The organism is Mixta intestinalis, from assembly GCF_009914055.1.
GTDB lineage: Bacteria > Pseudomonadota > Gammaproteobacteria > Enterobacterales > Enterobacteriaceae > Mixta > Mixta intestinalis.
This window is the reverse complement of sequence record NZ_CP028271.1, coordinates 4,018,023-4,133,365: the sequence shown is the minus strand read 5'-3', so window position 1 is coordinate 4,133,365 and position 115,343 is coordinate 4,018,023. Positions and strand designations below refer to the sequence as shown.

Genomic DNA, 115,343 nt, shown 5'->3' with positions numbered 1-115,343 from the left:
GCAACACGTATGAGATTTGTCAGTCTTTTAATACGTTATGTCCTACTTCTTCAAATACCGCTCTGCGTAAATCATCCTCCAGCTCTTTAATATTCTGCGGAAGATAAAAGTTCTTCTCACCTACGCATCTTTTCCAGTCAAAAGTAGGTGCATAGTTAATACCAATAAAAGTTATTTTCCCAACAGATTCCTCAGTGGAAATAAGTTCACGAATTCGGTCACACATACCAGCATTAATTAATTTAGGCGTGATTTGTACAGTGTTAGGATCATCAGTGCCATCGGAAACGATAATCATAACTTTGCGCGATTCGGTACCTTCAACCAGATAGGGGGTAGCCATTAGTACACCAGTACTAACCAGCGTACCGCCATCGGCCGTCATGCGCTCAATCTGTTTTATATCATCATAATTGCTGGTAAGGGGTACTTTCCATGAGCTACTGTTGTTTAAACAAGCATCCTCTGAAGCCCTGGCTAACGGGATGTGGATTTGACTCAGCTCAGCCGTATCAGGGATGGAAGCTACCGTTCTGCCTATATCGACATAGGCTTCAAGTTTAGTAAGACCAGAGTTTTGGGCAATAAGATTGACAGGAACTGTGCCGTTAACAATAAAGGGTAAAACACAGTTAGTATTAGTATCATCTTTTGCCCCCCAGCCAAACGGGATAAAGCCTACTTTATTGCTCATATCATAGGCAAACAGCTCCTTAGAAAGCTGTAGTACGATACGCTTCAGCTCCGTCAGCTTAGTGCTACCGCCAAAATTCCCATTCATAGAGTCGGAAAAGTCGGTAACAAACAGAACATCCATATTTGAGCGATATTTACGTGCAGCACCGTTATCACCGATTTTTACTTCTTTATCAAAGCTGGGAAACCATTTTGAGGAAAACCAGGAATCTTGTAGCGTCTGCCCACTGACACGATACTCAACGTATGAAAGATTATGATTGTTCGCTGAGGTTCCCCTCTTCACAATAACGGTAGGCTTAAATACGGATTTATCATGACGCATATAGGCACGAAAATAATCGCTGGATAACGTATAGTTGCGCGCCGCGCCTTCGCCGTTATCCTCTGCGGTCAAGGCTAATGCTGCCTGTTCCATCGCATCAGATAATCTTGCACGTTCAGTGATATAACGCGATCCCTCAAAACCAAAAGCTGCCAGTGCCAGTAAAGAGCTGCCGAGCATAGCGAAACTAATCGCAAATGCTCCGCGCCGATCGGCACAAAAACGCGCTGGCAACGCTAACAATTTTCTACGCACAGACATAACTGTTCCTTTTTCGCGAAAACTATCCTTAAGCGTTCTTTTTCTTCATTGAAGCAAATGAGATATGGTAAAGAATCCGGGCGATAACGAGATACTGCCTGCCCGTTACTATCAAGCTTGTAAATCAGATTGCCGGAAAAAGCGATTCCCCGCGGATTAATATCAAAAAGCTCAACCTGCAATTTTGAACGCAGCGTCGGACTGTAATAGAGCATAAGGTTAAGTTCCTCAGCCAGATTAGCCTGCTCCGCCTGTTCCGAATCAATAAAGACGACTGCTCGAGACTGTGCCGTTGATAACCATGGTGCCAACAACAAAAGAACTAATATAAAAAACTTTATCTTCATTAATCACCGCAGCATAACGATAGCGAATGAGGAAAGGACTGGCTTCTGCTCTGTTGTCGTTAATCGGGTAAACAGACTGTTATTCGGCAAACAAATAGTAACCTGATATAGCGGCACCCAACGTCCATAGCTACCTTTAGGGGTTAACTGCATCATCTGGTTTAATGGCTGTGGAGGCCGACAACTCGTGGCACTGTTACCGCCAACCCAGCTGCGATACAGTTTTACCTGCTTACGTTCATCATTAAGGCTAATCGGATCCTCAAAATGCAACTCTTCTACCTGCATAGCCAGGTTGGATAAATCAATATTGGTATGCATATCTTTTAGCATACGTTCGGCCAGCTCAACGCCCAATTCTACATCCTGTTGATTCAGCGTTTCTCGTGCGTCGAAAAGTTGGATTCGCTCACGCAAAATACCCGAAACAGAATATGAAACCCGATCGAGCTTTCCAATTGTTGCCTGACGGATAATCAAATCTGTTAAAAAAAACGTAAATACAATTAGTGCAATAGAGATCATAACGAACTCTACGGCAACCGCCCCACGTCGATCAGTCCATAAATTTCGAACGTTCATATTCCTGGACAAAGATTACCTCACGATTCAATAATTGATTCGCCCATGCACCGGGGAAAGGGAAAAACATTGGGTGATAGTGATATACCACCTGGTAACGAGCGATGGGACGCATAGCATAGTCTGTTGCATCACCACCATTATCAATCATGTCCCTTATTGAGGCAGCAAAGGCAATATTGATGGAGACAGCATCCTCACGCGTCAAAAAGCTCCAAAATGTGCCTCCCTTCTGTGTTAACAGCCGGGTTTCAAAACGTCCACGATAGCCGCCATTTGTGCCTGCAGGCGCATTCTTCGCTTCTTTTGCCGCTTCAGACACCGCCAAATCAATAACGGATGAAACATAAGCAAGCCGGGCAATTTCTACTACAAAAAGGACCATGCAGATAAAAATGACTACCGTTAAAGCAAATTCAATAGTCGCAATACCCTGCTGATTACGTAAAAATCTGGTTTGACGAGCTGCTTTCCATCGCCGTCCCATCAGCCTATCTCCTTACCGCCGGGTGTGATTTTTGCTAAAGCGTCAATTAACTCATCCGGTCTGTCCGAAAGATTTTCCGTTTCAATAATGGTACGGGCATAACGCCGGTCGCCAACTTTAACTAATGACAATACTAAATTATGAAGCAGACGTTCTTGCTTCCTGCCGCGCAGATATTGTGGCAGCAATAAGCCAACCGCTTCCTGATAACGGCGATCTAACATTGCCACCATAGCCAGGTTATTTAGTGCAACATCATCTGCGATAAATAAAGCACGAGATTTTTCTATCGCCTGCTGTCCTTCATCCAACTTACCGGACAACGCCAGAGCGATACCACGTAAGTTATAGGCTTCTGCGCTCTGAGCCTCGTTTTGAATCATTTTATCTGTCACCCGGATAGCCTGTTTATAATCACCAAGCGCTATCATATTTTTTGCCTGCAAAGTATAAATGCTAATGTCTGGCTTACTGTAAAGCGGTTGTAAAATATAAAGAGAGTTTTTATAATCTCCCGCCTGATAATAATAACCAGCCAATTTCATTCTTACCTTTGGATCTTCTTTCTTTTTAAGCCAGCTACGGTAAAGCGTAATAAGTCCATTATAGTTTTTTGCTTTAAGTAAAATATCTTCCTGATAATTAACTTCTGTAGCATCTTTAGGTGCATGCGCAACACACCCCGTTAATAAGGCAGCGCAAATTGCCAAAATCGTGATTTTTTTAGAAAAGTCCATTTTTAATAATCCTTAAAATACCTGGCGCGGCAATCAGTACCGTAATGGGAAACATAATAAACAGAATCAAAGGGACACTCATCTTAGCAGACAGTTTCCCTATTTTTTCTTCAGAATCAAGTAGTTGAAGCTCTCTGATATCTTTAGACAACTCCATCAAATTGTCATAAAGCGAAGTACCGTAATGCACACTCTGTTGTAAAGTACCGCAAAACATACGCATTTCAGTAATATTCATTGAATGGTATATTTCCGTCAACGCATCTTCCAGACCACTAACCTCAGCACGTTTGATAAGATAACGCATCAAAGTGGCCAGATTTTTATCAAGGTCATCAGAACGTTCAGCGACGAATTTCACAGCACTTTCAACCGTCATCCCTGCCTGGATGCATACCGCTGTCAAATCAACAAAGTAAGGCAAAGCATCCATCATTTTTTTGATACAGTTTGTTATGCCCGGACGGATCAACAATCCCGGTAAAACGATAACAACAACCAGAGCCAGCAATATACACATCGCCAGCCCTTTCATCTCCATTTCGATAAACCCTAACCATTTCCCGAGTAATAATAGCAAACCTATACTGCCGCAAATTCGAAATTTTAACGACAGGCTCTCATCCATGCGTTTCAAAAAGCTTAGCCAACTACTGTTTGCAATGATCAATGCCTCATAATCCAGTAGCGCTTTAGAGAGAAGCTTGCGCTCTTCATTCTCAGGATCGATAATTTTACGTTTCTGTGCCCATTGCTGCTGCTGACGTACAGCCAAATAGGCCAAAATCACGCCTGTAAATAATAAAATTATGAAAAATGATGTCATTATGTTGCCTTCCGCATAAGCAGCCAGATAATACCTATGCCCAAGGCTTCACTGGCAATAACATAGTATAAAATTATTCGCCCCATCGGGTCTTCAATAATGAAATCAAAATTCTCTGGGCTAAAATATTTCATTCCACAAAAGAAAAGCAACGGGATAGCAGCAACAATCTTGGCCGACATACGGGCCTCAGACGTCATTGCAGCCTTTCGACGCGCCATGTTCTTACTATTGGTGATAACTCTCGACAAACGACTTATCAACGCGCGTAATTGTCCACCACGTTGTAAGCTCACTAACATAACCATTACAAAGAAATAAAATTCACGATAGCGATATTCCTGCCACGCATCATTAAAAACACGTTCCGGTTCTTCACCCAGCGTAAGACGACGATCGACACGGTGAAAAAGTAAGCCCAGCTCGCCATCAATCCCTTCACCGCAACGGTGCAATGCCTGCTGTATGCCGTTACCAGCAGAGACAGCCGCGTTAACTACTGATAAAACTTCAGGAAAACGGTTTTCAAATTCACGCCGACGCAACGTTCTTCCAATTCGGATTTGTATAATTGCTGCGGAGATCAGTACTACCGGGATGAAAACTAAGTTATCAAAGTTGAGCCAGTTAGCATTCAATAAGAGAAGCAATACGATCGCAACTAACGCTATCAGTAAACCTTTCATGGCTTTCCATGAACCATCACCAAGAGCATAACGTTTCCATTCCTGCCATAAGGAAAACAGACCGGACAACCGGGAAGATCGTTGACGTGGCAGTGCACTATGCTCCACCGCCCGCATCAACTTTCTCCAGCGAAAAGCGTTAACAATCAATACAGCAACCCCAAAAAGCAGGATAAAATAGGGCATCGCTTACTCCATGCTAAATATCTGTTTTAGCTCGTCACTCAGGTTAAACATGATGGCATTTTGCATAACAGCAGAACGCACCAGCAGACCATGGTTGACAAATTCACCCACTATTTTCCCATTTTCATCCCTTTCAGAATGAGACTGAAAAGTAAAAATATCCTGGAGAACAACGCGGTCGCCTTCAATACCCATAACCTCACTAATGTTCATTATTTTTCGAGAACCATCATTTAATCTTGATACCTGGATAACGATGTTTATCGCGGAGGCAATATTCCTTCTGATAGATTCAATAGGAATATGCATCCCCGCCATCATTACCATGTTCTCCAAACGCGAAACGGCATCACGTGGGTTATTAGCATGGAGCGTTGACATTGAGCCATCATGACCAGTGTTCATCGCCTGAAGCATTTCAAAAGATTCTTCGCCACGACACTCGCCGACGATGATTCTGTCTGGCCTCATCCTGAGGGAGTTTATCAGCAAAGCGCGCATCGTAATTTGTCCGGTATTTTCTACCCCGGCCAGACGGGTTTCCATACGCAGAACATGCGGCTGCATCAGTCTGAGTTCGGCAGCATCTTCCATAGTGATAATACGTTCACTGGGATCGATATATTTTGACAACGCATTCAATAGCGTTGTTTTTCCCGAACCGGTACCACCAGAAATGATGATATTCAGACGGCAGCGGGCAGCAATGATCAGAAAATTAGCCATTTGCCCGCTCATTGCTCCCAGACGAATAAGGTCCGATAGCTCAATATTGCTTTTCCCAAATTTACGGATAGAGATTGAAGTCCCATCTAACGCGATTGGTGGGATAGCAACGTTCAGACGGCTCCCGTCGGGTAAACGCGCATCAACTAAAGGCCTCCCTTCATCTAAACGACGCCCTACGCGCTGTACCAGACGCTTGGCAATATCTGTTAGCTGAGCATTATTAATAAAGCGGCAATCTGTTAATTCTAATTTACCAAAACGTTCAACATAAATCTGGCTGGGTCCGTTTACCAAAATATCACTGACCGTATCATCTTCCAGTAGTGGGCGCAGTGGACCAAAACCAATGATCTCATCGGCCATCATTTCAGCCATACGCTGCTGCGCCTGACTATTAAGATAAATGTTTTGCTGTTCAATAACTCGTTCAAGTAGCCGATTCATCTCGACTAATAATAAGGTGCGATCGTTTAAAAGATGCTCAATCTTATTAATTTCTATATTTTTTAGGACGCCGTCGCGCAGCGTCTCCTGAATTTCAATACTAATATCCATTTAGCGCTTCCCTTTCCTGCTCCCTAACTGGCGCAACAGAGGATTTTTTACCGGCTCAGACTCACCTAACACCTTCAATGTTAAACTTTCAATAGGTGATTTTTCACGCCGTAGAAAAGGTAATGATGATAATAAACCTTTCTTACGATACGGGAAAAAGATATCAATCGGGCGCCCCAGTAATGACTGGATATCTTCCAGACTAAGCATGTCCATAGTGACGGGACGACTGTCATTGAGACACAAGATCAAACGCTTGGGAACTCGCTGGGATCGTTTAATAGCATCAATAATTTCCATGACGTGCCTTACGATTCGGATAGATGCCATAGAACGATCTATTAATGCAATGAGACAAGAAGACTTTTCAGCAATTTGACGCAATACTTCTTTATCAGCTGAAACAATAGACTCTTCCATAATCAGGAAGTTATATTTATCGAAAAGCTCTCTTTCTACTTCAGGAAAACTTTCCTCTCTCCAGCTCATTGCATCCAGATGTTTATTAACCGGATTAATTTCCTGAACCAACTTACAACCAATTATCAGATCGAGATCCTGCGATCCTCTACCACCCTGAATAAAAAGCGTTGGCATTTTACGTAACTGAGAGATTCGGTTTGCCAGATCCCAGGAGATAGCGGTATTGCCATTCCCGCCTTTACATCCCAGCACGCTGATAGCGATCGCTTTACGCTGTGTTTTTTTTACTACGCCATTCATCGCTGCCTGAATCAAATCTTCGCTTTGTGCGCTCAGGTAGAAATAAAAAAGGCCATGACGGGAAAAAGTTTGCGCAAGAACAATAGAATCACTATCACCTACCAGGCAACACCAGACATTACGCGGTACAATTGCCTGTACCGCAGTGATAATGTCATCCGTTTGCTCCAGATTCTCAATATCAATAATGACACCATAAGCATGTGGTGAAAGCTCAAGATTACTGATTTGCCCGATTCGTTGATGACGTGATTCAACCTGATTGAAACCAGCCAGATGCAGCATCTGGCAGAGACGTTCATTCACATCGGCACGGGCAGAGAGTACATAGAAGGTCTTCTCTGTAAAAGCAGCTTTCTCTTCTTTCTGCGGAAATAACAACATCTGCACCGTTCCTTAAAAATTATAGGGATAAGAACTGATAATGGAAGAATTCAGCGTATTATTCAGCGCGCATCCCTGCTCATCGCGTAGACGAAAGCGATAATTCTGCATAGCATAGGTACATTCAGGTAAACGTAAAGTAAAACGCTGAATTAATACCTGGACACCCATAACATTCTGACTCCGGTAACCGCCGCTTTCCTGCGATAACATAACGCGCTCGGGTGACAATCCTTTGCTAATGAGCATATTCCTTAATTGCTTAGCGGTGGAAGACCAGTTATCACCGGTCCATATCAGGCGAACATAGCCAGAAAAATCAGGCCGAGTTTGACTAATAATTTTCCCAGCCATAATTTCTAACGCTATTTGTCCCTGATCGTTTAAAACAAGCTGCTGCTCATTTATTTTCGGCAGACCATATGTTTCTGCCTGGCTGCTTCCATGAAATCCCAGGAAAAGACAAAACAGGCTGGATAATAAATATTTCGGTAGCGTCATTTGATAAATCCTCCCTGTTCAACAAAATCCTGAGCTAATTTGCGATCGCGACGGTTATTAATGCCGTCAAAGTTCAGGAAGCGAGCCCAGGTGGAAGTGCGCTGAAAATCAGGCAATACCACATCACGCATACCTATCGGTTTCACTAAATTAACTGTTGCTACAACAACCAGTTCGCCACGAGTACGCTCCGTTTTTGCATTACGAAACAATGCTCCTAAAATCGGGACATCACCGATAAAGGGGAGACGGGCTAATTCTTCACGTTCATTATTACTGATCAGCCCACCCAACAGAAAACTTTCGCCATCGGCCAGCTCAACTGTGGTGCGTGCACGTCGTGTCTGAAAGGTAGGAAAACTATCCCCGCCGCTCGTATTAAACGAGCTATCAACGTTACTGACCTCTTCACCCAGCATAATACGAATACGTTTACTGCTATTTACCTTAGCGCCGATATTCAGTTTTATACCAAATTCTTTATATTGTACGCTTACGCCGTTATTAGAACTGGTCACAACAGGTACTTCCCCACCCACCAGGAATTCAGCCGTTTCGCCAGAAAGCACAGACAGGTTAGGCTCTGCCAATACACGCGCAACGGAATCATTGCTAATAGCGTGCACCAGACTGGTCAGCGTATTTGCATCAAACTTAATAAAACGGAAAGTACCTGGCGTCGTCGCCGCCCCGCCTGAGCCAGTTGTCGTCCCCCAGTCAAGACCAACATTGTCAGTAAAGGATTTTGATACTTCAGCAATAGACAGTTTAACGTTAACCTGATTGGTTATCGGTAACTGCAGCTTGTTGAGCACGCCTTCGTAAACATTTTCTTCTAACCAGCTGGTATCATTACTATCACTACTGCTGCTGCCTGAAGTGCTATCAAGCTCGGCAACTTCTTTTTTATACACGGTCCGCTTGGCGCCTACGCCTTCACCTACGATCTGATAGATCATGTCACGTTGTTCTTCAGTGGCAGCCGTTCCGCTAATGATATAGCTCTTACCCATTTTTTGTATTGAAACAACGCTATCAGGCGCTACGCGTGATATTTTTTTCTGCACCGCACCTAAAATTGGGTCGACAATTAGTGAACTTTTCATTATTTGTTCACCGCTTTTATCAAAAACTAACAAATCAGTGTGCCCAGGTTTTTTGGCATACACCATGATGCTGCGATCGCCGATAATTTCATAATCTGCAACTTCAGATGAGGAAATAAAAACGGTGTCGATGTTCCCCTGGACCTGCACAGATTGCGAGTCGCCAGGTTCCATATAGACTTCACGTGCCAGTGAGCTAAAACAAATTAAGACAGCGGTAATAAATATTAAGACCCTTAAAGCGTTAATCTTCTGGCACATCGAAGATATTGCTAGATTTTCACGATAAGTCACTTTCCGCCCCTTAATTCCCTGATTGAGCCAAATTGAGGTAGAACCTCATCCATTCTAAATTTTTCATAGTTTGCTATGCTTTTGTCTGCTGGAAACAATAGAATATCGCCTGCCTTTTCAACCACTCTTAATCTGGCAAGCTGTTTTTGGTTCATGCGTAAAATAATGCTTCCTACCGGCTCATCACGATTATAGCTTTTCCGTTGGTCGTCTTTCTTTTCCTCTTTTCTGATATCAAGGATAGTTAACGGCTCGGTTACCTTGCTGATAGCAAATTTTTTCAACTGTTTCGATGAAGCCGAATTTCCCTCTGAAACCAACCCTACAGCATTTTTCTTATCTCTCTCCACTTCGGTCAGACGAATATAAATTGAAACTTGCTGACCTCTTGACAAAGAGGACAAAAGATAATCTTCCTGTGGCAAAACAGTATAAGCGTAGGTCAGTTCATCACTCCTGAGGCTACGGTAAATAAAATCTTTACTGTTTGGCGACTCCACCATCTCAGGCAAAATGGCACTATCTTTTGACAGATTATTGAGCAACAGGAAACCATCAAGACCATTTGTGCTTACAGAAGAAATGTCCCGAATATCGTGACCGGTGCTGTTTATTTCAACAGACTTTAGCTGATAGTCTTCAGGTCTTAAAATATCATGGGCTTTAAGATCTCTTTTTGCCTCGGCCACAATGATAACTTTACTTTTATTAACTTTCTGTTCCGAAGCCACCGATTGTTTTGTCGGTGTTTGATTCTTTTGCAATACGATACCAGCGATGCCAACGCCAATAACAATTATTGATAGAAAAAAAATCATCCTGTGATTCATGGGTAGTCCTGATAAAGAGAAAAAAATGGAGGGAGAGGATAGACTAATATATAAGCCAGCGATATGGCTACACCATAAGGCACTCCCTGCTCACGAATTTGACGGCGGAAAAAGACCAAACCAGTTAACGTTACTATCCCTCCAAGAAAAGCGATCGTATATAGAAATATTATTACTTCGCGGTGAGGAAGAGAGAGAGAGAGCAGCGAAACAAATTTAACATCACCACCGCCAATCACGTTGACCATAAATAATACAAATCCTACCAAAAGGATCAAGAGGGCTGCGGAAATATTAGGTGTCTGATGTCTTAAGAGTAAAAGAGGGATTAATAAAACCAGAAGGAAAAGGAGATTACGATGGGTAATAGTCCGGCGAATAATGTCTTGCCAGGCAATAACTATTAACAACAAAGAAATAGCAATGAAATTTATGTTTATCAGCCAGACTATAATGTTCACGTCCTGAACCATGGTTAATATAACAGAAAGGCTGCAGGAATAAACTATTCCTGCAGCAATACAAATTTATTTCACTCTGTATTAAATACTTTAATAAATTACTTATCGATAGTCACGCTAGTGATGGCATCGGTGATTTTAGTGAAGGTGTCTTTCAACGCGCCAAGATATCCGCTGTCCTGATCGCCCAGTACGAAGGCCAGCAGAGTAGCCATAGCTACACCAATCAGTGCGTATTCAATAGCAGTAACACCCTTCTCATTTTTGCCAAACTGCGCTAAACGAACCTGAGCTGCTACATATAATTTGGTTAAGCTATTCATCCATTTTTTCCTTAAAATAAGAGAGTAAATTCTGTCTAAAAGCACTCCGGCTTTAGACTGGGCATATTTAAGCAGCGTTGCCCTTAATTGTCCTTACTGAAACCATTTGTAATTATCAATTACTATCAAAAACCGTTGATTATCTAAAGAAATAGAAAAATGCCATTAACAGAGTAGACAACCAACATACGGCGATAACGGCCAGGATAGTAATGAAGAAATTCCAACGTTTAGAGTTATACCATGGAACATCTTTACTTTCTTTTGCCTGCACGTTTTCCTCTGCTGGCGATACCGGCAAGCTTTCTTCCTCTTCTAACCGTATGGCATTGGCTTCCTGACTTTCCTCCAACATACAGGCTTTATCAAGGAGGATAGTTTCTCCGGCTACGGTATTTGATCCCGCTCCCGTATCCGCTGCCTTCTTTTCTACCTTCCCCATATACTTTACGCCTTTACGGGGAATGGTTTTTATTAAGGAGTTAGGTAAACCGACTAAGCTGAACGCCTTTCTGAGCATGTAAATTTGACCATAATAGCTACTGTCGCTAACCGAGCCTCTTTGTTCATGCCAGACCTGTTTAATTATTGCCTGCTTATCCGTTTCGCCATTTAGTATCAGCAATAAAAAGCGATAACTATTTTCCGATAAGCCAATAACTGTGCCTGATTCATTGACGATGCATCTCTCTCCCGGCAGAAATTTAACGCCCTCCCCCAGGTTAAAGACCATCTCATCATTACAAGCCTCATTCATTTGCTGCAAGCTCCATCTATTTTTTATTTCAATAGAAATCTTTCTATCTTTATTTGTTCAGCTTCCATTGAGACCATTTTACATATGTTATGGTTATACATTTTTCTACCCAGTACAACCCTGTCGCCTTGCAACATCGCCTGCTGAAAATGCTTCAGAGAAGCTTACAGAAAATTGAACTATTTTCTTTTAACAAAAGTTCTCATTTTTTCTTTAGTCGAATACATAATAACTTGCAACTACGCTTAGCAAAGCTTCAAAAGTCTCACAGATAACTTTAGAACATCATATTTACTGGTTTAGCTAATCCATTAACGTACCAGGACACTTTATTTACGAAAAGTTAATTGCTTATTTTTACAGCACACTTTTTTCCGTATTTGGTGGATTTAACACCGCTATCCGGATCTTTCTATTAACACCCATAGCCCTGAAAACCAGAACAGCTCTCTGTTAGCTAGCGGCAGGAGTAGGCTGTTTACGCAATATCTGGCAACTCAAGGGAGCGTTAAAATGAGATAATGCACAGGCCGTCAATATATCGTGAAGGCAGGGTAAGTTACAACAGACTCGTCCGGTATTGTTCATCCACTCCAGCCAGGACGAATCTATATCGCATCAACGGCTAAAACGATACCATTTACATTTTATCCAAAAGCAAACATTTAATTGCCTACTAATAAATTAATAATTATTCATGCTATAAGAGCCAACAATTACTCTTAACATTACGAGATGTTTTTAAAAGTTCTTTTGCTTATCTCACCAGGTAGTTTTGATATGTTCCAGGAGTGAAAATCTTATCTGTTGAGTAAGATAAATCTAACGAAAAAATATAATAAATAAACGGAAATAAGATTAACCCTCTGAATTAGCTTTTCCGCTTTCAATTTGCGGACAGGAAAGGTGAACAAGGCTGCCAGCGGTTTATACCGTTAACAGCCCTGCCAGCTACAGGCGAATAGGAGAGATGTTCCAGATTTCGTCAGCGTACTCCTGAATCGTTCGATCCGAAGAGAAATAGCCCATGTTAGCGATGTTTAACGCTGCACGTCGCTGCCATTCCTCCGGCTGACGATAGAGTTCATCCACTTTATCCTGCATATCAACATAGCTACGGTAGTCGGCCAGTAGCTGATAGTGATCGCCCAGCCCTACCAGCGAATCGTAGATATTGCGGTAGCGGCCCGGTTCCTGTGGGCTAAACACACCGGTAGCAATCTGCGTCAGCGCCAGCTGTAGCTCCGCGTCACTTTCATAGTAATCACGCGAGTTGTAACCGTTACGGCGTAGCGCTTCTACCTGGGGCGCAGTGTTGCCAAAGATAAAGATATTCTCTTTGCCAACATGTTCACGCATTTCTACATTAGCGCCATCCAGCGTACCGATAGTAAGCGCGCCGTTAACGGCAAATTTCATATTGCTGGTACCCGATGCCTCAGTACCCGCCAGCGAAATTTGCTCAGAGAGATCGGCTGCCGGAATGATAATCTGCGCCAGGCTCACGCTATAGTTAGGGATGAACACAACCTTCAGGCGATTTTTCACCTGCGGATCGCGGTTAATGACGTCTGCGACATCATTAATCAGATGGATAATATGTTTTGCCATGTAGTAAGCAGAGGCAGCCTTACCGGCAAAAATATTAACCCGAGGTACCCAATCCGCATCAGGCTCGGCTTTAATGCGGTTATAACGCGTAATGACATGCAGCACATTCATCAGCTGGCGTTTGTATTCGTGGATACGCTTGATCTGTACATCAAACAGCGCGTTTGGATCGAGCACTATATCCATGTTCTTCGCCACCCAGCTCGCCAGGCGCTGCTTGTTTGCCAGTTTGGCATCGGCGATCTTTTCGATAAAAGCAGGATAATCAATCTGCGGCTTGATATCTTCCAGCTGACTAAGATCGGTACGCCAGTTGCGTCCGATAACCTCATCCAGTACCGCCGATAACGGCGGATTCGCCAGTGCCAGCCAGCGGCGCGGCGTAATACCGTTGGTTTTATTACAGAAGCGTCCAGGAAACAGGCGGGCAAAATCAGCGAACAGCGACTGCACCATCAGATTGGAGTGCAGTTCAGAAACACCGTTTACCTTATGGCTGACGACAACTGCCAGCCAGGCCATTCGCACCTGACGCCCATTATTTTCATCAATAATGGATATACGAGACAGTAACTCCCAGTCATTGGGGTAGTGATCCTGAATCGTTTTCAGAAAATAGTCATTAATCTCAAAAATGATTTGTAGATGACGTGGCAGTATCTTTCCGATCATACCCACTGGCCAGGTTTCCAGCGCCTCGCTCATCAGCGTATGGTTGGTATAAGAGAAAACCTGACAGACGATCTCAAAAGCATCATCCCAGCTAAATTTATGTTCATCGATCAACAAACGCATCAGTTCCGGGATCGCCAGCACCGGATGTGTATCATTCAAATGGATTGCGATTTTATCGGCGAGGTTGTCAAAGGTTTTGTGCATTTCCCAATGGCGGTTAAGAATATCCTGCACCGTCGCGGATACCAGGAAATATTCCTGCCGCAGCCGTAACTCACGCCCTGAGTAGGTCGAGTCATCGGGATAAAGCACACGCGATACGTTTTCAGAGTGGTTTTTATCCTCTACTGCCGCAAAGTAATCGCCCTGATTAAATTTGCCCAGGTTGATTTCATTACTGGCCTGGGCGCTCCACAGCCGTAGCGTGTTAGTAGCATCGGTATCATAGCCGGGCACGATCTGGTCGTAAGCCATCGCCAGTACCTCTTCGGTTTCCAGCCAGCGCACCTTCGCGCCTTCATGCTGTAACCGTCCACCAAAGCGCACCTTGTAGCGGGTATTAAAGCGTTGGAACTCCCAGGGATTACCATATTCCAGCCAGTAATCAGGCGATTCGGCCTGACGACCGTCAACAATATTCTGCTTGAACATGCCGTAATCGTAGCGGATGCCGTAACCATGGCCCGGCAAGCCCAACGTCGCCAGCGAGTCCAGGAAGCAGGCGGCCAGTCGTCCCAGCCCGCCGTTACCTAAACCGGGATCGTTCTCTTCCTCGATCAGCTCACCCAGATCCAGCCCCATTTCCTCCAGCGCAGTATGCAGATCTTCATAGATCCCCATTGCCAATAGCGCATTAGAGAGGGTGCGCCCCATCAGAAACTCCATCGACAGGTAGTAAACCTGACGCACATCCTGCGAAAGCTGAGCACGGCTGGAGCGCAGCCAGCGCTCTACCATACGATCGCGCACCGCCAGTAGCGAAGCGTTCAGCCACTCATGCTTGTTAGCGCCAGCAGGATCTTTACCCAGCGTAAACATCAGCTTATAGGCAATAGAGTGCTTTAACGCTTCAACCGTCAGCGTAGGTGAGGCATAGATAAAAGGTGCGTTCATAGCAAGTATCCCGAATCAGGTTACAACAACCGTTGATAAAGGTCCCGGTAGGCCTGTGCAGCCACCTGCCAGCTAAAATCCATCGCCATCGCCTGACGCTGTACGTAACGCCATAGTGAAGGACGAGACCACAGAACAAATGAACGCCGAATTGCACGCAGCAGCGACCAGGCGTTACTGTCTTCAAAGCTGAAACCGCTGGCGATGCCGTCCGCCAGGTTTTCCAGCGAGCTGTCGTTTACCGTATCCGCCAGGCCACCGGTGCGTCGTACCAACGGCAGCGTGCCATATTTCAGGCCATACAGCTGCGTCAGGCCACAAGGTTCAAAGCGACTCGGCACCATAATGACATCCGCCCCCCCCATAATGCGGTGGGAGAAGGCTTCGTGATAACCGATCTGAACGCCCACGCTGCCGGGATTTTCCGCCGCTGCCGCAAGGAAACCCTGCTGTAGCACCGCATCGCCAGCGCCCAATAACACCAGCTGTCCGCCCTGTTCCAGCAGGCTGGGCAACGCCTCCAGTACCAGATCGAGCCCCTTCTGCTTCGTCAGACGACTGACCACAGCAAATACCGGCACGCTGTCATCCACTTTCAGTCCCATCGCAATCTGCAACTGGCGCTTGTTCTCCGCCTTGGCATCAAGCGTGTCGCGGTTATAGCGGGCATTGAGCAGCAGGTCATGTGCCGGGTCCCAGATTAAGGGATCGACACCGTTGAGAATGCCGCTCAGTCTTCCTTCGCGCATCCGCTCTGCCAGCAGAGATTCCATGCCGTAGCCATATTCCGGCTGCGTAATTTCCCGCGCATAGGTCGGGCTAACCGCCGTAATATGATCGGCATAGAATAGCCCCGCCTTGAGGTAAGAGATCTGGCCGTAAAACTCCAGCCCGTGCATATCAAAGAAAGACGGCGGCAGCTGGATCTCTTCCATATGGTGCGCGTAGAACAGCCCCTGGTAGGCCAGGTTATGTACAGTAAACACTGATTTCGCCGGACGCCCGCGTGCCGCCAGATAGGCGCACGTCAGACCGGCATGCCAGTCATGGGCGTGTACGATATCCGGACGCCAGGCGGTATCCAGCCCACAGGCCATTTCACACCCTATCCAACCGAGCAGCGCGAAGCGCAGATAGTTGTCTGGATAAGCGAACTGGTTTTCATCGTGATAGGGGCTGCCGGGCCGATCGTACAGATCTTCAGCTTCAATCAGATAAATACCAACCCCATTAAAATGTCCAAAATGTAGCCTCACGGGGCCTGCGAAAGTTTGCAGCTCAGCAACGACTTCCGTGTCGGTAATGCCCTTGCGCAGATCCGGAAACGCAGGGATCAAAACGCGCGTATCCACTCCATCTGCAATCTGTGCTGCCGGTAATGCCCCCACCACATCAGCTAGCCCGCCGGTTTTCAGCAGCGGGAAAAGTTCTGAACAGACATGTAAAACCTGCATTCTCGGCTCCTTTAACGGAAATCTGGCGCGATCCTCGCGCAGATTGCGTGTATTACTGTTTCGTCGGTCACACGGCGGCATCGGCCAGTTTGGCCAACATGTCGCGCGTCACCAGCACGATGCCCTCTTCTGAACGGTAAAAACGGCGACTGTCTTCGTCAGGGTTCTCGCCGATCACCATTCCTTCCGGAATAACGCAGGCGCGATCGATAACGCAGCGGCGCAGACGACAGGATCGTCCAACGACCACATCAGGCAGCAGCACGGCAGAATCTATATTGCAAAACGAATTCACGCGGACGCGTGAAAACAGAACGGAGTGCGCCACAACCGAGCCGGAGATAATGCAGCCGCCGGAAACCAGCGAATTCATTGTCATCCCGTGGCTGCCGGAACGATCCTGCACAAATTTCGCAGGCGGCAGCGGCTCCATATGGGTATGGATAGGCCATTCATGGTCATACATATCCAGCTCCGGCATCACCGAAGCGAGATCAAGATTAGCGCGCCAGTAAGCTTCCAGCGTGCCGACATCACGCCAATAGGGAGGCATGCTGTCATCGCTCTGTACACAGGAAAGCGTAAAGGAGTGCGCCAGCGCTTCGCCGCTGGCCACAATTTTCGGCAGCAGATCCTTGCCAAAATCGTGGCTGGAGCCGGAGATATCTAAATCTTCTTCCAGCAGCTGATAGAGATAATCGGCGTTAAATACGTAGACGCCCATGCTGGCCAACGCCTTGCTCTCATCGCCCGGCATAGCGGGCGGCTGGGCCGGTTTTTCAACGAAATCAATAACCCGATTATGTTCATTAACCGCCATCACGCCGAACGCCGTCGCCTCCTGAATCGGCACCGGCAGGCAGGCGATAGTACAGCGCGCATCGTTATCAACGTGGTCCAACAGCATGCGCGAGTAGTCCATCTTATAGATGTGGTCCCCCGCGAGAATTACGATATATTGCGCGTCGTAGCGGCGAATAATATCCAGGTTCTGGGTTACCGCATCGGCAGTGCCGCGATACCAGTGCTCGGTGGTAAAACGCTGCTGGGCTGGTAGCAGATCGACAAACTCATTCATCTCTTCATTAAGAAACGACCAGCCGCGCTGAATGTGCTGCACCAGCGAATGCGACTGATACTGGGTAATTACCCCAATGCGGCGAATGCCGGAATTAAGGCAGTTCGACAGTGCAAAATCGATGATGCGGAACTTGCCGCCAAAGTGAACGGCAGGCTTGGCGCGCGTGGCGGTCAGATCTTTCAGGCGCGTGCCGCGTCCACCTGCAAGAATCAAGGCGACCGTTTGCCCAGGGAGCTGTCTTGCCAGCATCAGATGTTCGGTACGTTCTAACTTGACCATGTCTGACTCCTTATAGTTGCTTTTGGAACACACACACGCCGTGCGCGGGTCCATGCCAGACAGTTGACAGGATCGGATTATCTTCCCCGGCAAATGGAGGAACAGCGCGCCATTCTCCGTCTGGTAGAGATAGTTCGCTCACGTCTTGCGTGGCATTTATCGTTATTAGCCAGCTTCCGGACAGCAGGATTTGCAATTGATGCTTGCCCTGCTCCCACTCCTGCGCGCTCAGCGGTCGTCCTTCATGGTTGAGCCACTGAACATTTCCATCGCCTTCCTCCCACCAGCGGTCTTGCGTCAACGCAGGAATTTTCTGACGCAACTGCACCAGCGCGGCGGTAAAGGCGTACAACCCCTCATCCCGGTTTTTCCAGTCAAACCAGGTCAGTTCGTTATCCTGACAATAGGCATTGTTGTTGCCGTACTGGCTATGCCCCTGTTCATCACCGGCCAGCAGCATTGGCGTACCCTGCGCCAGCAGTAGCGAAGTAAGAAGCGCATGGACAGAGCGACGACGGCGCTCCAGCACGTTAAGCGATACCGTTAAGCCTTCGCTGCCGTGGTTATGGCTGTAGTTATTGTTGTGCCCGTCACGATTATCTTCCCCATTCGCTTCATTATGCTTACGCGCAAAACTCACCAGATCGCGCAGAGTGAAGCCGTCGTGCGCGGTAATCAGGTTTACCGTTGATGACGGCAGGCGATCGTTATGACGGAAACAGTCGCTGGACGCGGCAAAGCGGCGTGCAAAATCGCCGTTAGACAGCTCGCCGTGTAACCAGTAACGGCGCATAGCATCGCGGAAACGATCGTTCCAGTCGGCAAAAGGCGAAGGAAAACGTCCCAACTGATAGCCGTCCGGCCCGATATCCCACGGTTCGGCGATCAGCTTGACCTGAGAAAGAATCGGGCAGGCTTTTATCGCTGCAAAAAACGGTGCATCGGCGCGAAATTCCGGCGTTCTTCCCAACACCGGTGCCAGATCGAAGCGAAAACCATCGACATGACATACCGTGACCCAATAGCGCAGGCAGTCGAGCGCCCAGCGCATCACCTGGGGATGGCTGAGATTGAGCGTATTGCCGCAGCCGGTCCAGTTGTGATAGCGCCCATCCTTGCTGAGTCGGTAATAGCTGGCGTTATCCACACCACGCAGGCAGAGCGTAGGACCAATCTCTTCCAGCTCGGCGGTGTGGTTCAGCACGATATCCAACACCACTTCAATTCCGGCGCGATGCAACGTTTTTACCGCCTGCTGAAACTCCTGTAGCGGGCTGCACCCATCCTTACCGGAGGCGTAGCGCGGCTCAACCGCCCAGAGCGCATAAGGGTTATAGCCCCAGTAATTACGCAGCCCCAGCTGTTGCAGGCGAGGCTCATCGGCAAACTGCGCAATCGGCTGTAGCTCCAGGGTGGTAATCCCCAGCTGTTGAAGGTAGTTGACGATAGCTGCATGACCCAACGCCGCATAAGTACCACGCTGCATTTCCGGAATTTCCGGATGTCGCTGCGTCAGTCCACGTACGTGCGCTTCATAAATCACCGTCTTGCCCCAGGGCACGCGTGGCGCAACATCGTCACCCCAGTTAAAGTCATTCGCTATCACCACACTTTTCGGCGCGACGGCCGCGCTGTCGCTCTCGTCCGGCTGCCATTCGCCACCGTTAAGCAGCGCGCTGTCCGGAACCGCCCCCTCAACGGCACGAGCACAGGGATCAATCAGTAGCTTCGCGGGATTAAAGCGGTGCCCCTGTTCGGGTGCCCAGGGACCATGAACGCGATAGCCGTAACGCTGTCCAGGAGCGAGCTCAGGAAAATAGCCGTGCCAGATATCATCTGTACGCATCGGCAGGTCATAGCGGCTTTCCTCGCCTTTTTCATCAAAAAGGCAGAGTTCCACGCGCTGAGCATGCTGCGAAAAAAGCGTAAAGTTGACGCCTTTCCCATCCCAGGTTGCGCCCAGGGGGGCAGGTTTACCGGCACTCAGGTAACTCATTCCACCTCCCTGACCAACCAAATCGTTGCCAGCGGCGGTATGGTCAGCGTCAGCGAATGCTCGCGGTTATGGCTGGGAACCGGTTCGCTCCAGACGGTGCCGCCATTGCCAGTATTGCTGCCCTTATAGTGATACGAATCGGTATTGATAACTTCGCGCCAGCCGCCCGGCTGACTGATACCAAAGCGATAGTTGTAGCGCGGTACCGGCGTGAAGTTGCTGGCGACAATGATTTCATTGCCTTCCCGATCGCGGCGTACGAAAACAAATACTGAGTTTTCATGGTCATCCACCACCAGCCATTCAAAGCCGCTGGGATCAAAATCGCACTGATGCAACGGCGTATAATGGCGGTAGGTCAGGTTAAGATCGCGCACCAGCCGCTGAACGCCGTGATGCCAGTTGTCTTCACCTTCCAGCAGATGCCAGTCGAGGCTGGTGTCGTGGTTCCACTCCCTGCCCTGGGCAAATTCGCCGCCCATAAACAGCAGCTTTTTACCGGGGAAGGCCCACATCCAGCCGTAATAGGCGCGCAGGTTAGCAAATTTCTGCCAGGCGTCACCGGGCATACGGTCGAGGATAGAACGCTTGCCGTGTACCACTTCATCATGTGAGAGCGGCAGCACGAAATTTTCGGTGTAGTTGTACACCATGCCAAACGTCATCAGATTGTGATGGTAGTTACGATAGACCGGATCGAGTTTCATATAATCCAGCGTGTCGTGCATCCAGCCCAGATTCCACTTGTACCAGAAGCCCAGCCCGCCCGATTCCGGCGGGCGCGATACGCCGTAAAAATCAGTGGACTCTTCGGCAATGGTCACCGTACCCGGCGCGTTATGCCCCAGCATACGGTTGGTGTAGCGGATAAAATCAATCGCTTCGAGGTTCTCACGCCCGCCGAAGTGGTTCGGTACCCATTCCCCTTGCGGGCGGCTATAGTCGCGGTAGATCATTGACGCCACCGCATCCACCCGCAGCCCGTCGATACCAAAACGCTCCAGCCAGTAAAGCGCGTTACCGGCAAGATAGTTACTGACTTCACGGCGTCCGTAGTTATAGATCAGCGTATTCCAGTCCTGGTGGAAACCTTCGCGCGGATCTTCGTGCTCATATAGCGCGGTGCCGTCAAACTGCGCCAAACCAAAATCATCTGAAGGAAAATGGCCCGGCACCCAGTCAAGCAGCACGTTCAGCCCCGCTGCATGCGCGGCGGCGACAAAGTGGCGGAACTCATCACGCGTGCCGAAGCGGCGCGTTGGCGCATACATTCCCACTGGCTGATAGCCCCAGCTGCCGTCAAACGGATGTTCGTTAACCGGCATCAGTTCGATATGGGTGAATCCCATCTCTTTAACATAGGGGATCAGCTGTTCTTCCAGCTCTTTGTAGCTCAGCCAGAAGTTGTTATCGGTGTGCCGTCGCCAGGATCCCAGATGCACTTCATAGATAGAAATCGGCGCGTCAAAAGCGTTCGCCGCCTTACGCTCCGGGCGCATCTCTACTTTCTCCGGCAGCCCGCAAATCATGGAGGCGCTGTCGGGACGCATTTGCGATTCAAAAGCAAAGGGATCGGCTTTCAGCCGCAGCTGGCCTTTGTTATCGATAATTTCATATTTGTAGAGCTGGCCGGTGCGAGCCGCCGGAACAAACAGTTCCCAGACGCCAATCTCACGGCGAAAACGCATCGGATGTCTGCGTCCATCCCAATAGTTAAAGTCGCCGACTACCGAGACACGGCGTGCGTTAGGCGCCCAGACGGAAAAGCGTGTCCCGCTGATGCCGTCAATAACATCCGCGTGCGCGCCCAGCGTTTCATAAGGGCGCAGGTGGGTGCCTTCGGCCAGCAGCCAGCTATCCAGCTCCTGCAACAGCGGGCCAAAACGATAGGCATCATCAATCAGGTTTTGCTCGCCGTGCCAGGTGACGGCCAGCTGGTAGCGAAACGGGTTCTTACGACGCGGGATAACGCCGTGAAAAAAGCCGCGCGAATCAAGGCACTTCAGCTGCGCGCATTTGCGCCCGGTGCTGGTTTCGATTACCCACACTTCAGACGCATCAGGCAGCAGGGCGCGAACCTCAAGGCCGCTACTGGTCTGGTGCATTCCCAACAGTGAAAAGGGGTCAGCGTAATGACCTTCAATAATCGCATTGATCGCGTGGCGATCCGGGAGCTCTGACATGACTTTCTTCCTGTGATTTATGGCAGCCGAAACCATAACGTTAACAAGCACGTTAGCCTGACTACTCTTCAATGAGCCATGTACGCGCCGACAGTGCCGCAACCTTTCCATGGGAAAAAGCGTTGCCGCGCGCATCAACTATTAATATTCGAAACGGAAAAACGAAACAGTCATGCTAAGCATAGACAAGGCGTACAATAAGCCTGCGAACTTTGCATAAAATAATTTTAGTAATAGCAAAAAGAGGAGGCAGATCACCCGTCGGCGGCTATTCCGTCAGGTGATTGAAAAAGCAGGGAATGCGAAAAAGTGTGGGATAACGCCCCATTCCACAGGCAGAACGGGGCTGAAACAGATTAATCTACCAGCAAACGCAGCATACGGCGCAGCGGCTCGGCGGCCCCCCACAGAAGCTGATCGCCAACGGTAAAGGCGGAAAGGTAATCCGGTCCCATATTCAGCTTACGCAGACGCCCTACCGGCGTGCTCAGCGTACCGGTGACGGCGGCAGGCGACAGCTCGCGCATCGTCAGCTCGCGATCGTTCGGCACTACTTTCACCCACTCGTTGTGCGCGGCCAGTATCTGCTCGATTTCTGCCAGCGGCACATCTTTCTTCAGCTTCAACGTGAAGGCCTGACTGTGGCAGCGCAGCGCGCCGATACGTACGCAGAGGCCATCAACCGGGATCGTCTGCTGCGTGCCGAGAATCTTGTTGGTTTCCGCCTGACCTTTCCACTCTTCGCGGCTCTGGCCGTTTTCCAGCTGTTTATCAATCCACGGGATCAGGCTGCCCGCCAGCGGAACACCGAAGTTATCGGTCGGTAGCGTGCCGGAACGGGTCAGTTCCGTCACCTTACGTTCAATGTCCAGAATCGCCGACGCCGGGTTTTGCAGCTCTTGCGCCACGTGGTTATGCAACATGCCCATCTGCGTCAGCAGTTCACGCATGTGACGCGCGCCGCCGCCGGAAGCGGCCTGATAGGTGGCAACCGACGCCCACTCCACCAGATCGTGCGCAAACAGACCACCGAGCGACATCAGCATCAGGCTGACGGTGCAGTTGCCGCCGACAAAGGTCTTAATGCCTTTATCCAGCCCCTGACGAATCACCTGATGGTTAACCGGATCGAGAATGATAATCGCATCATCTTTCATACGCAGCGTGGAAGCCGCATCAATCCAGTAACCCTGCCAGCCGCTGGCACGCAGCTTCGGGTAGATCTCACTGGTATAGTCGCCGCCCTGACAGGTGATGATAATATCCAGCGCCTTCAGCGCATCAATATCATAAGCATCCTGAAGCGTACCATTCTGACCGCCAACGGTCGGGGCCGCCTGGCCATGCTGAGAAGTAGAGAAAAAAACCGGGCGAATCGCGTCGAAATCGCGCTCTTCGCTCATGCGCTGCATCAGCACCGAGCCGACCATACCGCGCCAACCAATAAGACCTACATTTTTCATTGAGCACCTGCTACGGGCTACCCGCCGCGCTGGTGCGCCGCACAGGCGGCGACCGCAACAAAGGGTAGCGACAGTCTGAAAAGTGAAAACATCGGATCGCCGGAAAGCGAAGCCCGCCAGAGAAAATTTGGTTTACCTGTAACCACCAACTCTACAAAATGCAGCCCTGCTGGCAAGTGAATTAATTCGATTGGATTAATCTTTTCAATAGCATTGCTAATAACAGCGCTGCCCGTTTAAAGATGAAGAGCAAAATAAATGACTGAAATGATCTCTGCGACCATATTATTGTTGTTGATAATGGACCCGCTAGGCAATTTGCCGATTTTTATGTCGGTTTTAAAGCATCTGGAACCGAAACGCCGCCGCATGGTGCTGATGCGCGAAATGTTGATCGCGCTGGGTATTATGCTGCTGTTTTTATTCGCCGGGGAGAAAATTCTCGCCTTCCTCAACCTGCGTACCGAAACGGTTTCGATCTCCGGCGGCGTCATCCTGTTTCTGATTGCGATTAAAATGATTTTTCCTTCCGCCGAGAGCAACAGCAGCGGCCTGCCGGTGGGTGAAGAACCTTTTTTGGTGCCGCTTGCTATTCCGTTAGTCGCCGGGCCTTCACTGCTTGCCACCCTGATGCTGCTTTCCCATCAGTATCCTAACCATATGGGTTATCTGGTGGGCGCGCTGCTCTGTGCCTGGGGCATTACGGTAGTGATTTTGCTGCTTTCCGGCCTGTTTCTGCGGCTGCTGGGCGATAAAGGCGTGAATGCGCTGGAGCGCCTGATGGGATTGATTCTGATTATGCTGGCAACGCAGATGTTCCTCGACGGTATCCGCGCCTATCTGAAAATTTAATTGATGGGAAAGGCGGGCGAATGGCGTTTTTGCCTCCGCCCGCCACGATCAGGAAAGCAGCTCGAAAGCGATCATACCGATAATCGCCCCGACGGTGCCCAGAATCGTCTCCATCAGCGTCCAGGTTTTCAGCGTCTGCGCTTCGGTAGCGCCGGTAAAACGCCCAAACAGCCAGAAACCGGCGTCATTAACATGGCTGACCACAATCGAACCGCCAGCGATACAGATCGACAGCGCCGCCATTTGCGCACCGTTATAGTGCAGCGGCTCAATCACCGGCATCACCAGCCCGACCGCCGTTAAACAGGCAACCGTCGCCGATCCCTGAATAATGCGCACCGCAGCGGCGAGGATAAAGCAGGCCAGCGCAATTGGCAGACCTGCGCCGGTAAGCGCGTTACCGAGCGCCGGACCAACGCCGGAATCCACCAGCACTTGCTTAAACACGCCGCCTGCACCGATCACCAGCAGAATGATGCCCGCAGGCTGTAACGCGCTGCCGCACACCTGCATTACCTTTTCTTTATCCATTCCCTGACGCCAGGCCAGACCGTAAATTGCCAGCAGCAGCGCCAGCAGAATGGCGGTAAAGGGATGTCCAATAAACTCCAGCCATTCATAGAGCCGCGAGCCTTCGGCGGTGAAGCGTGCACCAATCGTTTTCAGCCCCACCAGCACCAGCGGAAAGAGGATCAGCGACAGGCTGAAGGCGAACGACGGCATCTTATGCTGTTCAACATCCGGCTGCGATGTCTCTTCCGGCACGTTAAAACTCACGTGACGGCTGATAACGTTGCCGAACAGCGGCCCGGCGATCAGCATACCGGGCAGCGCAGCGCAGAGGCCGAGCAGGATCATCCAGCCGAAATCGACGTGCATCTGCGATGCCAGCAGCATCGGTGCCGGACCCGGCAGCAGAAACGCCGCTGCCGCCGCGACCCCGGCAAACAGCGGGATCACCAGCTTCACCAGGTTATCGCCGGTACGTCGCGCCACGGCGAAGGCAATGCTGATCAGCAGCACCACCGCCACCTCGAAGAACAGCGGCAGCGCGCAGATTAATCCGGCGATGCCCATCGCGTAATGTGCACGACGTTCGCCGAACGATTTCAGCATGCGGATAGCGATTTGATCGACCGCGCCGGTTTCATGCAGGATTTTGCCGAACATCGCGCCCAGCGCCACCACCACTGCGAGGAAGCCAAGCGTGCCGCCCATGCCTTTCTGCATGGTTTCAGCGATTTTATTCAGCGGCATTCCGGAGAACAGGCCAGCGCCGAACGAGACTAATATCAGAGCGACGAAAGCATGCATACGCGCTTTCATTACCAGGAACAGCAGCAGGAGAACGGAACCTGCCGCGGTTAACACCAGGGTTGCGGTACTCATAAGAAACAACTAATCCTTTTTGATCGCACCCTCAATGGTGGCGATGGTAGCGGCAACGACGTCCGGCAGGGGATGATTGATATCGACGACCAGTACATCACTCTCATCAGCGGCGGGCTCTTCCAGCGTTTCGAACTGGGAAACCAGCATCTGCGGCTTAAAGAAGTGACCTTTACGCGCCTTCAGACGGCTCTCGATAGTTTCAAACTCGCCTTTCAGATAGATAAAAGAGAGATTGTCGTTACCCCGACGCAGAATATCGCGGTAGCTTTTTTTCAGTGCGGAGCAAACGATAATCGAAACGGCCTGGGTGCGCTGCATGGCAAAAGCCGCATCGTTGACTGCCCGTAGCCAGGGCTGACGATCGCTGTCGTTTAGCGGATGGCCGTGGGCCATTTTTTCGATATTGGCACGCGGATGGAGAAAATCGCCGTCAAGAAACGCGGTTTTCAGCTGGTGCGAGACTTCATAAGCAACGGCGGATTTACCGCTGCCCGATACGCCCATCAGGATAAAAACATGATGTGACGGCGACTGAGTTTGCATTGTAGTTGGCTCCGGCAGATGAAAATGCAAATGTTACCGATAACATTGGCGTATCCATTCTCAGTACGTGCGCTTCTCAGCGCAACCCGTCGGGCAGGAAAAGCCTGGAATTGTGAGCAGGTTCAAAAAAACATCCGATTCAGATGCTCTCCCCTTCCTCAATTTCAAAGCCTACGTCGATGGGCTGATGCACGCTGTTATCGCCGCCGATGCGTGCCAGCAGAAGCGTCGCCGCCTCACGTCCCATGCGCTCACGCGGGGTGAATACCGTCGCCAGTCTTGGCGTCACCACGTGGGCAATATCGTGTCCGTGAAAACCGGCAATCGCCATCTGCTCCGGTACGCGTAATCCCTGGCGCTGACATTCAAACATAGCACCGATTGCCAAATCGTCATTGGTACAGAACAGGCTATCGGTCTGCGGATAGCGTCGCCGCGCCTCGCACAGCAGCATCGCGCCCGCGCTAAACGAGGAGGCTTCCTCCATCATGACGCTGCGCGGCTCCAGCCCCACCTCGCGCATCGCCAGCGCGTAGCCCTGCTCTTTTTGCAGCGTACGCTCATCCAGCCGCGCGCCGAGATAAACGGTATGGCGATGCCCTTTCGCCAGAATCGCGTGCGTCATCTGACGCGCCGCCTCAACGTTATCGAAGCCAACCGCCATATCCAGACAGGGGGAAACGCTGTCCATCATCTCAATCACCGGAATTCCGGCAGTTTCAATCATACGCAGGCTGGCGGGCGTATGGGTGCGTTCAGTGAGGATCAGGCCATCGATATTCCAGCCCAGCAGAGAGCGCAGCTGTAATTCTTCTTTTTCCGCGTTATAGCCGAAGTGGCCCACCAGCGTCTGATAACCCGCGCCATCGGTAACAGCTTCAATCCCGCGCAGCACGTCGGCGAATACCTGGTTGGTCAACGAGGGCAGCAGCACGCCGATAGCGCGGCTGGTGGCGTTTGATAACATATCGGGCGCGCGGTTGGGAATGTAGCCCAACTCATCCAGCACGACGGCAATTTTCGCCCCCAACGCGGCAGAGACCTGTTGCGGATTACGCAGATAGCGGCTGACGGTCATTTTCGTCACGCCGACGCGATCGGCAACATCCTGTAGCACGGGTCTTTTTTTCTTCATGATGGATTCGCTGGGCAGAGAGAGATGGGGCTGAGTTTACAAAAAAAAGCCAGCCGTCACGAGCGGGGAAAACGTGACGATGGTTGCAGCTGCGCCAAAGCGAATGTCGGCGGTCTTATTTCATCACAATGAAAAAAGCCGCCGGACAGAATGAGCGGCGGCTTAAAGCACGTTAACGTTTTATGATTACACCGGCGGCAGATCGAACAGCAGGATTTCCGCATCGCTGCTCGCCTTCAGCGTCAGCGTACTTTCATCCCAAATTGCCAGCGCATCGCTGGTAGTTACCGATTGATCGTTTACCTGCACATCGCCCTTCACCACCTGAATCCAGATGCGGCGCGATGCATCCAGCGCAACGCTATCGCTTTCGCCCGCTTTCAGCACCCAGCGCGACAGCGTCATATCCTGATAAACCTTCAGCGAACCTTCACGCGCATCGGGTGACAAAATCAGCTGGCGACCCTGTACGTCGGCAAAGCGGCGCTGCTCGTAACGCGGCTCAATGCCGGTTTTTTCCGGGATAATCCAGATCTGATACAGATGCAGCGGTTCGCTGCTGCTGGCGTTATATTCAGAGTGCCGCACGCCGGTACCGGCGCTCATAATCTGAAACTCACCTGCCGGAATCTGCTCTTTGTTGCCCATGCTATCCTGATGCTCGACGGTGCCGGAGAGCACGTAGGTCAGAATTTCCATATCTTTATGCGGATGCGTACCAAAACCCTGACCCGCATCGATCACATCTTCATTAATCACCCGCAGCGCGGAGAAGCCCATAAAGTTGGCATCGTAGTAGTTGGCAAAGGAAAATGTATGCCAGCTATCCAGCCAGCCGTGACTGGCATGACCGCGTTCTTCAGCTTTGCGTAAGTAAATCATGTTCAATGCTCCTCAACGTTTTTTTATAGTCTGGGCCTGGAGCAGAGCAAATGATAGCTGAAAAACTTCACCTCTCTGTTCAAAAAAAATGAATGGTTTTCCCGCTGCCCGATAAAGAGGGGACAAGCAGATTGATGAAGCATGGAGGAAACGGCAACGGGGAAAATGCCCAGACCGACGGGCAAAAAAAAAGCCAGCACCCGGCTGGCTAAGATAATACTGGAAGCAATGTGAGCAATGTCGTGCCTTCGCAGTGAGCCTTAACAAGTCTCGCCGGAGTGCATGGCAATAATAATCATTATCATTCGCGTCTGTAAACCCCTTTCTGGTAATTTTCTTGTTTATTTCTCCGCTTAAGCGACTTCATCAACGGTAAGACCTCGTTGAATGGAGGTTTTGGTTTATTAATATCCCGCCGTCAGATCGTCTGGCGTGCGCGGATCGGAAGCGCCGTACAGCCTGCCGTCCGGCCCGATCATAATGCTTTGCGTGCTGCCCATCGCCGGCAGCAGTTGAACGTTCTGCCCTTTCGCGCTCAGCAGCTTCAGCGTATCCGGGCTAAAACCTTTCTCAACCCGTAGCTGATCCGGCAGCCACTGATGATGAAAACGCGGCGCATTGGTCGCTTCCGCCACATTCATTCCGAAATCGATGCTGTTGACCACCATTTGCAGCACGGTAGTGATAATGCGGCTACCGCCGGGGCTGCCGGTAACCAGCCAGGTTTTGCCATTTTTCACCACAATAGTCGGCGACATAGAAGAGAGCGGGCGTTTGCCGGGTTGAATGGCATTGGCTTCGCCACCGACCAGGCCATAAACATTCGGCGTACCGGGACGAGCGGAGAAATCATCCATCTCGTTGTTCAGCAAAATACCGCTTTTTCCGGCGACAATGCCGCTGCCAAAGTTGGTATTCAACGTGTAAGTCACGGCAACCGCATTGCCTGCTTTATCCACCACGGAAAAATGCGTGGTCTGGTTGCTCTCGTAAGGTGCCAGCTTACCGGGTTTGATCTGTTCCGAGGGGCGCGCTTTGGCGATATCGATCTGTTGCGCCAGCGATTTCGCATAGGCTTTGCTGGTCAGCGCCTGCCACGGCACTTTGACAAAATCGGGATCGCCCAGATATTCCGAACGGTCGGCGTAGGCGTACTTTTCCGCCTCCGCCATTACCTGAATGGCATCGGCGCTGCCAAAGCCCATTTTTGCCAGATCGAAGTTCTCCAGAATATTCAGGATCTGAATAATATGGATACCGCCGGATGAGGGAGGCGGCATCGAAAAGATCTGGTAGCCGCGATAGCTACCGCCGATTGGCTGGCGCTCCAGGGCGCGATAGCTGGCTAAATCCTCCTTGCCGATCAACCCGCCATGCTGTGCCATTTCCGCTGCGATCTCATCGGCGATATCGCCTTTATAAAAGGCATCGGGCCCCTGTTGGGCAATCAGCGACAGGCTGCGCGCAAGGTTCTCCTGTATCAGACGCTCGCCTTTTTGATAAGGCGTCCCGTCCGCCTTGAAAAAGATTGCCCGGCTGTTGTCGTGGCTCAGCAGCACTTCCTTGCCGTAGGTATTCAGATCGTCAGCCAGCGCATCGTTTACCACAATGCCCTTACGCGCCAGATCTATCGCCGGTTGCAGCAGGCGGCTCAGCGGCAGAGTGCCATACTTATCCGCCGCCAGCGCAAAGCCCGCTACCGTACCGGGCGTACCGGAGGCTAACGGCGAGGTCAGCGAGAGTTTGCTGTCGGCATTGCCCTGTTTATCGAGAAACATATCGCGACTGGCACGCGCTGGCGCAATCTCACGGAAATCGATAGCGGTGACATGGCCCGCCGCGGTACGCAACAGCATAAAACCGCCGCCGCCCAGGTTACCCGCCTGTGGATGCGTCACCGCCAGCGCAAAGCCAACGGCAACCGCCGCATCCACCGCGTTACCACCCTGACGAAGAATATCGACTCCAACCTGCGTAGCCAGCGCATCCACCGATGCCACCATCCCCTGCTGCGCCCTGACCGGATGAAAAGTATCTGCCTCGATGCCATATGAAACCGGCGGTGCATTCTGCACCAGCGCCAATGCCGGTGCGCCCCATACTGATGCCAGCAGCGCAGCAGCCAGCCCCCATCCCTTCACTCTTTTTTGCATTGTGTTTACCCTTGTTATTGTTTTTTACATTATGTTTGCTCTTTATAAACATGCACAAACTAAGCCAAAAAAACGAGAGATAACGCAAATTAACCGGAATTAGCAGGCCGATAGCGCAGGGTGAGTTAGACTTAAACAGGTTAACGGGCAATGCCGCCGTTCTGGCTCGCCGCCCCGGAAGGAGGAGATCGTGAAGAAATTACTGTTGATGTTTATCGCGCTGCTGCCGCTGAGCAGTATGGCGGATACGCTGAATAACAACAATAACCCGAATCAGCCTGGCTATAATCCCAGCCAGCAGCGGCTGCAAAACCAGATGCAGTCAAATCAAATTCAGCAACAAAACCGGCTGCGCCAGGATCAACAATGGCAAACGCAGCAAACCCAGCGTCGTCTACAGGAGCAGCGCAACAGCACGCAGCAACGCGTACAGCAATCACAGCCAGGCAACGCAACGCACTATCCGCCGATTAATCAGCAGGATAGCCGCTAAGCGTCAGAAATCGGGGCCGATGATATCGATGCGATCGGTGCAGATCGCATCCACGCCCCATTCCAGCAGTAAACGGGCGCGTGCGGGCTGATTCACGGTATAAACCAGAATGTGCAGACCAGCCTGCCTGATAGCCGCAGTGCGCTCCGCGTCCAGCAGACGATGATTAAGGTGCAGCGATACGCAATCCAGCTGCTGTGCCATATTCAGCCAGTCATCATGCCATTCATCGAGCAGCAAACCGCGCGGCAGCTCCGGGGCCGCCTGCATCGCCGCTTCCAGCGCAGCGAAAGAAAATGAAGAGAGCAGCGGCGGCGTTTCTCCACGCCAGAGTTCACGCGCCGCCAGCGCCACTGCACGTCCGGTTGCAACTTCACAGCCGGTAGTCGGTTTGATTTCAATATTAGCCATCAGCTGATGCTGGCGGCAGCGGGCCGCAACCTGCGTCAGTAAAGGCAGAGGTTCCGCTTCAAACGCGCTGCCGAACCAGCCGCCCGCATCCAGCAATGCCAGCTTTTCCCACGGCAGTTCGCCTGCAATACCCCAGCCGTTGCTGGTGCGATCGAGCGTATCGTCATGCAGCAAAAAGAGCTGCTCGTCACGCGACAGCTTGACGTCAAACTCAATCATGGTGTGACCATAGCGGGCACCCACATCAATCGCTGCCAGGGTATTTTCCGGTGCCAGTTTGCCGCCGCCGCGATGCGCGACAATACGCGGATAAGGCCAGGGATGAGTATTCATTCCAGACGAGCTCCATCATCGGTAGAGAAGAAGTGCAGCGCCTTGTCAGGCAGATGCAGCCACAGCGTGCTGCCCGGCGCGGGACGCTCAATATGCGGCAAGCGTACCACAACTGGCCTGCCACCCCAGCGCCCGTGCGCCAGATTATCGGCACCCAACAGCTCCAGCGTTTCAACGGTTAACGGCACGCCGCCCGCCTGCTGGCGACTCAGGCTGATATGTTCCGGACGAATACCCAGCGTTGCCGTCTGATTCGCCCAGCGCTTTCTCGCCGTCGCCAGCGGCAGAGACATGCCATCTGCCAACGTAAAGGCGGTGCCGTCATGGCTGAAAATGCCCTCAAGCAGGTTCATTGCAGGCGCGCCGATAAAGCTGGCAACGAAGCGCGTGGCGGGCCGCTCGTAAACCTCAACCGGCGTGCCGATCTGCTCAACAATCCCTTTGTTCATCACCATCACGCGCTGCGCCAGCGTCATCGCCTCAACCTGATCGTGGGTAACATAGAGGCTGGTAGTTTGCAGGCGTCGGTGCAACAGCTGTAGCTCCAGGCGCATCTGCACCCGCAGGCGTGCGTCCAGATTAGATAACGGTTCATCGAACAGAAACAGTGCCGGTTCGCGCACGATGGCGCGCCCCATTGCTACCCGCTGGCGCTGGCCGCCGGAAAGCTCGCGTGGATGTCGTTTAAGCAGCGCCTCCAGTTCCAGGCTGCGCGCCGTCTCCATTACCTTTTGGCGGATCTGCTCGCGTCCCATGCCACGAATTTTCAGACCGTATGCCATATTCTCTTCCACCGTCATATGTGGATAGAGCGCATAGTTCTGGAAAACCATGGCGATACCGCGATCTTTTGGCTCCAGCTCGGTAACGCGCCGCCTGTCGATATAGATATCGCCGCTGGTGACGCGCTCCAGCCCCGCCACCATCCGTAGCAGCGTCGATTTACCACAGCCGGATGGCCCGACAATCACCATAAATTCGCCATCATCAATTGCCACGTCCAGCGGCTGAATAATTTGCTGTTTGCCATCCCAGGATTTGGTGACGGCCTGAAGTGTGACTGCTGCCATTGTTTATTTCTCGCTTTCAACCAGACCACGCACAAATGCCCGCTGCATTACCATCACCACCACGATCGGCGGGATCAGCGTCAGCAGCATCGCCGCCATCACCAGATTCCACTGCGTTGTGCCTTCGCCGGAAGAGATCATACTGCGGATCCCGGCTACCGCCGTGCCCATCTGCGCGTCGCTGGTGATCAAAATAGGCCAGAGGTACTGATTCCAGCCGTAGATAAAGGTAATCACGAACAGCGCCGCCAGATTGGTACGCGACAGCGGCAGTACGATATCGCGGAAAAAACGCATCGGCCCCGCGCCGTCAATACGCGCCGCCTCTATCAACTCATCCGGCAGCGAAAGAAAAAACTGACGAAAAAGAAAGGTAGCGGTTGCCGACGCCATCAGCGGCAGCGTTAAGCCGCTGTAGCTGTCGAGCAGCTGAAGATTCGCCACCACCTCTACCGTTGGGAAGATGCGCACCTCTACCGGCAGCATCAGGGTGATAAAAATCATCCAGAACACCAGGTTACGCAGCGGAAAGCGGAACCAGACCAGCGCAAAGGCGGACAGGATCGAGACGATGATTTTGCCGCACGTAATGCCCAGCGCCATCAGCGTACTGTTGATCAACAGCACACTCATTGGCGCGCTGTTGCTGCTGACGCCATGCAGCCAGATTTCACGCAGGTTATGCCATAGCTGGTTGCCGGGGATCAGCGTCATCGGCACCTGAAAAATCTGCTGGTTGTCCAGCGTGGCGGCGACAAACGCCACCCACAGCGGAAACAGGATGGTTAAGATGCCGAGAGTCAGCATCAGGTGGCTGAAAATATCCAGCCCGCGTCGGTTTTCAATCATTGATAACGCACCTTACGTTCGACGTAGCGGAACTGGATCACCGTTAACATGATTACCAGCAACATCAGGACCACCGACTGCGCGGCGGAGGAGGAGAGATCCAGCCCGGCAAACCCTTCGCGATAGATTTTATAAATCAGCGTGGTGGTTGCCTGTACCGGCCCGCCCTGGGTTGCCGCATCGATTACCGGGAAGGTGTCGAAAAAGGCGTAGACCAGATTGACCACCAGCAAAAAGAAGCTCACCGGCGCGATCAGCGGCAACGAGAGATGAAAAAAGCGCCGCAGCGGCCCGGCACCATCAATGGCGGCAGCCTCTACCAGCGAGCGCGGAATTGACTGTAACGCCGCGAAGAAAAACAGAAAGTTATAGCTGATCTGCTGCCAGACCGAAGCCAGCACCACCAGAAACATCGCCTGACCGCTGCTCTGCGCATGGTTCCAGCTGTAGCCCAGCTCATGCAAAAAATGGCTAATCAGGCCGATGCCGGGATTAAACAGGAACATCCACAGCACCGCCGCGATCGCGGGCGCTACCGCATAGGGCAGCAGCAGCAACGTCTGATAGAAGCGGCGCAGGCGCAGCACATAATCCGCCAGCGCGGCGAACAGCAGCGAAATCATCAGCCCGCAGCCGGTCACCAGCGCGCTGAACAGCAGCGTGGTCCAGAAAGAGGCCAGATAATAGCTGTCATCCAGCAGGCGGCGGAAATTCTCCAGGCCAACAAAGGTGCTGGAAAAGCCGAACGGATCGACGCTTTGCACCGAATACCAGAGCGCTTCCCCGGCGGGCCAGATAAAAAAAATCAGCGTAATCAGCAATTGAGGCAGCACCAGCGCCCACGGCAGCCAGCGCGAATGAAAAACGGGACGAGAGCTGGACATGAAGTCATTCCATAGCAGGCTGGTAAAAATCAGCAACGCGCCGGGCCGCTCGCGCCGCCCGACTCAGGGTTATTTCACCTGTTGCTCAAAGCGACGCAGCAGCAGATTGCCGCGCTGTACGGCGCTATCCAGCGCTGCCTGTGGCGTTTTACCGCCGCTCCAGACGCTCTCCAGCTCTTCATCAACGATAGTGCGGATCTGTGGCATATTGCCAAGACGCAGCCCCCTGGTGAACGGCAGCGGCGGCTTGTTCAGCATCTGGCGGGTGGCGATATCCGCGCCGGGATTTTGCGCATAGTAGCCCTGCTGACGCGTCAAATCATAAGCGGCCTTTGTCACTGGCAGATAGCCGGTTTTTTGATGCCATTCGGCGGCAATTTCCGGCTGGGTCAGGAATTGCAGGAACTCCGCGACACCTTTATAGGTGTTGTTATCTTTGCCCTGCATTACCCACAGGCTGGCACCGCCGATGATGGCGTTTTGCGGCGCGTTGGGCACGCTCTCGTCATAAGGCATCATGCCTACGCCGTAACTGAATTTGGCGTGCTGACGAATATCCGCCAGCGAGCCGGAGGAGGCGGTGGTCATCGCACAGTCGCCATTATAAAACTTCTCGGTAGATTCATCCTTACGGCCAAAATAGGTGAAATCCCCTTCCTTGTTCATTGCTTCCAGCATGGCGATATGGCGCACCTGCTCCGGTTTATTAAAAATCAGCTGCGCGCTGGTGCCGCCGAAGCCGTTGTTTTCCGTCGCTACCGGCAGGCCGTGCCAGGCGCTGAAGTTTTCAATCTGAATCCAGCCCTGCCAGCCGCTGGCATAGCCGCACCTGATACCCGCTTTACGCAGCGCTGCGGTATCTTTTGCCAGCTGCTGCCAGGTTTTTGGCGGCTGTTCAGGATCGAGTCCCGCTTTTTTAAACGCGTCTTTGTTGTAATAAAGCACCGGCGTGGAACTGTTAAACGGCTGCGACAGCAGATGACCGCTCTTTGCCTCGGTGTAGTAACCAGCAACCGTTGGCACAAACTGGCTCTCGTCGAACCTGATGCCCGCATCGTTAAACACCTGATAGACCGGCTTGATAGCGCGCGAAGCCATCATGGTGGCGGTACCAACTTCGTAAACCTGTAAAATCGCCGGTGCTTTGCCGGTACGAACCGCAGCGATGCCCGCCGCCAGGCTCTGCTCATAGTTGCCTTTGTAGACCGGAACGATGTGGTAATCGGGATGAGCCTGGTTGAAACGTGCTGCCAGCGAATCCACTTCTTTACCTAATTCGCCTTCCATTGAGTGCCAGAACGGAATGTCCGTCGCGGCCAGGGCGTTGCTGCTCAGAGCCAGCCCCAGCAGCACGCTGAGAGCCGTATGACGAAACGTAAGAGAGGACATATCATTTTCCTGTGACATTGTAGGTCTGTACGAAATCAGGTTTTTTTCAGTTCGCGAAGTAACATGACACGGGAAAATGACGGAAAGATAACCGTTAAATGACGGAGAAATGACAGCCAGATTGCAGAGCCTGGCCTGATGAAATGGCGGCCTGCGCCGCCTGGTATGAAAGATTAAAGCGGCTGCCCGGCACCAACCGGGCAGCCTCTTGTTACGCGCCCAGATAGGCGCTACGCACTGCCTCATTCGCCAACAGCGCATCGCCGCTATCTTCCAGCACCACGCGCCCGTTTTCCAGCACGTAGCCGCGATCGGCCAGCTTCAGCGCCTGGTTAGCGTTCTGCTCTACCAGAAAGATAGTCATGCCTTCCTGACGCAGCTGCTCGATAGTCTCGAAAATTTGCTGAATGATGATTGGTGCCAGACCAAGCGACGGCTCATCCAGCAGCAGCAGGCGCGGCTGGCTCATCAGCGCACGTCCAATAGCCAGCATTTGCTGCTCACCACCGGACATGGTACCGGCACGCTGTACCCGTCGCTCCAGCAGGCGCGGAAAAAGATGGTATACACGTTCGATACGCTGTTGGTATTGCTGGCGGCTGGCAAAGAAGCCGCCCATCGCCAGATTTTCCTCCACCGTCATACGTGAAAACACCCGCCGTCCCTCCGGCACAATGGCGATCGCCTCGCGCATGATACGCGCCGTTTGCCAGTCGGTGATCGCTTTACCGTCAAAGGTGACCGTTCCTTCGGACGCACGCGGTTCGCCGCACAGCGTGCCGAGCAGCGTGGTTTTTCCGGCACCGTTGGCACCAATCAGCGTAACGATTTCTCCCTGCTGAATATGCAGGCTGACCTGATGCAGAGCCTGAATCTTGCCGTAGTGCGCGCTGACGTTGCTGAGCGTTAAAATCGGCGTCGCCATATTATGCCTCCCCTAAATAGGCGCGGATCACATCCGGGTTGTTGCGTATCTCTTCCGGCGTGCCGTTTGCCAGCGGCGTTCCCTGATTAACCACGTAAATCCGATCGGAAATGCCCATCACCAGCTTCATATCATGCTCAATCAGCAATACCGACACCTTGTGCTCGCCGCGTAGCTCGGCAATCAGCGCATCCAGCTCGTGCGTCTCTTTCGGGTTAAGGCCCGCCGCAGGTTCATCCAGCATCAGGATTTCCGGGCGCGTCACCATACAGCGGGCGATCTCCAGCCGTCGCTGTTGTCCATAGGCCAGGTTACCCGCCTGACGGTTCGCCATTTCCAGCAGCCCGACGCGCTGTAGCCAGCCGGCGGCAAAATCGAGCGCCTCGCTTTCGCTGCGGCGGAAGGCTGGCGTTTTCAGCAGGCCGGAAAAAAGACCGCTTTTCAGATGCTGATGCTGCGCCACCAGCAGGTTTTCAATCACCGTCATTTCACGGAACAGGCGCACGTGCTGGAAAGTACGCACGATACCCATACGGGCAATCTGCTGACCCGGCAGCCCGGCAAGCTGGCGATCGCGCAGCATAATGGTGCCGCCGGTCGGCTTATAGAAACCGGTCAGACAGTTAAAGACGGTGGTTTTTCCCGCACCGTTCGGGCCAATCAGTGAAACGATCTCCTGCTGACGCAGCTCAAGCGCCACGTTATTCACCGCCAGCAGGCCGCCAAAGCGCATCATCAGGCCGTTCACGACCAGTAAGGGCTGATTCATGCCTGCTCCCCCGGTTGATTACGCTTCAGCTTCAGGTGCGGGCGCTGCATCGGCAGCAGCCCCTGTGGACGCCAGATCATCATCAGCACCATCAGCGCGCCCAGCACCAGCATGCTGTACTCGTTTAAATCACGCATCAGCTCGCGGGAAACCACCAGCAATATTGCCGCCAGAATGACCGCCAGCTGCGATCCCATACCGCCCAGTACCACAATCGCCAGCACAAACGCCGACTCAGCAAAGGTAAAAGATTCCGGGCTGATAAAGCCCTGACGTGCGGCGAACAGGCTACCGGCGAAACCGGCAAAGGCGGCGCTGATGGTAAAGGCGGTCAGCTTGATGCGCGTTGGGCTAAGTCCCAGCGAACGACAGGCGATTTCATCTTCGCGCAGCGCTTCCCAGGCGCGTCCCAGCGGCATACGCAGCAGCCGATTGATAACAAACAGCGTCAGCACCACCAGCAACAGCGCCACCAGATAGAGGAAAATAATGCGGTCGCTGGGGTCATACTTCAGGCCGAAAAAGTGATGAAAGGTGTCCCAGCCGCCGTCGCGCGGGCTGCGGTTAAACTCCAGACCAAAAAAGGTCGGTTTCGGGATCTGGCTGATACCGTTCGGACCGCCGGTAAAGGCCGTATTATTCAGCAGCAGAATACGCACGATCTCGCCGAAGCCGAGCGTCACAATAGCCAGATAGTCACCGCGCAGGCGCAATACCGGGAAGCCCAGCAGCAGGCCAAACAGTGCCGCGACCAGCCCCGCCAGCGGCAGGCACTGCCAGAAACCGAGGCCGTAGTAGTGATTCAGCAGCGCAAAGGTGTAGGCACCGATGGCATAGAAGCCGCCGTAGCCTAATACCAGCAGGCCGGACAACCCCACTACCACGTTCAGCCCCAGGCCAAGCATCACATAGATCAACGTCAGGGTAGCGATATCCACCGTGCCGCGTGAAACGATAAACGGCCAGATGACCGCCGCAGCGATAAACAGCAGCGCTAGCAGCTTCTGCTTTGCCGTGCTGCCGTCAAAGCTCGGCAGTACAAAGCCTTTCTTGCCGCTACGCTTCAGGCTGCGGGCAAACAGCGGGCGCAGTAGCTGAAAGATAAACACCACGGCGCAGCCGACGGCAATCCAGTTCCAGCGCACGCTGCCCGCGTTTTCTACCACCAGCCGCGTGCCGTCGAGGTTAAGCCGCAGCCCCATAAAGAACGCGGCCAGAATCAGCAGCATCAGCGCTGAAATAATGGCATTCACCAGATGGGCGGGCTTCATACTTTTTCTACCTCCGGGCGACCAAGAATGCCGGTAGGCATCACCAGCAGCACCACAATCAGCAATGCAAAAGAGACCACATCTTTATATTCGGTACTGAGATAGGCAGAGGTCAGCGCTTCGGCGATACCCAATACCAGGCCGCCCAGCATGGCACCGGGAATGCTACCGATGCCGCCCAACACCGCAGCGGTAAAGGCTTTCATACCCGCCATAAAGCCTATATAAGGATTGATCACGCCGTAAAACTGCCCCAGCAGTACGCCCGCCACCGCCGCCATTGCCGCGCCGATAACAAAGGTCAGCGAGATAACACGATCGGTATTAATCCCCAGCAGGCTGGCCATTTTCAGATCTTCAGCACAGGCGCGGCAGGCGCGGCCCATACGCGAGTAACGGATAAACAGCGTCAGCGCCAGCATGGCACAGAACGTTACCAGCCAAATCACCACCTGCATCGTACTGATGGTAGCGGCAAAGCCGTTGCTCTCCCCCAGCGTTAGCTGCCCGCTGACCAGGCCCGGCAGCGCCAGATCGCGCGAGCCCTGCGTCAGACTGACGTAGTTTTGCAGGAAAACGGACATGCCGATGGCGGAGATCAGCGCAATCAGGCGCTTTGATGAACGCACTGGCTTATAGGCGACGCGCTCAATGCTCCAGCCATAAGCGCTGGCAATCACGATGGCGGCGAGAAAACCCACGCCAATTAGCAGCCAGCTGGTATCAATACCGACCATCATCAACGCGGCAATCACGATAAAAGAGACATAGCTGCCGATCATATACACTTCGCCATGCGCGAAGTTAATCATGCCGATAATGCCGTACACCATGGTGTAGCCGATGGCGATCAGCGCGTAGGTGCTGCCTAAGGTCACGCCATTAAGCAACTGCTGTAGAAAATAGAGGAACTGCTCGGACATAATTTAAACCCCAACAAAGCTGAGCGGCATGGCCTACAGCGAGAAAACGTCCGTCTTTATCAAATGCAGGAGCGGCCTGGGGCCAGAAAACTCTGGCCCCGGACTGCTGAATAACGTGCGATCGGTAACGTCAGTTATTTCACTGCGGTGGAGGTGCCGTCGGCGTGCCATTTAAATACGCCGAACTCAAACCCTTTCAAATCGCCCTTCTGATCCCAGCTCAGGTTACCCATAACGGTTGGCACCGGCTGTCCTTCCTTGAGGTTTTTTACGATATCCGCCGGTTCTTCGCTCTTGCTGCGCGTGATACCGGCAGCCAGCGATTGCAGTGCCGCATAGGTGGTCCAGACGAACGGCCCGGTGGCGTCCAGCTTTTTCGCTTTGATAGCATCAACAATCGGCTGGTTAGCGGCAACCTGGTCATAGCGTTTTGGCAGTGTCACCAGCATGCCTTCGGAGGCCGCACCGGCGATATTGGAGAGCGAGGCGTTACCCACACCTTCCGGTCCCATAAACTGGGTCTTCAGGCCAGCCGCGCGAGCCTGACGCACGATCTGTCCCATCTCCGGGTAGTAGCCGCCAAAGTAAACAAAATCGATATTTTCTTTTTTCAGACGCGCCACCAGCGTGGAAAAATCCTTATCGCCAGCGGTGATACCTTCAAACAGGGCGACAGGCGCATTGGCTTTTTTCAGGCTCTCCTGCACCGAGCGAGCCAGGCCTTCGCCATACTGCTGCTTGTCGTGCACGATAGCGATACGCTGAGGTTTAATAACGTCGAGGATATATTTAGCGGCGGTTGGTCCCTGATCGGAATCGAGGCCGGTGGTGCGCATAATCAGCTGATAGCCGCGCGAAGTCAGATCGGCTGCGGTCGCCGCAGGCGTGATCATTAATATGCCTTCATCTTCATAAATATCAGACGCAGGCTGTGTGGAAGAGGAGCAGAGGTGACCAATAACGTAGCGGATACCTTCATTCACCACTTTGTTCGCTACCGCTACCGCCTGCTTGGGATCGCAGGCATCATCATATTTTACCGCCACCAGTTTGTTGCCGTTTACGCCGCCTTTGGCATTGATATCGGCGATGGCCTGCGTCGCGCCGGTGAACTGCATATCGCCATACTGCGCGACCGGGCCAGACATTGCGCCAACAATCGCCACTTTGATCTCTTCCGCCAGCGCTGCATGACTCATTGCCAAAGCCACACATCCTGCCAGCATTACGCGCCCTTTACTGATATTCATCCGACTTCCCCATCTGTTGTGTCTGTTGTGATTTGCTTATGTTTATTTTCGGTGGACTATTAAACAAAATTCTTTTGATGTGAATAAGTTAGCTTTAACACATATCTATTTTGTTAATAACACTTTATTTTTCAGTTCATTAAACAGGAGATTTATTCTGTAAATCAACTGAGGAAGGCAAAATCTAACGGTGATAACAGGACAATCCTCTGGCAGTTACGGTGGCTTTTTCCCCTCTCTGCCAGCGCGTTATGCTGGCAAGTGGCATAGTTATAATTGTTTACGTGGAATATGCAGGTGGCAAAAAACAGATCGCTTTGTTTTTGTACAGAACCGCTTACAGGTTCCTTTTGCCACAGCTTCGCTACAATATGCCTTTTACCAGGCGACGGGTTATCTCATGAAACTGACTATTATCAGGCTGCAAAAGCTCAGCGAGCAGGATTGTATCGATCTCGGCAAAATCTGGCCGGAGGTCATATGTAGCGAGCTGGAAAGGAAACTGGACGAAAACCATCGGCTCTACGCTGCGCGCTTTAACGATCGTCTGCTGGCCGCCGTTGAACTAACCATTCGCGGTACGCAGGGGAGACTGGAGAAGCTGGAAGTACGCGAGGTAACGCGTCGTCGCGGGGTGGGAAGCTATTTGCTGGAAGAGGTGATAGCACAAAATCCGTCGCTGACGCAGCTATGGATTGCCGATGACGGCAAGGCCGATCAGCAGATCATCGCCGCCTTTATGCAGGCCTGCGGCTTCCGTACGCAGGCAGACGGCTGGATTTATACCAGGGAATGAGGACACTGTAGCCAAAGGGGGAGCGGAAGGCGCGCGATAAAAACGCTGCAATGTGCGATCGCTACCTCCATAAGAGGCGGTTTAAGTTTCCCAACAAAAAGGGCGGCTCACTGGCCGCCCTCTGTTACGTTGACGCGTTATGCTTCTATCGCCAGCCGTAATTTTTTCATCGCGTTCTTTTCCAGCTGGCGCACACGCTCAGCGGAAACACCATATTGATCCGCCAGTTCTTGCAGCGTGGTTTTGTTCTCGTCGTCCAGCCAGCGCGCCCGAATAATATGCTGGCTACGCTCATCAAGGCCCTGCAAGGCATCGCTGAGTTTATCAGCCGCATGGTTTTCCCAGTTATCCTCTTCAATGCCATCAGCAAAGTCAGAGGTTTTATCCTGTAGATAAAGCACCGGTGCCATGCTTTTGCCTTCGCCTGACTCATCATCTGAGGTCAGGTCAAAAGTCATATCCTGCGCCGCCATGCGGGATTCCATTTCACGCACGTCTTTGCTGCTTACGCCCAGCTCGCGCGCCACCATCTCCACTTCATCCTGATTAAACCAGCCCAGACGCTGCTTGGTTTTACGCAGGTTAAAGAACAGTTTGCGCTGCGCTTTGGTAGTCGCGACTTTTACGATACGCCAGTTACGCAGCACGTATTCGTGAATTTCAGCTTTAATCCAGTGTACGGCGAAAGAGACCAGACGAACCCCAACTTCCGGGTTAAAGCGACGCACCGCCTTCATCAGGCCGATGTTGCCTTCCTGAATCAAATCCGCCTGCGGCAGGCCATAGCCCGCGTAGTTACGAGCGATATGAACAACAAAGCGGAGGTGAGACAGGATCAGCGTTTTAGCCGCATCCAGATCGCCCTGGTAATGCAGCCGTTCAGCCAGCGCTTTTTCCTCTTCCGCCGTCAGCATCGGCCAGGCATTGGCAGCCCGGATGTAGGACTCCAGATTACCAAGAGGAGCAATAGCTAAAGTGTGCATTTCTTTGGTCATTCAAACCCTCTCATAATTATCATTATTGCCGCACGATTTCCTTTTGCGCTATTCCTCAAAATACAGGAATCCGCCATGAAATCTCAAAGCAATCTGTGCTACTTCATTAGATAGCGAAGTTATCCACAAGTTCAATTTACAGCGTGAATATTTTATACACAAGATAGGACGTCAGACGATGCCGGAAAAGATAAAAGCGGGAAGCTTCCTCTGCGGCACAGACGTCATGCAGCAGAGGAAGATTATACCAAAAAAACGTTACTGTGGCGTAAAACGACGTAAATGTTGTACGGTAGCTAACCAGGCGGCAATCCAGCCAATCATCGCTGACAGCAGCAGTAGCAACAGGCTCTCATCCCATGACAGGCCGCTGATACGGAAGGTGGTACCAAAAACGCTGGCAACCTGCGCCACCACCGACTCAAGGCGTAATACCAGTACTTCCGACAGGATTAGCGACAGTACCGCGCCGCCCAGCCCCAGCAACGCACCGCCGTACAGGAAGGGGCGTAGAATAAAGCCATCGGTAGCGCCGATCAGTTTCTGTACGTTGATAGTATCGCGGCGGGCAAAAATGCTGAGCCGCACGCTATTGCCGATGACCAGAAACACCGCGACTACCATCAGAATGCCAATCAGCGTAGCTACCTGCCCTACCAGCCCGGTCAGCGCCGCCAGACGAGCAAACCAGCTATCGTCCATACGCACGTCATCAACGCCATCGACATGCTGCACACGTTCACGCAGCGTTTGCAGCGTCTTCTCATTCTGAAAATTCAGTTCAGGCGTAATGATTACCACCGCCGGTAATGGATTTTGCTCCAGCATATCCAGCGCGCCGCCAAAGCCGGACCAGTTACGAAACTCGCCCAGCGCCTCTTCACGTGACAGGTAATTGACCTTCGCCACGCCAGACTCTTTCTTCAGCGTTGCCACCACCTTTTCCGCCGCGGTGTCATCCAGCGTTTTCGACAGATAGAGCGTTAGCTGCGGCGTGGGATACCACTGCTCCGCCGCCTGGCTGACGTTTTTCCACACCATATAGCACACGCTCGGCAGCGTCAGTGAGATAGCGATAACCATCACCGTCAGCAGCGTAGCCAGCGGCTGACGCCACATATCGGAGAGCGTGCCGCGCCAGGCGTAGCGCCACTGCTCCTGCCAGCCGCCCTTCAGCGCCTTGCTTTTCGGCTGCTGCGGTTTCGCTTTTGACGCCGGTGCACGTTTATTACGCTTATTAGCCATGTTCGCCTCCGTGCAGTCTTCCCTGGCTGAGCCGCATCACGCGATAGTTACGGCGGGCGATCAGCCCCATATCGTGCGTTGCCATCAGAACGGTTACGCCGACGCGGTTAAACTCTTCAAACAGGCGCAAGATATCTTCCGACAGCGCCTCATCCAGGTTGCCGGTTGGTTCATCAGCCAGCAGCACCGCCGGTTTGTTTACCACCGCACGGGCGATACCGACACGCTGTTGCTCACCGCCTGACAGCTGAATGGGAAAACTTTTCGCTTTGTCGAGGAGGCCCACTTTATCCAGCGCGGCGGAAACGCGGCGACGAATATCTTCCCCGCTGGCACCCGCGATGATCAGCGGGATCGCCACGTTGTCATAGACTGTCCGATCCATCAGCAAGTGGTGATCCTGGAAGATCATCCCTATCTGACGACGCAGAAACGGCACCTCGCTATTTTTCAGTCGGCTGATATCGTGTCCGCTGAACCAAATATGGCCCGCGCTGGGGCGTTCAATGCCGCAAATCAGCTTCAACAGGGTACTTTTCCCTGCGCCGGAATGACCGGTCAGAAACGCCATTTCACCGGGTTGCAGATGAAAATCTACCCCCTGTAGCGCTTGCCGACCGCCGAGATAAGCCTTACTGACCTCTTCAAAGCGAATCATCCTGGTTAATCCTCTCGGGCAAACAATGCCTCAATAAAATCTTCGGCCTTAAATGGCCGTAAATCATCGATGCCTTCTCCGACACCGATAAAGCGAATCGGGATACTAAACTGGTCCGCCACTGAGAAGATCACACCGCCTTTTGCCGTACCATCCAGCTTAGTCAACGTAATCCCGGTCAGGCCTACCGCTTCGTGGAACAGTTTAGTCTGGCTGACAGCGTTCTGGCCGGTGCTGGCATCGATGGTCAGCATCACCTCATGCGGCGCATTCTCATCGAGCTTTTTCATCACGCGGACGATTTTCTTCAGCTCTTCCATCAGATGCGCTTTATTTTGCAGACGTCCGGCGGTATCAGCGATCAACACATCCACGCCACGCGCTTTGGCGGCCTGAATCGCATCGAAAATCACCGAAGCGGAATCGGCACCGGTATGCTGGGCGACAACCGGAATATGGTTACGCTCGCCCCATACCTGCAACTGCTCAACCGCGGCGGCACGGAAGGTGTCACCCGCTGCCAGCATGACCGATTTACCCTGCGCCTGATACTGACGCGCCAGCTTACCGATGGTGGTAGTTTTCCCGACGCCGTTCACGCCAACCATCAGGATGACAAACGGCGTTTTACCATCAACCTCCAGCGGCGCATCAACCTGATGCAGAATACTGGCCATTTCCGCTTTCAGCAGGCCATACAATGCTTCAGCATCACGTAGCTGTTTGCGGTTCGCCTGTTGAGTCAGGCTGTTGATAATGCGCTGTGTGGTTTCAACACCCACATCGGCAATCAGCAGCTGCTCTTCCAGCTCTTCAAACAGTTCATCGTCGATCTTTTTACCGCGGAACAGGCTGACAAAGCCGGAGCCAAGATTCTGGCGCGTTTTTACCAGACTGCGCTTCAGGCGAGCAAAGAAACCCTCTTTGGTCGGGCGTTCCTGCTCAACGGGCGCAGCGACTGGCGTTACCGCTTCTTCTGGCGCTTCTTCCGCTAACGCCAGCGCGGTCAGCTCATCATCAGAAAGCGGCGCTTCTTCTTCCAGCACGGCATCTGGCTGATGCGTATCGGAAAGCGCGACGGCAACGGCAACTTCAGCAGCGATAACCGCATCTTTCTCATCAGCTTTAGCTGACTCGCTCTCTTCTTCAACCGGCGCTATGGCTTCCGCTGGCGCAATCTCTTCCGGCAGAATTTCTTCTTCAACCGGCGCTACGGCTTCCGCTGGCGCACTCTCTTCCGGCAGAATTTCTTCTTCAATCGGCGTGGAACGCGCTTCTTCCTGACGCGCCACCTCTTCCGTTGTCGCAACAATCTCTTCAGCAAGCTGCCCGGCGGATACCGGCGTCGCGGTGGACGCATCGCTTTCCGCAGCGGCTTCCGTTTGCTCCGTTAACGTCTCTTTTTGTTCTTCTGGCTGCGCAGGCGTTTCTTCACGACCGAACCCCAGCCAGGAAAAAAAGCCACGCTTTTTCTCTTTTGCCATTGTGTGACTACACTCCTCGATGGCTTTCATCCGGGCATCTGTCGCGCCGGGCTGAAAAAATAACCTGATAAAGAATTCATTAGTCTAACACTTTCCAGCCAGCGCAACACCAGCACCCTTTTTAACGTTTCCTCAACCGCTTTCGCCCGTTAAACTACGCAACAAATTATGACGAGTTGTGAGCAGCATGAATAAAAAACCCCGCAGCGCCGCCGGTCAAATCCGCATTATCGGCGGCCAGTGGCGTGGACGAAAACTGCCGGTGCCGGACAGTGCCGGACTACGTCCAACGACCGATCGCGTTCGTGAAACGTTATTTAACTGGCTGGCACCTGAAATCCAGCAGGCGCGCTGTCTCGACTGCTTCGCTGGCAGCGGTGCGCTCGGCCTTGAGGCGCTCTCGCGCTACGCCGCATCAGCGACCATGCTGGAACTGGAAAAACCTGTTGCGCAGCAGTTAATGCGGAATCTGCAAACCCTGAAAGCCAGCAATGCGCAGGTAATTCAGACCAACACTCTGAACTGGCTGGCGCAGCAGGGCGATGCTTATCAGATAGTGTTTATCGATCCGCCCTTTCGTAAGGGCCTGTTGGATGAAACGCTACGCCTGCTGGAGAGCAACGGCTGGCTGGCTGACGACGCGCTGATTTATGTCGAAAGCGAAGTAGAAAACGGCACGCCGCCGGTACCGGTTAACTGGCAGCTACACCGCGAAAAAGTGGCGGGCCAGGTGGCATACCGTTTATATCGCCGCACAGGCACAGCACAGGAGCAGAAAGATGTGGCTTAATCTGGGGCGTTTGATGATGGTGTTCGTATGGGCCTTTCTGTTACTGAATCTGGTACAGCCTTTTCCGAAACCGCTGAAATATTTTGTCGATGTTGCGCTGATCTTTATGGTGATTATGCACGGCCTGCAGCTGGTACTGCTACGGGCGACGCAGCCGAAGGATAGCGCGAAGCTGAGCCGCCTCACGCAGATTAAGATCTTTTTCTTCGGCGTCTTTGAACTGCTGGCCTGGCAGAAAAAGCACTATCCAAAACAGTAACGCCTTAAGGTTTTTGCGGCGTAAAAGAGATAAAGCGGGTGCCCTGCACCTTCAGCTCGCCTTTTACGCCTTTATCCATCTGCTGCCAGGCGGCCGGCGACACTTTTAGTGTGATCTCTGCGGCACCGTTAAGCGGCTGAAACCGCGCCTCATAGCGCATCTCTTCTCCGGCAATCACCTCGCGCTGGCGTGAACGCCGATCCGATACCGGCATGTCGCGCTTATCTTTAACCTCTACCGTCAGCGAGCGCACCGGCGACGCGTCGTTTTGCGCCGTCTCGCGTCGCTGCTTAATAAACTGACGTGAGGCCAGCACAGCAATAATGGCTAACACAATTAAAAAAATTAGTGGGGGCTTACTCATTCTGCCAACAGGCTCCGTTTCCGCTCTTTTCCTGTGCACCAAGGATACAACCAGCATGCTGCCGTTGTCACATTGCCCTCCGCTAACCTAAACTCAGTGCAGGATTGCTAATAAAATAGCGGTGTTAGTTAACGCGGTGGCTGTGCTGCAAATACTGGCAACGCCCCTTTTCCAAAAAGGACAACTCCATGATTTGGTCGTTTCTTGCAGTACTTTTTTCCGGCTGGCTGTATGTCGATGCGACTTATCGCGGCCCGCAGTGGCAACGCTGGCTGTTTAAGCCCGTTACCCTGCTGTTGCTGCTGGCGTGGGCCTGGCAGGCACCGACGCTGAATCCCAGCGACTATCTCATCCTGCTGGGACTGCTGGCGACGATGGCGGGCGATGTGCTGACGCTGCTGCCGCGCCAGCGCATGATGTATGCCCTCGGCGCGTTCTTCCTGGCCCATCTGCTTTACACCATCGATTTCGCCAGCCATATGACGATGAGTTTTTTCTGGCCCATTCCATTAACCATGCTGATTATTGGCATCGTCTGGATAGCGATTATCTGGTCGCGGCTGGAGGAGTTGCGCTGGCCGGTCTGCACCTTTATCGGTATGACGCTGGTTATGAACTGGCTGGCCGCCGAGCTCTATTACTTCCGCCCAACCGACTACAGCTTCTCACTGGTTGTGGGTGCAACGCTGCTGACGCTGGCGAATCTGGTCTGGTTTATCAGCCACTTCCGCAAGCGTTTTACGGCGGATAATGCAATTGTCGCCGCCTGCTATTTTGCCGGGCATTTTATGATTGCCCGCTCGCTCTGGCTCTTTTAAGGCTCAGGCCACGCCCTTGCGCAGCAGATAGCGGTAGGGCTTTTCATCGATCGCCTGTGCCACCAGCGTGTGCTCCATAAAACGGCAGAAGCCGGGAATATCGCGCGTGGTGGCCGGATCGTCAGCAATAATCAGTAACGTTTCCCCTTCCTGCATGTGGCGCACCGCTTTGCGCACCATCATCACCGGCTCAGGACAGCGCAGGCCCAGCGCATCCAGGGTTTGATCGGGATTGGCAAATAGATCGCTCATAATTGTCTCAACGGCAGCGGTTCAGGGACTCTATTTTACCCCTGACGGTCAATGGCGCAAGCTGCCCCCCGCCAGGTTAACGTTTGCGTGAAAACTAACCGTTGCAAACAGAGGATAACGCGGTAAGATGCGCCCGCGATAAGACTTTTACCCCAATTATCGTGACAAAAAGCTTTGCTGCCCGCTAACCGTTAGCGCTTAAGCCAGGCTCTGAATAAAGACTGGGTTCCCTCACCCCAACGTAAAAAAGGTACATTATGATCGCTTTGACGCCGCGCCAGCGGAAGCATGCGCTTATCTGGCTCTCTTTGTTTCACCTGCTGATCATCACCTCCAGCAACTATCTGGTACAGCTCCCGATTACTCTGTTTGGTTTCCATACCACCTGGGGCGCTTTTAGCTTTCCGTTTATCTTTCTGGCAACCGATCTCACCGTCCGTATTTTTGGTGCTCCGCTGGCCCGCCGCATTATTTTGGCGGTGATGATGCCCGCGCTGATTATTTCTTACATCATCTCCGCGCTGTTTTATAACGGTGCGTGGCAGGGAATTGAGGCGTTACAACAGCTGAACCTGTTTGTCGCACGCATCGCCTGCGCCAGCTTTATGGCTTACGCGCTGGGTCAGATTCTGGATGTGCATGTCTTTAACCGCCTGCGCCAGCTGCCACAATGGTGGATCGCGCCCGGCTGCGCCATGTTTTTAGGCAATATCAGCGATACGCTGGCCTTTTTCTTTATCGCCTTTTATAAGAGTCCCGATGCGTTTATGGCCCAGCACTGGGTTGAGATCGCGCTGGTAGACTACAGTTTCAAGGTTCTGATCTGCATGATTTTCTTCCTGCCTGCTTACGGCGTACTGCTGAATGCGGCACTGAAGCGTCTGGCAGAGCGTTCACAGCAGCCCGACTATCATTTCAGCTAAACGGCAATAGCGACAATGCGCCAGCGCGTCTAAGATCGTGACTTACGATTGGTTGCTTTTACGCGCTGATTCAGTTTGTATTTGAGTTCTGTATGGTCAGGCAAATAGAGAAAAGGGAACCTGATGCGTCAACTTACGAAATATCTTGGAATAGGTTTACTGGTGGTCGGTCTTGCCGCCTGCGATCAACAATCCGATAAAGCCGCGGCGGATGATAATGGCACCAGCGCCAGTACTTCAGTGCAGACGGTAACCTTAATGGATGGCAAGCTCAGCTTTAATCTGCCTGCGGGTATGTCTGATAAGAGCGGCAAGGTTGGCACCCAGGCGAACAATATGCATGTCTACGCCGATGAAAGCGGGCAGCGCGCGATTATTGTTATTGAAGGTGATGATACGGATGAAGGGCTGGACGTGCTGTCTCAGCGCCTGGAACGGCAGCAGCGCAACCGCGATCCACAGCTACAGGTGGTGACTAACAAGGCAATTACGCTGAAAGGTCAACCAGCACAGCAGCTGGATACGGTCATCTCTGCCAATAATCAGTCCGCGTGGTCTTCGGTAGTGCTGGCTAAGGCAGAAAAAAAACTGGTGACGCTACAAATTACGCTGCCAGCGGATAACCAACAGCAGGCACAAACCGCCGCTGAGAACATCATTAACAGCATTACGCTGAAATAAGCGCCTCGTTTTCGACAGTAATAACGCCGCCAGTCATGGCGGCGTCAGCCTTTAACAAAGGCGCTCGTCTTAGCTCAAAAGCAGACGCAAAAATCGACATTCCTGCCTGCCGAACCCTCTTCTGTCAGGTCAGCGGTTTAAATTCCAGCCGTTTCACGAATATATTTGCGTGCTTTTACCGCATATTCAAAGGGATTTGCCAGCGCCGGATCCTGTTCAGCTTCAACCACCATCCAGCCGCGATAGCCCGCCTCGTCCAACAGTTTAAATACCGGTTTAAAATCGATCACGCCGTCGCCAGGTACGGTAAAAGTGCCGCGTTTTACGCCATCCAGGAAAGAGAGTTTTTGCTGACGCACGGTAGCCACCACCTCATCACGCACATCTTTCAGATGAACGTGGTTGATGCGCGGCAGATATTTTTCCAGCACCGCCAGCATCGCCTGTTGACTGTTCTCTGAATAATAGATGTGACCGGTATCGTACAGCAGGTAGACATCATCGTTGGTCAGGGTCATAAAGCGGTCAATTTCCGCAGGCGTCTGGATGCCGGTGCCCATATGATGATGCAGACAAACCTGCATACCTTTCTGCGCCGCAATTTTCGCCAGTTCGTTATAGCCTTCTGCCGTTAAACGCCACTCTTCATCGGTAAAGATCGGTTTCCGATCGAAAATTGCCAGCGAGGTGCCCTGAATACTCTTGCTCTGCTCAGAACAGCCAATCACCTTTGCGCCCATAGCATGCAGGAAGTTCATATGATTGACGAACTCATCGATGGTTTTGGCCTTTTCGCCGTTGGCGAAGAAAGTGCTAAACCAGGCGTTGCAGATCTGGATGCCGCGAATTTCCAGCATTGGCTTCAATACTGCCGGATCGCGCGGATACTTGCTGCCTACTTCACTCCCGCTGAAGCCCGCCAGCGCCATTTCGCTTACGGTCTGCTGAAAGGTGTTTTCCTTGCCCAGATCGGGCATATCGTCGTTGGTCCAGCCTATCGGCGCAATCGCCAGCTTCACGTAATCTTTATTCATGGTGAACTCTCTGTTCAGTACGGCGGCAGCGCGCCGCCATGCGCAAAGGCTCCAGCCAGCGGAGCCAGCCCTTTTATTTTCCCAGCAGCTCGCGTTCGATCATTTCGCGCGTCTCTACCGCCTGATACTTCATTTTTTCCGGGTAGCCAAACAGCGCCGAGGCAATAATCGCATCGCCACCCACTTTGTAAGTGCGGTTAGCAAAATCCATTTCACGCAGGGTCTTAAACAGGGTGGTGAAATCCACTTCCCCTTCTCCAACGCCGACATGCTGATGAACAGCGGCATCTACGCCCGGTGGATTGACGATATAGCGGCAGTGTTTGGTATGATTCATGGTATCGGCGATCAGCACGTGCGACAGATCCTCGCCCACGTACTCCAGCATGCTTTTCACATCGCCTTTGCCTTTGTCATAAAAGAAGGTGTGCGGCACGCTATAGACATATTTCACGTTTTCACTGCGGAAAGACTTCACGATATCGGCGGTTTCGTTATTCAGTTCGCAGAAATCCCAGGGATGAGACTGAATTTCGATGCGAATCCCCTCACGCTCTACGATCGGCAGCAGCTCCTCCATTGAACGGTAGAACATCTCCTCGCAGATCTCCGGCTCGTTCGGGTTACCGGAAAGCTCGGTGTTAATGACCTGCACACCCATTTCCACCGCAATTTCAATCATGCGTTTCCAGTTCTTCACCGCTGCCTGGCGGCGTAGCTCATCCGGGCCTGACCAGCGGTAAACCACGATAAAGGAGGAAATTTCCACGCCGGTTGCTTTCAGCGCGTTTTTATACTCCGTCATGATCTCCCGGCCAGCTTTCGGGTGCTTATAGAAGGGGTTAATCTGCGGGTGCGGCGACTGTTCAATGTACTTATAGCCCCAGTCAGCGACCTGATGAACCATCTTCGTGATGCCTAAATCTCTGATGACATCCACATCGAAAGCGATCTTCATAACGTTCTCCCTGATTGCTCAGTGCAAGGTGCGCGCTCCTCCCGCCTGCACGGGAGGAGGACGGGAATTAAGCTTTATCGTAGAAAGCCGGACGCGGCGGCAGCTCAACCTGCTCAATCGCGCCGCTGTTCTGCGCTTTCAGGCAGGCATCGGCAGCAACCGAAGCGGCATAGCCATCCCAGGCTGACGGGCCGGTCAGCGAGCCTTTGCTTACGTCATTGATAAAGGCCTGTAGCTCAACGTCATACGCATCGATAAAGCGATCTTTCCAGTCGGTAAGGATGGAGGTAGAAAGCTGCGCGCTGCGGCGCATCTGCACCGCTGAAGGTTCCGGCAGCCTGGCTACCCCTTCCTCACCAACGACTTCACACTGGATGTCATAGCCGTAGGCACAGTTAACAAAGATTTCCACATCAATGCGGATACCCTTCTGCGTTTCAAACAGTACGATCTGCGGATCTTTCAGGCGGGAATGGCTTTTCGACGTGACGCGCGGGAACACCACCTGTACGGTTTTATAATCGTCATTGGTCAGCCAGCGCAGCACGTCCAGCTCATGGATCAGGGTACTGGTGATAGCCATATCGGTGGTATAGCTTTCCGGTACTGCCGGGTTACGATGCGCGCAGTGCAGCATCAGCGGCTCACCGATAGTGCCATCGGTAATGACTTTTTTCAGCGCACGATAGCCGGTATCGTAAGGGCGCATAAAACCGACCTGAACCAGACGCTTACCAAATTTTATTTCCGCATCGACTACGCGGCGGCAGCCTGCTGCCGTCATCGCCAGCGGTTTTTCACAAAATACCGGTTTGCCTGCGGCGATCGCCGCCAGGGTGTACTCTTCATGCGTCGGGTCCCACGAGGTGATCAGCAACGCATCAACGTCAGATGACTTAATCACGTCGTGACCATCGGCATATACTTCTGCCTGCAAGCCCAGGCGCGACAGCGCGGCTCTTGCGCCTTCAACGTTAATATCGGAAACCGCCACAACGGTGGCGCCCTGTAATACTTTAGTGCAGCGACGAATATGTTCCTGCCCGATTGCGCCGGTGCCGATAACGCCAAGTTTCAGAGTCATAATATGTCTCCAGAATTCAGGGTAAGCGCGAACCCGCCAGCACTGCTGACGATGCCCGCTGTCAGGGTAGATGCTTAGATAAAAAATTTAATAATCAGTACTTTCTTGCCCGATCGACATGCTCTTTCAGCATTTTGGCGACGGCATTGATGCGTTCAGAGGTCGAAACCTGAGCGCCACCAACGTGCCACCAGCTGAAATATTTGTGCACCATAGTTTTTGGCAGCACTTTTACATCGATCAGAGTAGATACGGTCTCTTTGCGTGCGGCTTCCAGCGCCTGGCTTAACTCTTCCAGCGTGGTAACACGCCAGGTCTTGCAGCCGTAGCCTGCGGCAATCGCGGCGAAATCAACCGGAATAAAGCCGCCGTCCAGCTTGCCGCTTTCTCCATTGCGGAAACGGAATTCGGTGGTGAAGCTATCCATGCCGTGCTCCAGCTGCAGGTTATTGATGCAGCCGTTGGTCATGTTGTCGAACAGCACGACATTGATCCTGGCGCCTTCCTGGATAGAGGTGATGAGCTCAGAGTGCAGCATCATAAAAGAACCATCGCCGAGCAGTGCATAGACTTCCCGCTGCGGTTCGGCCAGCTTAACGCCAAGCGCGGCGTTGATTTCATAGCCCATGCAGGAGTAGCCATACTCAACGTGATAGCCGCCTGCGGCTTTTGTACGCCAGACGCGCTGTAAATCGCCCGGCAGGCTACCGGCAGCGGCGACGATAATGGCATCCTGCGGCAGCTGTTCGTTTAGCGTACCCAGTACGCTACTTTGCGTCAGAAAGGAGCCGGTCAGCCGATTAAACTCGGCAAACAACGCTTCGCGATCGATACTGTCATCGATTTCTGGTACAAAATTTTCTTCGCTCCAGGCCGCCTGATAAACGCGCTGCGTTTCTTTTAACAGCTTGCTCTGTGCCTGCTCAATTTGCTCGCCCCACTCGCTGTGGAACGTCCGATCTGCCAGGCCTTCGCTCAGGGCGTTCAGCGCTTCGCGCGCATCGGCTACTACCTGAACACCATCCAGCTTGTAAGCATCAAAGCTGCTGACGTTAATATTGAGAAAGCTGACTTCCGGATGCTGGAATATCCATTTCGACGCGGTAGTGAAATCGGTGTAGCGCGTGCCGACGCCAATCACCAGATCGGCCTCTTTCGCCAGCAGGTTAGCGGCCAGACAGCCGGTTTCACCGACGCCGCCAACGTTGAGCGGATGATCGGAAACCAGTGCGCCTTTGCCCGCCTGGGTTTCGGCAAAAGGAATCTGAAAGCGTTCGGCAAACTGTCGCAGCGCCTCAGCAGCCCCGGAATATTTCACTCCGCCGCCACAGATGATAAGCGGCTTGCGTTTACGCACCAGCAGCGCCAGCGCATCCTGTAACTGCGTCTCGGTGGGCAAACGGCGATCCAGACGATGCACGCGTTTCTGGAAGAAATAATCCGGGAAGTCCCACGCCTCCCCCTGCACATCCTGCGGCAGCGACAGCGTTACCGCGCCGGTTTCTGCCGGATCGGTCAGCACGCGCATTGCGCTAATACAGGCGGTCATCAGCTGTTCCGGGCGGTTTATACGATCCCAATATTTACTGACGGCGCGAAACGCATCGTTCGTGCTCAGGCTAAGATCGTGACTCTGTTCAATCTGCTGTAATACCGGATCGGGCTGACGCGTAGCAAAGACGTCGCCCGGCAGCAGTAGTAAGGGAATGCGGTTAGCCGTTGCGGTAGCGGCGGCGGTAATCATATTCGCCGCGCCGGGGCCGACCGAGGAAGTACAGGCGATGATCTCACGACGCAGCTTCTGCTTAGCGTAGCCGATGGCGGCATGTGCCATTCCCTGCTCATTACGTCCCTGATGCACAACCAGATCGCCGCTATCCTGTTCCAGCGCCTGGCCAAGCCCCAGCACGTTACCGTGACCGAAAATAGCGAAGATGCCTTTAACAAATTTCGTTTCAACCCCATCAACGGACAGGTACTGATTATCGAGAAACTTCACCAGCGCCTGCGCCGTGGTTAATCTGATCGTGCCCATTTGTTCATCCTTTACCCGTGGCGTTCCGCTAAAACAGAGCGCACCGCAATCGCCTATGTCGGCGGACAGAGAAGAGCCTTTGCCGACGGTCAGTAAGTGAAACGTGAGGCGATTATAAACAAATAATTTTTTCATAAAACACGATTACAGAAGAAACATTTCATTTTGCGAGAGAGATCAAATAATCGGTTTAACCAGCGTGGAAAGCGGCCTGGCCGCCGGAAGAAGTGGAACAGCGGCGTGGAGAATCGATAAAAACAAATATTCTATTTCATTTTGATTGACGGGCTAACTTCTTCAAAAAGCATAGCAAAAGGTGCCTTCTGTAGTGAGTGCTCTGGTAATCCCCCTGACCCAATCATCGCTAAAAAAGAAATGAGAGTTTTACCCCCCTCACAATTTTGGGTTATTAGTTTCACTCTAAGTTGTTTTTGGAATATTTATTCCTCATACTGCCAACACAGTTGATCCGGTGCGATCGGTTTATCGGGATCTACCCGGAAGATCTCTGGAGACGCTCGACAGTGTCTGCTTATCACAGAAGGAAACAACAGGTATGAGTACACAACAGAAGCGGCTTGATGTGATTTGTATCGGCCGTATTGCCGTTGATCTCTATGGTCAGCAAATCGGTGCGCGTCTGGAAGATACCAGCACCTTTGCCAAATATCTTGGCGGCTCTTCCGGCAATGTCGCTTACGGCACCGCCATTCAGGGACTAAAATCTGCCATGCTGGCACGCGTTGGGGATGAGCATAACGGTCGCTTTCTGCGTGAAGAGCTACAGCGCGTCGGCGTCGATACCCAGTGCCTGATTACCGATAAAAAACGTCTGACGGGCCTGGTGATTCTTGGTATTAAAGATGAAGATACTTTCCCGCTGATCTTCTACCGCGACAACTGCGCGGATATGGGCCTGACGCCGCAGGATATCGACGAAGATTATATCGCTTCGGCCCGTGCGGTGGCGGTCACCGGAACCCACCTCTCTCATCCCGATACGCGCGCGGCGGTACTGAAAGCGTTGGAAATCGCACGTCGCCACGGGCTGCGCACCGCGCTGGATATTGACTACCGTCCGGTGTTGTGGGGCCTGACTTCATTGGGCGACGGCGAAACCCGTTTTATCGAATCCGATCGGGTGACGCAGCAGTTACAGGAAGTGCTGCACTATTTCGACCTGATTGTCGGCACGGAAGAAGAATTCCATATTGCAGGCGGCAGCACCGATACGCTAAGAGCCTTAAAAAGCGTACGCAAGGCAACCAAAGCGACGTTGGTATGCAAACGCGGCCCGTTAGGTTGCGTGGTGTTTGAAGGCGATATCCCGGACAGCTGGGATAAAACCGAGCTGCAAAGCGGCGTGCGCGTCGATGTACTGAATGTGCTTGGCGCTGGCGATGCCTTTATGTCCGGCCTGCTGCGCGGCTGGCTCAATGATGAAGGTTGGCGACAGGCCTGTCGTTACGCCAATGCCTGCGGCGCGCTGGTGGTATCGCGTCACGGCTGCGCTCCGGCGATGCCAACCAAAGCGGAGCTGGATGACTACCTGAGCCGCGATCGCGAAGTACCTCGTCCCGATCGCGACGAGCGGCTTAATCATCTGCATCGCGTGACCACGCGTAAAAAAAGCTGGCGTGAGCTGTGCGTTTTTGCTTTCGACCATCGCAAGCAACTGTTTGATATGGCACAGGAAGCTGGGGCTGACGTTGCCCGCATACCTCAACTGAAAACGCTGCTGCTCCAGGCGGCGGAAGCGGCGGCAAACGAAGCCGGGCTGGTGAACAACAGCGGAATCCTGGCCGACACTACCTACGGTCAGCAAGCGCTGAACGCCATTACTGGCAAAGGCTGGTGGATTGGGCGTCCCATTGAGATGCCCGGCTCACGCCCACTGCGCCTTGAGCATGGCAATATCGGCTCGCAGCTGATCGACTGGCCGCAGGAACATGTGGTGAAATGCCTGGTCTTCTACCACCCACACGACAGCGCGGAACTACGCCAGCAACAGGATGATCTGATCCTCGACGTCTGGCGCGGCTGTAATAAATCCGGGCATGAACTGCTGTTGGAAATCATCCTGCCGGAGGAAAATCCCGATCGTCAGGAATGTTATTACATTGATATCATTAAGCATTTTTACCATCTCGGCGTCCAGCCTGACTGGTGGAAGCTGCCGCCGCTATCGCTGCAAAGCTGGCAGACTATCGGCTCGGTAATTGAGCAACACGATCCCTGGTGTCGCGGCATACTGCTGTTAGGCCTTGATGCACCGGAAGAGAAGCTGAAAGCGGGTTTCCGCGATGCAGCACAGGCACCGTGGGTAAAAGGCTTCGCCGTTGGGCGCACCATCTTTGGTCAGCCATCACGCCAGTGGCTACAGGGTGAATTAAGCGATGACGCGTTGATTCAACAGGTTAAAAATAACTACCTGACGCTGATTAGCTACTGGCGTGAAGCTCGCCCGGTACAGCAGGCCAGCTAGCGCTTTTCCCACTCAAAACGCCGCCGATACCAACGTACCGGCGGCGTTGTCATCTTTTCAGTACGAATTAACTTTATTGTTCCTCATAGTTCTTCTTTTTTTAGCTGGAAAGAAACGGATTAAACACCACGTTTTGTGAGGTAATTCATGTTGCTATGAAATAAACTCTGCTAACAGGGGTTTCAAATGAAATTTTCCATTCATCTGATAGAATATCGCTTAGCAAAATGCCAATCATTTTTAGCAGGCCGAAGTAATGACAACTAATAACCCTACACAGCTTTCTTTACTCCAGGATGACATTCGTCGTCGCTACGATACGCTCAGCAAGCGTCTGAAGCAGGTCGCACGCTATATTCTTGATAACAGTAATAGCATCGCCTTTGATACCGTAGCCTCGATTGCTCAACAGGCTGATGTGCCGCCCTCTACGCTGATCCGTTTCTCAAATGCCTTTGGCTTCAGCGGCTTCAATGAAATGAAACAGGTCTTTCGTCAGCATCTGATGGAAGAAACGGTAAATTATACCGAGCGTGCACGTCTGTTCCGCCAAACCGCAACGGATGAAGCGGCAGCCTCGCCTGAAAACCCCGCCGAAATTCTCAACGTATTCACGATGGTGAATTCTCAGGCTTTGCAGCAGCTGGCGATGCAAACCAATCCAGAACAGCTGAACAAAGCGGTAGAGCTGCTCAGCCAGGCAGAAAATATCTACGTAATCGGCCTGCGCCGCTCTTTCAGCGTTGCCTCCTATCTCACTTACGCTCTGCGCCATCTGGAACGACGTGCTTTCCTGATAGACGGGCTGGGCGGTATGTTCACCGAGCAGCTCAGCATGGTGAATCCGAAAGATGTAGTGATCGCCATTAGCTACTCGCCCTACGCCCGCGAAGGGGTCGAACTGGTTGAAATGGGCGCACGACGCGGGGCACGACAGATTGCGATTACGGACAGCCAGGTTAGCCCACTGGCCGCCTTCAGCGACGTCTGCTTTGTGGTGCGCGAAGCTCAGGTTGATGGCTTTCGCTCCCAGGTTGCCTCGCTGTGCCTGGCGCAAACGCTGGCGGTTTCACTGGCGCTGAATAACGCCAAAGAGTAAAGCGGCACGTTGCACCAGCATTACTTTCGCAACCCAGCTTACGGCGAAGTCACGCTAATCAAAGTAAACACGCTAACCAGAGTAAAAAAGGCAGCCAGCGCTGCCTTTTCTCTGAGCGCCGGGGGGCAAAACGCTATTTATTCCCGGCAGCAGGATGGCTGTCGCTGTTTATCCAGGCATGATCCTTTTCCCAGGTAAATTTCCACTTACGCACCGGTCCCGCCATCACGTTGAGGTAGTAATTGTTGTAACCCGCAATAGTCGCAACCGGATGATAGCCGCGCGGCACCATTACCACGTCATGGTTATAAGGTGCCATGCACTCATCCAGCGAACGATCGTCCGTATAGACCCGCTGCATCGCAAACCCCTGCTCCGGCTGGAAGCGATGGTAGTAAGTCTCTTCCAGATAGGTTTCATCCGGTGAATCTTCCCGATCGTGCTTATGGCTGGGATAAGAGCTGGTGTCACCTTCGTCGGTATACACTTCAACCACCAGCAGACTATCGGCTGGCTTATCATCCGGCAGGATATTATGCACCAGACGCTGGTTACGCCCTTTGCCACGCCGCTCTACGCCGACATCCTGTGGCGCAATCAGTCGCGCCGGTAAGTCGCCGTTTCCTGGCGCGCGGCATACCGCCAGCTCCAGCGCAGAATCAGCGACGACTTCAACGCGATCGTGATGCGGAACATAGACGGAGAAAGGCGGCGTTCGCTCAAAAGGCGACTGGCGCTTGCCGATACCAGGGAACGCTGCATGGCGGGTTTTCACCGAGGCCAGACCGCTTACCAGCACCAGACAGAGTTCTTTATCCGCGCTATCCAGCGTCAGGGTCTGCCCTTTTTGCAACAGGTAGACTTCAAAACCAACAAAACGCCAGCCAGCGCTTTCCGGTGTAATATGCTGGATCTGCCCGTTCGCGGCGGGCTGCTGACGTTTAGCAAGCAAAGACATCCGCTTCTCCTTTCATAAATGAGCCACCGACACGGACACTTCAATGCGCATCCCTTGTATTAACAGGCCTGCCGTACCTGAACGTAAATCCGTATCTGATTTAATATTTCCACCCTATTACATTGAAATTAATTTTTCAAATATCCCGTTTTGGAAAAATCGTTTTTAGCGGGGCTGCTCGCAAATTTTTGTGTCGATTTCAGCACTGTTACAACGCGATAAATGGCGCCAAACGCTGTAACCTCGCCTGAAAGCTGCGTGACCTGCTGCGCTGTTTTCGCTACTTTCAGGCACAGCTAATTGCTTAAAAATGAAATTTTTGCGAGGCAGATCGAAAAACTTAAATTTCACCATTCCGTAATTATGAAATAAATGTTCTCTTTATGCCAGCTGCCGAACGCAACGATGCGGTCGGTTCAATTGATATCTTTGCAGGAGCACATCATGGCCATTGATTCCACCCGTTTCTGTATTAACCGTAAAATCGCCCCCAACCTCGACATCGAAACCTTTTTCAAGCTGGTACAGCGCCTGGGCCTGAATAAGGTGGAGCTGCGTAACGACATGCCCAGCGGCAAAGTCACCGACGATCTGAGCCATGAGCAGGTCAAGGCACTGGCGAAGCGTTACGGCATGGAAATTATTACTATCAATGCGGTTTATCCCTTTAACCGTATGGATGACGAACTGCTGAGCCGGGCGGAAGGGCTGATGAAAGAGGCACAGGCGATCGGCGCACGTGCGTTGGTGCTCTGCCCGCTCAACGATGGTCAGCCGATCTCCGCTGATAAAACCATCGCAGCACTACAGAAACTGGCTCCGCTGTTTAAACGCTACGGCATTGAAGGTCTGGTGGAGCCGCTGGGCTTCCCGCAAAGTTCGCTGCGCTCTGCGGTACAGACGCAGGCGCTGTTGCGCGATGCGCAGGTGCCTTTCAAGGTACTGATTGATACTTTCCATCACCATCTGTATGAAAAAGCCGAACAGGAGTTCCCCAACGGAATTGATATCAACGGGATTGGTCTGGTGCATCTCTCTGGCGTCGAAGATACGCGTCCGAAAGCGCAGCTCACTGATGAAGAGCGCATCATGCTCAGCGAGAAAGATGTACTGGAAAGCGTGGCGCAGGTTCGTCGCCTGGAGAAAATGGGCTATCGCGGTATCTACGCGTTTGAACCTTTCTCATCGGAGCTGGCGAACTGGAGCGAAGCGGATATCGAACGCGAAATCCATCGCAGTATTCAACTGCTACAGGCGTAGCCGACAGCAGCCTCAGGTGTTATCTGTGTTTGTGTCATTGCTTTTTCTGGCCCCGTTTCGGGGCCTTTTTTACGCAACGTTATACGGCAACGCTTAGCTGCTGTCGTCTGCGTCAGGTCAGCAACAGCGCCAGACAAACCAGCAGAGCGCTCAGCAGATAAATACTCGATACGCCCGCACAGGTCATAATAAATCCGGCAACCGGCCCGGTAATTCCCAGTGCAAGATCCATAAAGGCGGTAAAGGTTGCCAGCGCGCTTCCCTGATTCTGTTGCGGCACCGCTTTAACCGCCACAACGCCAAGTGCCGGAAACACCAGAGAGAAGCCCGCTCCGGTTAGCAACGCGCCGAGGTTTGCCATCCAGGGGGAAAAAGAGAGCCACACGATAAACAGGCCGAACGCTTCCACGGCAAAGCAGGCCAGCGCCACTTCCAGGCCGCCGCGACGATTAATACTGCCAGGGAACAGCAATCGCGTACCGACAAAGGCCAGGCTGAACAGCGTCAGGGAAAACGCCGCGCCTGACCAGCCTTTCGCCTGATAAAACAAGGTGATAAAAGTAGCAATCACGCCAAATCCTGCCGATCCCATTGCTAACAGCAGGCCGAACGGCCAGATTTTGCCCAGCACGGCACGAAACGGCAGCGGGCTGCCTTTGCTTCCCTTTACCGCCGGGCGCGGCAGCGCCAGTAAAATAGCGGCAACAGTAATGATTATAATCACCGCAGCTAACAGCATGATGCCGCCGAGATGGTAAATCAGTGCGCCAAGCGGCGCTCCCAATGCCATCGCACCGTAGGTGCAGATGCCGTTCCAGGAGATAACCCGACCAATATGTATCGAACCCACCACGCCCACGCCCCACAGCGTTGAGCCGGTACCGGCAAAGCTTTGTCCAATACCTAACGCCAGGCGCCCAATACAAAGCAACGCCAGGCTCACCAGCGGCCAGCCTGCGCTAACGGCAGCCAGCGCATAGCAAATTCCACTCAGCAGGCAGCCGCCCAGACCAAACACCACCACCTTTTTCGGTCCCCACAGATCGGCATAGCGCCCGGCGTGCGGACGGCTCAGTAGCGTAGAGCAGTATTGCAGGCTGATAACCAGACCCGCCCAAAAGGCGCTATAGCCCATCACGTCATGCACGTAGCCGGGCAGTACCGCAAGGGGTAAACCGATGGTCAGATAGCTGGCAAAATTGAAAACAACAACGGAAAGTATTTTTTGATTCAGGCGAAAGCTGCTTTGCGGCGCTTCCTGGGCAGGCTGTTCAGACATAGCGGGTTCATTACCGATCTTTATTAACAGGCTAAGCGCTTACTATACGCTGATTTTTAACACTGGAAGAAGCAAAGCCTGACGAGCATTCTGTTATGCCGCTTTCCAAAGTCCGGTTCCGCATCAGGAATGTCCAACCTGTTGTACTGTTAAAAGAATTTTCTGTGCTGTCGTTCACAGTTCTGCTCTGTTACTCGTCCAGCCCGCTGGAATCACCTCGTGATAAGAGCGGAGTCACAAATTCGCCCTCTCAGACCCGCAACACTGATTCCAGTATCTCAGACAGGAGTCCAGCATGTTGGAATCAGGCAAAGTTCCGGCGCTAAGTCGGGCAATAGACATTCTCAATTTCATTGCGACAATCGGGCCATGCAGCGCGGCAACGATTATCGACGCCACCGGCATCCCGAAAAGCACCGCCTATCTGCTCCTTGCTGAACTGAAACGGCAGCGTTTTATCACCCTCGATTACCAGGGTAACTACTGCCTGTGGACCAAACTGGTCGAGCTGGCGGGCCATGCGCTGAGCCAGCTTAATCTGCGCGAGCTGGCGCGCCCGCGGCTGACCAGGCTGATGGATGAAACCGGCCTGCTGTGCCATCTCGGCATTATCGATCGCGGCAACGCCTACTACATCCTGAAGGTTGAATCGCCCTCCACCATCAGTGTGCGCTCGCACGAAGGAAAAAGCCTGTCGCTTAACCGCTCCGGCATCGGTAAATGTCTGCTTGCCTGGCAGCCCGCCGCGGTTCGCGAGGAGATCATCAGCCAGCTGGCGTGGGAACAAGCGACACCTACCTCAATTACCGATCCGCAGCGTTTTCAGGATGAGCTAACCCGCATTCGTTTCCAGGGCTGGAGCTACGACAACGGCGAAGATTATTGCGATGTCAGGTGCGTCGCCGCTCCGATATTCAATGCCAGTCACGAGCTGACCGCCGCGATCTCCGTGGTCGGCACGCGTCTGCAAATCAACGAAGAAAACCGTGATTACCTGGCGGGTAAGGCGATCGCCTGTGCCAAAGATATTTCCCGTCTTCTGGGGTGGAAAAGCCCCACTGAACAACAAGCCTCATAATAAGGAGAAGACCATGACCCTACCTAAAATTAAGCATGTTCGCGCCTGGTTTATCGGCGGCGCTTCCGCAGAGAAAGGCGCTGGCGGCGGCGATTATCACGATCAGGGAGCCAACCACTGGATTGACGATCATATCGCCACGCCGATGAGCAAATATGCGCAGTATGAGCAGTCGCGCCAGTCTTTCGGCATTAACGTACTGGGCACGCTAATCGTTGAGGTGGAAGCAGAGAATGGACAAACCGGCTTTGCCGTTTCCACCGCTGGCGAAATGGGCTGCTTTATCGTCGAGAAACACCTCAACCGCTTTATTGAAGGCAAGTGCGTCAGCGATATCAAACTGATTCATGATCAGATGCTCGGCGCGACAATGTTCTACGCCGGTTCCGGCGGGCTGGTGCTGAATACCATCTCCTGCGTCGATCTGGCGCTGTGGGATCTGTTTGGTAAAGTGGTTGGGCTGCCGGTCTATAAGCTGTTGGGCGGCGCGGTACGCGATGAAATTCAGTTCTACGCCACCGGTGCCCGTCCCGATCTGGCAAAAGAGATGGGCTTCATCGGCGGCAAAATGCCTACCCACTGGGGGCCGCACGACGGTGATGCGGGCATCCGTAAAGATGCGGCGATGGTGGCGGAATACCGTGAGAAGTGCGGACCTGATTTCTGGCTGATGCTCGACTGCTGGATGAGCCAGGATGTGAACTACGCCACCCGTCTGGCACACGCCTGCGCACCCTACAATCTGAAATGGATTGAAGAGTGCCTGCCGCCACAGCAGTATGAAGGCTACCGCCAGCTGAAAGGCAGCGTACCGCCGGGAATGATGGTGACCAGCGGCGAACACCACGGCACGCTGCAATCGTTCCGCACCCTCTCTGAAACCGGTATCGACATCATGCAGCCCGATGTTGGCTGGTGTGGCGGGCTGACCACATTGGTAGAGATCGCCGCCATCGCCAAAGCGCGTGGGCAATTGGTGGTGCCGCATGGCTCCTCGGTCTACTCACATCACGCGGTAATTACCTTCACCAATACGCCTTTCAGCGAATTTTTAATGACCAGCCCGGACTGCGCCACGCTGCGTCCGCAGTTCGATCCCATCCTGCTTGACGAGCCGGTGCCGGTAAATGGCCGTATCCATAAATCGGTACTGGATAAACCTGGCTTTGGCGTAGAGCTCAATCGCGACTGCAATTTGCATCGCCCTTACAGCCACTAAGACAGGGCGCTGCGCTGTCGGCGCGGCGCCGCTTTCCCATTGAGGATTTCGCTATGAATAACACCTTGCTTGCAGGCGTGGTGAAGAAAAACCGCGCGCGCTTAATCCCCTTTATGCTGGCGCTCTATGTGCTGGCGTTTCTCGATCGGTCGAATATTGGCTTCGCTAAAGAGGCCTACCAGATCGATACCGGCCTGAGTAACGAAGCCTACGCGCTAGGGGCAGGTATCTTTTTCGTGGTTTACGCCATTCTCGGCGTTCCGGCCAATTTGTTGATGCGTAAACTGGGCGCACGCAACTGGATTGGCGCAACTACGCTGCTATGGGGCTTTCTGTCAGCGGCGATGGCCTGGGCCGATACCGAGGCGAAATTTCTGCTGATCCGTACCCTGCTGGGTGCAGCGGAGGCGGGCTTTTTCCCTGGCATGATCTATTTGACCTCACAGTGGTTTCCCCAGCGCAACCGCGCCAGCATTATGGGGCTGTTCTATATGGGCGCGCCGCTGGCGCTGACGCTGGGTTCACCGCTGTCCGGCGCGCTGCTGGAAATGCACGGTTTTATGGGGCATCCGGGCTGGTTCTGGATGTTTATGATCGAAGGGCTACTGGCGGTAGCAGCCGGTCTGTTTACCTTTTTCTGGCTGGACGATACGCCGGAGCAGGCACGCTTCCTGAGCGCAGAGGAAAAACAGGTGCTTACCGCGCAGCTGGCCAGCGAAGAAGAAACCAAAGTCACCTCGCGCCTGTCGGATGCCCTGCGTAACGGACGCGTCTGGCAGCTGGCCATCATCTATATGACCATTCAGGTGGCGGTCTACGGGTTGATTTTCTTCCTGCCGACGCAGGTTGCGGCGCTGCTGGGTACCAAAGTTGGCTTTACAGCATCGCTGGTTACCGCGATCCCGTGGGTTGCCGCGCTGTTCGGTACCTGGCTGATTCCACGCTATTCCGATAAAACCGGCGATCGGCGTAACGTAGCGGCGCTGACGCTGCTGGCGGCAGGCATTGGTATCGGCCTTTCCGGCCTGGTATCGCCGGTGCTGGCGCTGGCTGCGCTCTGTGTCGCCGCGATCGGTTTTATTGCCGTTCAGCCGGTATTCTGGACTATGCCGACGCAGCTGCTTTCCGGCACTGCGCTGGCCGCCGGGATTGGTTTCGTCAACCTGTTCGGCGCCGTCGGCGGTTTTCTGGCACCCATCGTGCGCGTCAAGGCAGAAAGCCTGTTTAACAGCGATGCCGCAGGTCTGCTGACGCTGGCTGCCGTTGCCGTTATCGGCTCGCTGATCATCTTTACGCTGGGCGTTACCCGTCCGGCAGCCCAATCACCGAATGTCCGCACTCAATAAGGGGACGATAAATGACTACGATGAAAATAGCCGCTAACCCATTTAAGGCCGCCCTGCGTCGTGGCGAAGTACAAATCGGCCTGTGGCTAAGCTCCACTACCGCTTACATGGCGGAAATTGCCGCCACCTCTGGTTACGACTGGCTGTTGATCGATGGCGAACATGCGCCGAACACCATCCAGGATCTTTATCATCAGCTTCAGGCGGTAGCTCCCTATGCGGGTCAGCCGGTGATCCGCCCGGTAGAGGGCAACCGTGCGCTGATCAAACAGGTGCTGGATATCGGCGCACAGACGCTGTTAATCCCGATGATCGACAGCGCACAGCAGGCGAAAGAGATGGTTGCCGCCACGCGCTATCCGCCCGCTGGCGTACGCGGCGTCGGTGCCAGCGTCGCCCGCGCCGCCCGCTGGGGACGTATCGAAAACTATATGGCGCAGGCCAACGACGAGCTCTGTCTGCTAATTCAGATGGAGAGCAAGGCGGCGCTGGATAACCTCGACGCCATACTGGACGTGGAAGGCATCGACGGCGTTTTTATCGGCCCGGCGGATCTCTCCGCATCGCTGGGCTATCCCGATAATGCCGGACACCCTGAGGTGCAGCGTATCATTGAACAGAGCATCAGGCGGATACGCGCAGCGGGCAAGGCGGCAGGTTTTCTGGCGGTGGATCCGGAAATGGCGCGCAAGTGTCTGCAATGGGGCGCTAACTTCGTTGCCGTCGGCGTAGATACCATGCTCTACAGCGAAGCGCTGGATCGACGCCTTGCCCTGTTCAAATCCTCAGCCACCGCGCCCACGCCGAAAAACAGCTATTAAGCTATCGGGCCGCTAACGCATAGATCTATTAACCACAGGTTAATGAAAAATATCAGCGCGTTAGCGGCTGTTAGCAACTACACTTGCTGTGGCAGATTTGTCGTCCGAGGACACTATGATTGCACCACAGCAGGAGAAGATGGGACAGAATATGTTGCTTAAGATGGCAACATTGGTAGTCATTCTGGCAGGTATTCGCGCCGCCTCATCAATTATCGTTCCCTTTCTTCTCGCCATTTTTCTGGCTATCGTTCTCAACCCGCTGGTAAATATTCTGATGCGACGCGGGCTACGGCGCACCTGGGCCATCACGCTGGTAATGGTAGTAGTGCTGCTGGTCATTATTATGCTGGTGGCAATGCTCGCCAGCTCGGTTAACGAATTCTCGCTGGTTTATCCGCAGATACGCACCATCCTGGAACAGAAGCTGACGGTAATTCAGCACTATGCCGGACGGCTGAATATTCCGGTTTCCACGCGTGCACTGGCGGAACAGCTCGATCCCAACGCCATCATGAACGTCGCGACCCTGGTGCTGACGCAATTTTCCGGGGCGATGAGCAATTTTATTCTGCTGATCATGACGGTGATTTTTATGCTGTTTGAAGTGCGCCACCTGCCCTACAAGCTGCGCAACGCGCTGGTCAATCCGCAGATACGTATCGCCGGGCTACACAAGGCGCTAAAAGGCGTAACGCACTACCTGGCGCTTAAGACGCTGATTAGCCTGATTACCGGCATCGCCGTCTGGCTGTCGCTGCTGCTACTGGATGTTAAGTTCGCGCTGTTCTGGGGCGTCGTCGCCTTTGTTCTGAACTTTATTCCCAACATCGGCCCGATTATCGCTGGCGTTCCGCCCTTTATTCAGGCGCTGGTGCTGAATGATTTTTACGACGCGCTGATGGTGGCGGCGCTGTTCAGCGCCATTCATATGGTATTTGGCAATATGCTGGAACCGCGCGTAATGGGGCGCGGGCTGGGCCTATCGACGCTGGTGGTGTTTCTTTCACTGATCTTCTGGGGCTGGCTGCTCGGCCCGGTAGGCATGCTGCTTTCGGTGCCGTTAACCAGCGTCTGTAAAATCCTGATGGAAACCACGCCCGGCGGCAGCAAGCTGGCAATTCTGCTCGGCAACGGGCGTCCTCCGGTCAGGCGTTAGCTCAGGATTCCGGGAACAGGTGGTCATAAACATGCTGTAAGTGCAGTGCCATGCTGTCCCTGGCGAGCGCCGGATTCTGATCGATAATCGCTTCGGCGATCAGCTGGTGGTCGTGGTTCAGCTCGCGTGGAAAATCACGCTCGGCAAAATGGCTCTCCAGCAGGATAAAACGCTGGTTTTTACGCAGGTTCCACAGCCAGGCCATCATGTCACGCAGAACCTCATTGCCGCTCATTTCACTAATAAGCAGGTGAAAACGCTGATCCTGCGCCAGAAACGCGGCGTTATTGACCTCATGCAGCCCCAGCTGTGCGGCGACGTCTTGTAGTTCACGTCTTTGCTCGTCGCTGCCGTAGCGCGCCGCCAGTTCCGCTGTCATCGCCTCAAAATGCTGACGCGCCTTGATTAAATCACGCAGGCTGAAGGTTTCCGTCTGTTCCTGCTGCTGAATCGGCAGCGGATCGGCCACCAGCACGCCGTTGCCGCTACGAATCACTACCCAGCCGGTCACTTCCAGTGCGATCAGCGCTTCTCTTACCGATGAACGGCTAACGTTCAGCTGGCGCGCCAGCTCCCTTTCCGGCGGCAGCGGCGAACCGGGCGCAAATTCGCCGCGCGCTATCGCCGCGCTCAACAGGCCGGAAATTTGCCGATAGAGCCGTTCGGTTTTTACTGCGGGTAGCGTCATAAAGTTTACCTGTCTTCCGTTGCGCCAGCTGACGCGAAGCTGCCTTATTTTGCCGCAGCGCCGTACATTGTGTGGTTATCCATAAAAATATTGTGACTACAATCACCTTTTTTAGGCAAAAACTTCCCTATTCTGGCCCAGCGGCCTGACCAATGGCCGATCTGATTAGCGGGCTGGCCCTGATTCCTTGTTTTCCGCCAGCCCGTAGCAAACCCAATACAGGAGCAGCTATGGAACACACCTGGCGCTGGTATGGCCCTAACGATCCCGTCACGCTGGATGATGCCAGACAGGCTGGCGCAACCGGCATCGTGACGGCTTTACATCACATTCCGAACGGCGAAATCTGGACTATTGAAGAAATTCAGGCGCGTCAGGCGCTGCTGGCGGAAAAAGGGCTTTACTGGTCGGTCGTAGAGAGCGTGCCGGTACACGAGGCGATTAAAACCCAGCGCGGCGACTGGCAGCGCTATATCGCTAACTATCAGCAGTCGCTGCGTAACCTTGCCGCCTGCGGCATTGATACCGTTTGCTACAACTTTATGCCGGTGCTGGACTGGACACGTACCGATCTCGGCTGGCAGCTGCCGAACGGCGCACGCGCGCTGCGTTTTGACGCCGTCGCCTTCGCCGCGTTTGAACTGCATATTCTGCAACGGCCCGGTGCCGAGGCCACCTACAGCGAGGAAGAGCAGCGTCAGGCCGCTGACTACTATGCCGCCATGACGCCGGAAGCGATAGAGACCCTGACGCGCAATATTATCGCCGGTCTGCCGGGCGCGGAGGAAGGCTACACGCTGGAGCAGTTCCAGGCGCAGCTCTCGCAGTATGACGGCATCGATGAGGCGCGCCTGCGTGAACATATGGCCACCTTTTTACGCGCCATCGTACCGGTGGCGGAAGAAGTGGGGATTATGCTGGCGGTGCATCCTGACGATCCGCCGCGTCCGATTCTCGGCCTGCCGCGCATTATCTCTACCCAGCAGGATATGCAGTGGCTGACGGAAACGGTAGACAGCATCCATAACGGCTTTACCTTCTGCACCGGCTCGTATGGCGTGCGCGCTGATAACGATCTGGTGCAGATGGCGGAAACCTACGCCAGCCGCATTCATTTTGTTCACCTGCGCGCGACGCAGCGCGAAGAGAATCCTGCCAGCTTCCACGAGGCGGAGCATCTGGCGGGCGATGTCGATATGGTCGGCGTGATAAAAGCGATTCTGGAAGAGGAGCAGCGTCGTCGTCGTGCCGGTAATCTGCGGGCGATTCCGATGCGCCCGGACCACGGTCACCAGATGCTGGACGATCTGCATAAAAAAACCAATCCCGGCTATTCCGCTATCGGGCGCCTGAAAGGGCTGGCGGAACTGCGTGGCGTCGAGCTGGCGCTGAAACGCTGTTTTTTCAACGATTAATCTGACCCAATCGTAACCAGCGCTGCTGCCCAGGCGGCGCTATTCCCTCCCGCCGCTAACAATAAATTATGCTAAATAAATGGTCAGCTATCTGTTCAGGCTAAGATAAATCTTACTCTTGCTGACTTATCCACATTTTCGCTTTTTAAACCCGTCAGCCAGCGGAAAAGCGTAACGTTTGCTGCTAAATTTTAACAAAAGTCGGCTGTCGATCGTCCCAGCAGAGTATGCTGTCCACGCCGTTTCCCTTTGGCGTTTATTGGCCTTCCCCGGACAGAAATAGCGCAGATATGACATTTTCCTCGTTCAGACGATATACTGTGGAATCAGAAAGTAACTGTTGCGTTATGATACTATTGCAAAACTTTACTAACTGAGCTGGCAAGATGCCGTTAATAAAATTTTCTCAACGCCGCGATCTGGCCCGTTTCAACTTTCGGTTCGCGCCGTTGAGAATATTAAGATTATATAAATCAGAAAACACAGGGCGAATGATATGAAACTACGTAGGAAGCGTGTAAAACCAATTGCGCTCGATGACGTGACCATCATCGATGATGCTCGTTTACGCAAGGCTATCACCGCGGCCTCGTTAGGCAATGCGATGGAATGGTTCGATTTCGGCGTGTATGGCTTTGTCGCCTACGCCTTAGGTAAAATTTTCTTTCCCGGTGCCGATCCCAGCGTCCAGATGGTCGCCGCGCTGGCTACCTTCTCCGTTCCCTTTCTTATCCGTCCGCTGGGCGGCCTTTTCTTCGGTATGCTGGGCGATAAGTACGGGCGTCAGAAGATCCTGTCAATCACCATTATTATCATGTCGATCAGTACCTTCTGTATCGGTCTGATTCCCTCTTACGCCTCAATCGGCATCTGGGCGCCGATTCTGCTGCTGCTGGCAAAAATGGCGCAGGGCTTCTCCGTTGGTGGCGAATATACCGGTGCCTCGATCTTCGTCGCAGAGTATTCTCCCGACCGTAAACGCGGCTTTATGGGTAGCTGGCTCGATTTCGGTTCCATTGCCGGTTTCGTGCTGGGCGCGGGCGTGGTGGTACTGATTTCAACTATCGTCGGCGAGCAGAACTTCCTCTCCTGGGGCTGGCGTCTGCCGTTCTTCCTGGCGCTGCCGCTGGGGATCGTCGGCCTCTACCTGCGTCATGCGCTGGAAGAAACGCCGGCGTTTCAGCAACACGTAGAGAAGCTGGAACAGGGCGATCGCGATGGGCTGCGCGAAGGTCCGAAAGTCTCTTTCCGTGAAATCGCCACTAAACACTGGAAAAGCCTGCTGGCCTGCGTGGGCCTGGTTATCGCCACCAACGTAACCTACTACATGCTGCTCACCTACATGCCAAGCTATCTGTCGCATAACCTGCACTACTCCGAAGATCACGGCGTGCTGATTATTATCGCGATTATGATCGGTATGCTGTTTGTACAGCCGATTATCGGACTGCTGAGCGACCGCATTGGCCGCCGCCCGTTTGTGATTATCGGCAGCACCGCGCTGCTGCTGCTGGCGATCCCGGCCTTTATGCTGATCAACAGCAACGTGCTGGGGCTGATTTTTGCCGGGTTGCTAATCCTGGCGGTAATCCTTAACTCCTTTACCGGCGTGATGGCCTCATCGCTACCGGCGATGTTCCCCACGCATATTCGTTACAGTGCGCTCGCCAGCGCCTTTAATATCTCCGTGCTGATTGCGGGCCTGACGCCGACGCTCGCCGCCTGGCTGGTAGAAACCACTGACGATCTTTATATGCCCGCCTATTACCTGATGGTGATTGCCGTCATTGGCCTGATTACCGGTATTACTATGAAGGAAACGGCCAACAAACCGCTGAAAGGCGCGACGCCTGCCGCTTCGGATATCGAAGAGGCGCGGGAAATTCTCCAGGAACATCACGACAATATCGAACAGAAGATTGACGATATTGCCGAAGAGATTGCGCGTCTGGAGGAGAAGCGCAAACTCCTGATTCAGCAGCATCCGCGTATTAACGAATAGTCTTAAGCCGATGCAAAAATGGTTTACTGCGGCGTAACCCGGCCTGAACGACTATCCCAGCCCCTCAACGAGGGGCTTTTTTTCGCCTTTTTTAACGCGATGCAACGCCCGGCGTGGTATCTGCCGCCTGGCTTGCTGGCCTATTAGCGCCCACACTTACTCTTTAACCTTGAGGAGGAAGGCTATGCGGATACACCACCTGAGCTGTGGTTCGATGTGTCCTTTTGGCGGCGCGCTTTTTGATGGTTTCAGCAAAGGGCTGCACGCTCACCTGGTTTGCCACTGTCTGCTGATTGAAACCGATCGTGACGGGCTGGTACTGGTAGATACCGGTTTTGGTGAGAAAGATATGGGGCGTCATTCGCGTATCGCCACCTTCTTCCGCCGCTTCAATAATATTCAGCGCCGCCCGGAGCTCAGCGCGCTGGCGCAAATTAAGCGCCTCGGCTTTCAGCCACAGGATGTGCGCCATATCATTTTGACCCATCTCGATTTTGACCACGCCGGTGGGCTAACCGACTTTCCCCATGCCCAGGTGCATCTGATGCAGCAGGAGCTGGAAACCATCCGTCACCGCGATAGCTGGCTCCAGCAGCGGCGCTATCGCCCCGCACAATGGCCTGCCCGGACGCACTGGCAGGCTTACCAGCCGCAGGGAGAAAGCTGGCAGGGTTTTGCCGCCGTCAGTGCCTTGCAAGGATTGCCGCCGGAAATTTTACTGATTCCGCTACCGGGCCATACGCCGGGTCACGCGGGCGTGGCGATCCAGCAGCGCGACGGCTGGCTACTACACGGCGGCGACGCCTGGTTTTATCGTGGAGAAATCTATCAGCAAACGCGCCGCTGCACGCCGGGGCTGCGTTTTTATCAGTGGATGATGGCGGTGGATAACGCAGCCAGACGGGAAAACCAGCAGCGGCTGCGCGAGCTGTCTCTCACTCAGCAGGGAAACATCACGCTGTTTTGCAGCCACGATGCGAAAGAGCTGGCAAGAATGCAGGCGCTGAGGCCATAAAAAACCCCGGCGCAGGCCGGGGCAATAACGGTTTTACTGTCAGGCGTTGTGTTCGATCACGCGCTGCTGGCTTTCAATCGCGATTTTGCGTGGTTTCTCGCTTTCAGGGATCTCCTGATAAAGGGCAATTTCCAGCAGGCCATTCTCCAGCCGTGCGCCTTCCACTTTCACATGCTGTGGCAACCCGTAGCTGACGCTGAAGTTGTGACGGCTGATACCACGATGCAGCCAGCCACTTTTTTCCTCTGGCTGACTCTGTTCTTCTGTTCGTTTCCCGCTGACGGTCAGTTGACCGCCGGTAGCGCTAATTTCCAGCTCGTTTTCTTTCCAGCCCGGTACGCTAAGCGTAATCGCATAACGGCTCTCATCAAGGCGTTTGATATCGTAAGCGGGCACGGTAGCCAGGGGTGCATCCCCGGTCAGCTGGCTAAACAGTCGATCGATGCGGTTGAAGCGATCGGAAAACAGGCTATCGGCAACGTCAGGGAACAAAGAGAGGGATTTGAACGCCATGATTAACCTCCTGAAATCTCAATAACTGTGAGCAATCAAAAGTTTAATTTTGCAGGGAAAGCAACCTTTCCGTTACCTTATTTATGTACCGGGTTGACGTTTTCAAGCCCTGTTAAAAATAATGATTTTTCATATTAACAACCGCCTTTGATAGCGCTTTGGCATATTACGCGTTTTGTTGTTAACTGCCTGTTAATACTGCGCAACCGAACGGTCAGCGTGCCGAAAACAGGCGGCGCTGCCAGCACGGGAAGTTTTACCCGTGATGCTAAAAGCGCGTACACTATGCTAACTTTTTCACCTGTACAGCCAATTATTATGTCTGAATTCTCCTTAATTAATCGCCCCAGAAGGCTCCGCAAAAGTGCCGCGCTGCGCGAGATGTTCCAGGAAACTACCCTGAGCCGCAGCGACCTGGCCCTGCCGATCTTCGTTGAAGAAGGCGTGGACGACTACAAAGCCATCGACGCGATGCCGGGCGTTATGCGTATCCCGGAAAAACGTCTGGCCTGGGAAATTGAGCGCATCGCCAAAGCGGGTATCCGCTCGGTAATGACCTTCGGGATTTCTCATCACACCGACGCCACCGGCAGCGATGCCTGGCAGGAGAACGGCTTGGTGGCGCGGATGTCGCGCATCTGTAAAGACGCGGTGCCGGAAATGATCGTCATGTCCGATACCTGCTTCTGTGAATATACCTCGCACGGTCACTGCGGCGTCCTGTGCGATCACGGCGTGGATAATGACGCGACGTTGATTAACCTCGGCAAGCAGGCGGTGGTTGCTGCGCAGGCGGGCGCAGATTTTATCGCGCCTTCCGCCGCTATGGATGGTCAGGTTGCCGCTATTCGCCGCGCGCTGGATGAAGCGGGCTTTACCGATACCGCAATCATGTCCTACTCCACCAAGTTCGCTTCTTCCTTCTACGGCCCGTTCCGCGAAGCCGCAGGCACCGCGTTAAAGGGCGATCGTAAAACCTATCAGATGAACCCGATGAACCGCCGCGAAGCAATTCGCGAATCGTTAATCGATGCTGCCGAAGGCGCGGATTCGCTGATGGTAAAACCGGCGGGTGCCTACCTGGACGTGCTGCGTGATATCCGCGAGCGCACCGAGCTGCCGCTGGCGGCCTATCAGGTGAGCGGCGAGTATGCGATGATCAAGTTTGCCGCTCAGGCAGGCGCGATCAATGAAGATGCGGTGATTCTGGAAAGCCTGGGCGCGATTAAACGCGCAGGTGCAGATGTGATCTTCAGCTACTTCGCGCTCGATCTGGCGGAACGCAACCTGCTGTAATCATTTCGGCGGCCTGCGGGCCGCTTTACAAGCGGCGGCGCGCGTGACGGGTGCCGCGCCCTGCGTCTGCCGCTACGCCCAACAACAGGCGACGTTACCACCTTCAGATCTTCCCTTCAGGTTGTATACCTTCCATTGAGCGACTAAGGTCGATCTTATCGGCCAGACGTCATGCCAGCGGCAGGCAGAGACATTTAATCCTTAAGTTGCGACTTTTCTGACCGATACTGTTACGGCACGACAATAATTATAAGTTTGATAGGCCTTTTTATGAAAACACCAGAAATCCCGGAAAACGAGCCGCAGCGCCTGAACGAGCTTCACGCGCTGAAACTGCTCAATACGCCCGCCGAAGAGCGCTTCGATCGTCTGACGCGCCTGGCGAAGCGGCTGTTTAACGTCTCGGCATCAGTGGTCAGCCTGCTGGACGCCGAGCATCAATGGTTTAAGTCAGGCGACGGCATCAGCGCAACGCAAACCGCACGCGATATCTCTTTTTGCGGTCATGCGATCCTGCAAGATGACGTGATGATTGTTGAAGATGCGCGTCAGGATGAGCGTTTTTACGACAATCCGCTGGTTACCGGAGAGCCACAGATCCGCTTTTATGCCGGCTGCCCGCTGCGAGCGCCCAACGGATCCAAAGTAGGCACGCTGTGTATTCTCGACAGCAAAACGCGTCCTTTCAGCGAAGAGGATATTCACGCCCTGCGCGATCTCGCGTCTATGGCGGAATCAGAGCTGGTGAGCTTTCAGGCGGCGACTTCTGACGAACTGACGCAGATCTCTAACCGGCGCGGTTTTATGACGCTCGGCCAGATGCTGTTACAGGAGTGTGCCCTGCGCCACTGCTTCGCCAGCCTGGCCTTTTTCGATCTCGATCGTTTTAAGCAGATTAATGATGATTTCGGTCATCGTGAAGGCGACCGGGCGCTGATGGACTTTGCCGATGCGCTGAAGATCAGCTTCCGTCAGTCGGCGCTGTTCGCCCGTCTCGGCGGCGATGAGTTTGTGGTGCTGTTTATCGATACCAATCAGCAGCAGGCGGAAGCACGGCTGGCGGAGTTTCGCAGCGAGCTGGATCGCTATATGCAGCCGCTCGATCGGCGCTATCGCCTCGATTTTTCAGTAGGTATGGTGGAGTTCGATCCGGCGCAGCCACAGCCGCTCGCCGCGCTGCTTAACCACAGCGACGGCATCATGTATCAGCATAAAAAAGCGCGTCGTTAATCGCTTTCGGCCACGCAGAGCTGCCAGCCTGCCGCATCGCTCAGCTTACGGTGCCAGGCAAGCAGCGCGTCATTATCAAGCCGCTGTAGCGTCTGCCACGCCAGCGGCGTCGTTAATGGCGCGAAGGCCAGCCTCTGACGCGCACGCGTCAGCGCATCGCCCTGCGGCTGAAGCTGCTGCCAGAGCCGTTCGCGGCTCTGCGCCAGTTCTTCAGCGCTTAACCCGGCGATATCACTCTCACTCTGTACCAGAAAGCGTTCAATATGTTGACGCAGCGCCGCCGCTTTCAGCGAAGGTGACTGAAGCGCAAACAGCACGCCGATACGGTCGGCGGTTTGATGAAAGCGGCAGCTTACTACATAGCCTGTCTGTTGCTCCGTGCGCAAACGCTGGAAAAAACGCGGCTGATAAATTTGTGCCAGCAAACGCCACGCCAGCTGCGCCTCGCTGTCCGGCTGGGCAAGCGGGCAGAACAGCAGCAGTGCGCTATCGCCTTTTACCTGCGTCAGCCGATATTCGCCCCCGGCCAGCGCATCAAAACGCAGCCAGTTTTCAGCCTGCCTGATGCGCATCGGCATCAGACTAAGCAGATGCGACAGCGCCTGAAGCTGCGTCCGATCGCCGCCCGTTAGCGCCGCCTGCCAGACGCTGTGTTGCAGGTCGTTGCAGAGCGGCTGTGTTGCCGTCAGCCAGCGCGGTAGCTGCTTCAACAGGCGACGTATCGCAATCTCTCCCCGCTCCGATGGCAGGATCTTTTGCTCCGGCAGCGATGCCAGTCGTGACGACATCGCCGCCAGCGCCGCCTGCATGAGTGCTGGCTCACCGCTCAGCTGTAGCTGCCAGATATCCTGTTGCCGCTCAACGCTCAGCTGCACACCCTGATGCGCCAGGCTCGCCGCCAGCGCGCGCAGCGCCGCCTGGATCGTATAGCCCAGCGCATCGCTAATGGGCGTTTCCGGGCACGGGCGCAGGGTTAATACGCCAGGCGCGGCGTCGGTAATATGGCTGAGCGGCGCAGCGGTATGCGGCAAACTTTCAGGCAACGCGGGTGCAGGAAAGGGCCAGAAGCGCAGCGCCAGCGGCGGCTGAGCGGTGGATAGCGAAGAGGGAAAAGGGGCGCGGATAAAGGTAAAACCCGCCGACGACTGCGGCTCACCGGTAACCTTCTCTGCCAGCCACAGGCGGCTGACGGCGGCGCTGTGTAGCTGCGTCAGAAACGCCTGCCAGCCATCGGGATCAATCCGTTGCGGCGGCGCGAAACCGAAGGCCGCCTCACGCAGCCGATCGAGCGGGCTGAGCGCGCTAAAACGCTGCTGCGCCAGCTGAAGATAGTGCGTGAGTTGAGTCACGCTTAGCGATTTCAGCCGCTCCAGCCACTGGCGCAGCGCCGCCTCCGGTAACGCTGTCGGCGGATTTACCTGAAGAATATCAAAGCCAACGGTCAGCAGCGCCGCGCCGCCGCCGCGCCAGCACAGCTCCAGATGCGCACCGTCACAGTCGGCATGCGTGCGCAGATGCGCCAGCAGCCCACCTTCCGCCTCATCACACAGCAATATGCGCAGCAGCGCACAGTGCCCGGTAGCGCTCTCCTGCCAGCGGTTTAATGCAAAGGTCAGCCGTAGCTGCGGCACGCCGCTGATATTCATCGCCGCATCGCCCCGTGGCTGTAACATCGCGGACTTGCCATCCGGCTGCGGCTGCGCCATCGGCAGCGCCGCACCATACTGCCGCGCCAGCGTTTCCAGTTCGTTCAACGGCTGCGGTCCCAGCAGCCAGAGCGTCATGTTGCCTGCGTGATAGTGTTGCTGATGAAACTGGCGTAGCGCCTGCCTCAGCGCAGGCAAATCCTCGCCGAAGCTGGTACGATCGCCGACATGGAAACGGTGCAGCGCGGACGGGCCACTAAAGAGATGGCGCTGCGCCACGCCGCTAAGCGTCTGCGCGTCCGTGCACAGCAGACGATACTCTGCGTCAATCACCGCCGTTTCCTGCACCAGCGCCTCAGCGGTCAGCAGCGGAGACGCCAGCATATCAATCAGCCGCGCCAGCCCCGCGCTTAGCGCGGCGGGCGTCAGGGTGAAGAAGAAGGCGGTGCGATCGGCATGGGTGGTGGCGTTAAGCCGTCCGCCCTGCGCAGGCACCCAGTTCATCAGCCGCTGCGCACCGCTAAAACTGCGGCTGCCGGTAAACAGCATATGTTCCAGCAGATGCGCCAGACCGGGCCAGCGCGCCGGTTCGTCGTCGCTGCCGCTGGCAACCTGAATTAGCGCCGCAGCCTCGCTCGCCTGCGCATCACAGCACAACTCTACCCGCAGGCCGTTTTCCAGCTGTAGCGAGACCGCCTGCGACATCAGGCGTTGGCCTTGAAGATCAGCTGTGAGTTAACGCGATTACGGAACTGAAGCTGGCTGATTTGCATCTGCGTGCAGTTGGCCTGCTCACGTGCCGCAAGGATTTTGTCATGATGCGGCGATTTGGCGCAGACCGGATCGGCATTATCGGCATTGCCGGTCAGCATAAAGGCCTGACAGCGGCAGCCGCCAAAATCCTGTTCTTTTTCATCGCAGGAGCGGCAGGGTTCCGGCATCCAGTCAAAGCCGCGATAGCGGTTGAAACCGAAAGAGTCATACCAGATATGTTCCAGGCTGTGCTCCAGCACCGACGGGAACTGTACCGGCAGCTGGCGGGCGCTGTGGCACGGCAGCGCGGTGCCCTCCGGCGTCACGCTGAGGAAAATTGCACCCCAGCCGCCCATGCAGCCTTTCGGACGCTCTTCGTAATAGTCGGGCGTGACGAACAGCAGATTGGTCAGGCTGCCGCTGGCTGCCATACGTTCGCGGTACTGCTTCACCACCGCTTCGGCACGCGCGATCTGCTCACGCGTCGGCAGCAGCCCTTCGCGATTAAGCTGCGCCCAGCCATAGAACTGACAGGTCGCCAGTTCGACGTCGTCTGCTTCCAGCTCGATACAGAGCTCAATGATGCGGTCGATCTGATCGATATTATGGCGATGCAGCACGAAGTTAAGCACCATCGGATAGCCGTGCGCCTTTACCGCCCGCGCCATCGCCAGCTTCTGCCGGAACGCCTTTTCCGATCCCGCCAGCGCAGCGTTCAGCGTTTCGTCACTCGCCTGAAAGCTAATCTGAATATGATCCAGTCCGGCATCGGCAAAGGTTTGCAGCTTTTTCTCGTTCAGCCCGATACCGGAGGTAATCAGGTTAGTGTAAAAGCCGAGGCCGCGAGCGGCAGCAATCAGCTCAGCCAGATCTTTACGCAGCAGCGGCTCACCGCCGGAAAAACCGATCTGCACGCTGCCCATCGCCCGCGCCTGGCGAAAAACCTCAATCCACTGTTCGGTGGTCAGCTCTTTCTCCTGCTGAGCAAAATCAAGCGGGTTAGAGCAATAGGGGCACTGTAACGGACAGCGGTAGGTTAACTCCGCCAGCAACCACAGCGGCGGCTTAACCGCCGGTTTCCGTTCAGTCACGAAAGATGATCCACTTCTGTTCATAGGCTTTGCCAAAAAAATCGATAACGTCGGCGTCCAGATCGGGCACGCCGGGGAAGCGGGCGTTTAGCGCGGCGATAATCTCGCCCAGCGTGCGCTTGCCATCCACCAACAGCAAAATTTCAGCGGCGCTGCCGTTCAGCCGCGCCATGCCCTCCGGGTAGAGAATCACGTGGCAGTTTTGCGCCTCTTCCCACTGTAAGCGAAATCCGCGGCGAAACTGCGGCGTCTGTGAAGAGTGAATATCCATTACACCAGCCTCGTTTTATGCCAGGCGAGCTGCGCTGTTACCGTATGATATGGCGGACGTTTCAGCTCATAGGCCATGGTCATGGCATCCAGCATACTCCACAGAATATCCAGCTTAAATTGCAGAATTTCGAGCATGCGCTGCTGTTTTTCCACCGTGTCGCAATATTCCAGCGCCAGCTGTAAGCCATGCTCAACATCGCGGTTCGCCTGGCTGAGGCGGCTGCGGAAATAGTCATAGCCTTCCGCCTCGATCCAGGGGTAGTGCTGCGGCCAGCTGTCGAGACGCGCCTGGTGGATTTGCGGCGCGAACAGCTCGGTCAGCGAGCTACAGGCCGCTTCCTGCCAGTTGGCACGGCGGGCGAAATTAACATAGGCGTCAACGGCAAAACGGACGCCGGGCAGCACCAGCGCTTCAGATTCCACCACCTCGCGCTTCAGGCCAACCGCCTCACCCAGCCGCAGCCAGGCTTCAATCCCGCCTTCGTTGCCGCCGTAGCCATCATGGTCGAGAATACGCTGTACCCATTTGCGGCGTACCTCCGGGTGCGGGCAGTTCGCCATAATCGCCGCATCCTTCAGCGGAATATTGGTCTGATAATAGAAGCGGTTTGCTACCCAGCCCTGGATCTGTTCGCGCGTCGCTTTGCCGTTGTGCATCGCGATATGGTACGGGTGATGAATATGGTAATAGTTGCCTTTGGCGCGCAGCGCCTGCTCAAAAGCCTGCGGCGAAAGCAGCGATGCCTGAGTCATGGTTATACCTCGATCAACATACCATCCCAGCTGACTTCAATGCCCTGCTGCGTCAGGCTGTGACGCTCGGCAGAATCTTCATCCAGGATGGGATTGGTGTTGTTAATATGAATAAGAATTTTGCGTTCCGCCGGCAAGGAGGCCAGCAGCGCGGCCAGCCCCTGCTCTTCCGCCAGCGCCAGATGGCCCATTTCTTTGCCGCTGTTTTTACCCACGCCGGTCGCCGCCAGCTCGTTGTCACGCCACAGCGTGCCGTCGATCAACAGGCAGCCCGCTTTTTGCAGCCAGGGCATCAGCACTTCGTCCGGCTCGCCCAGACCCGGTGCATAGAGCAGCCCTTTGCCGCTGCGGGTATCCTCCACGAACAGCGCCACGTTATGGCCCGGCAGCGGGCGATCGCGGTATGGCGAGTAAGGCGGCGCGTTGCTCAGCAGAGGAATGGCGGTAAAGCGCAGGCTCTGGCAAACGCTGACGTTAAACGGCTGCTCCGGCACGATGGGATGGTGGATCAGGCCGCCGTTCCAGTGGGAAAGCATGGTAAAGACCGGAAAACCGGTGGTGAGATCCTGATGCACCTCTTCGGTACACCAAACCTGATGCGGACAGCCTTCACGCAAATTGAGTAAGCCCGCGCTGTGATCGATTTGGCTGTCGGTCAGGATAATCGCGCCGATCCCGGTACCGCGCAGCACGTCGGGGTTATTCAATTCAGGCGAAGCGAGCAGCTGATGGCAAATATCGGGAGAGACGTTGCAAAGTACCCAATCTCTGCCGTTGTCGCTGATAGCGATAGAGGATTGCGTGCGCCTTGAGGTTTTCATCGTGCCGTTACGCACGCCCTGGCAGTTTTTACAGTTACAGTTCCATTGCGGGAACCCTCCGCCAGCTGCGGAGCCAAGCACTTTGATCTGCATGTGTTTACCGGGAAAGGAGTGGAACAGGCCCGCGACGGGCGCGGGCGCTGAGATTAACGGTTGGAAATGTACAGCGTCACTTCCAGACCCAGACGTAAATCTTCAAATGCAGGTTTGATCCATGCGGACATAAGCCTCTCCTCTCGGTGGTAAAAATGACGGATTGTCACCATTAATTGCGGCAGGCAACCCGCAAGTTGTCAAATATGAAAATTTGGCAGCGCAGATGTTGCTATAATGTGACATGGATCGCAACTTTTCTATTGACCCCACGTGCGCTTTAGCACGCGCAGCCAGTTGCGCCACGCCAGTTTTTCCAGCAATGGCGCATCAAAACCCGCCGTTTCTAACGTCTTAAATAGCTTTGGCATTCCTGTTACGTCGCCCAGCGCATCCGGTACGCTGATGCCATCAAAATCGGAGCCGAAGCCTACCCGATCTTCTCCCAGCTTATCGATCATCCAACACAGATGTTTAACAATTTCTTCCAGCTCGGTATCGCCGTTACGCTGCCCGTCGGCGCGTAAAAAGGCGTTGCCGAAGTTCACGCCAACGAAGCCGTCGCTGGCGGCAATCGCCGCTAATTGCGCATCGGTCAGGTTGCGCGGCTGGGCGCAGAGCGCATGGGCATTAGAGTGCGTTGCCACCAGCGGCGCATCGCTCAGCTCCGCCGTTTGCCAGAAGGTTTTCTCATTCATATGCGAGAGATCGATCAGCAGCCGTTTCTGGTTACAGGCGCGGATCAGCGCCTTGCCCGCCGCCGTCATGCCGTCGCCGGTATCGGGCGAGCCGGGAAAGCCGCCGTTTACCCCGACGCCGAAGCGGTTGGGCAGATTCCAGAACGGCCCGATGCTGCGTAATCCCAGCTGATAAAAGCGATCCAGCAGCGTCAGTTCCGGATCGAGCATCCCGGCCCCTTCGATATGCATCACCAGCGCCAGCACATCCTGTTGCAGACACTGTTCGATTTCCGCCGCCGTGCGGCACAGCCGCGCCCGCCCTTCTGACGTATCCGCCAGCTGTTGCAGGATAGCGATTTGCGCCTCGGCGATCGCCAGCGCGTCATGCTGCGCCTTGACGCTGGCAAGATCCTGTTTACGTTCGCCAGCCAGCCAGTCGACCGGCGGCACAAAAACGGCAAACAGCCCGCCCGCGAAACCGCCACGCTGCATGCGGGGAAAATCGAGGTGTCCCTGCTCACGCCCGGTGAAAAAGGGCTGTACCGGATTATCGGCATGGCTCACCCACAGGCGCAGCAACAGATCGTTGTGGCCATCAAAAAAAGTGCGTGTTGCGATCATTTTAGCGTCGTTAAATCCTTAATCAGCGCCTGATTAAACATTTCGGGTGCCTCCATTTGCGGCGCATGCCCCATACCGTCAAACTCGACCAGGCGAGCGCCAGGAATACGCGCCGCCGCCGCTTTGCCCAGTACCTTATAGTCGCCGAGGCGCGCTTTGACCTCCGGCGGCGCAATATCGCTGCCGATAGCGGTCGTATCGGCGGTGCCGATAAACAGCGTGGTGGGAACACGCAGGTCCGGCAGCTCATACCAGACCGGCTGGCTGTAAATCATGTCGTAGATCAGCGCCGAATTCCAGGCCACTTTCTGATGCCCTGGCCCGCTGTTCAGCCCGGCCAGCATCTCTACCCACTTATCATATTCCGGCTTCCAGCGGCCCGCGTAGTAGGTCTGCTGCTCATATTTTTTAATCCCCTCCGCCGATAGCTTCAGCTCACGCTGATACCAGTCGTCTACCGAGCGCCAGGGCGCGCCCTTCGCTTTCCAGTCCTCCAGGCCGATGGGATTAACCATCACCAGTTTTTCCGTTTGCTGCGGATACATCAGCGCATAGCGCGTAGCTAACATGCCGCCGGTGGAGTGGCCGACGATCGTTGCCTTCTCTATCTTCAGGCTTTGCAGCAGACGATGGGTATTATCGGCAAGCTGCTGGAAACTGTACTGGTACCAAGCGGGTTTGGTAGAGGTGCAGAAGCCAATCTGATCGGGCGCGATAACCCGATAGCCTTGCTGGCTCAGCGCGCGCAGCGTACTTTCCCAAGTAGCGCCGCAAAAATTCTTGCCGTGCAGCAATACCACCACATGACCGTTAGCCTTGCCGACCGGCTTGACATCCATATAGCCCATGCTGAGCGTTTGCTGCTGAGAGGAAAAGGTAAAGTGCTGTAGTGGATAAGGCATGGGGAAGCCTTCCAGCTGCTCGCCGTAGGAGGCAGCAACCGTATTTCCCGCCGCCAGCATCAGCGCCGCCGCGCCAGCGAGGGAGGTCAGCCTGTTCATGATTATGCTCCTGTTTAACATGAGCCGCCTGACGCGCGCCCATAAAAGTAAGAAATATAGGCGCTGACAGGCGGCTCGGCGGAGCCATCAGAGTAAAAGCAGGTAAAGAAGCCTGCCGATTAGAAGGTAAAGCGATAACCGCCGCTGAACTGGCGCTGGTCAAACTTGTTACCGGTAGAGAGATCGCCTTCCAGATAGATTACGTGCTTGTCGGCAATCTGCGCGCTGACGCCAAGCCCGTTGTTCCACCAGTTACCTTTGAAGCTGTGCCGCTCCTGCGATCCATTCAGCCGATAGCCGGTATCACCTTTAAACTCACGCACGATACCGCTTTTCAGATAGACGTTAAGATCCATATCCGACTGCTGCATCCGGTAGCCCACCAGCCCGCTGGCACGTCCCAGCAGCGAGTTATAGCTTTCCAGATCGATACGCAAGCCGTTAGAGGCGCGGAAGGTATCTGACTGTTGATGGCTCCAGGCCACCTGTAACTGCGGTTCAAGGTAGAAGCCCTGGCCAGACTGGGCCCAGTCAAAGCGTTTGCCGCCTTCCAGCGAGACGCTGTAGTTATCCGCTGCGCCTTCTCCGCTCACCTGCTGGCTCTGCGAGTCTTTCACGTTGAAACTGCTCTTCATGCGCGAATATTTAAACACGCCATCCAGCCATATGCCGTTATCCGCTATTCCGCTGGCGTAGAAACCAGCATGGCTTGATTTTTGATCGCCGCTGCCGGAGGCGTAGTGGGCGTTGCCGTTGGTGACGCCCATAAAGACGCCCAGCGCAATCGGCAGATCGGGACTGATTTGCTTGTCGACGCCAAACTGCAACCCGGAGTAGCTCATGCTAAAGCCGCTCAGCTTCCCGCTGGCAAAATCATCAAAGCGCCCACCGATCCCTCTGATCCAGCCATCACCTACATGATCCGTCTGCCGTAAATCACCGAAGCGTTGCAGCATGGTCTGCATTTCTGCGTAATTGATCAGATAGCTGACGTTAAGGAAGTTAGCCCCGGCGTCGGCCGGATTAGAGATATCCGCATCAGGCCCCGGTGACGGATCGGGATTTGGTACCGGGTCCGGAGTCGGATCGGGGGTTGGCTCAGGCGTCGGGTCTGGATCGGGAGTGGGCTGTGGATCGGGCGGCGGCAGTGGATCCTCCTCTTCCGGCTCAACTGGTGTAGTGCCGCTGGCGTAGAGCTGCCAGTCTCCCCCTGCCTGACGCAGATCGTAAAGATAGCCGCCCAGTTCAACTCTGGATGTATTCGGGGAGAGCGCGAAACGCGCCTGTCCATCCTGCGTTTCTACCAGCGTCAGCACTTCGTTCCCGGTAGTCTGCATATCACCACGGTTTTGTACCCGCAGATAATGATTACCTTCACTGGTGCCGGTAACAACCAGCTTGTCGTTACGCTCTGCAACGATATCGGTTTTCAGCGCAAAGGTGCCGCTTCCTGTAAGATCGCCTACTGTCAGCACCGTACCCAGGTCACCCGATGCGAAATCAATCGTACTGTCGTTTAACGTTAAGCGATCCACCGTCGAGCTGGCGGGCATGTCCCACTGGCTTTGATCCATTTTCATATGCAAATAACCGCCATTGACGCCATCGCTGGCGGTAGCGCCCGTCAGGTGCGAACCGGCAGCCATGTTCATGGTAATCTTACCGCCTGCGGCCTGCACGCTACCGATAATATCCAGCTTGCCATCAAGGTTGATACGGCTGGCCTGATGGTTTTCATCATGCTGCGTACCCACCGCGATTTCTGACGGTGAAGCCATATGAATACGGGTATCGCCGGTTAAATCAATGGCACTATCCATCATGGCATAAGCGCCGATGGTGTTGCTGTTACCCATGACCGACAGGTTATTACCGTTGATTTCCCCACCGTTTAGCGCCCAGATGCCAACCACCTGGTCAGCGTTGCTGGTGACATCAATATCGGTCCAGGAAATATTAATCTGTGACCCGCTGGACTGCGCCGAAATGCCGTAGGTGCCGCCGGAAAAAATCGTGTTACGCTGCGTCTCATTACCATTGAAATTAATCGTAGCCGAGTCACCGCTGGCGACCAGCGCGCCGCTGTTTGCGCTATAGAGCGTACTGCCCGCGCCAATATCAGCCTGCCCCTCACCCTGAACCTTAAGCGCATTGGCGAAATTGCTGCCTTCGGTTCTGATATGCAGCTGCTGTGCTTTCAGGTTACCCAGATTCCAGATACCGATCGCGCTTTCTCCCTGCGTAGTCACGCTGGTCTGGCTACCTAAATCCACTTCAGAGTTAGACTGGATATTTATGCCATACGCCGCCGTACCGGCGGTTTCGATGGTTAGCTGGTTTGCTTTAAGCGTGGCCGCCGGGTCGGTATCACTGGTCGCGCGGCCAAAAATATAAATCCCTGTCGCCTGATTATCCTGAGTACGAATAACGGAGTTGTTACCGAGGTTAGCGTTGGTTCCGGCATCGGTAATATATAGCCCAGTAGCGGACCCCTGAGTATTAATCGTCAGAGCATCCGCTTCCAGTGAAGCGGCGCGCGTCAGATAAATCCCGTTAGAAGCTAAAATGGTTCCGTTTAGATTTATCTGACTGCCGCTACCTAAATTCAGAATGTTATTTGCGCCTTCTGATTTTATACCATAACGTCCTTCAACATTTACTAATAGCTGGTTTGCTTCTAATGAAACCTCCTTACCACTGATCATCATACCGCTGGCAAGCGGACCTTTTACATCGATGCTTACGTTATTCCCCAGCGTCAGCATACTATTATTGGCGGTGACAGGATTACAAATTGCACAGAGATATTTTTCATCTCCAATAACCGTAATTCGATCGCCATCATTCAGAACCACCCTGGCCCCATTATCAACCATGATTGCGTCTAAATCCGCAGCCAGAGCGGCAGCGGGAGCGATAAGAAGCGGTAGCGATAGCGCGCTGGCCAGGGCCATGCGCTGTCGTACAAAAAAACTTAGCGGGTTAATTTTAAATAGAGATATGCTGCAAGCCATGCTTTTCTCCTTAATTGCACTTATTCCTTGCCTGTATAAACAGCAGAAAAAACCCCGCCGCTATGACTTAACAGAAAAACATCTTCTGGTGTTTTCTGTTCGGTAAGCGGGCCGCATCCGTTAACAACACCAGTAAGAAAAATAGCATGCAAAAAAAAAGATATTTTGAATGAGAATTACGCCTTGGTTAACTTTAGGTACATAAGAATTTCAACCTTCCTGAAATAAGAACTTCAGAAAAATACACCTCTAATTTCAACAGATAGCCGTTACAACTGGCTTACTCATTGTCATTTATAAAAGCTCTGATTTATTTATCCCGTACGCTTTATAGCGCGTCTTCTACACTTAACTGATTCAATGAAACAAGGAGAACGATAATGAATGAAAAATTAAGACAGGCTGCCAATGAGCTGGGAGAGCTGCTGACGAGAGCCGACGTGAAGCTGGCAACCGCGGAATCCTGTACCGGCGGTCTGGTCAGTATGGCGATGTGCTCAGCCAGCAGCAGCGCGGATTACTTTAGCAGCGGCTTCGTTACCTATACCAACGAGGCGAAGATGCGTCTGTTAAAGGTTGATTTGCGTACGCTGGAAAAATTTACCGCCGTGAGCCAGCAAACGGCGCGGGAAATGGCCGCAGGTGCGAAAATGCAATCGGGCGAGGCGGTTAGCCTGTCAGTGACCGGCTATGCCGGACCGGATGACGGCCCGGACGGAACCCCAGCGGGTACTATCTGGTTTGGCTGGGGGCTGCCTGACGGCACAATAAAAGCGGAGTTAAAGCATTTCAGCGGCGACAGCGAATCCGTGATTAATCAGGCGGCGCTGTTTGTCCTGACGCGCCTGGCATCGTTGCTGAAAGAAGCCGATCGTTAAAATAGCTGCTAAGGGTTTCAGTCTGCCACTGAAACCCGTAAATGCAGCAATCTGTGCGCTAAGCGTGGCGCTGCGTCTCGGTCAGGCCCGGCACCAGGATGATCTTACGACACTCCTCTTCACGCTTCTCAAAAATTTTGTACGCCTCTTCCGCCCGCTCCAGAGGCATATGGTGCGTAATAATCTCTTCCGGGCGAATCAGCCCCTGTTCAATCAGGTTCAGTAGCTCCGGCAGATAGGCCTGAACGTGTGTCTGCCCCATTTTGAACGTTAGCCCCTTATCAAAGGCATCGCCGAACAGGAAACCGTGAATAAAACCGGCGTAAACGCCCGGCACGCTGACAATACCGCCACGACGTACGGCGGCGATACACTGACGAAGCGCTTTACCGCTGCTGCCTTCCAGCTTCAGGTTTGCCATAACCGTTTCTGTCAGGCTTCCTTTTGCCTCAAAGCCTACCGCATCAATCACCGCATCAACGCCGCGATGGTTGGGAGTGTTTTCGATAATAAAAGCGGCGGGATCGTCATTTTCATCAAAGTTGATGGGGATAACATCGTAGCGCTGTTGGGCAAAGGCGAGACGATAGGGATGATGATCCACCATAAAAATGGTTTCTGCGCCAAGCATACGTGCACAGGCTGCGGTCAACAGACCAACCGGGCCCGCACCAAAAATCGCCAGGCTGCTTCCCTTCGTAACCTGTGCATTCTTAACCGCTTGCCAGGCGGTGGGCAAGATATCAGAGAGAAACAGAACCTGATCGTCTGCCAGCACCGGCGGCACTTTAAAGGGGCCGGTATTCGCTTTCGGCACGCGCACATATTCAGCCTGGCCACCCGGCACGCCGCCATAAAGTTTACTGAAGCCAAACAGAGCCGCCGGAGAAGTAATTTGCTTTTTATTCAGAATGGCACCGCGCCCGGGATTGGTGGTTTCACAAGCGGCGTACTGTTGCAGACGGCAAAAGAAGCAGTCACCGCAGGCAATGACGAAGGGGATAACCACCCTGTCGCCTTTTTGCACCGCCGTAACGCCTGCACCGGCTTCAACCACCTCCCCCATAAATTCATGACCGAAAATATCACCGTGGGATGTGCCGGGGATCTTGCCGCGGTACAGATGCAGATCCGAGCCACAAATGGCCGTCGCGGTTACACGCAAAATAATATCATCCGGCGCTTCAATGCCGGGATCGGGCACGTTATCTACTTTGACACGATGGGGGCCATGATAAGTCAGTGCTTTCATTGCCTTTCTCCATGTTGGGAATAAATGAGATGACCATCTCCTGTCAAGAGAGGCTCAAAAAAAACCCGCGTCAAGCGGGGTGCGCATGTGCGCCAACACCAGGGAATCTATGTATTAAAAGTTAGTATCTCTTGTGGATTCCGCAAGCCCGCACCGACAAAACGCTGCCTGAATGCGACGCAGGTTAAACTATTACGAAAGCGAGACGGAAGTAAGAACGGCTGGCACCATTAGCGTCAGCAGCCTGAAAGTACGAAGAAGAAGTTAAAAAAAAAGGCGGTGCCAAAAAAGGGGCTGTGCACCGCCCTCGTTAGAAACGTTAATGTAAGTTGAAGGTGGCTAACGTTCTCTGTTGCCATAACGGCAGCAGGCGTGATTCACAAATGTTATCTGGCAGCGTAAGGCTACCGGTACTGCGTTACGGCAAATCAATAAACGGCGTGATTAATAAAATGCTGGCTTTTCCTCTGCCGAATATGATCGGAAATCAGCAGCGATTTATAGATAAAGTCGGCAAGGTAGTTCAGCGCCCGCGCGTTCATTTTTTTCAGACCAAAGTTCATCATGACCTTACGTTTATGGGCAGAAACGGTTTTCACTGAGATATTCATAATGCGGGCGATAACGCCAGGCGTTACGCCACGAATCAAATACTGCAAGACCTTGCGCTGCTGAAGCGTCAAAAGGAACTCCAGCGGTCTTGCACCATCTTCGCATTGCTCCAGGCTTTCTAATAATGCCTCAAGGCTAATTTTACGTGGGATAATGCCCTGGAATGGACGGTGAATTTCGTTACCGTCAAAAAGCTCATCACTGATAAAAAATATGCGTAGCGCTCTGCCATGTAGTTTTGAAAAAAGTTGCCTTAGCCGCTTTCTTTCACAGGTATCAACAATAATAACCAGTTCTTCCTGCTGATTATCCGGTAATGATTTTTCCGGTTGATAAAAAAAATCCCAGGTGTCATGCCCTTCCGCTTTCAGTAATGAAGTAATACCCTGCGCGAAAAAAAAGTTATCAGAACACACGATGATTTTCATACTATTTCAACATCCTTTTCTGAAAGATTTATGTGATCGTGATACGTGTTTGCGTTGTTACGTTTTTTGTAATGAAACGGGAAAAATTTTTTCTGGGTCGTTGCTAACTGCTGATAATTTATACTTAGCAGGTGATTATTTTCCGCCAACAGAAAACGAATGATAAGAAATTTTTCCGCTCATTCAGAATGCTTCTTTTAAAGATCAATATCAGCATCAGGCATTACTTCACCTTCTGCACTTCTTACTCCACCGCTTTGGCCGAGTAATTGTATTTAACCTTCGTAACACTATCGATATTAATCAAATCGAAGATACCGACAACGAAAATTAGCTTAAATAAGATTCTTAACTGCGTTTAAGATTTAATTATAGTGAACCTTCCTATAAACTACCCCATTGAAAAACATACAAAAAGTTCTTATATGCGCATTAATCGAACAAATAACATTAAGTTTTCCTTCAGCTACGCTGTAAGAGTCATTTTTTTGTCCAGCGCCGCATTACAGAAATTTTAACGTTTCAGGGTTATTGTTTACACAGTGCAATGTGATACCTTCTCTTATCTAAACAGATAAAATACTTTGTGGGCTAATAATCAACCGCTCATTGAGTAAAAGCGCTGGCAAAAAAAATTTTTATTAATTCCAATATAACGTCTTTTACGTACCCTTTTCTGTCCTTAAAAATTACGTTACCAGCCGTTGCGTGAAATAATATGAAAAATGCTTTCTTATAGCCGCATTGTAGGTAGCAGATATAGGTTAAATGACATGCAATTCCTGCCAAAAGCGTGATAATGTTTTAATAATTAAGAGATATGAAGGTGATTAAGCTAATGGGATGTAGCCATGCAACCGCTCTATTTGATTAACAACGCCATTTACTTTTATCCTGAGGTTAACAAACTGGTCAGCGTCGCCGAGGAAGAAAAGGAAATTATTCTTACTCAGCCAGCGACAAAATGCCTTGAATTACTGCTAAAGACGGATGGTCTGGTTTCGCAGAAAGAGCTTTATGATTACGCATGGGGAGAAAATAGCCAAAACGTTGCGCCCAATACCCTATATCAAAATATATCTATTATTCGCAGGGCGCTAAAACGGCTCTATCCCGACGCTCAGCTTTGGCTTATCACCGTTCCCCGCCAGGGCTTTCGCTTCGAACACAACATTCCTGTCACACTGGTAACAGCAGAAACTGTCTCATCGCTTAGCGTCGTAGCAGAGGAAGAGAATCGTATCTCTTCTGTTATTAGCGCCGATACGCCTATTCGCTTATGGTCGCTAAGATCGATACCGTTGAAGGCCATCGTCATTATTATTGTTATCTGTCTGATTTTTACTCTGGTTGCGCTGGTTTTGCCGGTCAATAACAACTTTCATACGCTGGCGGCAAGCTATTACCGGATTCAGGGCAGTGGAGACTGCAATCTATATCTGCATAAAAATAACCGCATGCCGGAACAACATATTATCGATTTGATCAATAAGCGTGTTAACTGTAAACGTTATCCTTACGTTTATATTATTCATAATGTGTTGTTCGAAAAAATCTCGTTATTTACCTGTCGTAAGCCACTGGGCAGCAATGATTTTGCCTGTGCGTCATGGTCGCTAAGAGAGAGTCAGTGAAATATAAGATTTGTGCGTTAATTGTGCTACTGATAACAGCTTGCTCACTATTTTACGTTTTTTCTTCTTATCGAAATGAACGTTATTTTTCCTGTCTGGCGCAGCATCATGTCCATAACAACAATGTCAGATCGAATATGCTGATGCGCTTTATCTTTAATGGAGACACCGGTATGGTCTCCCTGGATGGCGAATTTATTAATGAAGATGGTTATCACAAAATCATTAGCAGGAAAATCATTTTTGACTTTACCGTTGATAATAAAAACTACCTGTTAAATTCGAAAATGATTATTCCTTCCGCGTTTGATGAGATTGATGAGAGTACCATCCCTCGCCTGCTGGATAATTTTTACACCCATGAACGGCGGCCTGCGGTATATCAAATTCATCGCAACGGTAAAGGAAGATATCTTTTTATGAATGGCAGCGCACCTTATCTTTTATGCGTTAATAACTGACTGTGCGACGTCCCCCTGGCGCTGGCATTGGATATACCTGTGTCGGGAACCATTCAACAGGTTAGCGGATAAAAAGATTTTTTCAGGCTCCGCCACTATTGCGCCTGGCGGGGCCTGTTTTTTATGCCACGTCGCTGCGGTAAGTGTTGCGGTTGGCAGCAACCCATACTCTTTACAGTGCCTGCGCACAGGCCCAGGCGGAACTCCATGCCCACTGGAAATTGTAACCGCCCAGCCAGCCGGTGACATCGACCACTTCCCCAATAAAATAGAGCCCCGGCACCTCGCGCGCCTCCATCGTTTTTGAAGAGAGCTGCGTAGTATCAACGCCACCCAGCGTCACTTCAGCGGTGCGATAGCCTTCAGTACCGTTAGGCTGGATACGCCAGTGATGCAGCGTCTCCGCCAGCTCGCGCTGCTGTTTGCCGTTTAGCTGCTTTAGCGTGACCTCCGGTACGATACCCAGCGCCTGCAAAACCTCTACCAGTCGTTTCGGCAGCGGTTTTGCCAGGGTATTTTTCAGGCTCTGGTTCGGACGTGCCTGACGTTCCTCATCTATAAAGGTGTTCAGATCCTGCTCCGGCGACAGATTGACGGTGATAAACTCGCCCGGCTGCCAGTAGCTGGAGATCTGCAACACCGACGGCCCGGAGAGGCCGCGATGGGTAAACAGCATCGCTTCTTTAAAACGGGTGCCATCAGCCGCTTCAATTACTGTCGGTAGCGACACTCCCGATAAGGTTTGTAACTGTTCCAGCAGCGGCTTATGCAGCGTGAAAGGCACCAGCGCCGCACGCGTAGGATAAACCCGCAGGCCGAACTGCTCCGCCAGACGATAGCCAAAAGGGGATGCGCCCAGGCCCGGCATTGACAGACCGCCGCTGGCAACCACCAGTTTTTCAGCCTGCACCTCTACGCCGTTAAGCTGTACCCGATAGCCGCTTTCATCACGACTCACCGCGATTACTTCGCTACGCAGCCGCAGCGTAACCTGGCCTTTTTCGCACTCCGCCAGCAGCAGATCGACAATCTGCTGCGCCGAATCGTCGCAAAACAGCTGCCCCAGCGTTTTTTCGTGGTAAGCGATACCGTGCTGATTGACCAGAGCGATAAAATCCCACTGCGTATAGCGCGCCAGCGCCGATTTACAGAAATGGGGATTGTGCGACAGATAAGCGCCCGGTTCAGTATAGAGGTTAGTGAAATTACAGCGCCCCCCGCCGGACATCAGGATCTTACGGCCCGGTTTTTTGCCGTTATCAAGCAGCAGTACGCGGCGGCCACGTTGCCCGGCCTGCGCTGCACAGAACAGCCCTGCGGCACCCGCACCGATAATGATAACGTCATACTTTTCCACTGCTCACTCCCGCCACACGGCAAAAGCGCGATTGTAATCGCTTGCTGGAGGACAGACCAGCGTAACAAGACTTTTCTGTCAGAAACATAATGTAACTAATGGATTTATTGGACTTTTTCCTGCCTGATGCCGTTCGTTTTACACTTTTATGGCAAAAAAAGTCTATATTTTGCTTTCCCCAGGCGCGGTTTGTCGCGGATAATGCGCCGCGTTCATGTCCCCGAAAATGGCGTAACGCTTATGCTACATCTATTTGCTGGTCTCGATTTTCATACCGGCCTGTTATTAGTTCTTGCTCTGCTGTTTGTGCTGTTTTATGAAGCCATTAATGGTTTTCACGATACGGCAAACGCAGTTGCCACGGTAATCTATACGCGTGCGATGCGTGCGCAGCTGGCCGTCGTCATGGCTGGTGTCTTTAACTTCTTTGGGGTGTTGTTAGGTGGCCTGAGCGTTGCTTATGCCATTGTTCATCTGCTCCCAACTGACCTGCTGCTGAATGTCGGTTCAGCGCACGGGCTGGCTATGGTCTTCTCCATGCTGCTCGCCGCAATTATCTGGAACCTGGGCACCTGGTATTTTGGTTTGCCTGCGTCCAGCTCCCATACGTTGATTGGTGCCATTATCGGTATCGGTCTGACCAATGCCCTGGTTACCGGTACGTCGGTAGTCGACGCGCTCAACATCCCGAAAATGATCGATATTTTCGCCTCGCTGATTCTGTCACCGATTATCGGTTTGGTAGTGGCGGGCGGATTGATCTTCCTGCTGCGCCGTTACTGGAGTGGCACCAAGAAACGCCGTCGTATTCATATGACGCCAGCGGATCGTGAAAAAGAAGACGGCAAGAAAAAGCCGCCGTTCTGGACGCGTATCGCGCTGATCGTTTCCGCGATTGGCGTCAGCTATTCGCACGGTGCAAATGACGGACAGAAAGGCATCGGCCTGATTATGCTGGTGCTGATCGGCGTGGCACCTGCGGGCTTCGTTATCAATATGAATGCCTCTGGCTACGACATCACCCGTACCCGCGATGCGGTAAACCATCTGGAGCAGTACTACCAGCAGCACGGCGATACGCTGCAACATATTATCCAGATGGTGCCGCCTGCATTGCCGACGCCGGAAGAGACTCCAGGCGAACCGCATGAGTTCCATTGCGACAGTTCACGTGCGCTGATTGCGATTAATCGTTCTCAGCAGATCCTGAATAATCTGTCCGGCTACGATGCGCTTAGCGTGGAAGAGCGAGGCCATCTGCGTCGTCTGCTGCTATGCATTTCCGATACGGCAGAAAAAGCGGCGAAGATGCCGAATACCAGCGCAGAAGATAAACGCTTCCTCGGCAAGCTGAAGAGCGATTTGCTGAATACCGTTGAGTATGCGCCGGTCTGGATTATCGTGGCGGTGGCGCTGGCGTTATCACTCGGTACGATGGTGGGCTGGCGTCGCGTGGCAACAACCATCGGTGAGAAGATCGGTAAGAAAGGAATGACCTACGGTCAGGGTATGGCGGCTCAGGTTACTGCGGCGGTTTCGATTGGCGTTGCCAGCTATACCGGGATGCCGGTTTCCACCACCCATATTCTTTCTTCATCCGTAGCCGGTACTATGCTGGTGGATGGCGGAGGCGTGCAGAGCCGCACGATAAAGAGTATCGCGCTGGCGTGGGTGTTTACGCTGCCGATTTCCATTCTGCTTTCTGGCTGCCTTTACTGGGTAGCGCTACAGCTTATTTAGCAATTCAGCGGGCCGGTTTACCGGCCCGTTTTATTTTCCCTTTCTTCGCCGTCTTAGTGCCATATCGCCAGCCCAATCAGGCTGATGATAACCATGCCGCACAGCGCGCTGGTTAATACGAACTGTCCACGTACTCGTTCGCAGCGCCGAATAAATTCCTCATCATGATGGTCAAGGTAATAGCGCTTCCAGATGTATCTGACCAGCCGTACCTGTTTACCAGGCTGACCGCGCGCAGTGAAGAATCCTCCGCCATCAACGTATTGATAAAGCAGAGGATCGCATCCGCGCAGTACTACCAGTAGCGCACGCAGCGAAGAAAAGTAGCGCGCCATGTTTACCAAACAGACGACGCATAAAGCCCAGAAAAGCGCGACGGTGCTAATCATGTTCCCCCTCCCGGCTTAAGACCGCAGAAACGGGCACAGCGGGTAAACGCTGAACACGTCCCACAATAACTCGCCTGGTACCATTGAACCGGCCTGAACTGTTTATGAACTGACAAAGAGAAGTGCGGCATCATACCGGAGCATGATGGTTATCATTCAGTTTAGGAGATGTAATGAAAAATTTTCCAGCCACTATTTTCATTCCCTTTGAAAAGCAGGTAAAACACATCATGATCCGAGTCGCAAAGCGGGCGTACCGGAGGAACATTTGTTAACTGCTGGCGCTATACTGGCATTATGTGACACATGGAAGGAGAACCGTCATGGCTTATAAACACATTTTGATTGCTGTTGATCTTTCACCGGAAAGTAAAGTGCTGGTGGAAAAAGCGGTTTCCCTGGCACGTCCTTATGATGCCAGGATTTCCCTGATTCATGTCGATGTAAATTATTCCGATCTTTATACCGGCCTGATTGATGTGAATCTTGGCGATATGCAGAAGCGGATTTCTGAGGAGACGCATCATGCGTTGACGGAGCTGTCGCAGGGTGCCGGTTATCCGGTGAGCGAGACGTTGAGCGGCAGCGGCGATTTAGCACAGGTGCTGGTGGAAGCGATTAAGAAGTACGATGTGGATTTAGTGGTTTGCGGGCACCACCAGGATTTCTGGAGCAAGCTGATGTCGTCAGCGCGTCAGCTGATTAATACGGTGCATATCGATATGTTGATTGTGCCGTTGCGCGATGAGGATGAAGAGTAATCTGTGACGCAGGGTTAGATATGGAAGGGGCGATTTATCGCGCCTTCCATGGCGCGGAACGCTTTACTCTTCCGTCCGGGCTTTCAGTGCTGTTGGCTTCTGCGTCGTTGATAAGTAAAAGCGTAAACAACAACGCTTTAGTAGCGTGCGATTACTGTCATCAAAAAAGTCACGCCTGTTGCTAATCAGATACCAGCGGCGGATAGATATCAAAGCGGTGGCTTTTGGTGGTGACGGCCGATTGTGTCTCAACGCCCGCCAGCGGCGGTGCATAGTCGGGACGTTTTACCACAACACGCTTCTTCGCCAGCCGTCGCGCTGGCATCAGCAGGCCATCGGCATCCATATCAGCGCCGACCAGTGACTGAAATACCCGCATTTCTTTTTTCACCAGCGCGCTTTTTTGTCGGTGCGGATACATCGGATCGAGATAGACCACATCGGGTGCCGGTGCGATATCTTCCAGCGCCGTCAGGCTGGAGGCGTACAGTAGCGACAGACGATCGCGCAGCCAGCCGCCGATTTCCGCATCCTGATAGCCGCGCTGCAAGCCATCTTCCAGCAGCGCCGCGACAACCGGGTGACGCTCAAGCATCCGTACGCGGCAGCCGATCGCCGCCAGTACAAAGGCGTCTCGTCCCAGCCCGGCGGTAGCATCCACCACCTCCGGCAGATAATCACCTTTGATGCCAACCGCTTTCGCCACCGCTTCACCGCGCCCGCCGCCGAAACGTCGCCGATGCGCCATTGCCCCGCCAACGAAATCCACCCAGATGCCGCCGAGTTTCGCTTCGTCACGCTTGCGTAATTCCAGATGGTCCGGCGTCATGACCAGCGCCATTACCGCCTGCTCATCCTGCTCCAGCCCCCAGCGGGCGGCTAAAACAGATAAGGCACCGTCGCCGGTGCCTGATTCATCAACTAAGCCAATTTTCACGCCAGGCGTTATCCTTTAATGCCGTAATGTTCCAGCATCGCATCCAGCTGCGGCTCACGCCCGCGGAAGCGTTTGAACAGTTCCATCGGCTCTTCTGAACCGCCTCGGGTCAGAATGTTATCGAGGAAAGACTGACCGGTTTCACGGTTGAAGATGCCTTCTTCTTCAAAGCGAGAGTAAGCATCTGCCGCCAGTACATCTGCCCACAGATAGCTGTAGTAGCCTGCCGCGTAGCCGCCAGCGAAAATATGGCTGAACGCATGCGGGAAACGGCCCCAGGACGGGCTTGGCACTACCGCTACCAGTTTTTTGACCTCAGCCAGGGTTTCCAGAATACGCGCGCCCTTAGCCGGATCGAACTCGGTATGCAGGCGGAAATCGAACAGGCCGAACTCCAGCTGACGCAGGATAAACAGCGCCGCCTGATAGTTCTTCGCCGCCAGCATTTTATCCAGCAGTTCCTGTGGCAGCGGTTCGCCGGTCTCAAAGTGACCGGAAATGAACGCCAGCGCTTCCGGCTCCCAGCACCAGTTTTCCATAAACTGGCTCGGCAGCTCGACCGCATCCCACGGCACCCCACTGATTCCGGATACGCCGGGAACATCAACACGCGTCAGCATATGGTGCAGGCCATGCCCGAACTCATGGAACAGCGTGGTGACTTCATCATGGGTAAACAGCGCCGGTTTGCCATTCACCGGACGGTTAAAGTTACAGGTCAGGTAGGCGACCGGCTTTTGCAGGCTGCCATCGGCTTTACGCATCATGCCGACGCAATCATCCATCCATGCCCCGCCGCGTTTGTTTTCACGGGCGTAGAGGTCGAGATAGAAGCTGCCGCGCAGCTCGCCGCTTTCATCAAACAGATCGAAGAAGCGCACATCGGGATGCCAGACGTCAACATCTTTACGTTCCTGAGCGCTGATGCCGTAAATGCGTTTTACGACTTCAAACAGACCGTTAACCGCACGCTCTTCCGGGAAGTAAGGGCGCAGCTGTTCATCGCTGATGGAATAGAGATGCTGTTTCTGTTTTTCACCGTAGTAGGTGAGATCCCACGGCTGTAGCTCTTCAACACCATATTCTTTTTTCGCAAAGGCGCGCAGACGCTCCAGCTCTTTTTCTGCCTGCGGGCGCGCGCGCTGGGCCAGATCGGTCAGGAAGTCGAGCACCTGCGTTGGGCTTTGCGCCATTTTGGTCGCCAGCGACTTATGGGCGTAAGAGTCGAAGCCCAGCAGCTGCGCCAGTTCGTGACGCAGCGCCAGTTCTTCCGCCATAATCGGGCCGTTATCCCATTTTCCGGCATTTGGCCCCTGATCGGAGGCGCGAGTCGAGTAGGCGCGATACATCTCTTCACGTAATGCCGAATTATCGCAGTAGGTCATGACCGGCAGATAGCTGGGAATGTCCAGCGTCAACAGCCAGCCCTGTTGCCCTTTCGCTTCCGCCTGGGCTTTCGCCGCCGCCAGCGCGCTTTCCGGCATGCCAGCCAGTTCGCTTTCGTCGGTAATCAGTTTGCTCCAGCCCATGGTGGCATCAAGTACGTTGTTGCTGTAGGTCGAACCGAGTTCAGAAAGACGCGCGGCGATTTCGCCATAGCGCTGCTGTTTCTCTTTCGGCAGGCCAATCCCGGACAGTTCGAAATCGCGCAGTGAGTTATCCACCGCTTTTTTCTGCGCCAGGCTCAGCTGGGCATAATGTTCACCTTCTTTCAGGCTACGGTAAGCCTGGTACAACCCTTCATGCTGGCCAACCCAGGTGCTGTACTCCGACAGCAGCGGCAGCGTCTGCTCGTAGGCCTGACGCAGTTCCGGGCTGTTTTTCACCGAATTCAGATGGCTGACCGGTGAAAAAATGCGTCCCAGACGATCGTCAGCTTCCGCCAGCGGCTGGCAGAGATTGTCCCAGGTATAGGGCGCGCCCTGAGCCACCACTTTTTCTACCGCAGCGCGGCACGTTTCCAGCGCCTGCTCAACGGCAGGTACTACGTGTTCCGGCTGAATGGCGGAGAAAGGGGGAAGTGTAAACGAGGTTAATAATGGATTGGTCATCGCGCAGTCCTTTAAGTTTGATGTGGGCGCGCAGAGGCGCAATCTCTCTAACATGCGGTTAAGCTGAGCGAAAATCAATGGTAGAACTGCGGCATGCGTCGCTTTCCTCGTACTGATTTAGCCCTGGCGGTTTGTTATAGTCCTTACCCTGCTGATTTGTAGGGTTTTGAGGAAGGTTACATCATGTGGTATTTACTGGCGGCGGCGTTACTGGCGCTGCTTTTTTTCCGTCCGGCAATGAAACCATTATTGCTGGCGACACTGGCGCTGGCGTACTGGCAACAGGTACTGTCATGGCCGGGTTTGCTGCTGCTGGCGGGGCTGGCGCTGACGGCGCAGATGCGTAAACACTACGCGCATCATCAGCGATGGATGCCGGTGCTGGAAGCGATACTGGTTGCGGGTGCGATAGCGCTGACGCTTCATGTCGTGCCGGGATTCCACAATCCGCCGGTAATTGTTAATACACAGGCTGGCCCGCTTAGCGCGCCGATGACCTTCTATTATAATCTGGATAAGGCACTGGTGCCTTTCGTGCTGTTGGCCTGTTTGCCGAGCCTGGTTGTTACGCCTGCCACGCCGCCACGCTGGCGTTTCGCCTGGCCTGCACTGATCGCCGCTATTCCGGCGCTGCTGCTGTTAGCAACCCTCGCGGGCGGATTGCGTTTTGAACCGCATTTTCCTGCCTGGCTGGGCGCTTTTGTGCTGGCTAATCTGTTTTTTGTTTCGCTGGCGGAAGAGGCGCTGTTTCGCGCCTGGTTACAGCAGCGTTTGGGGCAGTGGCTGGGCCCGATTCCCGCGTTGTTGATTGCCGCGCTAGTGTTTGGCCTGGCACACTTTGCCGGTGGCCCACTGCTGATTTTTTTCGCTACGCTGGCCGGGCTGTTGTATGGGCTGGCCTGGCTGTGGAGCGGCAGGTTATGGGTAGCGACGCTGGTGCATTTCGGCTTTAATCTGACCCATCTTCTGTTGTTTACCTGGCCTGTTCTGCAACGTTAGCCGTAAGGATCCGGGTAATTTAATCGGCGTACGGTTATACTAGCCGCCGTTTCCGCCGGAGCCTTTCTGCCCGGCCTCCTTTCATCAGGCATCACCGGATATATTGTAGATATGCTTAGTTACCGTCACAGTTTTCACGCTGGCAACCACGCCGATGTGCTGAAGCACACCGTGCAGAGCCTGATCATTACCGCGCTGAAAGAGAAGGAGAAGCCTTTCCTTTATCTGGATACGCATGCTGGTGCAGGGCGTTATCAGCTTAGCGGCGAGCATGCGGAGCGCACCGGTGAGTATCTGGAAGGCATCGCCCGCGTCTGGCAGCAGAGCGATTTGCCGGAGGAGCTGGCACCCTATATTCGCTGTGTGAAAGCGCTTAATCATGGGCCGACGCTGCGTTATTACCCTGGTTCGCCGTTGATTGCTCGTGAGCTGTTGCGCGAGGAGGATAAGCTGGAGTTGACGGAGCTGCATCCCAGCGATTTTCCGCTGTTGCGCAGTGAGTTCCAGAAGGATAGTCGCGCCCGTTTAGCACGCGCCGATGGTTTTCAGCAGTTGAAGGCGAAGCTTCCACCGCCTTCACGTCGTGGTTTGATTTTGATCGATCCGCCTTATGAGATGAAGAGTGATTATCAGGCGGTGGTGAAAGGAATTCAGGAAGGCTATCGTCGTTTTAGTACCGGTGTGTTCGCGCTGTGGTATCCGGTGGTGTTGCGTCAGCAGATTAAGCGTATGGTGCACGATCTGGAAGCAACCGGTATTCGTCGTATTTTGCAAATTGAGTTGGCGGTGCGTCCGGACAGCGATCGTTTTGGTATGACCGCTTCGGGCATGATTGTGATTAATCCGCCGTGGAAGCTGGAGCAGCAGATGAATAATGTGTTGCCGTGGCTGCATCGCGTGCTGGTGCCTGCGGGTACCGGGCATACCAGCGTTAGCTGGATTGTTCCTGAGTAAGGGCAAGCTATCTGGGGCGATGTGAGTTCGGCATCTGCATGGTTCGGTGTTGCTTAATTCGGCATCTGCCTGGTTCGGTTTATGCCTGGTTCGATGTTGCTTAATTCAGCATCTGCATGGTTCGGTTTATGCGCAAGAAGCCCTGACCGATCGTAAAGACGCCAGTTCGTCATCCATGACGGCTCGGCCCGCGCCTTCCCTGGCGCGGGACGCTTTACTCTTCGGTCAGGGCTTCCCGCGCTTTAACTACATCAGCACAGCGTTTGTGACGAAAACCCGCCTGTATTTCAAATTCATCAGCATAGCGTTTATAACGGCAAACCCATTGATGCTTTAAATTCATCAGTATGGCGTTGATAACGGCAAGCCGACTATATTTTAAATTCATCAGCATGGCATTTATAACGGCCAGCTGGCTTATGCTTTAAATTCGTCAGTATGGCGTTTATGGCGGCGAACCCGCTGCTTTAAGCCCGGCGTTACCCTTCCCTTATATTTCGAACACCGCTAAGTCGCGCGCCAGTTCGGTGGCGGGGAAAATGGCCTGACACTCCGCCAGCAGGCGCGGCATGTCTTCGAAGCGATAGCGCGAACTAAAGTGCGTGGCAATCAGCCGCTTGGCGCGGGCATCTCTGGCAAGCGTGGCTGCCTGTACGGTGGAGGAATGACCACGCCCGTTAGCTTTTTCTTCCAGCGCCATCTCCAGCGTCGTTTCGTGTACCATCACATCCACCTCTGACGCCAGCGCAATACCGTTTTCCGCCGGTGCGGTATCGCCGAAAATCGCCAGTTTTTTCCCCGGCGTCGAAGGGCCAAGATAGTCACGCCCGTGGATGGTGCGTCCATCTTCCAGCGTGACGCTTTTTCCCTGCTTTAGCTGCTGTAGCCAGGGACCGCGCGGCACGTTATCCGCCTTAAGTTTTTCAGAATCCAGATAGCCCAGCTTGTCGTACTGTTCAATACGAAAACCGAAGCAGGGTAATACATGGTTAAGCGGCAAGGCCGTTACTTTCATCACGCCATCATCCAGAATCACACCCGCCTCAATTTCGATAATTTCCAGCGGGTAAGTCATGTACGAACCGCTCAGGCTTAGCGTGGTTTCAACAAAAGCGCGCAGTCCCGGCGGCCCGTAAAGCGTTAACGGTTCGCTAATGCTGCCCATTGAGCGGCTGGTCAGCAGCCCCGGCAGCCCAAAAATATGATCGCCGTGCAGGTGAGTAATGAAGATGCGTTGTAGCCTGCCCGGTTTTAACATGCTGCGCATAAACTGATGCTGCGTCGCTTCGCCGCAGTCAAACAGCCAGCAGTCGCCACGATGGGAAAGCGTCAGGCCGATAGCGGTGACGTTACGCTGCAGGCTGGGGGTACCGGCACTGGTCCCCAGGAAAGTAAGATGCATAGGTTTTCTCTGGTTGAGGTTTGATGGCTTCCCGGCGCGATGCGAAACGGGCAAAAATGGCGTCACCGCTCGGCGTTATTTGGCATTCGCCCTTTTGCTGCTGACGCACCGCGGCCAACCCTCTGTTCGCCGCACCCGACAGGCTGGCGGATCGCAGTCCGATCGTCAATACTGCGGCCCGCCCCAGGCGATCAAACCGATCAATTTTGCGGCACAGGTGCAGCAAAAGTTGTCTCCTGTTGCAATCATAGGCGCAAACTTTGCGGTAAATCGCAGAGTGGCGGTACACTTACGCCAGTTTTCTTATCTTATTTTTGGAGCTCGCTCAATGACCCGACATTATGATTACCTCGCCATTGGCGGCGGCAGCGGCGGTATCGCCTCCATTAACCGTGCGGCGATGTATGGTCAGAAATGCGCCCTGATCGAAGCGAAAGAGCTGGGCGGCACCTGTGTTAACGTCGGTTGCGTACCGAAAAAAGTAATGTGGCATGCGGCACAGGTGGCTGAAGCAATTCACAACTACGGCCCGGACTATGGTTTTGATACCACGGTAAACCAGTTTAACTGGCAGACACTGCTGAAAAACCGTAGCGCCTATATCGATCGCATCCACACGTCCTATGAAACGGTGCTGGGCAAAAACAACGTAGATGTGATCAAAGGCTTTGCCCGCTTCGTCGACGCGCATACCGTTGAGGTTAACGGCGAGAAGATCACTGCCGATCATATCCTGATTGCAACCGGCGGGCGTCCGGTACATCCGTCGATTCCCGGCGCGGAATATGGCATCGATTCTGACGGCTTTTTTGAGCTACAGGCGATGCCGAAACGCACCGCCATCGTTGGCGCAGGTTATATCGCCGTAGAGATCGCTGGCGTGCTGAACGCGCTGGGGTCAGAAACCCATCTGTTTGTTCGCAAAGAAGCGCCGCTGCGCCAGTTCGATCCGCTGCTTAGCGAAACGCTGGTGGAAGTAATGAACAGTGAAGGCCCGACGCTGCATACGCACTCGGTGCCAAAAGCAGTAGTGAAAAATGATGACGGCAGCCTGACGCTACAGCTGGAAAACGGGCAGTCGCAAACCGTTGACTGCCTGATTTGGGCCATCGGTCGCGAACCGGCAACCGATAATCTGAACCTCGCCGTAACCGGCGTGGCGCTGAATGAGAAAGGTTACATTCAGGTAGATAAGTTCCAGAACACCAGCGTTGCCGGGATTTACGCCGTTGGCGATAACACCGGCGCGGTTGAGCTAACGCCGGTCGCGGTGGCGGCGGGGCGTCGTCTCTCCGAACGTCTGTTCAATAACAAGCCAGATGAGCACCTGGATTACAGCAATATTCCGACCGTGGTTTTCAGCCATCCGCCGATCGGCACCGTTGGCCTGACCGAGCCGGAAGCGCGCGCGCATTACGGCGATGAGGCCGTGAAGGTATATAAATCGTCTTTTACCGCGATGTACACCGCAGTGACCCAGCATCGCCAGCCGTGCCGTATGAAGCTGGTCTGCGTCGGGAAAGAGGAAAAGATCGTGGGTATTCACGGCATCGGCTTCGGTATGGACGAAATGCTACAGGGCTTCGCGGTTGCACTGAAAATGGGTGCCACCAAAAAAGACTTTGATAACACCGTGGCAATTCACCCAACGGCAGCCGAAGAGTTCGTAACGATGCGCTAAAAGGCCAGGCAAGTGGGCCGCTTTAGCTCTGATACCAGATTGTTAATTAAAGGCCGGGATAAGATCCCGGCCTTTTTTACTGGCGTGGCGTCGCTCACATAATTTATATAATAATTTTAGTTTTGCTTATTTGCGCCGATAACTGATCTCATTTCGTATTAAAGCCATAGCCTTCAGGCCGTGGGCCAGCCTGTACGGTTTGTTATTCGTCAGCGCCTTCCTGCCCTTCAGGAACCAATATGCAAAACACTAATCAACTGATGCTTAAGCCCGTCTGCGATCTGCTTACGGAGAAATTTTTTATTCCCGCCTGGCAGCGCGGCTATCGCTGGACCCCGCGCCAGGTAAGAGATCTGTTAGAAGATATCGCCGAATTTCAACAGAACAACGAGGAAAACTCAAAAGAGGCATTCTACTGTTTACAGCCGATGGTAGTTAAAAAACGCGGCGACGAATGGGAGCTGGTTGACGGACAGCAGCGGCTGACCACGCTATATATCATTCTGAGTTATCTGAAAGATATTGCTGCGATGATGGGGCAACCCTGTTACAGCCTGCGTTTTGAAACCCGTCCTGGCAGCGAAGACTTTCTGGCCAAAATCGATCCTGCCAGAGCAGAAGAAAATATCGATTTTTATTATATTTCCCAGGCATGGGAAACGGTAAAAGCCTGGTTTGAAGAGAAACAAGGAGTTTATAAGTTTACTTTTTTAACGACCTTGCTTAATAACGAGAAAGCGGGCAGAAACGTTAAATTTATCTGGTATCAGCTGCATGAAACGGTAGAGGCCACCAGCGTCTTTTCCCGTCTTAACCGCGGTAAAATTCCGCTAACCAATGCCGAGCTGGTTAAGGCACTTTTTCTGCACGCAAATAACTTCACCGGTACAGGTAAAGACCTCTCTTTTCAGCAGCTAAGAATGGCCCACGAATGGGACACGATTGAACGGCGGTTACGGCAGCCTGATTTCTGGTATTTCATTAGCAATGCCAGCGATGCCGCCCAGCCAGATAACCGCATCGAACTGCTGCTCAAGGTGATTGCCGATACGCAACCGCTATCGGTTTCCGCCCACGATCCTTACTACATTTTCCTTAAATTTTCGCATTATTTGCAAAGCAATAAAAGCGATGCACAGGCGACAGAGCATCCCTGGACGCGCGTTAAACATCTGTTTATGACACTTAACGAATGGTTTGAGGATCAGCATCTTTATCATCTGGTTGGCTATCTGATTAGCCAGAAAGTCACCCTACAAAAGCTGCTTCACTTACAGCAAAACTGCGGCAGTAAAAGCGCCTTTCTGGCTCAGCTTCGTCAGGAGATTCTGGTGATTGCGCTACCGGAAGCAGCAAAAGCCGATAGTCACCATCGGCGAGAGAATATTGCCGCTGCAATTGCTGGCGCAAGCTATGGTGATAAAAACTTACGCGCGCTGCTGCTGTTATTTAATATCGCCACTATTTTAGGCAACGACTGTTCCAGCATGCGCTTCCAGTTTCAACGCTACAAGCTGGACACATGGGATATTGAGCATATCAGCTCCGTTAGCTCGCAGATGCCGGAAAGCATTTCGGGACAGAAAAGCTGGACAAAAAATACCCTTGAGCATTTTAGCCCCGATGAAACGCTCGCGGTTAAAGATGAGCAATATAACGCTTTGCAAACAAAATTTTATCGTCGCGCCAAAAAGCTGCTCGATAAAGAAACATTTGAATCCCTCGAATTTCAGAAATTATTTAGCGAAGTACACAAAACTTTTAATAAAGAAAATAAAAAAAATAAGAACAGCCACGATCTGGAAAATAGTATCGGTAATCTCACGCTACTGGATGCTAAAACCAACCGCAGCTATAAGAACGCTATTTTCCCCATCAAGCGCCAGCGTATTATCGCTGCCGATAAAAACACCACCTTCGTTCCCGTCGCTACCCGCAACGTCTTTCTTAAATATTACAGCCGTCAGGTTCACGATATGACGTTCTGGCATCAGGAAGACCAGCATCACTATCAACAAGCCATTATCGAGACGCTTACCACCTTTTTTTGTGGAGCCTTATCATGAGCCAGCAGGAAATACTGTCCTTTGCCGGGATCTTTTCCAAAGTTGATTTTATTGAAATTCCGGTGATCCAGCGCGATTATGCCCAGGGGCGTCAGTCAGCACACGAGATCCGCCAGCAGTTTCTTAATACGCTGGCGCAGGCGCTACATCAGGACGCGCAAAGCGAACCGCTGGTACTTGACTTCATCTATGGCAGCATTGAGGAAGGAAGCCCTTCCCGGCTTTCCGTACTGGATGGACAACAGCGTCTGACCACGCTTTTTCTGCTGCACTGGTTTCTCGCTGCGAAGGAAGGAGAATATCAGGCATTTTGCCAACGCTTCACGCTTAACGGGAAATCGCGTTTCAGCTATAAGACCCGCACCAGCGCCACAGAATTCTTCGATGCGCTGGTCAGCGCCAACCCGGAGAATTATCAGTTTTCGCCGGACGCCGCCCCCATTGATGAGCAGTTGATCGACAGCCACTGGTTTTATCTTTCCTGGCGTCACGATCCTACTATCGAATCCTGCTTAACCATGCTACGGGCACTTCAGCAGCGCTTTTCTGCCCCGGCGGATAGTCTGTTTCAACGCCTGTGCAGCGAAGATGACAGGCGCATTGTTTTTCACTATCTCAGCCTGCAATATTTCGGTTTGTCCGACGATCTCTATATTAAAATGAACGCCCGAGGCAAAGCGCTCACCGATTTTGAGCACTTTAAAGCCTGGCTCTCCGGGCACACTGGCGGCTGGCCTGCAGCGGAAACCTTTAGCCAAAAGCTTGATGGGCGATGGACCGATCTTTTCTGGCAGATCAGAGACAAAGATCACGCTTTCGATACGCTCTACCTGCGGTTCTTTATGCGTATGGCCTTTCTGCTGGAGTGCGAACGCAGCGATAAGCGATTAGATGCGCTGGGAAAAGAGGATGCCGCATGGTTTAGCTTGTTGCGTGACACGCAGGGGACCTTTGCCCCGCTGGAGTTCGAGCAGCACCGTGCCTTTGCCCCAGAGGATCTGGCAAAGATCATGCAGGTACTCGATTACTTCCCTGTTGGCCAGGCAACGCCTGCGGCTGGGGAGGCTGCTTCCGCTGCCCTGTTGCTGCTGACCGATTTTGTTACTACCAGTGATTATCTGGTTCAGGCTCGGTTCTATGCGCTGGCGCTCTTTATCCTGACGCAGGAGAAACCGGACAACGATGAAGCGCAGCATCAGCAGCGCTGGCTGCGTTTTACCGATAATCTGCTGAATACGCTGGAACTTGATGCGAAAAATTTCATCCGCGTGCTTGCCGCATTAAAAGCAATGGCACCCTATGCGCGTGAGCTGTATGACTGGCTGGAACACGCGCCGATCCCCGCCATCTTCAAAGATCAGTGGGAGGAAGAGCGTCTTAAAGTGGGTTTGATTCAGCAGGATCTCGCCTGGGAGGCGGCGCTTATCCGTGCAGAACATCATCCTTATCTACAGGGGCGCATTCGCGGCCTGCTTAATCTCGCCCGCTCACCGACGCACGGCACGCACAGCCTGAAAAAATTTATCACGCTGACGGAGAAAACTTTCCGCGTGCTGGATAAGGCGATTATCGAACATAAAGCGCATCTGCTGGAGCGCGCGCTGCTGACGCTGGGTGATTATCTGGTGCCCGTCGGCAATAACCGTTTCACCTTCTGCCGCTCTGCGAACCATAGCTGGCGCGATCGCCATAAAGGCTGGATGGCAGTGGTAGAGAGGCCGGTATTCGGGCAGCTACTGGCGCATATTGGCACTCAGAACGTTACCAGTACGTTGCAAAAGCTGATCGCCCAGGTCAACTGTGGCGGCTGGCGCGAGCTGATTGTGAAATATCCGCAGGTAATCAGCTACGCCAAAGAACGGCTGCTGGATAAAGAGGATGAAAAGATCTATCTGTTAAGCAAATCCACACGACGCGCTTATTTCTTTGAGCTGCACGGCTACGTGCTGGCAGAGCGCCTTCAGCAACGGCTGGAAAACGGCGATCTTTCCGTACCGATTAAGGCTGTGGAACACCGATGGACTTATGGTGATGACGAACCCTGGCTTGAGCTGACGTTGGATAACGATCAAATCCGCTATGCTTACTACAGTCAGGGTAAATATGAATTCTGGAAGGATGGCGAGTCCGAGGGTAAAAAAGTGCCTCAGCCGCGCTATTTTCCGGCGCTGCTGGAAGAACTGATGCCGGAAATCTACGCCGCAGATTAATCGGCGGGCAGGCTGAGCCGCGTTCAGCCTGCCTTCTTCGCGTTGCGCTACACCTGATGGCCGGGATTATCTTCCGACAGCGCCTTCGCCGCGCAGACCAGCGACAGGTGGCTTAATCCCTGTGGCATATTCCCCAGCCAGCTTTGCGTGCGGGTATCAAACATCTCGTTAAAGATCTCGACGTTACCGCGCTGGCAAAGCTGCTCCAGAATTTCATCCATGGTGCGCCGCGCCTCATCACGCTCGCCCAGTTCCGCCAGCGCTTCTACCAGCCAGAAAGCGCAGGCAACAAAGGTTGCTTCCTCTTTCTGTACGTCAGAATAGCGGTAGAGCATTACGCGACCCTCTCCCAGCTCCTCACGGATCTGCGTCAGCGTTGACAACATACGCTGCGGATTCACTTTGCTGCCGTAGTAGTGCGTCAGGGCGACCGCCGCATCCAGCCGCTCCGTTCCGGCGTAAAAGGTGTAAGCCTGACGACGCTCTGACCAGCAGTGCGTTTCCACCCAGTCGCGGATACGATCGCGTTCGCGCTCCCAGCGCTGCACCCAGGTCGGTTCGATATGGCTGTCGCGCGCCAGCTCCACCGCCTGATCGAGCGCCAGCCAGCAGGCCATTTTGGAATGCGTATAGTGCTGCTCTTCCGGCAGCTCCCAGATACCGGAATCTTTCTGCCGCCAGCTGTCAGCACAGTGATTCGCCAGCTTGCCGAGCAGACGCGACGTAGAGAGATCCAGCACGTGACCCGCTTCAATAAACAGGCGCGCCGTTGCCAGCATATCGCCATACATACTGAGCTGGATTTGATCGCGGGCGTTGTTACCTACCCGCACCGGTTGCGTTTCGCGATAGCCTGCCAGCGGCGGATTGGTCTCTTCCGGCACCTGTCCGCCCTCCAGCGTGTAACAGGCGCGCAGGCCGCCGTCATGCCGCCGAATGGTATGTGACAGCCAGGAGAAGGCCGCTTTGCAATCTTCCATCGATCCCAGATAGACGAAGGCTTTAATAATCAGGCAGGCATCGCGTATCCAGGCATAGCGGTAATCGTAGTTTTTATCGTTACCCAGTTTTTCCGGCAGCGAGGTGGTCGCTGCCGCCGCCAGCGCGCCGGTAGGGGAATACCAGAGAAATTTCAGCGCCAGCGCCGAACGCCTGACGTGGCTATCGTAAGGCCCGTGCCAGTCAAGCCCGTCAGCCCAGTCGCGCCAGGCGATATGACTGGTTTCGATACGCTCATCGATTTTTTCCGGTGCCGGAATCGCTAGCGGCTCCCGCTCGGTAGTGACCAGCGCCACCAGCGAGCGCGAACCGGAGGAGGTGGTAAAAGTGGCGGTCAGGCTGACATCATCACAGCGATCAATTTGTACATCATCGGTCAGGCGCAGCATCGCCATCAGTTCACCGACGTGATAAACCGGATAGTCATGGACCTTGTTCATCCACGGCGAACAGGTTTCCGCGCGCGTGCCGGGCTGAAAAATTACCTTCATTGCCACTTCGCCGCGCACGCCATCCACGCGCCGCGCCAGCTCATTCCACGGCAGGCGTCCTGCCAGCGTACTGTTAAGCGATTCCGTCACCAGCACCTCGCCGCTGTCGGTTTGATAGCGGGTTTCCAGCACATTACTGTTTTCACGATAGCTGCGCTGCATACGCCACGAAGAGGCGGGCACCACCTGAAAATAGCCGCCGTAATCAGCATCCAGTATACGATCGAACAACGGCGGCGAGTCGAGATTGGGCGCACACCACCAGTCAATAGCGCCGTCAGGGGCAATCAACGCCACGGAACGGCCTTCACCGATCGCAGCATAGTCACCCAGCCCGGCATAGCCGTTTTCACGTGCGGGCGATTCGTAGGTCATGTTTTTCACAGGTAATAATGTCCTTTATCTGAACGGCGCAGCAGCAGGTGGATGCGGCAACGTTGCTTTTTCGCGTTACGCTGGCAAGGTTAATTTAAGCGTAGTACACCGGTGATCGTTGTCACACTCTGGACAATCACTGCGTTGCAAATAACTCAAAATGGTTAGCATACAGGCAGGTACGCCGGTTAATGGCGTACCACTTTCCGCCTGTTCATCTGAACCCAGGATACGTTGTTATCTCATCAAGGGAGAGACTGACATGAAAGCAGCAGTTGTAACCAAAGATCATCGCGTTGAGGTTGTGGAGAAAACGCTGCGCGCGCTGGCGTATGGTGAAGCCCGCCTGAAAATGGAGTGTTGCGGCGTGTGCCATACCGACCTGCACGTAAAGAACGGCGATTTTGGTGATACCACCGGGATTATTCTTGGTCACGAGGGGATCGGGATTGTTGAAGAGATCGGCCCCGGCGTGACTTCACTGAAGCCGGGCGATCGCGCCAGCGTCGCCTGGTTTTATCAGGGCTGCGGCCACTGTGAATATTGCAACAGCGGCAACGAAACGCTCTGCCGTAACGTCAAAAACGCAGGCTACAGCGTAGATGGCGGCATGGCAGAGGAGTGCATCGTCGTTGCCGACTACGCGGTTAAAGTGCCGGACGGCCTGGATCCGGCGGCGGCCAGCAGCGTAACCTGCGCTGGCGTCACCACCTATAAAGCGGTCAAGGTATCCGGCATCCGTCCCGGTAAATGGATCGCGATTTACGGCCTTGGCGGGCTGGGCAACCTGGCGTTGCAGTACGCAAAAAATGTCTTTAATGCGAAAGTCATCGCGGTTGATATCAACGACGATCAGCTCGCCTTCGCCAGCGAGATGGGGGCCGATATTGTGATCAACTCACGCAATGAAGATGCGGCGAAGATCATTCAGGATCGTGTCGGTGGCGCTCATGCGGCCGTGGTTACCGCGGTGGCGAAAGCCGCCTTTAACTCTGCGGTTGACGCCATGCGCGCCGGTGGGCGTATCGTCGCGGTTGGCCTGCCGCCGGAATCAATGAGCCTGAATATCCCCCGCCTGGTGCTGGATGGTATTGAAGTGGTCGGTTCGCTGGTCGGCACCCGTGAAGATCTGGCAGAAGCGTTTCAGTTTGCCGCCGAAGGCAAAGTGGTGCCGCACGTTACGCGCCGTGCGATTGGCGATATCAACGATATTTTTCATGAGATGGAAAACGGCAAAATCCGTGGGCGCATGGTGATCGATTTCGCTATGAAGTCATAACCGCTGGCGGCCCTGTGAGGCCGTCTTTTTCCTGCTGTTTTACATCGTAAAGGTCAGCATCGGCCTGCGCTGATGCTGACGCGATCGTAGCCAGAGCGCATAGGCCCGATCCCAGATAGCGGCTGGCGTACCTGCCGCGCCGAGGCCGAAACCATGTCCCCCCTTATCGATCTCAATCCACTCCACCGGCACGCCCTTACGACGACAGATCTCACGCATAATTAGTGAGTTCTGCGGTGGCGATACGCGATCGTCCCGCGCCTGCGCCAGAAACGTTGGCGGATAGGCGGCGGTCACAAAGTTTTCAATCGACCATGCGGCCTCCTGCTCCGGCGTGGCATGTTTGCCCGCCAGCATACGGTGCGTGGTCGTGTGATTCCACGGTGCTTCCAGCGTGATAATCGGATAGATCAGGCCGATGCTGTCCACGCTCGCCGTCAGCATATCCAGCGCGTCCTGCGGCGCATAGCTGGCGTAGCCGGGCCGCGCTGCCGCCATCCCCAACAGGTGTGCCCCCGCCGAAAAGCCCAGCGCATGTACGCTATGGTCGATGGCCCGTATCAGCCGAATCGCCCGCTGCGCATCCTGCAAAGCCGCCAGCGGCCCAGCGTGCCACTTTTCGCCAGGCAGACGATAACTTAACACGTAGGCGGTATAGCCCATACTGTTCAGCCAGCGTGCTACCGGCCAGGCTTCGCGTCCCATACCAATCCAGCGATAGCCGCCGCCAGCCGCGATAAGCACCGCCTCGCCGTTTGGCGCTTCCGGCAGAAAACGCTGAATGGACGGCGAAACGATATTAGACCAGGAACCCGATTTATTGATATGCAGCGCACCGGAAGGCCCACCGCCGCCGGGCGGCTGTTCCGGCCACAGTGGAATCACATCCTGTTCAGCAAACAGGCTACCGGTTTGCACAGAAAACAGACTGGCACCCACGCCCAGCAGAAGACGCCGACGACTAATCATGCTGCATTCCCACGGTGCCCGCAGGTGGCAACCCGGTGATAAAAGAAGACAAGGAGAGACTCCACGATACGCCACGGCGCATCGATAAAATAGATCGGGATGATGACTCAGAAACGAGGCTGGACAGCGCCGCCACGCTATCGTAGCGCGAAAAACCGTATCGCCGTCAATCCTGTTTAAGTTTCTCTGCTTCTTTGCGCCGCTGTCGCTCCGCTTCATGTCGCGCTGCCAGCCGGTTTTGGCGTCGGGTCAGCAGCGGCGTCACGGTCATGCCGTGAATCACCACGCTGGCGGCAACCAGCGTCAGCGCCATGTCTGCCATGGCGTTAGCCTGCGGCCCATCCATGCCGTGCATCCAGGCATAGGCGATATAGTTAATACTGCCGATGCCGCGAATCCCCAGCCAGCCGAGCAGCCAGCGCCGCCGTGCTGGTGTACCGGTGCCAATAGTAGTGATCCAGACCGCCAGCGGGCGAATAACGAAAAACAGTATTGCCGCCAACAGCAGGCCGGTAGTGTTCCAGTGCAGCGCCAGGGTTGCGCCCAGCGCCACTACCATCAACGCCGCCAGCAGCCGTTCCACCGTATCGCCAAACGACAGCGCATCGCCAACTACCAGCCCTACCGAATGCGCCGGGCCGTAATCTTCCTGCATATGTCGTTGGTTGGGGTTCACCAGCAGCTCCGCAGGCTTCATGCGCGCATCTTCCGGCAGCTGTTCCGGTGGATGATTACGCACGACGTATACTTCAGCGCGCCGTAGCCCGATCCCGGCGGCGAAGGCGGCGAGGAAGCCGGAAGCCTCAACATACTGCGCCAGCGCATAGCTGAGCGCGATCAGGGCCAGCGCCAGGAAATCGTTTGGTGCCGTATCGCTATGCGCGCTGCGCAGCCGGGTTGCCAGGATGCCTATCAGCCGTCCCAGAAAGTAGCCAATCAGCGTACCGACGATAAAGGCCCACAGCACATCTTTTAAGACCCAGTGCCCGAACATCCCGGCGGAGAAAGGTTCGTTTCCCTGCGCCAGCAGCAGCGCCAGCATTAACAGCGGCAGCGCCGAACCATCGTTCAGTCCCGCTTCGCTGGAGAGCGCCACGCGCAGCGCGTCGTCGTCGCCCGCATGGTTAACCGAGATCAGGCTCGCCAGCACCGGATCGGTTGGCGCAACGATCGCCGCAAACGCCAGCGACAGCGGCCAGGAGAAGCCGGTAATAAAATGCACCACCGCCGTCATTCCCAGCACCGTCAGCAGCATCGCGGGGAACGCCAGCAGCGTACCGATACGCCAGTTGCTGAGCTTTAGCGGCAGACGCAACTTCAGCCCGGTAATAAACAGCGAGGCGGCCATGGTAATTTCGGTGATATGGGCGGTAATGTCGGGATGAGTCAGTACATTAAGCCTGACCAGATCCAACGCCCAGGGGCCGAACAGGATGCCAATCAGTAAAAACAGGCCAAAAGAGGTCACCGGGCCGCGACGAATCCAGCTCGACGCCAGCGACATAACCAGCAATAATCCGCCGCTGGCGACGGTCCAGCCAAGGAAATCCATACTACTCCCGTGATAGTTGCCCACTGAATAAATTAAGCCTGGCATATATCCCTGGCTGGCGCGGAGAAATGAATAACTGAAACAGATGAAAAGAGAAACCACGCCGGAAAGCGTGGTTCAGGTGGAGGCTAAACATCCGGCTGACAGCGTGACGTCTGCAACGCTAGTAACCTTTCTTATCTCGCCGCGACAATGAGTCCAGGTAGCCCATCACAAAGGCCGACAGCACGAAGGTCAGATGGATAATGACATACCACATCAGCTTATCGTTGGCGATGCTGCGCGCATCCATAAATACCCGCAGCAGATGAATCGATGAGATCGCCACAATTGAGGCCGCCACTTTGTTTTTCAACGAACCGGAATCCATCTTGCCCAGCCAGCTCAGCTTCTCTTTGTGCTCATCAATATCGAGCCGCGAGACAAAATTTTCATAGCCGGAGAGCATTACCATCACCAGCAGGCCGCCTACCAGCGTCATATCCACCAGCGACAGCAGAATCAGGATCAGATCGTTTTCGGCAATATCCAGGATATGCGGCAGCAGATGCAGGATTTCCTGAAAAAACTTAATGGTCAGCGCCAGCAATCCCAGCGACAGACCGATATAAACCGGTGCCAGCAGCCAGCGCGAGGCGTACATCAGGTTTTCGGTGAAGCGTTCCATAAAGTCCAGTTTGTTAACTTATAAAGATCACCAGTATAA

Annotated in this window: 103 protein-coding genes; 32 read left to right on the top strand and 71 right to left on the bottom strand. The window is 53.5% G+C overall.

Annotated elements, in window-relative coordinates:
• Positions 1–19: 19 nt before the first annotated feature.
• From C7M51_RS19105 to asd, 21 genes are all read right to left on the bottom strand, one after another.
• Positions 20–1,282, bottom strand: coding sequence for a TadE/TadG family type IV pilus assembly protein (locus C7M51_RS19105; protein ID WP_160623116.1), 1,263 nt, complete (start codon positions 1,280–1,282; stop codon positions 20–22).
• Positions 1,258–1,629 carry a hypothetical protein gene (locus C7M51_RS19100; RefSeq protein ID WP_160623115.1) on the bottom strand — a complete coding sequence of 124 codons (372 nt, stop codon included), beginning with the start codon at positions 1,627–1,629 and terminating at the stop codon, positions 1,258–1,260. Before C7M51_RS19100 ends, C7M51_RS19105 begins: the two co-directional genes overlap by 25 nt.
• A 3-nt stretch (positions 1,630–1,632) precedes the next feature.
• On the bottom strand, positions 1,633–2,154 hold the full coding sequence (gene tadF / locus C7M51_RS19095) for a tight adherence pilus pseudopilin TadF (protein ID WP_244323771.1): 522 nt from the start codon (positions 2,152–2,154) through the stop codon (positions 1,633–1,635).
• Positions 2,155–2,185: 31 nt separating this feature from the next.
• Entirely contained in the window at positions 2,186–2,698 is a 513-nt protein-coding gene (locus C7M51_RS19090) for a TadE/TadG family type IV pilus assembly protein (protein WP_160623113.1), read from the bottom strand.
• Positions 2,698–3,435 carry a tetratricopeptide repeat protein gene (locus tag C7M51_RS19085; RefSeq protein WP_160623112.1) on the bottom strand — a complete coding sequence of 246 codons (738 nt, stop codon included), beginning with the start codon at positions 3,433–3,435 and terminating at the stop codon, positions 2,698–2,700. The genes C7M51_RS19090 and C7M51_RS19085 overlap by 1 nt, the downstream gene beginning before the upstream one ends.
• Positions 3,422–4,261 (bottom strand): type II secretion system F family protein, encoded by an 840-nt coding sequence (locus C7M51_RS19080; protein ID WP_160623111.1) that lies wholly within the window; start codon positions 4,259–4,261, stop codon positions 3,422–3,424. The genes C7M51_RS19085 and C7M51_RS19080 overlap by 14 nt, the downstream gene beginning before the upstream one ends.
• Entirely contained in the window at positions 4,261–5,133 is an 873-nt protein-coding gene (locus C7M51_RS19075) for a type II secretion system F family protein (RefSeq protein WP_160623110.1), read from the bottom strand. The genes C7M51_RS19080 and C7M51_RS19075 overlap by 1 nt, the downstream gene beginning before the upstream one ends.
• A 3-nt stretch (positions 5,134–5,136) precedes the next feature.
• Positions 5,137–6,417, bottom strand: a complete 1,281-nt coding sequence (locus C7M51_RS19070; RefSeq protein WP_160623109.1) for a TadA family conjugal transfer-associated ATPase — start codon at positions 6,415–6,417, stop codon at positions 5,137–5,139.
• Positions 6,418–7,524 carry a CpaE/TadZ family protein gene (locus C7M51_RS19065; protein WP_160623108.1) on the bottom strand — a complete coding sequence of 369 codons (1,107 nt, stop codon included), beginning with the start codon at positions 7,522–7,524 and terminating at the stop codon, positions 6,418–6,420.
• 12 nt (positions 7,525–7,536) lie between these two features.
• Entirely contained in the window at positions 7,537–8,025 is a 489-nt protein-coding gene (locus C7M51_RS19060) for a hypothetical protein (protein ID WP_160623107.1), read from the bottom strand.
• Positions 8,022–9,305 (bottom strand): type II and III secretion system protein family protein, encoded by a 1,284-nt coding sequence (locus C7M51_RS19055; RefSeq protein WP_160623711.1) that lies wholly within the window; start codon positions 9,303–9,305, stop codon positions 8,022–8,024. Before C7M51_RS19055 ends, C7M51_RS19060 begins: the two co-directional genes overlap by 4 nt.
• Before the next feature lie 116 nt (positions 9,306–9,421).
• Complete coding sequence (locus C7M51_RS19050; RefSeq protein WP_244323769.1) at positions 9,422–10,255, bottom strand: RcpC/CpaB family pilus assembly protein; 834 nt, start codon at positions 10,253–10,255, stop codon at positions 9,422–9,424.
• A complete protein-coding gene (locus tag C7M51_RS19045) occupies positions 10,252–10,716 on the bottom strand; it encodes an A24 family peptidase (RefSeq protein WP_244323768.1) in 465 nt (154 codons plus the stop codon). Before C7M51_RS19045 ends, C7M51_RS19050 begins: the two co-directional genes overlap by 4 nt.
• Positions 10,717–10,814: 98 nt before the next feature.
• A complete protein-coding gene (locus tag C7M51_RS19040; RefSeq protein WP_160623105.1) occupies positions 10,815–11,039 on the bottom strand; it encodes a Flp family type IVb pilin in 225 nt (74 codons plus the stop codon).
• Positions 11,040–11,178: 139 nt separating this feature from the next.
• Complete coding sequence (locus tag C7M51_RS19035) at positions 11,179–11,796, bottom strand: winged helix-turn-helix domain-containing protein (protein ID WP_160623104.1); 618 nt, start codon at positions 11,794–11,796, stop codon at positions 11,179–11,181.
• A 951-nt stretch (positions 11,797–12,747) separates the two neighbouring features.
• A complete protein-coding gene (gene glgP, locus C7M51_RS19030; RefSeq protein ID WP_160623103.1) occupies positions 12,748–15,195 on the bottom strand; it encodes a glycogen phosphorylase in 2,448 nt (815 codons plus the stop codon).
• Positions 15,196–15,215: 20 nt separating this feature from the next.
• The gene (glgA, locus tag C7M51_RS19025; RefSeq protein WP_160623102.1) at positions 15,216–16,649 is read right to left on the bottom strand and encodes a glycogen synthase GlgA; all 1,434 of its coding nucleotides are present in this window, start codon (positions 16,647–16,649) and stop codon (positions 15,216–15,218) included.
• 67 nt (positions 16,650–16,716) lie between these two features.
• Positions 16,717–18,009: a glucose-1-phosphate adenylyltransferase gene (gene glgC / locus C7M51_RS19020; RefSeq protein ID WP_160623101.1), complete on the bottom strand. Its 1,293-nt coding sequence runs from the start codon at positions 18,007–18,009 to the stop codon at positions 16,717–16,719.
• 10 nt (positions 18,010–18,019) lie between these two features.
• Positions 18,020–20,005, bottom strand: coding sequence for a glycogen debranching protein GlgX (gene glgX, locus C7M51_RS19015; RefSeq protein WP_160623100.1), 1,986 nt, complete (start codon positions 20,003–20,005; stop codon positions 18,020–18,022).
• On the bottom strand, positions 20,002–22,188 hold the full coding sequence (gene glgB / locus C7M51_RS19010) for a 1,4-alpha-glucan branching enzyme (protein ID WP_160623099.1): 2,187 nt from the start codon (positions 22,186–22,188) through the stop codon (positions 20,002–20,004). Before glgB ends, glgX begins: the two co-directional genes overlap by 4 nt.
• A 356-nt stretch (positions 22,189–22,544) precedes the next feature.
• Positions 22,545–23,651, bottom strand: coding sequence for an aspartate-semialdehyde dehydrogenase (gene asd / locus C7M51_RS19005; protein ID WP_160623098.1), 1,107 nt, complete (start codon positions 23,649–23,651; stop codon positions 22,545–22,547).
• Positions 23,652–23,909: 258 nt separating this feature from the next.
• Here asd and C7M51_RS19000 point away from each other — a divergent pair, with 258 nt between their 5' ends.
• On the top strand, positions 23,910–24,503 hold the full coding sequence (locus C7M51_RS19000) for a YhgN family NAAT transporter (RefSeq protein ID WP_160623097.1): 594 nt from the start codon (positions 23,910–23,912) through the stop codon (positions 24,501–24,503).
• 48 nt (positions 24,504–24,551) lie between these two features.
• On the opposite strand, the gene gntU is transcribed toward C7M51_RS19000, so the two are convergent.
• The 5 genes from gntU to ggt all read right to left on the bottom strand — a co-directional run bounded on the left by gntU (position 24,552) and on the right by ggt (position 30,608).
• Positions 24,552–25,892, bottom strand: coding sequence for a gluconate transporter (gntU, locus tag C7M51_RS18995; protein ID WP_160623096.1), 1,341 nt, complete (start codon positions 25,890–25,892; stop codon positions 24,552–24,554).
• Positions 25,893–25,901: 9 nt separating this feature from the next.
• Positions 25,902–26,438 (bottom strand): gluconokinase, encoded by a 537-nt coding sequence (gene gntK / locus C7M51_RS18990; protein ID WP_160623095.1) that lies wholly within the window; start codon positions 26,436–26,438, stop codon positions 25,902–25,904.
• Between the two features lie 139 nt (positions 26,439–26,577).
• The gene (gene gntR, locus C7M51_RS18985; protein WP_160623094.1) at positions 26,578–27,573 is read right to left on the bottom strand and encodes a gluconate operon transcriptional repressor GntR; all 996 of its coding nucleotides are present in this window, start codon (positions 27,571–27,573) and stop codon (positions 26,578–26,580) included.
• Positions 27,574–27,759: 186 nt separating this feature from the next.
• Positions 27,760–28,455 (bottom strand): pirin family protein, encoded by a 696-nt coding sequence (locus C7M51_RS18980; protein ID WP_160623093.1) that lies wholly within the window; start codon positions 28,453–28,455, stop codon positions 27,760–27,762.
• A 404-nt stretch (positions 28,456–28,859) separates the two neighbouring features.
• Complete coding sequence (gene ggt / locus C7M51_RS18975; RefSeq protein ID WP_160623092.1) at positions 28,860–30,608, bottom strand: gamma-glutamyltransferase; 1,749 nt, start codon at positions 30,606–30,608, stop codon at positions 28,860–28,862.
• Positions 30,609–30,798: 190 nt separating this feature from the next.
• Between ggt and C7M51_RS18970 the strand changes: the two genes are divergently transcribed.
• Positions 30,799–31,101 carry a DUF2756 domain-containing protein gene (locus tag C7M51_RS18970; RefSeq protein WP_160623091.1) on the top strand — a complete coding sequence of 101 codons (303 nt, stop codon included), beginning with the start codon at positions 30,799–30,801 and terminating at the stop codon, positions 31,099–31,101.
• A 3-nt stretch (positions 31,102–31,104) separates the two neighbouring features.
• Here the strand turns inward: C7M51_RS18970 and ugpQ are convergent, their stop codons facing one another.
• From ugpQ to C7M51_RS18920, 10 genes are all read right to left on the bottom strand, one after another.
• Positions 31,105–31,845, bottom strand: coding sequence for a glycerophosphodiester phosphodiesterase (ugpQ, locus tag C7M51_RS18965; RefSeq protein ID WP_160623090.1), 741 nt, complete (start codon positions 31,843–31,845; stop codon positions 31,105–31,107).
• Positions 31,842–32,915 (bottom strand): sn-glycerol-3-phosphate import ATP-binding protein UgpC, encoded by a 1,074-nt coding sequence (locus C7M51_RS18960; RefSeq protein ID WP_160623089.1) that lies wholly within the window; start codon positions 32,913–32,915, stop codon positions 31,842–31,844. The genes ugpQ and C7M51_RS18960 overlap by 4 nt, the downstream gene beginning before the upstream one ends.
• A gap of 3 nt (positions 32,916–32,918) precedes the next feature.
• Positions 32,919–33,764, bottom strand: a complete 846-nt coding sequence (gene ugpE / locus C7M51_RS18955; RefSeq protein ID WP_160623088.1) for a sn-glycerol-3-phosphate ABC transporter permease UgpE — start codon at positions 33,762–33,764, stop codon at positions 32,919–32,921.
• Entirely contained in the window at positions 33,761–34,648 is an 888-nt protein-coding gene (gene ugpA / locus C7M51_RS18950; protein ID WP_160623087.1) for a sn-glycerol-3-phosphate ABC transporter permease UgpA, read from the bottom strand. The genes ugpE and ugpA overlap by 4 nt, the downstream gene beginning before the upstream one ends.
• Positions 34,649–34,717: 69 nt before the next feature.
• Positions 34,718–36,037, bottom strand: a complete 1,320-nt coding sequence (gene ugpB, locus C7M51_RS18945; RefSeq protein WP_160623086.1) for a sn-glycerol-3-phosphate ABC transporter substrate-binding protein UgpB — start codon at positions 36,035–36,037, stop codon at positions 34,718–34,720.
• Positions 36,038–36,248: 211 nt separating this feature from the next.
• A complete protein-coding gene (livF, locus tag C7M51_RS18940; RefSeq protein WP_160623085.1) occupies positions 36,249–36,962 on the bottom strand; it encodes a high-affinity branched-chain amino acid ABC transporter ATP-binding protein LivF in 714 nt (237 codons plus the stop codon).
• 1 nt (position 36,963) lies between these two features.
• Complete coding sequence (gene livG, locus C7M51_RS18935; protein WP_160623084.1) at positions 36,964–37,731, bottom strand: high-affinity branched-chain amino acid ABC transporter ATP-binding protein LivG; 768 nt, start codon at positions 37,729–37,731, stop codon at positions 36,964–36,966.
• Positions 37,728–39,002, bottom strand: coding sequence for a high-affinity branched-chain amino acid ABC transporter permease LivM (locus C7M51_RS18930; RefSeq protein WP_160623083.1), 1,275 nt, complete (start codon positions 39,000–39,002; stop codon positions 37,728–37,730). The genes livG and C7M51_RS18930 overlap by 4 nt, the downstream gene beginning before the upstream one ends.
• Positions 38,999–39,925: a high-affinity branched-chain amino acid ABC transporter permease LivH gene (gene livH, locus C7M51_RS18925; RefSeq protein ID WP_160623082.1), complete on the bottom strand. Its 927-nt coding sequence runs from the start codon at positions 39,923–39,925 to the stop codon at positions 38,999–39,001. Before livH ends, C7M51_RS18930 begins: the two co-directional genes overlap by 4 nt.
• Positions 39,926–40,059: 134 nt before the next feature.
• Positions 40,060–41,175: a branched-chain amino acid ABC transporter substrate-binding protein gene (locus C7M51_RS18920; protein WP_160623081.1), complete on the bottom strand. Its 1,116-nt coding sequence runs from the start codon at positions 41,173–41,175 to the stop codon at positions 40,060–40,062.
• 400 nt (positions 41,176–41,575) lie between these two features.
• On the opposite strand from C7M51_RS18920, the gene panM reads away from it, so the two are divergent.
• The gene (gene panM / locus C7M51_RS18915; protein WP_160623080.1) at positions 41,576–41,971 is read left to right on the top strand and encodes an aspartate 1-decarboxylase autocleavage activator PanM; all 396 of its coding nucleotides are present in this window, start codon (positions 41,576–41,578) and stop codon (positions 41,969–41,971) included.
• 137 nt (positions 41,972–42,108) lie between these two features.
• Here panM and rpoH read toward each other — a convergent pair whose 3' ends face one another.
• The 4 genes from rpoH to ftsY form a co-directional block, all read right to left on the bottom strand.
• On the bottom strand, positions 42,109–42,966 hold the full coding sequence (rpoH, locus tag C7M51_RS18910; RefSeq protein WP_160623079.1) for an RNA polymerase sigma factor RpoH: 858 nt from the start codon (positions 42,964–42,966) through the stop codon (positions 42,109–42,111).
• Between the two features lie 258 nt (positions 42,967–43,224).
• Entirely contained in the window at positions 43,225–44,211 is a 987-nt protein-coding gene (gene ftsX, locus C7M51_RS18905) for a permease-like cell division protein FtsX (RefSeq protein WP_160623078.1), read from the bottom strand.
• A complete protein-coding gene (gene ftsE, locus C7M51_RS18900) occupies positions 44,204–44,869 on the bottom strand; it encodes a cell division ATP-binding protein FtsE (protein WP_160623077.1) in 666 nt (221 codons plus the stop codon). The genes ftsX and ftsE overlap by 8 nt, the downstream gene beginning before the upstream one ends.
• A 5-nt stretch (positions 44,870–44,874) precedes the next feature.
• The gene (gene ftsY / locus C7M51_RS18895; protein ID WP_160623076.1) at positions 44,875–46,353 is read right to left on the bottom strand and encodes a signal recognition particle-docking protein FtsY; all 1,479 of its coding nucleotides are present in this window, start codon (positions 46,351–46,353) and stop codon (positions 44,875–44,877) included.
• Positions 46,354–46,540: 187 nt separating this feature from the next.
• Here ftsY and rsmD point away from each other — a divergent pair, with 187 nt between their 5' ends.
• Together rsmD and C7M51_RS18885 are read left to right on the top strand one after the other, a co-directional pair.
• Positions 46,541–47,143, top strand: coding sequence for a 16S rRNA (guanine(966)-N(2))-methyltransferase (rsmD, locus tag C7M51_RS18890; RefSeq protein WP_160623075.1), 603 nt, complete (start codon positions 46,541–46,543; stop codon positions 47,141–47,143).
• Complete coding sequence (locus C7M51_RS18885) at positions 47,133–47,402, top strand: DUF1145 family protein (RefSeq protein ID WP_160623074.1); 270 nt, start codon at positions 47,133–47,135, stop codon at positions 47,400–47,402. The genes rsmD and C7M51_RS18885 overlap by 11 nt, the downstream gene beginning before the upstream one ends.
• A gap of 4 nt (positions 47,403–47,406) precedes the next feature.
• On the opposite strand, the gene C7M51_RS18880 is transcribed toward C7M51_RS18885, so the two are convergent.
• Entirely contained in the window at positions 47,407–47,766 is a 360-nt protein-coding gene (locus C7M51_RS18880) for a DUF2500 domain-containing protein (protein ID WP_160623073.1), read from the bottom strand.
• A gap of 188 nt (positions 47,767–47,954) precedes the next feature.
• Here C7M51_RS18880 and C7M51_RS18875 point away from each other — a divergent pair, with 188 nt between their 5' ends.
• Positions 47,955–48,584: a lysoplasmalogenase gene (locus C7M51_RS18875; protein WP_160623072.1), complete on the top strand. Its 630-nt coding sequence runs from the start codon at positions 47,955–47,957 to the stop codon at positions 48,582–48,584.
• A 3-nt stretch (positions 48,585–48,587) separates the two neighbouring features.
• Here the strand turns inward: C7M51_RS18875 and tusA are convergent, their stop codons facing one another.
• Positions 48,588–48,836, bottom strand: a complete 249-nt coding sequence (gene tusA, locus C7M51_RS18870; protein ID WP_160623071.1) for a sulfurtransferase TusA — start codon at positions 48,834–48,836, stop codon at positions 48,588–48,590.
• 257 nt (positions 48,837–49,093) lie between these two features.
• Here tusA and C7M51_RS18865 point away from each other — a divergent pair, with 257 nt between their 5' ends.
• Both C7M51_RS18865 and C7M51_RS18860 read left to right on the top strand, forming a co-directional pair.
• Complete coding sequence (locus C7M51_RS18865; RefSeq protein WP_160623070.1) at positions 49,094–49,759, top strand: 7-cyano-7-deazaguanine/7-aminomethyl-7-deazaguanine transporter; 666 nt, start codon at positions 49,094–49,096, stop codon at positions 49,757–49,759.
• A gap of 123 nt (positions 49,760–49,882) precedes the next feature.
• Positions 49,883–50,440, top strand: a complete 558-nt coding sequence (locus tag C7M51_RS18860; protein ID WP_160623069.1) for a DcrB family lipoprotein — start codon at positions 49,883–49,885, stop codon at positions 50,438–50,440.
• 137 nt (positions 50,441–50,577) lie between these two features.
• Here the strand turns inward: C7M51_RS18860 and iolE are convergent, their stop codons facing one another.
• The 4 genes from iolE to iolD form a co-directional block, all read right to left on the bottom strand.
• Positions 50,578–51,474 carry a myo-inosose-2 dehydratase gene (gene iolE / locus C7M51_RS18855; RefSeq protein WP_160623068.1) on the bottom strand — a complete coding sequence of 299 codons (897 nt, stop codon included), beginning with the start codon at positions 51,472–51,474 and terminating at the stop codon, positions 50,578–50,580.
• A 73-nt stretch (positions 51,475–51,547) separates the two neighbouring features.
• Positions 51,548–52,432 (bottom strand): sugar phosphate isomerase/epimerase family protein, encoded by an 885-nt coding sequence (locus C7M51_RS18850; protein WP_141176357.1) that lies wholly within the window; start codon positions 52,430–52,432, stop codon positions 51,548–51,550.
• Between the two features lie 67 nt (positions 52,433–52,499).
• Positions 52,500–53,516, bottom strand: coding sequence for a bifunctional inositol 2-dehydrogenase/D-chiro-inositol 1-dehydrogenase (gene iolG, locus C7M51_RS18845; protein WP_160623067.1), 1,017 nt, complete (start codon positions 53,514–53,516; stop codon positions 52,500–52,502).
• Between the two features lie 94 nt (positions 53,517–53,610).
• Complete coding sequence (gene iolD, locus C7M51_RS18840) at positions 53,611–55,551, bottom strand: 3D-(3,5/4)-trihydroxycyclohexane-1,2-dione acylhydrolase (decyclizing) (RefSeq protein ID WP_160623066.1); 1,941 nt, start codon at positions 55,549–55,551, stop codon at positions 53,611–53,613.
• Positions 55,552–56,107: 556 nt separating this feature from the next.
• Between iolD and C7M51_RS18835 the strand changes: the two genes are divergently transcribed.
• Both C7M51_RS18835 and C7M51_RS18830 read left to right on the top strand, forming a co-directional pair.
• Positions 56,108–58,036, top strand: a complete 1,929-nt coding sequence (locus C7M51_RS18835; RefSeq protein ID WP_160623065.1) for a bifunctional 5-dehydro-2-deoxygluconokinase/5-dehydro-2-deoxyphosphogluconate aldolase — start codon at positions 56,108–56,110, stop codon at positions 58,034–58,036.
• Between the two features lie 256 nt (positions 58,037–58,292).
• Positions 58,293–59,135, top strand: a complete 843-nt coding sequence (locus C7M51_RS18830; protein WP_160623064.1) for a MurR/RpiR family transcriptional regulator — start codon at positions 58,293–58,295, stop codon at positions 59,133–59,135.
• 133 nt (positions 59,136–59,268) lie between these two features.
• Here the strand turns inward: C7M51_RS18830 and iolB are convergent, their stop codons facing one another.
• Positions 59,269–60,093, bottom strand: a complete 825-nt coding sequence (gene iolB, locus C7M51_RS18825) for a 5-deoxy-glucuronate isomerase (protein WP_160623063.1) — start codon at positions 60,091–60,093, stop codon at positions 59,269–59,271.
• A gap of 444 nt (positions 60,094–60,537) precedes the next feature.
• Here iolB and C7M51_RS18820 point away from each other — a divergent pair, with 444 nt between their 5' ends.
• On the top strand, positions 60,538–61,353 hold the full coding sequence (locus tag C7M51_RS18820; RefSeq protein WP_160623062.1) for a TIM barrel protein: 816 nt from the start codon (positions 60,538–60,540) through the stop codon (positions 61,351–61,353).
• Between the two features lie 112 nt (positions 61,354–61,465).
• On the opposite strand, the gene C7M51_RS18815 is transcribed toward C7M51_RS18820, so the two are convergent.
• Entirely contained in the window at positions 61,466–62,632 is a 1,167-nt protein-coding gene (locus C7M51_RS18815) for an MFS transporter (protein ID WP_160623061.1), read from the bottom strand.
• Between the two features lie 295 nt (positions 62,633–62,927).
• Here C7M51_RS18815 and C7M51_RS18810 point away from each other — a divergent pair, with 295 nt between their 5' ends.
• From C7M51_RS18810 to C7M51_RS18790, 5 genes are all read left to right on the top strand, one after another.
• A complete protein-coding gene (locus C7M51_RS18810) occupies positions 62,928–63,710 on the top strand; it encodes an IclR family transcriptional regulator (protein ID WP_160623060.1) in 783 nt (260 codons plus the stop codon).
• A gap of 13 nt (positions 63,711–63,723) precedes the next feature.
• Positions 63,724–64,929 (top strand): L-rhamnonate dehydratase, encoded by a 1,206-nt coding sequence (gene rhmD / locus C7M51_RS18805; protein ID WP_160623059.1) that lies wholly within the window; start codon positions 63,724–63,726, stop codon positions 64,927–64,929.
• Between the two features lie 53 nt (positions 64,930–64,982).
• Positions 64,983–66,275: an MFS transporter gene (locus tag C7M51_RS18800; RefSeq protein WP_160623058.1), complete on the top strand. Its 1,293-nt coding sequence runs from the start codon at positions 64,983–64,985 to the stop codon at positions 66,273–66,275.
• 20 nt (positions 66,276–66,295) lie between these two features.
• Entirely contained in the window at positions 66,296–67,096 is an 801-nt protein-coding gene (yfaU, locus tag C7M51_RS18795) for a 2-keto-3-deoxy-L-rhamnonate aldolase (RefSeq protein WP_160623709.1), read from the top strand.
• Between the two features lie 115 nt (positions 67,097–67,211).
• Positions 67,212–68,255, top strand: a complete 1,044-nt coding sequence (locus tag C7M51_RS18790) for an AI-2E family transporter (RefSeq protein ID WP_160623057.1) — start codon at positions 67,212–67,214, stop codon at positions 68,253–68,255.
• Between the two features lies 1 nt (position 68,256).
• Here the strand turns inward: C7M51_RS18790 and C7M51_RS18785 are convergent, their stop codons facing one another.
• Positions 68,257–68,943, bottom strand: coding sequence for a FadR/GntR family transcriptional regulator (locus C7M51_RS18785; protein ID WP_160623056.1), 687 nt, complete (start codon positions 68,941–68,943; stop codon positions 68,257–68,259).
• Between the two features lie 230 nt (positions 68,944–69,173).
• Between C7M51_RS18785 and uxuA the strand changes: the two genes are divergently transcribed.
• From uxuA to C7M51_RS18770, 3 genes are all read left to right on the top strand, one after another.
• Entirely contained in the window at positions 69,174–70,358 is a 1,185-nt protein-coding gene (gene uxuA / locus C7M51_RS18780; protein ID WP_160623055.1) for a mannonate dehydratase, read from the top strand.
• A 496-nt stretch (positions 70,359–70,854) separates the two neighbouring features.
• Positions 70,855–72,360, top strand: a complete 1,506-nt coding sequence (proP, locus tag C7M51_RS18775; RefSeq protein ID WP_160623054.1) for a glycine betaine/L-proline transporter ProP — start codon at positions 70,855–70,857, stop codon at positions 72,358–72,360.
• Between the two features lie 184 nt (positions 72,361–72,544).
• Positions 72,545–73,375, top strand: a complete 831-nt coding sequence (locus tag C7M51_RS18770; protein WP_160623053.1) for an MBL fold metallo-hydrolase — start codon at positions 72,545–72,547, stop codon at positions 73,373–73,375.
• 39 nt (positions 73,376–73,414) lie between these two features.
• On the opposite strand, the gene C7M51_RS18765 is transcribed toward C7M51_RS18770, so the two are convergent.
• Positions 73,415–73,888 carry an Hsp20 family protein gene (locus C7M51_RS18765; protein ID WP_160623052.1) on the bottom strand — a complete coding sequence of 158 codons (474 nt, stop codon included), beginning with the start codon at positions 73,886–73,888 and terminating at the stop codon, positions 73,415–73,417.
• Positions 73,889–74,206: 318 nt separating this feature from the next.
• Between C7M51_RS18765 and hemB the strand changes: the two genes are divergently transcribed.
• Positions 74,207–75,184: a porphobilinogen synthase gene (gene hemB, locus C7M51_RS18760; RefSeq protein ID WP_160623051.1), complete on the top strand. Its 978-nt coding sequence runs from the start codon at positions 74,207–74,209 to the stop codon at positions 75,182–75,184.
• A 270-nt stretch (positions 75,185–75,454) separates the two neighbouring features.
• On the top strand, positions 75,455–76,414 hold the full coding sequence (locus tag C7M51_RS18755; RefSeq protein WP_160623050.1) for a GGDEF domain-containing protein: 960 nt from the start codon (positions 75,455–75,457) through the stop codon (positions 76,412–76,414).
• On the opposite strand, the gene pqqF is transcribed toward C7M51_RS18755, so the two are convergent.
• The 9 genes from pqqF to C7M51_RS18710 form a co-directional block, all read right to left on the bottom strand.
• Positions 76,411–78,765 carry a pyrroloquinoline quinone biosynthesis protein PqqF gene (gene pqqF / locus C7M51_RS18750; RefSeq protein WP_160623049.1) on the bottom strand — a complete coding sequence of 785 codons (2,355 nt, stop codon included), beginning with the start codon at positions 78,763–78,765 and terminating at the stop codon, positions 76,411–76,413. The two genes, C7M51_RS18755 and pqqF, sit on opposite strands and share 4 nt — an antisense overlap.
• Positions 78,765–79,928, bottom strand: a complete 1,164-nt coding sequence (gene pqqE / locus C7M51_RS18745; protein ID WP_160623048.1) for a pyrroloquinoline quinone biosynthesis protein PqqE — start codon at positions 79,926–79,928, stop codon at positions 78,765–78,767. Before pqqE ends, pqqF begins: the two co-directional genes overlap by 1 nt.
• The gene (gene pqqD / locus C7M51_RS18740; protein WP_160623047.1) at positions 79,897–80,175 is read right to left on the bottom strand and encodes a pyrroloquinoline quinone biosynthesis peptide chaperone PqqD; all 279 of its coding nucleotides are present in this window, start codon (positions 80,173–80,175) and stop codon (positions 79,897–79,899) included. The genes pqqE and pqqD overlap by 32 nt, the downstream gene beginning before the upstream one ends.
• On the bottom strand, positions 80,175–80,930 hold the full coding sequence (gene pqqC / locus C7M51_RS18735) for a pyrroloquinoline-quinone synthase PqqC (RefSeq protein WP_160623046.1): 756 nt from the start codon (positions 80,928–80,930) through the stop codon (positions 80,175–80,177). Before pqqC ends, pqqD begins: the two co-directional genes overlap by 1 nt.
• Before the next feature lie 2 nt (positions 80,931–80,932).
• Positions 80,933–81,844, bottom strand: coding sequence for a pyrroloquinoline quinone biosynthesis protein PqqB (gene pqqB / locus C7M51_RS18730; RefSeq protein WP_160623045.1), 912 nt, complete (start codon positions 81,842–81,844; stop codon positions 80,933–80,935).
• A gap of 53 nt (positions 81,845–81,897) precedes the next feature.
• Positions 81,898–81,975, bottom strand: a complete 78-nt coding sequence (gene pqqA / locus C7M51_RS18725; RefSeq protein ID WP_071883753.1) for a pyrroloquinoline quinone precursor peptide PqqA — start codon at positions 81,973–81,975, stop codon at positions 81,898–81,900.
• A gap of 129 nt (positions 81,976–82,104) precedes the next feature.
• The gene (locus tag C7M51_RS18720; RefSeq protein WP_160623044.1) at positions 82,105–83,145 is read right to left on the bottom strand and encodes a dipeptidase; all 1,041 of its coding nucleotides are present in this window, start codon (positions 83,143–83,145) and stop codon (positions 82,105–82,107) included.
• Entirely contained in the window at positions 83,142–84,107 is a 966-nt protein-coding gene (locus C7M51_RS18715; RefSeq protein WP_244323853.1) for an alpha/beta fold hydrolase, read from the bottom strand. Before C7M51_RS18715 ends, C7M51_RS18720 begins: the two co-directional genes overlap by 4 nt.
• A gap of 158 nt (positions 84,108–84,265) precedes the next feature.
• Positions 84,266–87,160 (bottom strand): autotransporter outer membrane beta-barrel domain-containing protein, encoded by a 2,895-nt coding sequence (locus tag C7M51_RS18710; protein ID WP_160623042.1) that lies wholly within the window; start codon positions 87,158–87,160, stop codon positions 84,266–84,268.
• A gap of 380 nt (positions 87,161–87,540) precedes the next feature.
• On the opposite strand from C7M51_RS18710, the gene C7M51_RS18705 reads away from it, so the two are divergent.
• The gene (locus tag C7M51_RS18705; protein ID WP_160623041.1) at positions 87,541–88,038 is read left to right on the top strand and encodes a CinA family protein; all 498 of its coding nucleotides are present in this window, start codon (positions 87,541–87,543) and stop codon (positions 88,036–88,038) included.
• Positions 88,039–88,096: 58 nt separating this feature from the next.
• On the opposite strand, the gene C7M51_RS18700 is transcribed toward C7M51_RS18705, so the two are convergent.
• Together C7M51_RS18700 and C7M51_RS18695 are read right to left on the bottom strand one after the other, a co-directional pair.
• Positions 88,097–89,290 (bottom strand): zinc-dependent alcohol dehydrogenase, encoded by a 1,194-nt coding sequence (locus C7M51_RS18700; protein ID WP_160623040.1) that lies wholly within the window; start codon positions 89,288–89,290, stop codon positions 88,097–88,099.
• Positions 89,291–89,718: 428 nt separating this feature from the next.
• A complete protein-coding gene (locus C7M51_RS18695; protein ID WP_160623039.1) occupies positions 89,719–90,330 on the bottom strand; it encodes a helix-turn-helix transcriptional regulator in 612 nt (203 codons plus the stop codon).
• An 851-nt stretch (positions 90,331–91,181) separates the two neighbouring features.
• On the opposite strand from C7M51_RS18695, the gene C7M51_RS18690 reads away from it, so the two are divergent.
• Together C7M51_RS18690 and C7M51_RS18685 are read left to right on the top strand one after the other, a co-directional pair.
• Positions 91,182–91,964: a winged helix-turn-helix domain-containing protein gene (locus C7M51_RS18690; RefSeq protein WP_160623038.1), complete on the top strand. Its 783-nt coding sequence runs from the start codon at positions 91,182–91,184 to the stop codon at positions 91,962–91,964.
• Positions 91,961–92,425, top strand: coding sequence for a hypothetical protein (locus C7M51_RS18685; RefSeq protein ID WP_160623037.1), 465 nt, complete (start codon positions 91,961–91,963; stop codon positions 92,423–92,425). The genes C7M51_RS18690 and C7M51_RS18685 overlap by 4 nt, the downstream gene beginning before the upstream one ends.
• Positions 92,426–92,597: 172 nt before the next feature.
• On the opposite strand, the gene C7M51_RS18680 is transcribed toward C7M51_RS18685, so the two are convergent.
• A complete protein-coding gene (locus tag C7M51_RS18680) occupies positions 92,598–93,782 on the bottom strand; it encodes a BaiN/RdsA family NAD(P)/FAD-dependent oxidoreductase (RefSeq protein WP_160623036.1) in 1,185 nt (394 codons plus the stop codon).
• Between the two features lie 240 nt (positions 93,783–94,022).
• Between C7M51_RS18680 and pitA the strand changes: the two genes are divergently transcribed.
• Positions 94,023–95,522 carry an inorganic phosphate transporter PitA gene (pitA, locus tag C7M51_RS18675; RefSeq protein WP_160623035.1) on the top strand — a complete coding sequence of 500 codons (1,500 nt, stop codon included), beginning with the start codon at positions 94,023–94,025 and terminating at the stop codon, positions 95,520–95,522.
• A gap of 53 nt (positions 95,523–95,575) precedes the next feature.
• Here pitA and uspB read toward each other — a convergent pair whose 3' ends face one another.
• Positions 95,576–95,911 carry a universal stress protein UspB gene (gene uspB / locus C7M51_RS18670; RefSeq protein ID WP_160623034.1) on the bottom strand — a complete coding sequence of 112 codons (336 nt, stop codon included), beginning with the start codon at positions 95,909–95,911 and terminating at the stop codon, positions 95,576–95,578.
• 323 nt (positions 95,912–96,234) lie between these two features.
• On the opposite strand from uspB, the gene uspA reads away from it, so the two are divergent.
• Positions 96,235–96,672: a universal stress protein UspA gene (gene uspA, locus C7M51_RS18665; protein ID WP_160623033.1), complete on the top strand. Its 438-nt coding sequence runs from the start codon at positions 96,235–96,237 to the stop codon at positions 96,670–96,672.
• Positions 96,673–96,853: 181 nt separating this feature from the next.
• On the opposite strand, the gene rsmJ is transcribed toward uspA, so the two are convergent.
• A complete protein-coding gene (gene rsmJ, locus C7M51_RS18660; RefSeq protein WP_160623032.1) occupies positions 96,854–97,609 on the bottom strand; it encodes a 16S rRNA (guanine(1516)-N(2))-methyltransferase RsmJ in 756 nt (251 codons plus the stop codon).
• 8 nt (positions 97,610–97,617) lie between these two features.
• The gene (gene prlC, locus C7M51_RS18655; RefSeq protein ID WP_160623031.1) at positions 97,618–99,660 is read right to left on the bottom strand and encodes an oligopeptidase A; all 2,043 of its coding nucleotides are present in this window, start codon (positions 99,658–99,660) and stop codon (positions 97,618–97,620) included.
• Between the two features lie 183 nt (positions 99,661–99,843).
• On the opposite strand from prlC, the gene C7M51_RS18650 reads away from it, so the two are divergent.
• Together C7M51_RS18650 and C7M51_RS18645 are read left to right on the top strand one after the other, a co-directional pair.
• Complete coding sequence (locus tag C7M51_RS18650) at positions 99,844–100,659, top strand: CPBP family intramembrane glutamic endopeptidase (RefSeq protein ID WP_160623030.1); 816 nt, start codon at positions 99,844–99,846, stop codon at positions 100,657–100,659.
• Positions 100,660–100,770: 111 nt separating this feature from the next.
• Positions 100,771–101,613, top strand: a complete 843-nt coding sequence (locus C7M51_RS18645; RefSeq protein ID WP_160623029.1) for a 23S rRNA (adenine(2030)-N(6))-methyltransferase RlmJ — start codon at positions 100,771–100,773, stop codon at positions 101,611–101,613.
• 214 nt (positions 101,614–101,827) lie between these two features.
• Here C7M51_RS18645 and C7M51_RS18640 read toward each other — a convergent pair whose 3' ends face one another.
• On the bottom strand, positions 101,828–102,007 hold the full coding sequence (locus C7M51_RS18640; protein ID WP_160623028.1) for a hypothetical protein: 180 nt from the start codon (positions 102,005–102,007) through the stop codon (positions 101,828–101,830).
• A gap of 96 nt (positions 102,008–102,103) precedes the next feature.
• Positions 102,104–103,015: a ribonuclease Z gene (gene rnz / locus C7M51_RS18635; protein ID WP_160623027.1), complete on the bottom strand. Its 912-nt coding sequence runs from the start codon at positions 103,013–103,015 to the stop codon at positions 102,104–102,106.
• Between the two features lie 328 nt (positions 103,016–103,343).
• Between rnz and gorA the strand changes: the two genes are divergently transcribed.
• From gorA to C7M51_RS18620, 3 genes are all read left to right on the top strand, one after another.
• Entirely contained in the window at positions 103,344–104,696 is a 1,353-nt protein-coding gene (gene gorA / locus C7M51_RS18630) for a glutathione-disulfide reductase (RefSeq protein ID WP_160623026.1), read from the top strand.
• Between the two features lie 239 nt (positions 104,697–104,935).
• The gene (locus C7M51_RS18625; RefSeq protein ID WP_160623025.1) at positions 104,936–106,762 is read left to right on the top strand and encodes a DUF262 domain-containing protein; all 1,827 of its coding nucleotides are present in this window, start codon (positions 104,936–104,938) and stop codon (positions 106,760–106,762) included.
• Positions 106,759–108,972 carry a DUF262 domain-containing protein gene (locus C7M51_RS18620; protein ID WP_160623024.1) on the top strand — a complete coding sequence of 738 codons (2,214 nt, stop codon included), beginning with the start codon at positions 106,759–106,761 and terminating at the stop codon, positions 108,970–108,972. Before C7M51_RS18625 ends, C7M51_RS18620 begins: the two co-directional genes overlap by 4 nt.
• Before the next feature lie 47 nt (positions 108,973–109,019).
• Here the strand turns inward: C7M51_RS18620 and C7M51_RS18615 are convergent, their stop codons facing one another.
• A complete protein-coding gene (locus tag C7M51_RS18615) occupies positions 109,020–110,846 on the bottom strand; it encodes a glycoside hydrolase family 15 protein (RefSeq protein WP_160623023.1) in 1,827 nt (608 codons plus the stop codon).
• A 253-nt stretch (positions 110,847–111,099) separates the two neighbouring features.
• On the opposite strand from C7M51_RS18615, the gene adhP reads away from it, so the two are divergent.
• On the top strand, positions 111,100–112,116 hold the full coding sequence (gene adhP / locus C7M51_RS18610) for an alcohol dehydrogenase AdhP (RefSeq protein ID WP_160623022.1): 1,017 nt from the start codon (positions 111,100–111,102) through the stop codon (positions 112,114–112,116).
• Positions 112,117–112,155: 39 nt separating this feature from the next.
• On the opposite strand, the gene C7M51_RS18605 is transcribed toward adhP, so the two are convergent.
• The 3 genes from C7M51_RS18605 to C7M51_RS18595 all read right to left on the bottom strand — a co-directional run bounded on the left by C7M51_RS18605 (position 112,156) and on the right by C7M51_RS18595 (position 115,304).
• Positions 112,156–113,085, bottom strand: a complete 930-nt coding sequence (locus C7M51_RS18605; protein ID WP_160623021.1) for an alpha/beta hydrolase — start codon at positions 113,083–113,085, stop codon at positions 112,156–112,158.
• Between the two features lie 166 nt (positions 113,086–113,251).
• A complete protein-coding gene (locus tag C7M51_RS18600) occupies positions 113,252–114,637 on the bottom strand; it encodes a cation:proton antiporter (protein WP_160623708.1) in 1,386 nt (461 codons plus the stop codon).
• A 163-nt stretch (positions 114,638–114,800) separates the two neighbouring features.
• On the bottom strand, positions 114,801–115,304 hold the full coding sequence (locus C7M51_RS18595) for a TIGR00645 family protein (protein ID WP_160623020.1): 504 nt from the start codon (positions 115,302–115,304) through the stop codon (positions 114,801–114,803).
• Positions 115,305–115,343 lie beyond the last annotated feature (39 nt).

Bases quoted from the DNA above. Each gene is read 5' to 3' on its own strand.
- C7M51_RS19055 (WP_160623711.1), bottom strand. From the start codon at position 9,305: ATGGAACCTGGCGACTCGCAATCTGTGCAGGTCCAGGGGAACATCGAC.
- ftsY (WP_160623076.1), bottom strand. From the start codon at position 46,353: ATGGCAAAAGAGAAAAAGCGTGGCTTTTTTTCCTGGCTGGGGTTCGGT.
- C7M51_RS19075 (WP_160623110.1), bottom strand. From the start codon at position 5,133: ATGCCCTATTTTATCCTGCTTTTTGGGGTTGCTGTATTGATTGTTAAC.
- C7M51_RS19060 (WP_160623107.1), bottom strand. From the start codon at position 8,025: ATGACGCTACCGAAATATTTATTATCCAGCCTGTTTTGTCTTTTCCTG.
- uspA (WP_160623033.1), top strand. From the start codon at position 96,235: ATGGCTTATAAACACATTTTGATTGCTGTTGATCTTTCACCGGAAAGT.
- C7M51_RS18980 (WP_160623093.1), bottom strand. From the start codon at position 28,455: ATGATTTACTTACGCAAAGCTGAAGAACGCGGTCATGCCAGTCACGGC.
- rpoH (WP_160623079.1), bottom strand. From the start codon at position 42,966: ATGACCAAAGAAATGCACACTTTAGCTATTGCTCCTCTTGGTAATCTG.
- C7M51_RS18830 (WP_160623064.1), top strand. From the start codon at position 58,293: ATGACAACTAATAACCCTACACAGCTTTCTTTACTCCAGGATGACATT.
- glgA (WP_160623102.1), bottom strand. From the start codon at position 16,649: ATGCAGGTTTTACATGTCTGTTCAGAACTTTTCCCGCTGCTGAAAACC.
- iolD (WP_160623066.1), bottom strand. From the start codon at position 55,551: ATGGGCACGATCAGATTAACCACGGCGCAGGCGCTGGTGAAGTTTCTC.
- ftsE (WP_160623077.1), bottom strand. From the start codon at position 44,869: ATGATTCGCTTTGAAGAGGTCAGTAAGGCTTATCTCGGCGGTCGGCAA.
- tusA (WP_160623071.1), bottom strand. From the start codon at position 48,836: ATGAGCGATCTATTTGCCAATCCCGATCAAACCCTGGATGCGCTGGGC.
- gntK (WP_160623095.1), bottom strand. From the start codon at position 26,438: ATGCAAACTCAGTCGCCGTCACATCATGTTTTTATCCTGATGGGCGTA.
- C7M51_RS18715 (WP_244323853.1), bottom strand. From the start codon at position 84,107: ATGCTGGCGGCGGGAAATACGGTTGCTGCCTCCTACGGCGAGCAGCTG.
- gntU (WP_160623096.1), bottom strand. From the start codon at position 25,892: ATGAGTACCGCAACCCTGGTGTTAACCGCGGCAGGTTCCGTTCTCCTG.
- C7M51_RS18605 (WP_160623021.1), bottom strand. From the start codon at position 113,085: ATGATTAGTCGTCGGCGTCTTCTGCTGGGCGTGGGTGCCAGTCTGTTT.
- proP (WP_160623054.1), top strand. From the start codon at position 70,855: ATGAAACTACGTAGGAAGCGTGTAAAACCAATTGCGCTCGATGACGTG.
- C7M51_RS18815 (WP_160623061.1), bottom strand. From the start codon at position 62,632: ATGTCTGAACAGCCTGCCCAGGAAGCGCCGCAAAGCAGCTTTCGCCTG.
- C7M51_RS18810 (WP_160623060.1), top strand. From the start codon at position 62,928: ATGTTGGAATCAGGCAAAGTTCCGGCGCTAAGTCGGGCAATAGACATT.
- C7M51_RS18690 (WP_160623038.1), top strand. From the start codon at position 91,182: ATGCAACCGCTCTATTTGATTAACAACGCCATTTACTTTTATCCTGAG.
- C7M51_RS19085 (WP_160623112.1), bottom strand. From the start codon at position 3,435: ATGGACTTTTCTAAAAAAATCACGATTTTGGCAATTTGCGCTGCCTTA.
- C7M51_RS18860 (WP_160623069.1), top strand. From the start codon at position 49,883: ATGCGTCAACTTACGAAATATCTTGGAATAGGTTTACTGGTGGTCGGT.
- hemB (WP_160623051.1), top strand. From the start codon at position 74,207: ATGTCTGAATTCTCCTTAATTAATCGCCCCAGAAGGCTCCGCAAAAGT.
- ugpB (WP_160623086.1), bottom strand. From the start codon at position 36,037: ATGTCCTCTCTTACGTTTCGTCATACGGCTCTCAGCGTGCTGCTGGGG.
- C7M51_RS18600 (WP_160623708.1), bottom strand. From the start codon at position 114,637: ATGGATTTCCTTGGCTGGACCGTCGCCAGCGGCGGATTATTGCTGGTT.
- C7M51_RS19090 (WP_160623113.1), bottom strand. From the start codon at position 2,698: ATGGGACGGCGATGGAAAGCAGCTCGTCAAACCAGATTTTTACGTAAT.
- C7M51_RS18930 (WP_160623083.1), bottom strand. From the start codon at position 39,002: ATGAAGCCCGCCCATCTGGTGAATGCCATTATTTCAGCGCTGATGCTG.
- C7M51_RS18880 (WP_160623073.1), bottom strand. From the start codon at position 47,766: ATGAGTAAGCCCCCACTAATTTTTTTAATTGTGTTAGCCATTATTGCT.
- C7M51_RS19050 (WP_244323769.1), bottom strand. From the start codon at position 10,255: ATGAATCACAGGATGATTTTTTTTCTATCAATAATTGTTATTGGCGTT.
- C7M51_RS18755 (WP_160623050.1), top strand. From the start codon at position 75,455: ATGAAAACACCAGAAATCCCGGAAAACGAGCCGCAGCGCCTGAACGAG.
- ugpA (WP_160623087.1), bottom strand. From the start codon at position 34,648: ATGTCCAGCTCTCGTCCCGTTTTTCATTCGCGCTGGCTGCCGTGGGCG.
- pqqB (WP_160623045.1), bottom strand. From the start codon at position 81,844: ATGCAGATCAAAGTGCTTGGCTCCGCAGCTGGCGGAGGGTTCCCGCAA.
- rhmD (WP_160623059.1), top strand. From the start codon at position 63,724: ATGACCCTACCTAAAATTAAGCATGTTCGCGCCTGGTTTATCGGCGGC.
- C7M51_RS18770 (WP_160623053.1), top strand. From the start codon at position 72,545: ATGCGGATACACCACCTGAGCTGTGGTTCGATGTGTCCTTTTGGCGGC.
- C7M51_RS18650 (WP_160623030.1), top strand. From the start codon at position 99,844: ATGTGGTATTTACTGGCGGCGGCGTTACTGGCGCTGCTTTTTTTCCGT.
- glgP (WP_160623103.1), bottom strand. From the start codon at position 15,195: ATGAACGCACCTTTTATCTATGCCTCACCTACGCTGACGGTTGAAGCG.
- C7M51_RS19080 (WP_160623111.1), bottom strand. From the start codon at position 4,261: ATGACATCATTTTTCATAATTTTATTATTTACAGGCGTGATTTTGGCC.
- pqqD (WP_160623047.1), bottom strand. From the start codon at position 80,175: ATGGATATTCACTCTTCACAGACGCCGCAGTTTCGCCGCGGATTTCGC.
- C7M51_RS18595 (WP_160623020.1), bottom strand. From the start codon at position 115,304: ATGGAACGCTTCACCGAAAACCTGATGTACGCCTCGCGCTGGCTGCTG.
- C7M51_RS18640 (WP_160623028.1), bottom strand. From the start codon at position 102,007: ATGCTGATGAATTTAAAATATAGTCGGCTTGCCGTTATCAACGCCATA.
- C7M51_RS18695 (WP_160623039.1), bottom strand. From the start codon at position 90,330: ATGAAAATCATCGTGTGTTCTGATAACTTTTTTTTCGCGCAGGGTATT.
- adhP (WP_160623022.1), top strand. From the start codon at position 111,100: ATGAAAGCAGCAGTTGTAACCAAAGATCATCGCGTTGAGGTTGTGGAG.
- C7M51_RS18960 (WP_160623089.1), bottom strand. From the start codon at position 32,915: ATGGCAGCAGTCACACTTCAGGCCGTCACCAAATCCTGGGATGGCAAA.
- yfaU (WP_160623709.1), top strand. From the start codon at position 66,296: ATGAAAATAGCCGCTAACCCATTTAAGGCCGCCCTGCGTCGTGGCGAA.
- gorA (WP_160623026.1), top strand. From the start codon at position 103,344: ATGACCCGACATTATGATTACCTCGCCATTGGCGGCGGCAGCGGCGGT.
- asd (WP_160623098.1), bottom strand. From the start codon at position 23,651: ATGAAAAATGTAGGTCTTATTGGTTGGCGCGGTATGGTCGGCTCGGTG.
- pqqE (WP_160623048.1), bottom strand. From the start codon at position 79,928: ATGAACAGAAGTGGATCATCTTTCGTGACTGAACGGAAACCGGCGGTT.
- gntR (WP_160623094.1), bottom strand. From the start codon at position 27,573: ATGAAGAAAAAAAGACCCGTGCTACAGGATGTTGCCGATCGCGTCGGC.
- C7M51_RS18850 (WP_141176357.1), bottom strand. From the start codon at position 52,432: ATGAAGATCGCTTTCGATGTGGATGTCATCAGAGATTTAGGCATCACG.
- C7M51_RS18875 (WP_160623072.1), top strand. From the start codon at position 47,955: ATGATTTGGTCGTTTCTTGCAGTACTTTTTTCCGGCTGGCTGTATGTC.
- prlC (WP_160623031.1), bottom strand. From the start codon at position 99,660: ATGACCAATCCATTATTAACCTCGTTTACACTTCCCCCTTTCTCCGCC.
- pqqC (WP_160623046.1), bottom strand. From the start codon at position 80,930: ATGACTCAGGCATCGCTGCTTTCGCCGCAGGCTTTTGAGCAGGCGCTG.
- C7M51_RS18700 (WP_160623040.1), bottom strand. From the start codon at position 89,290: ATGAAAGCACTGACTTATCATGGCCCCCATCGTGTCAAAGTAGATAAC.
- C7M51_RS19070 (WP_160623109.1), bottom strand. From the start codon at position 6,417: ATGGATATTAGTATTGAAATTCAGGAGACGCTGCGCGACGGCGTCCTA.
- C7M51_RS19035 (WP_160623104.1), bottom strand. From the start codon at position 11,796: ATGAATGAGGCTTGTAATGATGAGATGGTCTTTAACCTGGGGGAGGGC.
- ugpE (WP_160623088.1), bottom strand. From the start codon at position 33,764: ATGATTGAAAACCGACGCGGGCTGGATATTTTCAGCCACCTGATGCTG.
- C7M51_RS18765 (WP_160623052.1), bottom strand. From the start codon at position 73,888: ATGGCGTTCAAATCCCTCTCTTTGTTCCCTGACGTTGCCGATAGCCTG.
- tadF (WP_244323771.1), bottom strand. From the start codon at position 2,154: ATGATCTCTATTGCACTAATTGTATTTACGTTTTTTTTAACAGATTTG.
- C7M51_RS18920 (WP_160623081.1), bottom strand. From the start codon at position 41,175: ATGAATATCAGTAAAGGGCGCGTAATGCTGGCAGGATGTGTGGCTTTG.
- C7M51_RS19040 (WP_160623105.1), bottom strand. From the start codon at position 11,039: ATGAATAGCTTAACCAAATTATATGTAGCAGCTCAGGTTCGTTTAGCG.
- pqqA (WP_071883753.1), bottom strand. From the start codon at position 81,975: ATGTCCGCATGGATCAAACCTGCATTTGAAGATTTACGTCTGGGTCTG.
- C7M51_RS18790 (WP_160623057.1), top strand. From the start codon at position 67,212: ATGATTGCACCACAGCAGGAGAAGATGGGACAGAATATGTTGCTTAAG.
- ugpQ (WP_160623090.1), bottom strand. From the start codon at position 31,845: ATGAATACTCATCCCTGGCCTTATCCGCGTATTGTCGCGCATCGCGGC.
- glgC (WP_160623101.1), bottom strand. From the start codon at position 18,009: ATGGTCAAGTTAGAACGTACCGAACATCTGATGCTGGCAAGACAGCTC.
- ggt (WP_160623092.1), bottom strand. From the start codon at position 30,608: ATGCAAAAAAGAGTGAAGGGATGGGGGCTGGCTGCTGCGCTGCTGGCA.
- C7M51_RS18710 (WP_160623042.1), bottom strand. From the start codon at position 87,160: ATGGCTTGCAGCATATCTCTATTTAAAATTAACCCGCTAAGTTTTTTT.
- C7M51_RS18820 (WP_160623062.1), top strand. From the start codon at position 60,538: ATGGCCATTGATTCCACCCGTTTCTGTATTAACCGTAAAATCGCCCCC.
- iolE (WP_160623068.1), bottom strand. From the start codon at position 51,474: ATGAATAAAGATTACGTGAAGCTGGCGATTGCGCCGATAGGCTGGACC.
- C7M51_RS19000 (WP_160623097.1), top strand. From the start codon at position 23,910: ATGACTGAAATGATCTCTGCGACCATATTATTGTTGTTGATAATGGAC.
- glgB (WP_160623099.1), bottom strand. From the start codon at position 22,188: ATGTCAGAGCTCCCGGATCGCCACGCGATCAATGCGATTATTGAAGGT.
- C7M51_RS18620 (WP_160623024.1), top strand. From the start codon at position 106,759: ATGAGCCAGCAGGAAATACTGTCCTTTGCCGGGATCTTTTCCAAAGTT.
- rnz (WP_160623027.1), bottom strand. From the start codon at position 103,015: ATGCATCTTACTTTCCTGGGGACCAGTGCCGGTACCCCCAGCCTGCAG.
- C7M51_RS18785 (WP_160623056.1), bottom strand. From the start codon at position 68,943: ATGACGCTACCCGCAGTAAAAACCGAACGGCTCTATCGGCAAATTTCC.
- C7M51_RS19105 (WP_160623116.1), bottom strand. From the start codon at position 1,282: ATGTCTGTGCGTAGAAAATTGTTAGCGTTGCCAGCGCGTTTTTGTGCC.
- pitA (WP_160623035.1), top strand. From the start codon at position 94,023: ATGCTACATCTATTTGCTGGTCTCGATTTTCATACCGGCCTGTTATTA.
- C7M51_RS18645 (WP_160623029.1), top strand. From the start codon at position 100,771: ATGCTTAGTTACCGTCACAGTTTTCACGCTGGCAACCACGCCGATGTG.
- C7M51_RS18705 (WP_160623041.1), top strand. From the start codon at position 87,541: ATGAATGAAAAATTAAGACAGGCTGCCAATGAGCTGGGAGAGCTGCTG.
- iolB (WP_160623063.1), bottom strand. From the start codon at position 60,093: ATGTCTTTGCTTGCTAAACGTCAGCAGCCCGCCGCGAACGGGCAGATC.
- uspB (WP_160623034.1), bottom strand. From the start codon at position 95,911: ATGATTAGCACCGTCGCGCTTTTCTGGGCTTTATGCGTCGTCTGTTTG.
- rsmD (WP_160623075.1), top strand. From the start codon at position 46,541: ATGAATAAAAAACCCCGCAGCGCCGCCGGTCAAATCCGCATTATCGGC.
- C7M51_RS18720 (WP_160623044.1), bottom strand. From the start codon at position 83,145: ATGATCGCAACACGCACTTTTTTTGATGGCCACAACGATCTGTTGCTG.
- C7M51_RS19100 (WP_160623115.1), bottom strand. From the start codon at position 1,629: ATGAAGATAAAGTTTTTTATATTAGTTCTTTTGTTGTTGGCACCATGG.
- iolG (WP_160623067.1), bottom strand. From the start codon at position 53,516: ATGACTCTGAAACTTGGCGTTATCGGCACCGGCGCAATCGGGCAGGAA.
- glgX (WP_160623100.1), bottom strand. From the start codon at position 20,005: ATGAGTTACCTGAGTGCCGGTAAACCTGCCCCCCTGGGCGCAACCTGG.
- C7M51_RS18885 (WP_160623074.1), top strand. From the start codon at position 47,133: ATGTGGCTTAATCTGGGGCGTTTGATGATGGTGTTCGTATGGGCCTTT.
- livH (WP_160623082.1), bottom strand. From the start codon at position 39,925: ATGTCCGAGCAGTTCCTCTATTTTCTACAGCAGTTGCTTAATGGCGTG.
- C7M51_RS18800 (WP_160623058.1), top strand. From the start codon at position 64,983: ATGAATAACACCTTGCTTGCAGGCGTGGTGAAGAAAAACCGCGCGCGC.
- C7M51_RS19065 (WP_160623108.1), bottom strand. From the start codon at position 7,524: ATGTTGTTATTTCCGCAGAAAGAAGAGAAAGCTGCTTTTACAGAGAAG.
- uxuA (WP_160623055.1), top strand. From the start codon at position 69,174: ATGGAACACACCTGGCGCTGGTATGGCCCTAACGATCCCGTCACGCTG.
- pqqF (WP_160623049.1), bottom strand. From the start codon at position 78,765: ATGTCGCAGGCGGTCTCGCTACAGCTGGAAAACGGCCTGCGGGTAGAG.
- panM (WP_160623080.1), top strand. From the start codon at position 41,576: ATGAAACTGACTATTATCAGGCTGCAAAAGCTCAGCGAGCAGGATTGT.
- C7M51_RS18865 (WP_160623070.1), top strand. From the start codon at position 49,094: ATGATCGCTTTGACGCCGCGCCAGCGGAAGCATGCGCTTATCTGGCTC.
- C7M51_RS18625 (WP_160623025.1), top strand. From the start codon at position 104,936: ATGCAAAACACTAATCAACTGATGCTTAAGCCCGTCTGCGATCTGCTT.
- ftsX (WP_160623078.1), bottom strand. From the start codon at position 44,211: ATGGCTAATAAGCGTAATAAACGTGCACCGGCGTCAAAAGCGAAACCG.
- livG (WP_160623084.1), bottom strand. From the start codon at position 37,731: ATGAATCAGCCCTTACTGGTCGTGAACGGCCTGATGATGCGCTTTGGC.
- livF (WP_160623085.1), bottom strand. From the start codon at position 36,962: ATGGCGACGCCGATTTTAACGCTCAGCAACGTCAGCGCGCACTACGGC.
- C7M51_RS18835 (WP_160623065.1), top strand. From the start codon at position 56,108: ATGAGTACACAACAGAAGCGGCTTGATGTGATTTGTATCGGCCGTATT.